The following is a 94405-nucleotide window of genomic DNA, read 5'->3' on the forward strand; positions in this document are numbered from 1 at the left end:
AGACCTTGGTCCGAGCTCAACGGCACGGGTTTCGATCGCGCGTCATGGGACACTTTCCCGTCCGTCCGGCTGGTCGGAACACCAGTATTTCCAGGCTGGCGCGACACGACCCTCATTGCCGGCTCGCGGCCCTGAGCGTACCATGCAGGGCAATAGGAGAGGAACCATGAGGCTGTCAGCTCTTGTTCGATCGGCGGCAGCCGTCGCGCTGCTATTTGCCTTCACATCCACCGACGTCACCGCTAAGGGCGGGAAGCACCACAGAAGCTGTGCAGAGCTGCAGGCGATGATGGATCATGGCCTGACCGGCGGAAAACATGCAGGGGATGGGCCCGAAAAGAGGGCCAAGGTCGAAAGGAAGATGAGGAAGAAAGGCTGTTAGAGCCTTTCCTGGTTAGATTGAAGCATGGTGCTGAGTAGCCTACGAGCCGGCGACCAATGCCGACTGCCAGCCAACCTCTATTGCCGAAGCCAAGACAATTCGACCAGGACGTGCGCGACAGGCTGTTACCTCAAGCGAGGCGGGTGCGAGATCGATGAAATCCGCGTGATCACCGGCTCGACACAGCCCCGGGACTACCTTTGGCATTCTCCTGCACTAGATGGCGCTCGGGGAAGAGGACGCCACCGCCGCTATGGGAAGAGGAGAGGCGGCATGCCAAGGAACGGACCAAGAGGAAGACTGCATGACGATCGAGGATATCATCGAAACCCTGGAAAAGACCGATATGCCCGACGGCCGGATCGACGCCTTCATCACCTGCGCCTTTTTGTTGAAGCAATTCCGGCCGGCCGAGCCGAACGATTTCGACGGTCCCTACGACTACATGCCGAGCAGCATCAGGTCGCAGCACGGCTTCCTGATGGCGCGGCCCTTCACTCACGACGTCAATCACGCCATCGATCTCTGCCGGGAAGTCCGGCCGGATGCGGTCTGGCACCTGGCCCGCGGCCGCCAGACATCTGACGATTGGCTTTACGGCGCGCAGCTGCGCGAGATCGAGGAAGGCGAAAACGTGCTGGGTGAAGCCGAAAGCAATCACGCCGCACTGGCGCTCACTCTCGCGGCGCTGCGGGCGCATGTGCGCCAGCAGGATCGGGTCCGGTGAGAGGATGTCGGGAAACATATGCTAAGCGTCCCGACCATCGACTGATGCCATATTAAGCGGTTTCGGCGAATGACTCGTCAACCTCAAACATTGGGCAAAGTGGTCGAGATTCGTCGCTGCTTATGGAATGTGGACGATAGATTTTACCGAGACTTGTCACCTGCAAGAACACCCGCATGAGCACGCAGTCTCTCTGATATGTACTCCGTGAACAAGCGGACACGCTTGGTCTTTCGCGTCTCGCCCTGTGTCAGCACCCAGAGCGTTCCATGGGGACCGAGACCTGTGCCAGGAACTCTGACGAGCAGCGGCTCAGCATCTCCAACGAAGCTGGGAAGCGCCGAAATCCCTAGGCCAAGGCGCAACGCTTCGAGATGCGCTGCATCTTCTGGAACTCGGAACGGGGCTCCGGTAATTTCGACGGCATCGCCATAGGCCCACTCGGGCACGCCCTCTACGTTTTTCGTTATCCACCTGATGTGGCCCGAATTGCCGGCCGTCCAAGCCGCGAGCAGGTCGCGAGACATATAGACACCTACGGAGAGGTCTGGGCCTTTCACGCCGTGAAGGTTCTGTGGCAGCGAATTGCGGTCAAAAACGACTCTCAAGGCCACGTCGGCTTCGCGATTTGTCAGGTTCACATTTTCTAAAGAGGACTGGATCTCCATTTCGATTTCGGGGTGCTGTCGCATAAAAGCGGCAAAGTCAGGCATTAACAAATGTGTCGCTAGCGTGGGCGCCATTGTGACTCGCAGGGGACCACGCACGCCTTGATCACGGCCGGACACGCGGCTCACCAACAGATGAGAAGAAGCCTCCATCTGTTCCGCAAACTCTTGCACCTGTTTGCCAGCTTCAGTGAGGCGATAGCCCGCCGGCAGTTTTTCGAACATCTGCGAGCGGAGCCGGGCTTCAAGCTGGGCGATGCGCCTTAGCACCGTCGTGTGATTGACTTCGAGGTGGTCGGCGGCGGCGCGGACAGAACCGTGTCGTGCCACAGCGAGAAAATATCGAATGTCGTCCCAATCGATCGTCATGGTGTTCCTGGCCAACTCGTAATGCTGATGTCGTGAGGCGGTGCAATTAGCGTCATTCATATAAAGCAGTCGGTGTAATTATGCACCACGCTTGTGCATCTTTCTACACTGACAGCGCTGCTCTCAGCATCCTACCTGCATGGCGTACAAGGCGGGTCGGTGCGCTGCCCCCTCAAGCATTTCTCCGGCTTCCGACCAGTTCCAACAAAGGATGCACAACATGACTAGACTGAATGGAAAGACCGCCGTCATCACCGGAGGCGCTACCGGCATCGGCCTCGCCGCCGCAAAGCGCTTCATCGAGGAAGGCGCGTTCGTCTTCATCTTCGGCCGCCGTCAGGAAGCGCTCGACGCCGCTGTGGCAAACCTCGGGCCTAATGCCCGCGCGGTGATGGGTTCGGTTTCCGATACGGCTGACCTCGACCGACTTTACGCAGCGGTGAAGGCTGAGCGCGGGACCCTCGACATCGTCTTCGCCAATGCCGGGGCGGGAAGCCAGCTTGCGCTTGGCAAGATCACCGCCGAGCACATTGAGGAAACCTTCGACACCAATGTGAAGGGTACGATCTTCACGGTCCAGAAGGCGCTGCCGCTGATGGGCGAGGGCGGTTCGATCATCCTGACCGGATCGAGCGCCGGCACCACGGGCGCCGCGGGGATGACAGCCTACAGCGCGAGCAAGGCGGCGGTGCGCAACCTGGCACGGACCTGGGCGGAGGACCTGAAAGGCACCGGCATCCGGGTCAACGTGCTGTCGCCCGGGGCGACGGCGACCGAACTCGCAAAGGAAGCGTTAGGCGAGGAGGGCCAGAAGGTTTTCGCCTCGATGACGCCGCTCCAGCGTATGGCCGATCCGGCGGAGATCGGAGCGGTGGCCGCCTTTCTCGCGTCATCGGACAGCAGCTTCATGACCGCCAGCGAAGTTGCCGTCGACGGCGGCCTAGCACAACTCTGACGCACTACGCCCGGCCGGGCGCTCCATTCGATCGTTCGGAGCGCCGGAGGCGCGTGATAACCCAAGGAGAATATATATGAGCTACGCAATTATCGGCTTCGGCAATGTCGGCCAGGCTCTGGCCAAGGCGTTTGCCCGTAGAGGTATCGAAGTATCCGTTGCAGCCACGCGCGACCCGGAAAGCTTTGCTTCCGCTGCGGCCGCGATCGGACCCACCATCATTCCCACAAAACTGGCGGAAGCGGTCAAGGCGGACATCATCTTTTTGGCTGTCCGTTTCGAGTCGCACCCGGATGTCGCAAAGGCACTCCCCACCTGGCAGGGGAAGACGATCGTCGATCTAACAAATGCCTACGGCGTGCCTCCTGAGGAACTGGGAGGACAGCCTTCTTCCAAGTTCGTCGCGCAGGCCTTCACTGGTGGACGACTGGTCAAGGGCTTCAACCATTTGGCCGCTGCCGTCCTTGACCAAGATCCGGCCGTACATGGTGGCAGGAGAGTTGTGTTCCTGGCGAGCGACGATGACGACGCCGCAATGGAGATTGGTGCGCTTGCGGAAAGTCTCGGTTTTGCGCCGATCAAACTTGGCGGGCTTTCGGAAGGTGGACTGCTCGTGCAGGCGCGCGGAAAGAGCTGGGGTCAACTGATCTTTAAGGACCTGGTCAAGTTCGACTGACCAATCAGGATCGCAAATTTTGATGCGATCCTGCCTCGTGGGTCACAACGTGTCCGCCTGGCTCGGACACAATTCCACGTAAGGAAAACGGAGAGATACGATGGGCATCGACGGCAGGCTAGTCCTTGCCGCCGATTGCGGGGAGTTGGCCTTCGATGCGGTCTATAGGCGGCGATTTAACAAGTCGCCTTCCTGATACCGTTGCTCGCCGGGTTTGTCAGGATGGCGCTCGCGATGATGTGAACGAGATGATCTGCCCTTGGCGCGAATGAGGGTAAGTCGACGAGCCAGCCGAGCGCCGACATCAGGCCGAACAGGTCGTCCCCATTCATATCAGCGCGCGCCGTACCTTCGGTCTGGGCACGGAGCAGCAGTCGCGCGCTCGCTGAGTGCACAGCTGCGCATGAAGCATAAAGAGCGGAGTCCGGGTTCGTGTGGGCGGCCGCCATCAGGGCGACAACGCCCTGATGGCTTTCGGCGAATGCTACCCATTCGCGGAACCAGGACAAGAGCGCTTCGTCAGCGGCGTCAGACGTTTCGAGTTCACCTGCCCTCTGTGTCAGGGCGTCCAGGTTCGTACGCAACAAGGCTTCGAACAAGGCTTCTCGCGTCGGGAAATGACGAAGCAGCGTCGCCAACCCGACGCCGGCCCGGCGGGCAATATCTCGCATCGACGCATCGACGCCATGCTCGGTGACGACGTCACGCGCGACCGAGAGGAGATGGCTGTAATTCTTTTGAGCGTCGGCTCGCATGTCTTGCCTTGATAATCGGATCGGTGATCCGTATATATGGATCACTGATCCAATTATGGCACCTGGATCAGTGATCCATCAGATAGAGTGGATCTGTGAAAATCGCAACAGAGCCGCTGCCCGACACGAAATGATGGCGAACGCCCGAGGAACACGAACATGAGCACGATCAGTATCATCGGATCAGGCAGCATGGCTGCAGCGATCGGCGGGCTTGCTGCCAAGGCCGGACACAGCGTCGAGGTGACGAGTCGCGACGCCGCGAAGGCGCGGGCGCTGGCCGCGCAGATCGGAGCCGGCGCGACGACAGGGACGTTTGGCGCTGCCCCGGCTGGAGACATCGTTATCCTTGCGGTTCCCTACGCCGCCGTACTCGACGTGGTGAAGCAGTACGGCGAAGGGCTGGCAGGCAAGCTCCTCGTCGACATCACCAACCCCGTTGCCTCCGACTACACGAGCTTCGTGACCCCTGAGGACAGTTTCGGCGCACGGGAAATCACCAAGGCCGCCCCTGCCGATGCGGTAGTCGTCAAGGCGTTCAACACCCTGTTCTCGCATGTCCTGGCTGCCGGTCCAGTCGAGGACCGCCCGTTGGACGTGCTCCTCGCCGGCGACGACGCACAGGCGAAGGCACGCGTGTCGGCGTTCATCGAGAGCCTCGGACTGCGCCCCATGGATACCGGGGAGCTGCTTATGGCGCGGACGCTGGAGCACGCCTGCCTGCTGTCGCTGGGCCTCATGACCCGCTCCTTCAAACACGGCAACTTTTCAATCGGTGTCCGCCTTCCCGCCTGAGCCCACTGGCAGCACCACTTCTCACATCACCTCACTCCACAAGGAGCATTTACATGCACGTTTTCGTCACTGGTGGGACCGGCCATTCCGGTCCGTATATCATTTCCGACCTTATCGCAGCCGGTCACGAGGTCACTGCGCTTGCCCGGTCGGACAAGTCTGCGGAAGCGGTGTCCGCGCTTGGCGCCAAGGTGCGTCGCGGCGACCTCGATGATCTCGATGGGTTAAAAGCGGCGGCCGCAGACTTCGACGGCGTCATCCACGTCGCGCACCGGCAAGACCTGCTTCCCACCGGTGGCCTCGACGCGGTGGCTGCCGCGGAGCAAAAGATCATGCTCGCATACGGTGAGGCTCTGAAGGGGACCGGAAAGCCGCTGGTCACGTCGGGGAGCATTGGCTCGCCGGGTTGGGAACATCTCGGCCGCCCAGCCACCGAGGAGGACGCCACCCTCTCTGGCGGCGAGAAGTTCAAGGGCACCTTGCGAGTTCGCAACATTGTCGAAACGACCGTGCTCGGTCTCGCCGAGCAAGGCGTGCGCTCTTCGGTCGTACGGATTCCGACGATCATGCACAGCACGAGCGACAATGCCGGTTTCCTCCCGATACTGATCGGGCTTGCGAAGGAGAAGGGCGTTGTCGGCTATCCCGGCGACGGCAAGAACAATTGGTCGGCCGTGCACGCCCGCGACCTCGCCGCCGTGTTCCGTCTGGCGCTGGAGAAGAGCCCCGCCGGGAGGAATTGGCATGCGGTTGCCGATGAGGCTATTGCGTTCCGCGAGATCGCCGAAGCCATCGGCAGCCGCTTGAACCTGCCGGCCGTGCCGATTCCCGCGGATGAGCTGATGCTGCCAGGCTTTTTCGGGTTCCTCGCGAATCTGGTGAAGCTGGACGTCGCCGCGTCCAATGCCATCACCCGCCGGGCCCTCGGCTGGGAACCCACTCAGCCCGGCCTGCTCAAGGACCTGGACAACGGCCATTATTTCCCCGCCGGCTGACCAGCTTGGACACGACGAGCATAACTCAACTCTTTAGGAGACTGCACATGAGCATTATCAGCATCATCGGCTCAGGAACCATGGCCGCAGCGATCGCTGGCCGTACAGCCAAGGTCGGACACACTGTCGAGGTTGTCAGCCGAGACCCCGCCAAGGCGCGGGCGCTCGCCGACCAACTCGCAGCCGGAGCGACCACAGGGGCGTACGGGACAGCGCCGGCGGGCGACATCGTCATCCTCGCCGTGCCATACCAGAATGCGGCTTCGGTGGTGGCCGACTTTGGGGACGCGCTCGACGGCAAGGTGATCATCGACATCGCCAACCCGGTTGCCCCTGACCTCTCGGGCCTCGTCACCCCTCACGACAGTTCTGGCGCGCAGGAGACCGCCAAGGGCCTTCCCGCCGGCGCGCACATCGTCAAGGCGTTCAACACGATCTTCGGTCACGTACTTGCCAGGGGTGGACGCCTCGACGCGTTCATCGCAGCCGACGATGCGGAGGCGAAGGCGCGCGTTTCGACCTTCCTCGAAAGTCTCGGGCTGCGTCCGTTCGACGTCGGCGGCCTGCACATGGCCCAGACGCTTGAGGCGCTCGGCCTGATGATGATCGGCCTGGCCAAAAACGGCGCCGGCACCTGGGACTTCGCCATAAACGTCGATCTTGGCTGAATCCACCGACACCACGTCCATACCGGCAGGTCCGCAACAACACTGGGAGCAAGTCGTTTCTCACGTCGTTCTCATCAACCAACCCAGTGGAGTTGTCTGGCGACGGCGGCTTTCCGGCTAGCCGGAACGGCGGTTGAAATTTTTTGCAGATCGCAGCAAACCTATGCATCGATCGGGAACAGCATCAGAAACTGCCGGTCGCCTTCCGGGGTAAAGAGGATCGAGCGGCTTTCAGCCGTGCGTCGCGCCCAGCTCTTGTCGAGGAAGTTTGACAGCAGCGCCTTGCCGAGGCTGCCGGCAAGATGGGCGCGTCTTTCGCTCCAGTCGAGGCAGGAGCGGCAGAGCGGCCGGCGCGACGATTTCAGGTCGCCGACATCGATGCCGATGCATTTGAGATCGCTTTCGCCCTTTTCGGTCAGCGCCAGGCCGTCCCCGACCGCGTCGATCGAACCTGAGGCAATCAGGCTGTCGAGCATGCGCACGCCGTAATCGCCGGCCAGATGATCGTAGCAGATGCGCGCCTTGCGCAGCGCCGGCTCCTTCGGTCCCGGCTGGTGGCGCAGATGCCCGCGCCCGGCGGCAAAGCCCATCATGCTTTCGATCAGCCGGGCGACGGCCTCGTCGGCCAGGGTGAAATAACGGTGACGCCCCTGCTTGCGCTGGGTAAGCAACCCGCCGGCTTCGAGCTTGGCCAGATGTGTGCTCGCCGTCTGCACGGTGATGCCGCCGACGCCGGCAAGCTCGGTCGCCGTCAGCGCCCGGCCGCCGGTGAGTGCGGCCAGCATGTTGGCGCGGGCGGGATCGCCGATGAGCGCGCCGATCTGCGCAATGTCAGGACCTTCCTTCATAGTTCGATCGTAACCGAAGCATCGTCGTCAGGCAATGTGCGAAAAACAGGTGGAGAGTAAAGGAGAAAACCAATGATCACCTGTTTCATTCGCTACCAGATCGACCCGTTCAAGAAGGAGGCCTTTGCCGAATATGCCCGCAACTGGGGCCAGACAATCCCCAGGAATGGCGCCGACCTGATCGGTTATTTCGCCCCGCACGAGGGATCGGCGACAACGGCCTACGGCGTCTACAACATCGAAAGCCTCGCCGCCTACGAAGCCTATCGCGCCCGGCTGGCGGCCGACCCGCTCGGCCGCGACAATTACGAATTCGCCAGACGCGAAGGTTTCATCCGCAAGGAGGATCGCATCTTTCTGAAAAACGTCTCCGCCCCTCACGCCAAGCTGGTGCTGCCATGATCGCCGTCATCTTCGAAGTCGTGCCCTATATGGGCGAACGCCACAAATATCTGGATCTCGCCGGCGAGTTGCGCGGCGAACTCGAAGCGATCGACGGCTTCATCTCGATCGAGCGTTTCGAGAGCCTGACGACCCGCGGCAAGCTGCTGTCGCTCTCCTTCTTTCGCGACGAGGCGGCGGTGAAGGAATGGCGCAACCGCGAGGCTCATCGCGCCGCCCAGCAGGCCGGCCGCGGCGGCATCTTCGCCGATTATCGCCTGCGTATCGCCAGTGTCGTGCGCGATTACGGCATGTTCGAACGCGACGAGGCCCCGGCCGATAGCCGGAGTGTGCACGATGCGGCGTGAGGTCGAGAGCGAGCGCATCCCGCGCGATCGCCAGACCGGCGCTGTGAAAACTGCAACTGGCGTAACCCGTTCGAACTATACGCGTGACAACGAATTTATTTCATCTATCGATGGCTTTTGACAGGCTGCGGGGAGCCTTTTGATAGGAGATTTGCATCGTGTTTCGGGAAAGCCAGCTAGCACGAAAAAAACGGAACTGGCCAGTTTCTTCCGTTTTTCTGTCGTACGGTGCTGTTGAACGGCATCGAAGCAAAGTTTTGATTGTGGCGCTCTGCATTTTGAGCATCTCAGCCGGTGCTGCAACTTCGAAGCAAAAAGAGTGCTCGGCATATTGGTTGAGAATGTGGGATACTCGCTCTGACCCACAAAAATGGTCATATGTAGATCTGTCTTATTATGCAGAATATGGAGCTCACCCAAATATACAAGGATATTCCTCAAGAGAGATATCGGTGTACCTTGCGGCCTTGGCAATCAAGAACAAGCAAGGGCTAGATCTTAATTTGCGGAGCATATCGTTGGAGGCCATGGATAAGTCTCACAGGGCAGGCTCCATGCGCTATGTGATAGCGCGGTTCTTTGGATTGAGCTTGCCGGATTGGGAGGGCCATAATCGTCCCGACCGATGTGTTTTTTCGCAATCCAGCGCGTGCCTTGAGCGACTAACGCGCCGCCTGTTGCCGAAAGCTGAAAAGATGCGGCAATTCCTGGAAAGCGCTGCTCGATCTGGGGAGATCGGAGACGTTCCGTGCGAAGGTGGAATCGAGTACTTCGACCGTCCGCGATTGCGCTGACTGGCTTGTAGAGTGGATGAGCTTTAGCGTTGCTCGCTCGACTCAGTGAGCGAGGAACCGGCTCAGTCGCCTAGCGGCCTACCATTCCCACTCGCTCGCTCGACCGCCTCCCGAATAAATTCCCGAAATCGCCCACGGCTTCAGGCTTTGGTAACTAAGTTGGGTAACCATAACGGACAGTTAAGCGTAGAGCGTATGAGTGAGTATCAGAATGGCATCAGTATTTCCGCTTGCCGACCTCAAGGCTTCCGTCAAGTCGGATTCCCGGCCGGGCTCTTGGGTCGACACGATCATCAAGGGCGATTGCGTCAGCGCCCTTGAAGCTTTGCCCAGCCACTCCGTCGATATCATCTTTGCCGACCCGCCGTATAATCTCCAGCTCGGCGGAACGCTGCACCGTCCCGACCAGTCGCTGGTCGATGCCGTCGACGACGAATGGGACCAGTTCGCTTCGTTCGAGGCCTATGACGCCTTCACCCGCGCCTGGCTGCTCGCCTGCCGCCGCGTGCTGAAGCCGACTGGCTCGATCTGGGTGATCGGCTCCTATCACAATATCTTCCGCGTCGGCGCCACGCTGCAGGATCTGAATTTCTGGATCCTCAACGACATCATCTGGCGCAAGACCAACCCGATGCCGAATTTCAAGGGCCGCCGCTTCCAGAACGCCCATGAGACGATGATCTGGGCAAGCCCCAGCGCCAAGGCCAAGGGTTATACCTTCAACTACGATGCGATGAAGGCCGCCAATGACGACGTGCAGATGCGCTCCGACTGGCTCTTTCCGATCTGCAACGGCGGCGAGCGGCTGAAGGGCGAGGACGGCAAGAAGGTGCATCCGACGCAGAAGCCGGAAGCGCTGCTTGCCCGTGTCATCATGGCCTCGACCAAACCAGGCGATATCGTCCTCGATCCCTTTTTCGGCTCGGGCACAACAGGCGCCGTCGCCAAGCGCCTCGGCCGCCACTTCGTCGGCATCGAGCGCGAACAGGATTATATCGATGCGGCCTCGGCCCGCATCGCCGCCGTCGAGCCGCTCGGCAAGGCGGAACTGACCGTCATGACCGGCAAGAAGGCCGAAGTCCGCGTCGCCTTCAACGTGCTGGTCGAAAGCGGCCTGATCAAGCCCGGCCAGGTGCTGACCGACGCGAAGCGCCGCTACAGCGCCATCGTCCGCGCCGACGGCACCGTGGCTTCAGGCGGCGAGGCCGGCTCCATTCATCGTCTCGGCGCCAAGGTGCAGGGTCTCGATGCATGCAACGGATGGACCTTCTGGCATTTCGAAGACGGGCAGTCCCTGCGCCCGATCGACGATCTCAGGTCCGCCATCCGCAGTGATCTGGCCAAGGTGAAGTGAGCAGCACCTTCGACGGATCGAAATACCTTCTTCCGGTTTCCTCCAGTTGCGGAAGAAGGCCAAGGCGCCCGGGGTTTGAGCCCCGGGCGTCTTCTATTTGAGCTAGGGAATGCGGCAATCAGAAATCCTGGTAATCGGTGACGTCGACCCGGGTGATGCGCCCGTCGCCATTGAAGGTGATCGTCTCCTCGCCCTCGCGGATCAGCCGCTTGCCCGTCTGGCTGTGGGTGGCGCGAAGCGACCAGACCGCCCGGCCGGACAGCGGTGTCAGTGTCTCCACCAGCGAATTTTCCGCCGTCTGATCGGGATAGTCTTCGAAATATTTCCGGAAGGCCGCCATGATCTCAGCCCGGCCGGCAAGGCTGCCGACGCCGTTTGAGACATAGGTGGCGTCCTCGGCGAAATAGGCCTCGATCGCCGGGAAATCCAGCGCGTTGATGGCGGCGTGAAAGCGGTCGATTTCCTCTGCCGGGTGGAAAGCCATGGGGTCAGACCTTCAATCCGTACGCGGCGAGATCGCTGCGCAGTTTCACGGCACCCGAAAACAGCACCGCATTCCAGCCGAAGGCCTTGGCGCCTTCGACATTGACCGGCGCGTCGTCGATGAAAATCGTTGCCTTGGGATCGAGGCCGAAGCTCTTCGTATGGCTCTCGTAGATCGCGAGATCCGGCTTGATCAGGCCGACATCGCCGGAAACGGTGACGCCGCGTGGCAGGGTGAGGAAGGGGAAACGCGCCTGCGCCTCGCGAAACGTGTCGGAGGCGAAGTTGGTCAGCATCGTCACGTCGCGCCCTTCGGCGATCAGCCCCTCCATGATCGCGACGCTGTCCTCATAGGCGTGCGGCACCATCTCGTGCCAATATTTGCGGAAGGCGCGGATATGCTCTTCGCGGGCAGGGTGCTCTTTAATCAGCAGCGCTTCGGCCTCCGCCCATGTGCGGCCGCGGTCCTGCTCGATGTTCCAGTCATGAGTGCAGATATTGGCGAAGAACCAGTTGCGCTCGGTCTCATCGGGAATGAGCCGGCTGAAGGCAAGATGCGGATCGTAATGAATAAGGACTTTGCCGATATCGAAAACAATATGCTTTATCTCGGTGGTCATGGTCATCCCTTGGATGTTTTGAACGCGAGAGGAATAGCCGCCGCGATCGCTTTTTTCATGATTGTGGGTAAGGCCTGCGCTTCAAGATTTGTAACCGGCTCCCACCATTCGTCATTCGGGCTGACATTCGTTTTTGGCTTGCCGGCGATCGCCGCCCGCCAGATCGACAGCCGGAGCTCGAAATGGGTGAAGACATGGATGACGGTGCCGCATGCCTGCCAGGCCGCCTCGAAGGGCGCGGCTGAGGCCGAGGTTTCGCCGTCGAGGCGCGCCGTCCAGGCCGTTGTCGGCACCTCGGTCATGCCGCCGAGCAGGCCGCTGTCGATGCGCCGCCGCAGCAGGATCTCGCCATCGTCAGTCACCGCGATGAAGGCCGCGCCCTGCCGCACCGGCTTTTCCTTCTTTGCCGCCTTAACCGGAAAGAGCTCGGGATCGGAAAGTTTCAGCGCCTCGCAGGCGCCGCGGAACGGACAGAGCGAACAGGCCGGCCGTTTCGGCGTGCAGATCGTCGCCCCGAGATCCATCATCGCCTGGGCAAAATCGCCTGGCCGCAGAGCCGGCGTCAGCGCCGCCACCTTCTGCTTCATCAGTGGCTTTCCCGCCGGAAGCGGCGTGTCGATCGCATAGAGCCTGGAGATCACCCGCTCGACATTGCCGTCCATCACAGCCGCCTGCCGGTTGAAGGCAATGGCCGCGACGGCCGCTGCCGTATAGTCGCCGATCCCGGGCAGGGATTTGAGCCCTTCTTCGGTATCGGGAAAGACGCCGCCATGCTCTTTCGCCACTGCTTCGGCGCATTTCTTCAGGTTGCGGGCCCGCGCGTAATAGCCAAGCCCCGCCCAGGCGGCCATCACCGCGTCGCTTTCGGCCGCGGCAAGATCGGTCACCGCAGGCCAGCGTTCGAGAAACCTGGAGAAATAGGATTTGACCGCCTGCACCGTCGTCTGTTGCAGCATCACCTCGGAAAGCCAGACGCGATAGGGATCGGGTTTGACGCCGCCGGCCGCCATGCCGGGCGAGATACGCCAGGGCAGGTCGCGGTGGTGGCGGTCGTACCAGTCGAGCAGGGGCTGTGCGGAGGGAGTGTCGGGTTTCGTGAGCGTCATGATTTGCCGGGATCGGGGGAAGTGCCTATACTTGGCGAAGCAATGCCGCGCGATCAAGCCGGTGATGCGAATTGCCTGTGCGATTGGCAGGGGCATCCAAGGGTTTCGATGAGTTATCCACGCAAAGGTGCAAAGCAGATTTCCGAGCTGGCGAACGGGCTGATCGATCCCGTCCTGGCGCGCCGCGCCGGTATCAACACGGCCCTGCTTGGCTCATGGAGCGAAATCGCCGGCGAGGATTTTGCCGATTGCACCCGCCCGGAAAAGATCGCCTGGGCCCGCGGCGGCAATGAGGTCGGCGGCTTCCGCCCCGGTGTGCTGACGATTGCCTGCGAAGGCGCGCGCGCGCTTTTTCTCACCCATGCCCAGGGCGAACTCATCCAGCGCATCAACAGCTTCTTCGGCTTTGCCGCCGTCCACCAGATCCGCATCGTCCAGAAGCCGGTCTCAAACCCCGCCCGCCGCTCCCGCACCCCGCCGCCGCTGAAGGGCGAAGCCGCCCGCAAGCTCGAAGGCATGATGGAAGGCATAGAGGGCGACAAACTGCGCCAGGCGATCCAGCGCTTAGGGACCGCGGTGATGGGCAAGCGGGGGAGTGGGCGCTAGCGCGTTTTCGTCCTCAGTGGGGCCATGGATCCCAGGCTCAAGGCCTGGGATGACGGAGATGGAGGACCGCGAGAGGCTGGACGCGCGCCAATAGCGCCTATCTCCGCACCGTCGCTGTATTCGCAGAAGCCTACCCCGCCCTCCGTCGTGCTCGGGCTTGACCCGAGCATCCATGCACAAGCACTCTGCTCCCATTACTTAGAGCCCCTCGGAAATACGCATGCGTATCCGAGGGACCACTGGCGATCGAGCGCCTCGGATGCCATACTTGCATAGCAGACAGGAGAAAGATCATGCTGGCCTTGCGGTTGCCGCCTGATATCGAAGCGCGCCTTGAGGATCTCGCCAAGCGCACGGGCCGCAGCAAAAGCTTCTATGCACGTCAAGCCATCATCGAACATCTTAACGATCTCGAGGATATCTATCTCGCCGAAAAGCGCCTCGAAGAGTTCCGTCGGGGTGACAGCGATAGCGTGCCGCTGGCCGAGCTGGTGGCGCGTCATGGCATGGAGAATTGAGTTTCACCGAGCCGCCGAGCAATAAGCTTTGAAAGCTTGGGCATGTGCGGATTGGCAACCGCCGCGATGTCTATCGATGAATCCGCATACGCATCGATCGCAATTTTGGCTCGCGGTCCCATCACGGTCACAATTCTTTGAAGGAAGTTGGTGAACCGTGGCTTGTGAGCGGCCGCTAGCCGTTATATCGCACAGTCACGCCGTCACTCTCATTGCTTATGGGGAACCCATGCAGATGTCTGAAATGCAACTGACGAAACGCCGCCTCCTGGGTGGGATCGCCATCGCCGCAGCTGCCGCAGCGCTTGTCGCCTGCAACGACAGCAAGGACGCTGCCGATGCTTCGTCCTCCGGCAAGACCCTGGCCGACGGCACCAATGTCGACACCATCCAGACGGCGGCGACATCGCCGGCCGAAACGCCGCAATCCGATGGCGATGTCGACATGGCCGCAGTGCTGAAGCCCGGCCCGCTGCCTGAGATGGCGCTCGGCAAGGCTGACGCCCCGGTCAAGATCGTCGAATATATGTCGATGACCTGCCCGCATTGCGCCCATTTCCACAACACCACCTTCGATGCGATCAAGCAGAAGTATGTCGATGCCGGCAAGGTGCAGTTCATCATCCGCGAATTCCCCTTCGACCCGCGTGCCGCCGCCGCCTTCATGCTCGCCCGCTGCAGCCCCGCCAATCCGGAGCAGCTGAGCACGCCGGAGCAATATTTCCCGATGGTTTCGATGCTGTTCAAGCAGCAGCAGGTCTGGGCCGCCGCCGATGACGGCCGCAGCGCACTGCTGCAGATGTCGAAGCTCGCCGGATTTACTGAGGATAGCTTCACGAAATGCTTGACGAACCAGAAGCTTCTGGATGAAGTGAACGCCGTGCGGGAAAGAGGTTCCAAGGATTTCGGCGTCAATGCCACGCCGACTTTCCTCATCAATGGCAAGCGCTACTCTGGAGACATGCCGGTTGAAACCTTGTCGGGGCTCATCGACAGCCTGCTCTGAACCGATCCGTTTGACGATAACGGGCGACGGTGAAAGCCGTGCGCCCGTTTTTTTGTGGCTGCGGTGCGGCTCCTTGCCCACCCCGCGCCGCGGAGCTTCTGCATGAAGTTCAACAAGCTGCGCCTGGTCGGCTTCAAATCCTTCGTCGAGCCGACGGAATTCATCATCGAGCGGGGGCTGACCGGCGTCGTCGGCCCGAACGGCTGCGGCAAATCGAACCTCGTCGAGGCGCTGCGCTGGGTGATGGGCGAGAATTCCTACAAGAACATGCGCGCCTCCGGCATGGACGACGTGATCTTTTCGGGCTCGGGAAACCGCCCGGCCCGCAACACCGCCGAAGTGGCGCTCTATCTCGACAATGCAACGCGCACCGCGCCTGCCGCCTTCAACGACAGCGACGAGATCCAGGTCACCCGCCGCATCGAGCGTGAACAGGGTTCGCTCTACCGCATCAACGGCAAGGAAAGCCGCGCCAAGGACGTGCAACTGCTGTTTGCCGACGCCTCCACCGGCGCCCGTTCGCCCTCGATGGTCGGGCAGGGGCGGATCGGCGAGCTGATCCAGGCAAAGCCGCAGGCCCGCCGCCAGCTGCTGGAAGAGGCGGCCGGCATCTCGGGCCTGCATTCCCGCCGCCACGAGGCCGAATTGCGGCTGCGGGCCGCCGAGGGCAATCTCGAGCGTCTCGACGACGTCACCTCGCAGCTCGAAAGCCAGATCGAGAGCCTGAAGCGGCAGGCCCGCCAGGCAAACCGCTTCAAGACGCTGTCTGCCGATATCCGCGCCCGCGAGGCGATGCTCTTGCATATTCGCTGGGTGCAGGCCAAGGAAGCTGAGGCCGAGGCGGACAGCGCGCTGAACCAGGCGACATCAGTCGTCGCCGAAAAGGCGCAAGCCCAGATGGAGGCGGCGAAGAACCAGGCCATCGCCAGCTTGAAGCTACCGGAACTGCGCGAGGGTGAGGCGCGCGCCGCCGCCGCTCTGCAGCGGTTGCAGATCGCCCGAAGCCAGCTGGAGGAGGATGTCGGCCGCATTCTGCGCCGCCGCGACGAGCTGACACGCCGTCTCGCCCAGCTTGGCGAGGATATCCGCCGCGAGGAGCGGCTGGTCGCCGACAATGCCGGTATCCTGGCAAGGCTCGATGCCGAAGAGGCCGAGATTTCCGAAGTGCTGGCCGATTCCGGCCGTTATGCCGAGGAAACCCGCGAGGCCTTCGAGGGAGCGGCGGCAAAACTTGCCGACAGCGAACGCATCTTCACCCAGCTGACCGCCGAGCGCGCCGAGGCCGCTGCCGGCCGCAACCAGCTGGAGCGCGCCATCCGCGATCTCGCTGACCGCAGGATGCGCCTCGAACGCCAGATGAATGAGGCCAACCACGAACTCGCAACCATCGGCGACAAGATCGCCGGCCTGCCTGACCCGGATGAAAAACGCGCCATCGTCGAGGCCGGTGAAATCGCGCTCGCCGACGCCGAAGCCGCCGTCCAGCTCGTCGAGCAGGCGCTTGCCGCCGCCCGCCAGACCGAGGCGCTGGCGCGCGCACCGGTCGAACAGGCCCGCTCGAGCCTCAATGCGCTGGAAACCGAAGCCCGCACCATTTCCCGCATGCTTGCCGCTGGTGCCGCTGCCGGCAAATTTCCGCCGGTTGCCGATGAGCTGAAGGTCGATCGCGGCTTCGAAACAGCACTGGGTGCTGCCCTCGGCGACGATCTGGAATCGCCGCTCGCTGCCGAGGCCCCGGCTCATTGGTCTGACAATGGTGATGGCGCCGGCGACCCGGCACTGCCAACCGGCGTCACGCCGCTGCTTGCCCATATCAGCGCGCCCGCCGCACTCACCCGCCGCCTGCGCCAGATCGGCCTGGTCGGGGCGGGGGATGCCGAGCGCCTGATGGCGGCGCTGCAGCCCGGCCAGCGGCTGGTGACGAAAGACGGCGCCGTCTACCGCTGGGACGGCCACGTCACCGGTGCCGACGCCCCGAGCGCTGCAGCCCTGCGGCTTGCCCAGAAGAACCGCCTGGCCGAACTCGAAGGCGAGGCGGCCCTTGCCCGCGACGTGCTTGCCGAAGCCGAGGAGCGGCAGGCCGCCGCCGCTGATGCGATCCGCGGCGAAGAACGACGGCTTGCCGAGGTCCGCGACATGAGCCGGCTGTCCTCCCGTCATCTCGCCGAGGCGCGCGATGCGCTTGGAGCCGCCGAGCGGGCCTCTGGCGATCTGATCCGCCGCCGCGATGTCGTCAGCGAGGCGGTCAGCCAGCTGGGCGCGCAGATGGAGGAGGTCGCCATCCAGGAAGAGAATGCCCGCATCGAGCTGGAGGACGCGCCCGATCTCACCGCGATCGACGAGCGGCTGCGGTTCCAGCAGGCGGAGGTGGCGACCGATCGCGGCGCGCTGGCCGAAAGCCGCGCTCGCGACGAAAGCCTTGCCCGGGAAAATGAAGCCCGCCAGCGCCGCATCCTGGCGATCGGCCAGGAGCGCGAGACCTGGCGCCAGCGGGCGGCAAGTGCTGAAGAGCACGTCGCCACGCTGCGCGAACGCGAGGAAGAGGCGCGCGAAGAGGCAGCCGAGCTCGAATTGGCGCCGGACGAATTCGACGACAAGCGCCGCGCTTTGATGAGCGAATTGCAGAAGGCCGAGGAGGCGCGCCGCAACGCCGGCGATCTTCTGGCCGAGGCCGAACGCATCCAGCGCGAGGCCGACCACAAGGCGACCACCGCACTGTCGGAACTTGCCGAATGCCGTGAACGCCGCGGCCGCGCCGAGGAGCGCCTGGTTTCCGCCCGCGAGAAGCGCCAGGAAGGCGAAAGCCGCATCCGCGAGGTCCTGAATGTCGCCCCGCACGAAGCGCTGCAGCTGACCGGGCGTCCGGCCATGCAGGCGCTTCCCGACCCGCGCGAGGTCGAGCGCGAGCTGGAGCGCCTCAGGATCGAGCGCGAGCGGCTCGGCGCCGTCAACCTGCGCGCCGACGAGGAACAGAAGGAGCTGAGTGACAAGCTCGAAGCGCTGATCAGGGAACGCGACGACGTCATCGACGCGATCCGCAAGCTGCGCGGCGCCATCCAGAGCCTCAACCGCGAGGGCCGCGAACGGCTGATCGCCGCCTTCGACATCGTCAATGCCCAGTTCAAGCGGCTGTTCACCCATCTTTTCGGCGGCGGCACCGCCGAGCTGCAGCTGATCGAATCCGACGACCCGCTGGAAGCCGGCCTCGAAATCCTGGCCCGGCCGCCGGGCAAGAAGCCGCAGACCATGACGCTGCTCTCAGGCGGCGAACAGGCGCTGACGGCGATGGCGCTGATCTTTGCCGTCTTCCTCACCAATCCGGCGCCGATCTGCGTGCTCGACGAAGTCGACGCGCCGCTCGACGACCACAATGTCGAGCGCTACTGCAACCTGATGGATGAAATGGCGGCGTCGACCGAAACCCGCTTCGTCATCATCACCCACAATCCGATCACCATGGCCCGCATGAACCGCCTCTTCGGCGTCACCATGGCCGAGCAGGGCGTCTCCACCCTCGTCTCCGTCGACCTGCAGACCGCCGAGCGCCTGCGCGAGATCGCCTGAGCAATTCCAGCCTGGATCAGCGCAATTTCAGCAAAGCCGTGACGCGGTTTTGCGCCCAGAAATTGCGTGAAATCAGAAAACTGGGAATAAACACCAAAAAAGGTCGGCTCTCTTGCCGCCTGTACCCCATTTGGGTGATGCTCTTTTCGCTGACTTGCATTAGAAGTTGTTTCGACGCAACCTAATTACCCAGCTGAAAAGCTGGCAATCAAGCGTTGCGCATTGTCGAATTTGCGTGCGGTTTTCCGGGCGAGGGCAAGAACCGGAAGCCGTTAGAGTAATTCCAGGGAAGGACAGATCTGTTTTCCCCGGAGTTGCGTAAGATGATGGTCAGAGCGGTTCCTTTTTCAAAAAGCTGAACCGTTCCTGGGTTGTGGGACCCCCCGTCCGGTTTTCCTGGCCGGACGGAAACAAGGCTTTGCGGGACATTGTTGCAGTCCCGCAAAGCTTTTTTTGTACCTTTTTCTTGTTCCCACCGGCTTTCAATCGTTTCGACCGCGGCCGTGCCGAAGATTTATTGTGCAGCGCAACATTTCGCCGCATTTGTCGATTTTCATTTCAACACCAACGGATTAAGCTAATCCCGGTTTGGTGTTGGGGGGAAGATGACCAAGTGGGTCTATACGTTCGGCGACGGGCAGGCTGAGGGCCGGGCGCGCGATCACGAGATTCTCGGCGGCAAGGGCGCCAATCTCGCGGAAATGTGCGCCCTGGGGCTTCCCGTTCCGCCGGGGCTGACGATCGTCGGCGATGCCTGCAACACCTATTACAAGAACGGCCGCCATATCGAGAACGCTGTGAAGGTCGAGGTGCGCGCCGGCATTGCTGGCATCGAGGCAATCACCGGCCGCCGCTTTGGCGCCGGCAGCCAGCCGCTGCTGCTTTCGGTGCGCTCCGGCGCCCGTGTTTCGATGCCGGGAATGATGGACACCGTGCTCAATCTCGGCCTCAACGACGAGACCGTGCAGGCGCTCGGCCATGATGCCGGCGACGCGCGGTTTGCCTGGGACAGCTACCGCCGCTTCATCCAGATGTATGCCGATGTCGTCATGGGTCTCGGCAACGACGCCTTCGAGGAAATCCTCGAAGACGAGAAGGCCAAGCTCGGTCACGAATTCGATACCGAACTCAGCGCCTCCGAGTGGCAGCATATCGTTTCTCTCTACAAGCGGCTGATCGAGGAGGAGCTGGAGCAGGAATTCCCGCAGGATCCTGAGGTGCAGCTCTGGGGCGCCGTCGGCGCGGTCTTTTCCAGCTGGATGAATGCACGCGCCGTCACCTACCGCCAGCTTCACAATATTCCGGGAGCCTGGGGCACGGCGGTCAACATCCAGGCGATGGTCTTCGGCAATCTCGGCAATGCGTCCGCCACCGGTGTTGCCTTCACCCGCAACCCGTCGACCGGCGAGAAGGCGCTGTACGGCGAATTCCTCGTCAATGCGCAAGGGGAGGATGTCGTTGCAGGCATCCGCACGCCGCAAAGCATCACCGAGGAGGGCCGGATTTCCTCCGGCTCGGAAAAACCGTCGATGGAAAAGCTGATGCCGGAGGCGTTTCGCGAGCTTTGCGGCATTTGCACCGAACTCGAGATCCATTACCGCGACATGCAGGATATCGAATTCACCATCGAGCGCGGCAAGCTGTGGATGCTGCAGACCCGCTCCGGCAAGCGCTCGACCCGGGCGGCAATGAAGATCGCCGTCGATATGGTCGACGAGAAGGTGATTACCGAGGAGCAGGCGGTGCTGCGCATCGAACCATCAAGCCTCGACCAGCTGCTGCATCCGACGATCGATCCGCGTGTCACCCGCCAGGTGATCGGCACCGGGCTTCCGGCTTCGCCGGGCGCTGCCACCGGCGCCATCGTCTTCACCGCCGAGGAGGCCGTCGAGGCCGAGGCCGAAGGCCGCAAGGTCATTCTGCTGCGGGTCGAGACCAGCCCGGAGGATATTCACGGCATGCATGCCGCCGAAGGCATCCTGACCACCCGCGGCGGCATGACCAGCCATGCGGCGGTCGTTGCCCGCGGCATGGGCATCCCCTGCGTCGTCGGCGCCGGCACCATGCGCATCGACATGCGCAACGAGCGGCTGCTCGGCATCGGCGTCACCCTGAAGAAGGGCGATATCATCACCATCGACGGCTCGGCCGGCCAGGTGCTGAAGGGCGAGGTGCCGATGATCCAGCCGGAACTGTCGGGCGATTTCGGCCGCATCATGGGCTGGGCCGACCGCGCCCGCCGCATGACGGTGCGCACCAATGCCGATACGCCGGCCGATGCGCGCGCCGCCCGTTCCTTCGGCGCCGAAGGCATCGGCCTTTGCCGCACCGAGCACATGTTCTTCGAGGGCGAGCGCATCCATGCCATGCGCGAGATGATCCTCGCCGTCGATGAGACGGGCAGGCGGCTGGCGCTCGACAAGCTGCTGCCGATGCAGCGGCTGGATTTCACCGGCCTCTTCACCGTCATGCACGGCCTGCCGGTGACGATCCGCCTGCTCGACCCGCCGCTGCACGAATTCCTGCCGAAGACCGACGACGAGGTGGCCGAAGTCGCCTTCGCCATGGGCATGGAGGCGGCAGCGCTTCGCCAGCGCGTCGATGCGCTGCACGAGTTCAATCCGATGCTCGGCCATCGCGGTTGCCGGCTGGCGATCTCCTATCCCGAAATCGTCGAGATGCAGGCCCGCGCCATCTTCGAGGCGGCGGTTGCCGCAGCGAAGGAGACCGGGGCGGCCGTCGTGCCGGAGATCATGGTGCCGCTGGTCGGCCTGCGCTCCGAGCTCGATTACGTCAAGGCGCGCATCGATGAGGTCGCCGGCAAGGTCATGAACGAGGCCGGCATGAAGATCGATTATCTCGTCGGCACGATGATCGAGCTGCCGCGGGCCGCCCTTCGCGCCCATGTGATTGCCGAAGCCGCCGAATTCTTCTCCTTCGGCACCAACGACCTGACGCAGACCACCTTCGGCATCTCGCGCGACGACGCCTCCGCCTTCATCCCCACCTATCAGCGCAAGGGCATCATCGAGCACGATCCGTTCATCTCGCTCGATTTCGACGGAGTCGGCGAATTGATCAGCATCGCCGCCGAACGCGGCCGGCGCACCCGCAACGACATGAAACTCGGCATCTGCGGCGAACATGGCGGCGACCCGGCCTCGATCCGCTTCTGCGAGACGATCGGGCTCGACTATGTCTCCTGCTCGCCGTTCCGCGTGCCGATCGCCAGACTGGCGGCGGCGCAGGCGGTCATCTCAGGAGGTCTTTCAGACCTCCGGTCGGGAGGTCTGAAAGACCTCGGGGGGAAATAGTCAGATACCGGCAAGTGCCCGCGGCAGCCCTTAGGGCGCCTGGGATCAATGATGATGGTGCCAGTGATCGTGGTAGACATAGGGACCGTTGAGATCCCAGGCCATGCTCTGCATCATCTCGGCACTTTGTGCCCGCGATTCGGCCCGCCGGTCGAGATCGATGCGCTGCAGGCAGTTGGCAAAACCATCCGTGCCGCGCCGGAAGCCATAGCTCAGGCACCGCCCTTCATCCGCCGCCCGCCGCTCCTCTGGCGTCATCGTCTGGCAGGCGGAAAGCGCGGCGGCGACGGTGGCAACGGTGATGAGGAGCGGAAGGCGCATCGGGGTATTCCTTGCTTTTCCCTGAGGAAATGCCATTCGGGTGCGGGCGTCAAGCTGCGGCGGTGAGGCGTGTAGTGGATGTGAACGGTTTCTCCAGCCTATCCCACCCTCCGTCATGCTCGGCCTTGAGCCGAGCATCCACGCCGCATCCATCAGCAGCAGCCGTATGGATCCCAGGCTCAAGGCCTGGGATGACGGAGAGTGTGGTTGGCGTTTCCGTCAAACTCGTCGCCAGAGAACAGGGACACCCTACACCGGGTGCTCAATTGGCCCAGCGTTTACTAGGTTCCAGTGCCTGTCACAGTGCGCCCAAATCCTTCGGTAGGGGACACTCCGCACAGGAGCGAGCGGGCGTGAAGATGACGCTCACGCCGCCCCAGCCGGATCCCCGATCGGCAGCAGCGCCGGATCGAGCGGGTCCTGTGGGTTCTTCGTGTCCGACGGGTCCTGCACCGGCGTCAGCGGCGGTTTTTGCTGGGTGGGGTCGGGAATGCCCGGCGTCGGCGTCGGGCCGCGTGGGGTGTCGGGACTGGGGATCGGCATCGGGTCTCTATTGGGCATGATCGCCTCCTTTTCAAAAAAAGGAACGGCATCCCCCGCATATGGTTCCACTTTCGCCATCGGAGATTCCTCTGTATGAGGGGCTTGCAAACACTGGAACGAGCATGGCCATCCGCGATCGATTTTCGAAAAAACTGAACTGCCCGCAATGCGGCAATGAGGGCTTTGCCGAAGCCTCGGAAGTTGACGATCCGAAGCGCAAACACCCGGATTTCAAGGTCGATCGGCTGCCGCGCGGCTTTGGCGTGCAGCGTCCATCCAACCACCAGGAAAATTTCGTCATCAAATGCGAATGCGGCCGCAAGTTTCCCTTCCGCAGCGTTGCGGAAGCGGCGGCCGAGCGGCGCTAGCCCATCTCTCGGCATCACGCTCCGAAGCTCTAAATCCGCTCCAGCACTTCGATAAAGGCTTCGGCGAAACGCACCAGATGCGCAGTTTGCTCATCGGGCGCCTGCATGCGGATTTCGGTGCCGGCATAATCGAGCAGCGCCAGCACGACGCGCATCTCACTGCCGTCATCGGGAATGCGCAGCACCGCGATGCGGCGGCAATCCTCGATAAGACCCCCGGCCGGCAGGTCGAACAGCAGCTCGCCACCCGACCGTTGCGCTGCCTGGCGCACCGCCTCGCAGAAGCCGGCATCGCCGCCGGCATACCCTTCGAGCGAAAGTTCGAGCTCGACGAGCTCCATCGGCAGCATCGGCTCGCTGTGGTCGATCCCGCCAAGCGCAGACGCCTGCGGCCTTGCGGCTATCTCGGTTGAAATCATCCCGTCGCTCCTTGCCTTTAAAATCGGAGATGAAACCGCGGCAGAATGGCTCTTTTTTACCATATCAGCAAGAGCTTATGGAATCGCCCCGTCTTCGCCCCGGTCTTCATCATGGTCTCGTCATGGTCTTCGCTCGCGAATTCCATCTGATATTCCGAGACAACAGTTTCAATTCAGCCGAATCTTGCCCAGATCCGGATGATTTTAGGCCGGGCTGGCCTAAAATCTGAATCCGGATCTAAATCAAAGAAATAGAGCATGATGTCGTCCGAAAACCGCTTCACACTTTTCGGCATCATGCTCTAAACAGGGATATGGCGATTTGCGTGGTTGAAGGCGCGGCGCTGACGAGCAACCGGTAAGTTTGATGGCCATCCGTTTCGACCGTCCCGTTTCCAACGCCGCCCGCTTTTCGCGGCTGCTCGGGGCGTTTTCCCTGGTGCTGGCGCTGGCGGTGCTGGTCGCCCATCGTTTCGGCGGCCTCGCCACCCCCTATCTGGTGCTGCTGTTGATCGCCGCCGCCGGCGGCGCGCTGCTGGCCGCCCTTCTGGCCGTCGTCGGGCTGCGCAGCCTCTGGATGACGGGCGCCGAAGGCGGGCTGGCCGCACTCGCCGCGCTGATCTACGCCGCCTTTCCCTTAGCGCTCGGCGCCTTTGCCACCGAGCATTATCTGACCTTGCCGGATATCTACGACGTCTCCACCGATCCGGTCTCGGTGCCGGATTGGCTGTCGCCGCCGAAAGCCGACCAGATCTGGCTGAAGCGCAATCCGGTGATGCCGGAGGATCGTGAAAAGCAGATGACCGCCTATCCCGAGCTGACCGGCCGGCGTTATGAGGGCGCACTCGACCGCGTGCTGGAGGCGGTGCGCAAGGTCGCCAAGCTGCGCGGCTTCACCATCATCCGGACCACCGGCGATACCGAGCCCGACCGCGACCCCGAGGACCGGCCGGCCAAGCCTGAGCCGAGCGATGATGCTGCCATCGCCGATGCGCCCGATATCGTGCCCGTGCCGACGCCGCGCCCCTATGACGACGATGTCGCCAAGCTGATCCGCGGCGCCAACGGCGTGACGCTGCAGGCAACCAATCGCACACTGATCCTCGGCCTGCGCTTCGATATCCTCATTCGCCTGCGCGAAGAGGCCGAAACAACCTTCGTCGACATCCGCGTCGCCTCCCGCTACGGCCAACACGACCTCGGCTTCAGCGCCGACATCGCCGGCGATTATCTGAAGGCGCTGGATTCCGAATTGCTGGGGATTGCGGGTGGGTGAGCCGCGGTGCCGCCAGAGGCGGCAGCAATCGATCCAGCGAATCGATTGCAGCGGCGAACGCCCTGAGCCCAAAGCGAAGGGCCGGGATAGGGTGCGGCAGGCTCGACAACCTTATGCCGCACCAAAGGAGGAGAGCTGTGATGGGAAGCAAGGCCGATTTTCTGAGTGTGCCTGACCAGGACACTCTTGATACTTCAGGTTTTGTGAAAACGCTCTCAGGCGAGATTTATCTCAAATTTGTCAGCGGCTGCCGCTTTATGGAGTTTCCCATAGGGAAGCTCTTCTCTCTTCATGTTCCGGATGACTTTCTTGAGTTTGATCGGGTTGTGAAATGTGCACTGCAGATTCAGCCCGATGTTAAAAATTCAGTCATCCATACATTTGCCGTTCGAAAGCGGGGAGGGGTGAGTGTAGCTGCAGAGAAAAGGCCGGATGATCTTTACATATATGTTCCTGAGAAATGTGAGGTCGATGTTCAGTTATTGAGCAGTTTGACAATCTCAATTCTCTCGATGGAATACACGACCGAGCCCCATCCATTGAACAAGCTCTATGTTAGTTGACCGGTGGATGGGGCCTCTTACGTCTCCAGACGCAGCCACCCTCTATTACGCCACCACCCGTCAGCCCCCCTCTGCCCTGCCGGGCATCTCCCCCACAGGTGGGGAGATTGGCAAGTGGCGAAAACTTCCCGTCCCTCCGCCGTTTCGCCGGGCTGTGACACCGGTTGTTTGGGGAAGCCAGCGAGCCCAGCCAATCTCCCCACCTGTGGGGGAGATGCCCGGCAGGGCAGAGGGGGCTCACACGGCAGGCCGGCTCAGGTGAGGAAAAACGACCTCACGCCACCACCAACCACCCCGTATACCGCACCACCAGCCCGGTCAGCCGCCCGCCGATCTCCACATGAAAGTGGAATCGCCCCTCACGCTCCTCCTCATAGGTCTCGCCACCCGGCGCCAGGAACAGCGGCAGCGGAACCCCAAAAAACCGCCAACCCCTCACCACCAGCCGTAACCTGTTCCCCTCCTGCACCAGCGCCACCAGCACCCGGAACGGCCCGAAGACTTCGGTAAGCAGATGCCGGTCGCGGCCTTTTCCTTCGAGCTGCAGGCTGTGGAAACTCTTGCCGCCGAAATCCCGTGTCCAGATCTCCTTGTCGCCATCGGCCACGAAGCGCACCGTCACCGGCACATCCTCACCCGCCGGAGGGAAGCCGATCAGCCGCGCGACGATCCCCGCAAGCCATCCGCCGCCGCGTTCGATCCGCGCCCGGCCGGAGGCGACGCGCGTCCCGCCGGCATGCCCGACCGAATGCATGGCGGCAATCGCCGGCGGCAGCCGTTCGAAGGCGCTGCCGAGAACCCTGTGGTAGAGCGGCAGGCAGGCGCCCTCGCTTTCCACCCGGATCCCCGTCGTGATCGAAAACCGCCGAAACTCCGCTTCGAATCCGGCAAGCTGCAATTCGCCCGTCGCCGGCCGCGCGCCGTTTTCCGGCCGGATGCCCTGGAGCAGCCGGCGGACCAGCGCCGCGACGCCGGCGATGGGAATGAACGGCCCGTCATCACCCTCGGCAATCAGATGCCAGCCGCATGTGAGGCTCTTGCCCGCGGCATCGATGCCACTGACCCGCATGAACATGCCGCCGCGATGTTCGCCGATCGCGAAACCATGGCTGGCGCGCTGCAGCAGCGGCGAAAACGGTAGCAGCGATGGAAGCAGCTTCAGGTGCACCAGCCGGGCGGCGAGGCTGAGCAGGCGCTGCAGCGGCTGCGGCTCCGTTCCGACCCCGGTGAAGCTGGATTGCAGAGTGGGAAGGCGCGCCGGCAGCAGCGCCAGATCCGGCGCATCGACCAGCAGGAATGTCCGGCTGCGCAGCGGCACCGCGCCCGGCGGCGCCACCGTCACCCGCATCGCCTCGATCAGTCCAAGCCCGGTCGAAGGCTGCCCATCGCGCAGCAGCGACACCGGCCTGCCGGCATAACTGGCGATCGCCCTCACAACATTGAGCCCGATCTTCACATGCGCCGACGGGGCAATGCCCGCAGCCACCCGATCGATCCGCGCAAACGGAGGCGCCATGACATCGAGCGCCGCAAAGGAAAGCGCCGGCAGGCTGCTCAGCCCCGACAGCGCGAAGATGCCCTTCGCCCTGGCCGCGGCATCGAGCCCGCCAAAACCGGCGACGAAGCCGGTGCTGTCGGCGATATCGGCATAATCGATGCCGAGGCCAATGCAGGCGCGCACCACCTTATAGGGGTCGTCCCCGAAGCTCTGAAACGGCCCCGAGGCATCGATGACGAGATCCGGCCTCAGCCGCATCAGCTGTTCCGCCAGATCGCCATCGCGATCGAAGCGTACGGCCTGCAGCGTCGCCCCCAGATTGCTGCTTCCCAAGCCCTCGGATCCATCTTTCGGGGCTCTGAGATCCGCAACGAAATCGTCTGCCTTTTCAAGCGACCGCCCGGCGATCAGCAGTCTGAGCCGCGGTTCATCGCCAAGCAGCCGCGCCAGCCGGCCGCCAAACGTGCCGTAGCCGCCGATGATCAGCAGCGAAAGCCTGTCGCCGCTCATGCGATGAAGCGGCTGCGCTGCTCCGGCGTCGGCACCATGCAGCTCTGCCGGCCGGCAATCTTCAACCGGTTGCGGGCGATGAATTCATAAAGCGTGTCGGCCAGCCGCCGCGGCAGCAGCCGGAAAAGCCTGATCAGCGAATAGGGAAAACCGAGGCCGGCGACCATGCGGATCGAGCCGTCGGATTTGAAGAAGGCGCGGCCCTCTTCGATCAGGATATTGGTCTTGTAGTCGCGCCCATCCAGCCCATAATGCCGGTAGAGCGCGGCGCCGAGCGGCGTCTGCGCAGCGAGGAAGCGGTATCGCCGCTGCTTGTCGTGTTTCAGTGCGAACTTCACCCAGCCGGAGCAGAACACGCATTCGCCATCAAAGACGATCAGCGGCCGGTCATCGGCAAAATCGGGCACATCGGCATCGTCGCGATAGCTGTAAGCGGCGCCCATCTGCTGGCTCATCTCCCTGGTGCCGGCCGGTAGAGGGCGGAAAGCGAAGGCGGCCCATCCGCGGCAATCTCGCCGCGCTCGAAGAGATCCTCGATATGGGCGAGCACGGAAAGCGCGGCCGCCCCATGCAGCTTCGGATCGGTATCGCTGTAGATCGCCTTGACCATCTCGGTGATCCCCTGGTCGCCCGCCCGGATGCGCGTCAGGATCGCCTGCTCGCGCCCGAGGCGATGCGCCTTCAACGCCCGGAGGAATGTGGCCGGCTCCGTCACCGGCCCGCCATGGCCGGGCAGCAGCAGCCCATCCTCGCGCGCGATCAGCCTGTCGAGTGAGGCCATGTAATCGGCCATTGAGCCATCCGGTGGCGCGACGATCGAGGTCGACCAGGCCATGACATGATCGCCTGTGAACAGCAGATCGCCGCCGTCCAGCGCGAAGGCGGCATGATTGGCCGTGTGCCCCGGCGTCGGCACGCCTGAAAGCACCCAGCCATCGCCCTTGATGGTCTTGCCGTTGCCGATCGAAATATCGGGCACGAAGGCCATGTCGGAGCTTTCGGAAAACGGATTGATCTCGCCGGCGCGCAACGGCCTTGCCGGCCGGTGCGGCCCCTGGCCCACCGTCACCGCCCCGGTTGCCGCGCGCAGCCGGCGGGCGAGCGGCGAGTGGTCGCGATGGGTGTGGCTGACGAAGATATGCGTCACCTCACGGCCGGCCAGCGCCGCCATCAGCGCCTGGAAATGCGCCTCGTCCTCCGGCCCGGGATCGATGACCGCGACCGAGGAACCGCCGACGATATAGCTGTTGGTGCCGAAAAAGGTGAAAGGCCCGGGATTGTTCGCCGTGATCCGCTCGACCCCTGGCGCCACCGGCACGGCCCGCCCATAGGCCGGCTCGAAGACGAGGTCGAATGCGGGACTGTCCATGAAGGCAATGATTTCCGGCCGATGAAGTCGCCAAATCCTAGCACGGCATGTAGCGCTGCGCAGCGCATAAATCTGCCTGCGGATAAACTTAGTCATTGTGACAGACGGAGAGCTTTGCTAATCAGGCGTCGATTTCAGCAGCGGTTTGCCGCTGAAAGCTCTGGTGGGGCGTCGCCAAGCGGTAAGGCAACGGTTTTTGGTACCGTCATCCCTGGTTCGAATCCAGGCGCCCCAGCCACATCTGTTTTTCGGCGCATAATTCTGTATCGCTTCGTTTACATCGAGAGCCGCGACAGTAGATGGTGATTCTTTATTCGCTGAAAGCGCAAATGTGAAAGAACGTCGGCGCACTTTTGAGACAGGCTTTGATTCAAAGGGATGATGAATGCTGCAACCGGATGGCTTGCGGCCATCACCACTTTGCCCTTGAGCGAAGCGTCGAAGTGGCTCCCATAAACTCTTAGTTGGCCGCAATACTCATCCAAAACGGTGTAGAGTTCACTAACGGCTCTAATCGTCTCTTCGTCAAATAATTCGATCCTATCGATAAATTTCTGAAAAATGCCGATGCCGGGGTAAGGGTCCGGGATCGGGAAATAACCTTCGTTCGGGTTCATCCGCAGAAGGCCGACCGCAGCCTTATCTAACGTCGCTTTCACGGAGGCGATTTCGGCTAGCAATGCTTCAACAATTCCGAATTTATCGTTCCGCTCACGCTCGCGGTCCGCATTCCGATTGAGTCGGGCATTGTAGAGTGCGCCAAGCATCAGCGAGACAAGGCCAATTGCGGAACCCGCCAAAGATCCAAGAAGTTCGGGCCATCCGCCCTCGAGCTCCTGAATCAATTTAAAGATATCGTGGATCATGCTCGTCTCAAATCACGCTATCGTGGTCGATCTGGCGTTTGATCGCCGCCTTCTCCCGCCCCACACCAACGCGGTTGCCGACAAGTCCGAAGAACACCGTCATCACCAGAACTGCGAACCACCATCCCGCGAACGCTGTCCCGAAGACAACGATACCGAAGGGGGGCATAAGTATCGCTGCCAGCGTCATTCCGGCAAGGAGGAATGAGGTCGTCCATTTCTGTTGCGAGGTCGTCCATACTAGCCTGATTACCTGCCGGCACATGAAGCGTGCGGTCGCACGATAGTTGAATTCCATTGATCATTTCTCCTGCCTAAGATTGTGCCAATATCGGAAGCGCCGTGCAAGAAGCCCGCCGATCGTCCACCGGCGGGCACATGTCACTTCGTTATTCCTCTACAGGTATTGCTATAGGTTGTCCTTCAGGGGTTGCCTCGCCAGCAAGATATCGCACATCTTGCAGATAAGACGTAGCAGTCGTTCCGTTGCCTTCACCCCAAATGAAAATCCAATTATCCCCCTCTAATCCACCGACCAAAAGCTTCTGCCGATCGGGCTCATCAACGATATCTGCCCAGTAGGCTGAAACCTCCCGCCAAACTCGCCGAGCAATCCGTTCTTGACCGAACCAAAGCCTCATTTCCGCCTTGTGGACTTCCGTTACGCCGTGGGTGAAGACCCGTTCCAATCGCTTCAGAAATGTAGTCTCGTGCCGCTTGTTCACGTGCAGTCCCTTTCCGTTAATTCACGCTATAAAAATAACTAGAATTATTTACTTAGCAACATTTATTTTTATTGCTGGAATTATTTTCGTGGTTGCTGCCCGAAAAGTTGTCGTTCCGTCCGCGCGGCAATCAGACGTCTCGCTTCCTGGCGCTCCACACCTGCCAAGCGCATCGCGTCTTATTCGATCACCGCATGTCGAGATCGTCTGCATTGTGATGCCCACGGCCGTACCGAACACTCCCTTCTGCCAGTCCTTCATTGCGGTCTCGGCGCCCAAATTTCTCCTACCTTCGGCTCACTGGCGATAAAGTTGCAGGCCGTCCAGCCTCACGAGGAGCTAATTAACGTCGTGGAAACTCTGCTGTGATCTCTTTTTGTTCTCAAGCGAGTCTTTTCCCGGCCACCAAAATCTGGCACACACTTCAAAGCGAAGTTACTGCTTCGAAAGGACCCAATATGGCATATCGAATCGCCGATCTCTTTGCAGGGGCAGGGGGAATGACGCTCGGCTTTACTGACGAGAGGTTTGGAGGCGGCTTCGTTCCCGTTTTCGGTGTCGACAACGACGCTGCTGCCGTTCGTACACATCATGCGAATTTTCAAGGCCAATCTGTACATGCGAATATTGAAGATTGGGTCGCGAAGGGCGATGCACCAGTTGTTGATGTAATTGTAGGTGGGCCACCGTGCCAAGGCTTTAGCTTGCTGAACAAAAGCAGAAGCGGGGATCAACGGCGCGCACTATGGGAACCCTATCTGGAAACGGTGAAGGCAACCGGCGCGAGAGTTTTCGTTATGGAGAACGTGGCCGAATTATTTCGCTCACCTGAGCTTTCCGATATTCGCGCCCGGGCCGACCAACTTGGTTTCACAACGGTCGCAGCTGTATTGAATACCGCGAACTTTGGCGCTCCTCAGACCCGAAAGCGTACCATAGTGATCGGCTGGGATCGTGTCACGATTCCCTTTGGTGTGGAGTTGCCCGAACCAACTCACGTCGACCCGGCACTACGCGGCTCTAGTAATCTGCCAGTCTGGAAGACTGTCCACGATGCCATAGGCGATCTGCCACCCGTGCCAATCGGGACGGACTTTGGAGCTGAAGGCCCATTGGACCTACACTTCGGAAGAACCCCCACAGAAAAAAGCCAAAAACGATATCGAGCTGTCCCAGAAGGTGGAAACCGCTTCGATCTCTTCCGAAATGCTCCTGAACTTACCCCGGACTGCTGGATCAGAAAAACAAGCGGCGGAACGGACTTGTTCGGCCGTCTTTGGTGGAATCGGCCGTCCGTCACAATCCGGACGGAGTTCTTTAAGCCTGAAAAGGGGCGCTACCTGCATCCGGTCGAGCATCGACCCATAACGCACCGCGAAGCAGCACGACTTATGGGTTTCCCCGATAACTTTGTGTTCATAGGTAGTAAAGTAGAGATTGCTCGACAAATTGGAAACGCAGTGCCCCCGCCCTTTGCAGGTGCAATTAGCAAGGTGGTCCGGCAGGCCTTGGATCGAGCAGGTTTAAGTTTGGATGCCACGAAAATCAAAGCAGCCTAAGGATTCTCAAGAATATCTGTCAGAGCTTCAGCAGCTTCTGGCGGACTTTGCCAAGGAGCTTTCCAGACCCGATCTACGCGAGCGCGTTCGTGCTCTCATCCCGTCTTTTGACAAGATTCGCGCTCTTGGCGTGTCTTTGATGCCAGGTCACGTCGACGCAGGTGCTAGGGATCGAATTCTTGCATATTTTCTGAAATATCCGAGAACGGTCATCGACGGCGATGAGTTGATGGTCGTTTCAGGCATTGGGGAGTGGGCTCGGCGAGTTCGAGAACTCCGCGTCGAATTCGGCTGGCCGATAAACAGCGGCGCGACCTACAAAGAAATGGCGGCTGATCTGCGAAGCGATGGTGAAAACGATGCCCTCGCTGAATTAGAGCGCGACCTGGGTGTAAATCCTCTTTTGCTCAAGCCCGAACAGTACGTTCTCACCTCTGCGACACAAGACCGGGACGCGGCCTACAGGTGGAACGTCCTGAACGCCATAAGAAAATCTGACGACTCGGTGCGTGACAAAATCCTCACCTACCTAAAGCAGAACGTCGGCAAACCCGTACTAGGGGAGGAACTGCGCTATCTCTCTCCGTCAAAAACGGAGTGGGCACGGCGTGTACGAGAGCTAAGGACAGAGTATGGGTGGTCTGTAGCTTCGCGAATGAGCGGACGCCCTGACTTGGATGTAGGCGTATACATCCTGGAACATGAGCACCAGGCACGCGAAAATGATAGGAAAATAAAAGACCCTGTCCGAGTGAACGTTCTCCAGCGAGACGGGCACAAGTGCCGCGTTTGCCAATGGAGTTACAAGGATCGCCAGTATGGCGACCCGAGGCAATTCCTTGAGTTGCATCACATCGAGCATCACGCGAGGGGTGGGGCCAACGAAATGGATAACCTGATAACTCTTTGCAATGTCCACCACGACGAGGTTCACGCCGATCCTGAGGCCGAGAAACGTGTGGAAGGATTGTTGGGTCTGCGCTGACGTAGCCTTTCGATGAGCGCATCGACCTCATCGAGGCTGCATTCCCATATTACCTCAACAAACCACCCTGAGCGCTCCAGCGCCTCCATCGCTTTCACGTCCCTCTCGACATTTTTCCTGATCTTCGCTTCCCACATCTCCACATTTGATCGGGGGAGCTTTCCCCTGCGGCAATCATGCCCATGCCATAAACAGCCGTGGACAAAAACGATTGTCCGATATCTTGGAAGCACAATATCGGGCTTGCCCGGAAGCGATTTAATATGGAGTCGAAACCGGAAGCCTGATCGAAAAAGAGCCTTGCGTACGATGATCTCTGGAGCCGTATGTGCTTGTCGGACGCGGCTCATTAAAGCCGATCTTGCGTTGCGTGTTAATGTGTCTGCCACGTCCTAATCCCTGTAGGGCGAAACACCTGCCAGTATAGTCGCCCGATCATCAAAGCCATGCCTCGCAGCTAGTCACGTTTCCGGTACGAAATAGCCTTCGCTCGTCGTCTTCACGGAGATCGAAGATCGCTATTGCAACCGACCTGCTCTGTTGCACGTCAGAACGGAAATTGTAAGGCAGGTCAGAAGACGTAAGGTCTAAGAGTGGTTCTCGTTCACAGGCGCGCGCGAATAGCTGGGTTGCCGCGGCATATCGGGCTGCAGTTCGGCCGGAGTTAGCCGAAATCTCATAGGCGATCATCCTAAAGCTGATGTTCGGAATAGTGGCTTGTTTATAACACATACTACTTGCATAAAGTAATCAATAGGCATAATGATAGCACTCACAGCGTTGCACGTCGCCTTGCTCAGCAAATCTCCGGTGTTCTCAATGAAGCTAACTGACCAGCAAATCGACCAGATCAGCGTCCTGTTGGGCGCAGCTCAACGCAATTTGGATCGCATTCGGGAAATCCTCGCCGCCAGGGAAGAATATGCCGAGCTAGCCCCGCTTAGCGCTAACAATAAAAACGGAAAGTTCCTTTCAGAGCGCGGCATAGAAGTCTGCTACCGACTTTTCGATAATGATGAGAATCCCTACGCGGTAGCGCGGCTGATGAACATCTCATACACGGCCGCGGCAAACAGGCACGCGACTTGGGAAAAAGCAGGCGGCAAAAATCGGCGGCCTAGTCCGCTAACCTAACTACTACCGAAGCACGAGGATCGATACTTTCCTCACCGGGATGGATGGCAAATGGAAATTTCAGAGCAAGACAATGAAGGTTTGCACAACATTATCGATAATCATCGTCGCCTCGGGCAGACACAACGGCCAGCATATCTTGCCGCAATGGAGGAGCTATCTCGTCGCGGCGGAAACGGTTTGTCGTTTCGCAAAACGCTCATGGCCATTCTCGCCGCAGCGCGCGAACAGCGGTTTATCAGTTACAAGGGAATAGCGGATCAGAGCGGCGCTGAGTGGAGCCGTGTTCACTGGGCTATGGGCAAGCATCTTGGCGAGCTTTTGGAATATGCACACCGGAGGGGCTGGCCACTTGTGACGTCAATAGTTGTAAACGAGCTGCATGTGAAAACAGGTCAGATGAAACCAGAAAGTCTTGAAGGTTTCCTGTCGATGGCTCGCAGCCTTGGCTTCGAGGTGACGGACGAACTCACATTCCTTATTGACCAGCAGCAAAACGTTTTCAAATGGGCCAAAGACTTCACCCTCGAAGGAGAGCCGTTATTGCTGTAGAGGCGATTCCCAAGGCGGTGTCTTCACGTTGTTCAAGTTGTACGCGAAGCGCAAATAACCCTGCTCCAGGCTGCGTGGCCATCGCTCGATATCCGATCGGTTTCCGGCAGCATGTGCTTTGCCGCCAGGGCCTTAAACGTCGCGGAGTGATGTAGATCACGAGCTCAGTGATATCAGCAGGCGAAGACCAAGGCAGCAAGGGCGCCTGCTCTAAGTGCCGCGATAAGAACAGCTCACGCGTGTGCTCTGCTCGTTCGGCGAGACCGTAGATAACGAGACCTTGGCGCCGCCAGCGCTCGACGGAGGTCGGTCTCCCATCAATCGCACCAATCGTTCCGCTGCTTCGGGCTCCAGGCCCTTGCAAAGCCTTCCTTGAACAGCTTCTTGCCGATCTCTTCACCGTTCGTTCGGTAGATGTTGACAAGGGGCCGGTGCGTTCGTGTCTTGTCGACCGCGCCGCTGAGCACGACACGCAGTCCCTTTTCAGCCAGCAGTTCTTTCAGCCTCCCTTTGGCGATCAGTGCCAGCTTCCGTTCCTTGATGCACTTCGCGTGCGATCCGATCTCCGGCGTATCGATGCCTGAGACGAACGGAACGCCTTCCCCCAGCAGTCGCATGTTCTGCCCATTGCATTTCACCGTGTCGCCGTCGACGACGGTCAGCGATGCGCAGATGATCAGTCCAGCAATCATCAGTAGCAGGAAGTCCGAACTTGGCGAACTGGACCGCCCACCCAGGTGCTTGACGGCGTCGAAGTGCAGTTCACCGGTTGATATGAGGGCTGTTGCTGCATCCCTCGATTATATCCCTGTCCGCCAGCGATAAGCGCATCCCCAATCGCTTGTCGTGTCTGGTAATTGCTGTTCCTCATAGACGACTCACGCGTGAACTCTTGTTGCAGACAGGCTTTCATTTCGGGCGTATCGCTCTTAACACCCTGAGCCCAGCAACGTTTGTGCAAATCGAGCGAGAGAGACTTCATCTCAGAGTAAGATAGCTGGTCGACCGGCTTGCTCTGGCAAGAGGTCAGGATGACTGAAATGGCAAGAGCAGCGAAGAGCTTGGAACGCATCAATTTATCCCCGAATTTCGCAACCATTACTACAGCAAATAACGCCCCGCAATCGGGCAACCTTATCCATTCGAAGCAAGGTTAAAGCACAGAAATCCCGGCCGCCGTCTATTCGAATCTGGCCGGTGCAACCGCGCTGTCGGTCAGCTCATCTACTCAAATCAACGTGGGTTGCGGATCAACTGATATCAGAGGCTCCGCGGGCGGCAGTAAGACGATCCCGTCGTTAATTCGTCGATCACGACGTCAATCTTCGCGTTTTCGATCTGCATCAGCACATGGTTGTTAGCGAGTTCAAGGAGCGCGGCCGTGACATCCTGCGCACCTCATCCACCCGCAGCCGCTCTGAACCGGGCGATACTGGATTGGTCGAACCAGTCTTCTGCTTAAGTCTTTTCGATTAATGAAGTGGGATCGCGTTCAGAGAATCTTTTGCGGTTCACGCATTGCGATGCCGCTTCTAGTAAGCTCGGCATTTGATGCGTGCTGCGCGAGGAGCGTTTCGATGCGCGCGAATTCGTCGACTGTAACTAGAGGTCCCGCTGTAACCTTCAGTTCGTCGAGGCTCGACGGGTCAAGGGGAACGAACAGTTGGTTTGTTTCGACGGGATAGGTGTCGAGATCCAAAGTAACCTCGTTAAAGTACTCGTCGTCGGGATACTCACTGGCAAACGACAGCGCAGCGATTTTAAACCGCCACTCCTCCTCATAGGCCCACGCCGTGCTCTTCGCCATGCCCAGATCATAGGGGGTATAGCGCGCTTTTCCCCCCTCTCGCATAATAAGGGGACGAACTCTAAACGCCATATCGTCGGTATAATAGACCTTATTCGGTCCAATTGCTGCGCTCATCGTAGTGCTCATTGCCGGCGATTTTCGCATTATGAGCATCTCTGCATCGACAAGGGTCAATGCACCGCCAAATTCAAAGATGGTCGGTTTGTGACGTCCGGCGAACATATTTACTGGCATCGAGAGCCGGACGCCATGACGACCGCCGCCATACAACGACCACAGGGGAATGGACTCTACCGAGTTGCTCGACCAGCATGAAACGAAAATCGATGTCGCCGCTAAGGGAACATCATCCGATTGCGCTTCTTCGGGATCGTTCACTTGGTCAAGGCGGCCAAATCTCAAAGTGTGGTTGATGAGAATCTTCTCCAGGGTGTCGATGGAGGTATAGTGAAAAAGTCTTTCTGGAAGCGTTTCGACTCCCATGACCTCTGCCATAAAGTCGTCTGTGTAAAAAGGTGAAGAGCCGACCATCATGCCTCGCAAGAAGACCATTCAAAATATCTAGGCGAACCTTAGTTTACTGCCGGGGGTATTTAAAGTACCGACTTGTCGTTTGGCGATGTAAGAGTTTGATCGATCTCGCTGGCAGCTGGCAAACTAGCAATGTCACCTGTTGGCTGGGAATCCAGCCACCCCACCCACGTTCACCGCCTTCTTCCGCCCCCGCCGCAATCGTCATCACCAGCTCGTCCACCTCCCATGCCAGCCGCTCCGGCGGCCATCCGACGAAGCGCCGCTCCAAGCTGATGTTGACGACACTATGCACCGCGCCGAATGGGGCGGGCGCGGATGGCGCGGTCTTGTGGGGCATACCGGCCTGTTGGCGATCCGCTGGCGGGCAACGCCCGCTAAACAGCTTTCCGGCGCTCTGCGAACAAACGAACACCTGTGAGTGCGGCAAGCTTCTCCACCAGCCCATCCTGAAACGCAGGATCGCCAACATCCCCCGCCGCCTCCCGCCGCTGCCGATGATACCAATACCCACCGCTGACCTTCGCAGCTTCCGCATCGCTTGCCGCAAGCCATGTCTGGGTGAGGTGCCCCATTTCGAGGTCGTCGGGCGCGCCGGCGCCGCCCATCTTGGTCGGCACCCAGCCGGGATCCACCGCGTTGCTGAGAACATCCGGCCAATGGCGGGCGACGGCGGCGGCGAGGGTGGCGATGTAGAGCTTGCTTTCCGAGTAGGCCTGGCTTGCGTTCCACGGCCGTCTCTTCCAGTCGATATCGTCAAGGGCGCTGCCGCCGCTGCGGTGCATGCCGCTGGTGAGATAGATCAGGCGCTCGGGGCGGGTGATCCAGGCGGTGAGCAGATAGGGGGCAAGGGTGTTGACCGCCAGCGTCTTGGCGTGGCCTTCCGGGGTGTCGCCGCGGCTGCGCTCGAGGTAGATGCCGGCATTGTGGATGACGGCGTCCATGCGGCCGATGGTGTTGAGCTGTTCGGCGATCGAGCGCGTCTCGGTGGCGCTGGCGAGATCGCCGATGATGATGCCGAGGGCGGCAGCGGCAATGTCTGCGATGGCGGCGGCGCGCTCGCGGGAGCGGGCGTGCAGCACGACGTCATGGCCCTCTTTCATCAGGGTGCGGGCGGCGGCGAGGCCGAGGCCATCGGTGGAACCGGTGATGAAGATGCGGCTCATGGGGGTTCCTTTCGCGTCCGGCGTGGGTGGGCCCAGAGTGCTTGGCCATGGGTCCTCGGGTCAAGCCCGAGGGCGACGGAGATTGAGGTCAGCGATCGGCAAGAGGCGCGACGTTGGGAGCAATTCCTCGTTTTCCTCAATCTTTCGAGGTCAGCCTGGCTGCCTCGGCCCGGCTCTTTATCAAGCCGGCGATTTCATCGATTGGGTCTCGATCAGGCGATATGTCTGCGAGCTCGTCAGCGACCTTATCGGCCGCTGCTATCACCTTGTCGCAGAGCTCGTTTACCCGGCGGCGCAGCAGCGGAGTGCCAACGCCGGCTTCTCGCGCAAAGACCTGCCAGCCCTCCGCATCCATCTCGGCGAGCGTGGCACGTTTGCCGATTCTCATTGCCAGCTTTGGCGACAGCTCCGGATAAATCACGGTGGAGAGGAGGTCGTAGAGTTTTGCCAGCCGCGGGCCTTGGCTATCGTAAAGGATGGAGAAGTTCTTGCCGTGGGCATCGGCATTTCCGGCGATCAGGTTGAAGATGGCAGCGTCCAGCAGCTTCAGAACATCGATGGCCGGTCTTGCCGAAATCCGTCTCAGCAATTCGAAACAATCCTTGAAGGTCGGCCCGCCTTCGCTCGCATATTTCGTTTCCGGCGGTACGCCGAGCGCCTGGCAGAAATCCTCCTGATGGATGCGGCGAACCAGGCCGCCGGCGTCGCGGACGCGGTCATATCGTTCGACCAGAAGAAACGGGCGTTCCCGCACATGTCGCGGTTCGACCGCTGCGACATCCAGCTCGATGGCGGCTGCGAGCCTCATCACGAAAGCTTCGTTTTCGGTCGTCGCCTTGAAGCGCGCTATTGGTGGCTTCAGAATATGAGTGGTCGCCTGGCCAGGCAGGGGAAGGCCGATCCGGCCGTCGATCAGAACAACCGGCACCTTGGATTGCGCGCCGGCGAGCGACAGTCTCAAGCCTTCCTCGCCGGCCAGCAAAGGGCGCACGGGAAGCGCCTCCAGCACCCGAACGATGCCGGCTTCGTCCAAAGGCGCGGATTGGCGATCTGCAGTCGTCGCGGTTTCCGCGGGCTCCTGGCCCTCGGCAAGCAGTTGCAATGCACCGGCGACATCGCCGCCAAGGTGATCGAGAAGCGCAAAGTCATTGGCGGGAGAAACGCCCAGGGCTTGCGCGGCGGCTATCCGCTGGCTTTCCTCGGGCAACAGGCCGCCGAAAAACGGCCGGCATTCCCGGCGGGAAAATCGCTCCGGTCGTTTCGGGAGAGAGGCCGAGAGCGGCAGCGCATCATCATCGCCGAGCCAGCCTTCGGCATAGGCAAAGCCGATATCGCCGTGTCGGTCCTGCGTGAATTGACCGACAATGCGGCCGCCCCACCAGACGTTGAGGATCCTGTCCGTCATCGTCTGCGCTCGCCGGGCGCCAGAATGTCGATGGAGCAGCCGAGCGTTTGCAGAACCTGCAGGACTTTGCCGATCTGCGCCGTGGGTTTGCCGGCTTCGAGATCGACGATAAACCGAAGCCCGACGCCGGCGACGCCGGCAAGCTCGTCCTGCCGCAGGTTTTGCTCCTTGCGCGTGCTTCGAACCAGGGCGCCAATATCGGCTGGAGTTTTAATCTGTTTCGACATGTGATTTTCCCGATCGGGAAAATATAGTGAAATTTCGGCGGGCGTCTAGGGGAATTTACCGATCGGGATATTTTGACGATATGGAATGGGTTGAGGCCGCGAAATTCCCCGCTCGGTAAGATGGGTAGTGGTTTTGGCAGGCGCGACATCCGGCGCGGAAGATTGGCGAGGCCCAGCCCCTCATCCGGCTGCCGCCACCTTCTCCCCGCTCGCGGGGCGAAGGGGATATGCCGCGGCCTTTCCGTTTCTCTCCAACGTCTCGCGTAACACGTCCCCTCGCCCCGTTTACGGGGAGAGGGTTAGGGTGAGGGGCATTTTTTGGGAGGAGTTTCCGCTCCGGGCATGGGTCCTCGGGTCAAGCCCGAGGACGACGGAGGGGAGGAGGGCTCTTGCCAAACCCACCCCGGCCGCACTCACCCGCCATCACCGCCGCCGCTCCGCCCCCGCCGCAATCGTCTGCACCAGCTCATCCACCTCCCGCGCTAGCCGCTCCAGCGGCAGGCCGACGAAGCGGCCTTCGAGGCTGATGCTGACCACCCCATGCACCGCCCCGAACAATGTGCGGGCGCGGATGGCGCGGTCTTCGGGGGGCATATCCGGTTGCAGTTCGGCCAGCGGTTCGGCGATCACGTCCATCAGGAACAGGTGTTCGTCGAGGTGCCATTGCGGCGTCGGGCTGGTGTCGGGGGGGAAGTGGTCGAACAGCGCCTTCCAGAGGTTGCGGTGCTCGACGGCGAAGGCGAGGTAGCCCTGGGCGAGGTTGCGCAGCCGGTCGGTCGGGCTTTTGTCCTTGGTCTCGGGCAGAGTCAGCCTGGCCTCCAAGGCCTTCAGCGTTGCGGAGTTGACGTGGATGACCAGCTCGCCGAGGTCTGCAAACACCGTGTAGAGGCCGCCGAGCGCGCAGCCGGCGTCCTGGGTGATGTCGCGGGCGCGCAGATTACCAAGCCCGTCGCGGGCGATGCGGTCGCGCGCCGCCTCGATCAGCCGCGCCTTCAGGTCCTCGCGTTTTTCTTCTCGTCTGCCGGCCATTCACCATTCCACTTCGATTTTTGAACGTCGTTCAAAATTTATCTTGAACGACGTTCACGATTCTGCCATAACACCACTCGTGAACAACGTTCATAAACCGGAGGAAGCAAATGTTCAAACTGATTTCGATTCTGTTGCGGGGCAGGGCGCATGATGCCGAACAGGCGTTTGCCGATCGCCACGCCGTGCCGCTGCTGTCCCAGCAGATCCGTGATGCCGCCCAACAGATCCAGTCGGCGCGCCGCAGCGTTGCCGTCGCCATCGCCCAGAACGAGCAGGAGAAGGCACAGCACGCAACGATCGTCGCCCGCATCGCCGACCTCGAGATCCGTGCCTGTGCGGCGCTCACCAAGGGCAATGACGGGCTGGCCCGCGAAGCGGCCGAGGCGATCGCTTTTCTCGAAGCCGAGCGTGATGCCTCGGAACAGGCGCAGGCCCAGTTCACCACATCAATCGACAAATTGAAGGCGATCGTCCGGGCCTCCGAGGCGCGGCTGCAGGCGCTGCAGCGCGGCGAGCGGCTGGCCCGGGCGACGCAGGAGGCGCAGAAGCTCGATGTCGTCGTCGCCGGTCCGGGCCTTGCGACGCTCGACGACGCCGAGGAGACGCTGGCCCGCCTGCGCATCCGCCAGAGCCAGAACGAGCTGACGGCGGCCGCGCTGAAGGAGATGGAAGGCTCGATCCGCCCGGCCGGTATCATCGAAAAGCTTGCCAATGCCGGCTGCGGCGCCGCCCTCCACTCATCCGCCGATGACGTGCTGGCCCGGCTGAAGAGCCGCATCACCCCGGCCGCTTGAAACCGCATCCATCCAACCATCCAATCCATCGAACATAGGGATTACGATCATGAACGACAGTTTCCAGAAACACTCCTCCAGCTGGGTCAGCTTCTCCTACATCTCCTTCGGCTCGGCCGCCTTCATGCTGGCGCTCGGCCTGTACATGATGCCGCTCGATCTCTGGGGCAAAGGCTATCTCGCCATGGGCATATTGATGCTGGTGCAGACCACGGTGAACATCACCAAGACGCTGCGCGACAATGCCGAATCCGAAAAGTTGATCCGCAAGGTCGAGGATGCCCGCACCGAAAAACTGCTCGTCAAATTCAATCGTAGCGACGAAGATTGACCTTCGTTAACCACAGCGCAGAGTTGTTTTCGCACTCAACCATTGCGTAACAACTCTGTGGCCTTCTCTGCCAGCCGATAGAGGAAAGCGCCCGTGCAAAACAAGCTGATGACATCCAGGAAATTCGCGCCGCTGTTCTGGACCCAGTTCCTGACCGCGTTCAACGACAATTTTCTGAAGAACACTTTGGTGTTCCTCATTCTCTTCAAGATGTCGGCCAGCGAGGGCGCCGCCCTGGTGACGCTTGCCGGCGTCATCCTCATCGTGCCCTTCCTGCTGTTGTCGGCGCTCGGCGGCGAGCTGGCCGACAAACACGACAAGGCGAAGATCGCCGAACTGCTGAAACGCTGCGAGATCGGCATTGCCGCGCTTGCCGTGGTCGGCCTCGGCTTTTCCTCGATCTTTGTGCTGATGGCGGCCCTCTTCGGCTTCGGCGTCATCTCGGCGCTGTTCGGTCCGATCAAATACGGCATCCTGCCCGATCACCTCGAACGCCGCGACCTGCCGAAGGCCAATGCCTGGATCGAGGGCGGCACCTTCATCGCCATCCTCGCCGGCACCATCATCGCCGCGCTCGCCTTCTCGAGCGGCGACAATGTGCTGCTGTTCGGCTCGATGATGATGGGGCTGTCGGTGCTCTGCTGGCTGGCCAGCCGGATGATCCCTCCCACCGGCTCGAAGGCGCCGGATCTGCAGATCGACCGCAATGTCATCCGCTCCAGCTACACGCTGGTGATGGAAATCCGTAGGGATAAGCGGCTGTGGCGTTCGGCGCTGATGAACTGCTGGTTCTGGCTGGTCGGCGCTTTCGTGCTGTCGATCCTGCCGACCATGGTGACCGAGCTGCTCGGCGGCTCCGAACTGGTCGTTCCCGCCTATCTCACCGTTTTTGCCATCGCCGTCGCCGTCGGCTCGGGCATTGCCGCCTGGATGTCGTCAGGCCGCATCGTGCTGCTGCCGGCCCCGGTGGGAACGGCGCTGCTCGGCCTCTTCAGCCTCGACCTCGCCTGGAACCTCTGGGGCCTGGCATCGGCTGTCCACGCAACGACGATTGCCGATTTCTTTGCCGGTCAAAATACCATCCGCGTCGCCATCGATCTCGCCGGCATGGCGATTTCGGGCGCCTTCATCGCCGTTCCCACCTTCGCCGCGCTGCAGACCTGGGCGCATGAGGACCGCCGCGCCCGCGTCATCGGCGCCGCCAATGTGCTGTCGGCGCTGTTCATCACCGTCGGCCTCGGCCTGGTCGCCGCCATCCAGGCGCTCGGCGCTTCTATTCCGCAGATCCTGATCGGCCTCGGCATCATCAATTTCGCCGTCGCCTGGCTGATGCTGAAAACGCTGCCGACCAATCCCTTCCGCGATTTCATCTCGATCCTGTTCCGCGCCTTCATGCGCCTCGAGGTCGAGGGGTTGGAGAATATCAAGAAGGCCGGCCGGGCGCCGATCATCGCCCTCAATCACGTCAGCCTGCTCGATGGCGCCTTGGCGCTCGCCATCACCGAGGAAGAGCCGACCTTTGCCGTCGATTACAAGATCGCCCAGGCCTGGTGGGTGCGGCCCTTCCTGAAAATGTGCAAATTCCTGCCGCTCGACCCGACCAAGCCGATGGCGACGCGCTCGCTGATCAAGGTGGTGCAGGACGGCAACCCGATCGGCATCTTCCCCGAGGGACGGCTGACGGTGACCGGAACGCTGATGAAGGTCTATGACGGCGCCGCCATGGTTGCCGACAAAACAGGCTCGATGGTGGTGCCGGTGCGGATCGACGGGCTGGAGAAGAGCTATCTCTCTTACCTTGACAACGGCAAGATCCGCCGCCGGCTGTTCCCCAAGGTCAAGGTCACCATTCTCGAGCCGGTGAAGCTCGACGTTCCCCCGGAGCTGAAAGGCCGCAAGCGCCGCACCGCGGCGGGTGCAGCACTTTATCAGGTGATGTCGAACCTGATGTTCCAGACTGCCGACACCTCATCGACCGTTCTTGGCCGCGTCATCGAGGCCGGCCACGAATTCGGCATGAAAAAGCCAGCCGTCGAGGATCCGGTCACCGGCAGGCTGACCTATGGCAAGCTCCTGACCGGCGCTGCCGTGCTCGGCGCCAAATTCCGCGCCAAATTCCCGGAGACGAACCTCGGCGTCATGCTGCCGAATGCCAATGGCGCCGCCGCCACGCTGCTCGGCGTGATGAGCGCGGGCAAGGTGCCGGCGATGCTGAATTTTACTGCCGGTGCGGCCAATATTCTCTCCGCCTGCAAGGCCGCCGAGATCAAGCACGTGCTGACCTCGCGCGCCTTCGTCACCCAGGCCAAGCTCGGCGCGGTGATCGAAGAGATGGAAAAGCAGGTGACGATCGTCTGGCTCGATGATCTCAGGGCCGAGATCGGCCTGATGGACAAGATCCGTGGGCTTCTGCGCAAGGGGCGGCCGCTGGTGAAACGCCAGCCGGACGATCCGGCGGTGATCCTCTTCACCTCGGGCTCCGAGGGCACGCCGAAGGGCGTGGTGCTGACCCACCGCAACATCCTGTCGAACGCCGCCCAGGCCGCCGCCCGCATCGATTTCCACAGCGGCGACAAGGTGTTCAACATCTTACCCGTTTTCCATTCCTTCGGGCTGACGGCCGGCACGGTGCTGCCGCTGATCTCAGGCGTGCCGGTCTATTTCTATCCGTCGCCGCTGCATTACCGCATCGTGCCGGAACTGATCTATGTCTCCAACGCCACGATCATCTTCGGCACCGACACCTTTCTCAACGGTTATGCCAGGACGGCGCATCCTTACGATTTCCGCTCGATCCGCTATATCTTCTCCGGCGCCGAGCCGGTGAAGGCCGCAACCCGCCAGACCTATATGGAAAAATTCGGCCTGCGCATTCTCGAAGGTTACGGCGTCACCGAGACCGCGCCGGTGATTTCGATCAACACGCCGATGTACAACAAATCGGGCACCGTCGGCAAAATCCTGCCGGGCATGGATTGGAAGCTCGAACCGGTGCCCGGCATCGACGAGGGCGGCAGGCTGCATGTGCGCGGCGCCAATGTCATGGCCGGTTATCTCCGCGCCGAAAAGCCCGGCGTGCTCGAGCCGCTCGCCGATGGCTGGCACGATACCGGCGACATCGTCACCATCGACGAGGACGGCTTCGTCAAGATCCGCGGCCGCGCCAAACGCTTCGCCAAGATCGCCGGCGAAATGATCTCGCTCGCCGCCGTCGAAACGCTCGCCGCCGAACTCTGGCCCGGCGCCCTCTCGGTCGTCTCCTCGCTGCCGGACGCCAAGAAGGGCGAGCGCCTGGTGCTGCTGACCGACGCCCCCAATGCCACCCGCACAGAATTCCTCGCCTTCGCCAAGTCGAAGGGCGCCATGGACATGATGGTGCCGGCCGAGGTCACCATCGGCAAGGTCCCGGTGCTGGGCTCCGGCAAGGTCGATTTCGTCGCGGCGCGCAAGCTGGCGGAGGGTGCGGTGCAGGCGGGCGAGGCGGCGTAGGCGGGGCTTGGCCGGCGTCAGGCGCCGAACAAATTCAAGCGAAATGCTTGCGGCATCGATACTCGGGTCAAGCCCGATACTCGGGTCAAGCCCGAGTATGACGGAGGGTGGGGCACGCGGGGCAAGAGGCGAGACGTCTGGAGGGAATTCCAGCAAAATGGGAATTGCGTAAACAACGACGGCACGACGGCAATTCTAACAAAACATCACGCGTTTGCGGCCCTTGCCCCATAGGCTCCACCACCCTCCGTCATACTCGGGCTTGACCCGAGTATCGGGCTTGACCCGAGGACCCATGCTGCAAGCGCTGCGTTGCGCTCACACTGACAATAGCGATCGCCGAACAATTCAAGCGGAGTGCTTGCGGCGTGGATACTCGGGTCAAGCCCGAGTATGACGGAGAGCGGGGACAACGAGCGGCAAGAGGGGATACGTCCGGAGGAATTCTAGTAAAATGCGCGAGCGGTCTTGCGCGGTAATCGCGTAAAATTAATAGGCGGCAATTCCAATAGACCGCGGCATACTTCGCTATTTGTCGCGCTCGCTCCCCCACCCTCCGTCGTCCTCGGGCTTGACCCGAGGACCCATGGCCGCAAGCACTGCGTTCGCGTCACCACAGCGTAAGATAGAGATCATCCCACCCGGGATTCATCGCCTCGACCAGATCGATCTTCCATTGCCGGTACCAGCGTTTCAACGACTTCTCACGCTGGATCGCGCTGCCGATATCCCAATGTTCCTCGTACCAGACGAGGCGTGTGCACCCATATTTCCAGGCAAAGCCCTTCGTCAGCCCTTCGCGATGTTCATAGATGCGGCGCTCCAGATCGGATGTCACGCCGATATAGAGCGTGCCGTTTTTCTGGTTGGTGATGATGTAGACATATCCCGCCATGCCCGCAGAGTGCTTGGTTGTGGATACTGGGGTCAAGCCGGATCCTCGGGTCAGGCCCGATACTCGGGTCAAGCCCGAGTATGACGGAGAGCGGGGACAACGAGCGGCAAGAGGGGAGACGTCCGGAGGAATTCCAGTAAAATGCGCGAGCGGTTTTGCGCGGCAATCGCGTAAATGATAGGCGGCAATTCCAATAGACCGCCGCACACGTTGATATTTCTCGCATGCGTTCCCCCACCCTCCGTCATACTCGGGCTTGACCCGAGTATCGGGCTTGACCCGAGGACCCATGGCCGCAAGCACCGCGTTCATGTCACCAAACCGCCGCCCGCTCCGCCGTCTTCAGCCGCAAGCCGAGAACCAGCGGCACGGTGAGCGCGTAGACGATGACGACCGATAGCCAGATGGCGCCTGGCCATTCCTCCCGGGTGAGGAAATAGAGGCTGGAGAAGGCGAGCGGCGCGACGATCGAGGCGAGGCTGACGGCCGAGGCGAGCACGCCCTGGAACTGGCCCTGGCTGTTCTCGTCGACCTGCCGGGTGGCCAGCGACTGCAGCGCCGGCACGCCGATGCCGCCGAGCGCGAAGATCGGCATGATCGCGAAGATCATCCAGCCGCTTCCGGCAAAGGCCATGACGGTGAGCGCGATTGAGACGCCGGCGACACCCGTCAGGATCGCCGCGCGTTCGCCGAAAAGCTTGACGGCCGGTCCGGGCAGAAAGGCCTGGGCAAGGGTCTGGCAGATGCCGAAGGCGCCGAGGGAAAGGCCGATCGAAAGCCCGTTCCACTGGAAGGCATCCTGTCCCCACAGCGCCCAGCAGGTGCCGTAGGCCTCGCCGGTGGCGCTGAAGATGAAGAACAGGATGACGAGCGGCAGCAGGCTTTTGACCTCCAGCACCGCGCGCAGCGGTTTCAGCGGATTGAGCGAGGAAAGGTCGATTGTCTCGCGGCTGCCCGGGCGCGATTCCGGCAGGATGCAGAAGGCGAGCAGCAGATTGGCGCCATTGAGCGCGGCCGCAGCGATGAAGGGCAGCCGCAGCCAATGGTCGCCGAGCACGCCGCCGGCGACCGGGCCGATGATGAAGCCGAGGCCGAACATCGCATTGAAAAGCCCGAAGCGGCGGGCGCGCTTCTCCTCCGGCGAAATGTCGGTGATATAGGCTGAGGCCACCGAAATGTTGGCGCTGGTCAGCCCGGCGATCGCCCGGCCGAGGAACAGCATCCAAAGATTGGGCGCAAACGCCAGGAACAGGTAGTTGACGGCGGCGCCCGCCAGCGAAATCAACAGCACCGGCCGGCGGCCCAGCCGGTCGCTGAGGGCGCCGAGCACCGGCGCGAAGATGAACTGCATCACCGCATAGAGCGCGGTCATCGTGCCGATCATGGGCGCGACGTTTTCGGCATGGGTGATATCGCGCAGCAGCGACGGCAGGATCGGGAAAATCAGCCCGATGCCGACGGCATCGAGGACAATGGCGGTGAAGATGACGATAAGGGATCTGGTCATGGTGCGTTCCGGGTCGACGCGAGCCTGCAGCACCGCCGGAGCGGTTCCCGCCTTCATCAAGGCGAAAAACGGCTCCAGCCTTGGTCGCCGGGCAATACCTGGACAAACCAGTGGAATTGCTCGGGGACGCCGATGGCTCACGATGAAGTCTGACGCTGTGTCAGGCGTTTGGTTTCTGGGAAATGCTGGCCGAACCATGCGCTGGCGCATGGATGGCGTGTGCTCGACCGCCTGGACGACAATTCGTCCACCTGTTTACTCCGCCACTGAGCGGATCAAGGGAAGCAGCCGCTTTTCGCGACGGCCAATAGATACGCCGGACGGTTGAGTGCGGCAAGCCCCTTTTTGAGACGGGGTTTGGTCGCAGGTGTGCCGTTGGATCAACAAATCTGTCGACCTGCCCGCGCGCTGCTTGGCGGGCGCACCGATTTGAGGCGCACTTCTCTTTAGCCGTGATGTCGCAGAACGTGCTGTTCATTGAGCTCGGCAAGCGAGGTAATGCCGAGCAGCGCCATGTTCTGCTGAATTTCCGTCTGAAGGATCTCGATTGCGCGCTCGGCGCCCGCCTGTCCGGCAACTGCGGCCGCGTAAAGAAACGGTCTTCCAACGAATGTGAACTTCGCGCCCAACGCCAGCGCCTTGAGAATATCGGTTCCCCGCCTTATGCCGCCATCGATCATGATGGTCGCGGACTGTCCGGTCTTTTCGACGATTCCCGGCAGCGCTTGCAATGGCGACATTGCGCCATCCAGTTGCCGGCCGCCATGGTTCGAGACGATGATGCCGTTGGCGCCGGCCTCCACCGCCTTGACGGCATCGTCTTCGTGCAGAATGCCCTTGACCACCAGGTTCCCGCTCCATCTGCTGCGGATGCGCTGCAAGTGCGACCAGTTCAGATGATCCCGCTTGGCGAAGTCACGCATCACCTTGGAGGAGATGATCGGCGCACCCCGCTCGGCGTAGGAATTCTCGAAATGCGGCATGCCGTGGTTTGCGAGTGTGGGAAGAAATGTTCCGAGGCTCCAGCGCGGGTGTGACAGGCCTTCCCAGAGCAGCCGAAGACTGGGACGCAGCGGCGTCGAAAACCCCGCCCTGATGTTGTTCTCACGGTTTGCCAGCGTTGCGGTATCGACCGTCAGCAGGATGGTTTTAAAACCGGCAGCCGCAACACGGTCTACCAGGGCGTCAATTCGATCCGGCGCGCCAGGCAGATAGGCCTGGAACCAGGCATCGGGATTGACTTCTGCCACCTCCTCCATCCGGATCAGCGACGAGCCGCTCATGATCATCGGAATGCCTGCCTGCGCCGCTGCCGATGCCAGAACCAGGTCGCCGCGATAGGCCATCAAGGCGCTGATCCCCATCGGCGCGATGCCGAAAGGCCCCGCATATCTGGTTCCGAAGATCGATGTTTCGCTACTGCGCGCCGAAACGTCGATGAGCACTCTCGGCTTGAAAGCGTATGTCTGAAACGCATCCCTGTTCATCCGCAGGGATGCGTTGGTCTCACTCGCGCCGGCAATGTAGCCGAACAGCGGGCGCGGCAGATGGCGCCGCGCTTTGGCCTCGAAATCGTCCAGCGCCAGGACGCCTCGCAACGGATGGCTCGCCGGCTTCGTTCGAGCGACTGTCATCACTTAGTCCAGTCCTCGCTCGCATCGAATGCCGCTTTGCGGCCCTTGCGGATCGCCGGCAGAATGAGTGTCAGCAACATCAAGGCGGAGCCTTGCGCAAAATGTAGCCGAGAGCACCGAAGAGCACAACCAGGGCCACATCCTTCGACGCCCACAGTGAACCGACGATCACCCGCAGGTCTTCGTTTTTTCAGCCAATACAAAACAGGCGGCACATCGGCCGCCTGTTTGCTCGTCTCTTAAGGTCGACCGTTACTTCTGTTCGGGCGCCAGGAACTCGGCGCAATAGGACGGGCCGTTGACGCCGGGAATGTCGGCGACGGTGCGGACGTCGCGGATCGTGTAGTCCGAGCTGGTGGTGATTTCGGTCTGGCAGCGCAGATAGGAGGTGCGGGCCGACGCGATCTGCTTGCCGCGCTTGCCGTCGGCGCCTTCGGCATATTTAGCCGGAATGCGCACGGTCTTGTAGCCGCCGCGCCAGGTATAGACGGTGGTCGACCCTTCCTCGCGGTCGCTGAGCGGCGGCCCGTAGGCGGCAAAGAAGATGCCGGCCGATTTGCCGACCCAGCGGGCCTCGATCGGATTGCCGGCGGAAGGTATGGTGGTGCATCCGGCAAGCCCAATTGCAAGCCCGGCCGCGGTGATGGTGCGGAGTTTCATCGTGTCGTCCCTGATCTCTAGCGCAGTGGCTGCGAATCCGCTCTTTACGCGCGCTTTCGCCTGTCCCGTCGAGCCCTTTAGCGCGGAACCCGGCAAAAGAAAATTGCCCCTGTGGCACTTCCCGACGATTTGCTCCGAGTGTGTCTTTTTGCAGCAGCGGCGCACCGCCCGCCCTGTCATCAACCCGTCAAAAATTCCACCGGCTTTTTGGGATTTGGTGCTTGTGCAACCAGATAGGCTGTTCTATAGAAGCGCCGCTGGTCACGGAGTGTAGCGCAGTCTGGTAGCGCACCACGTTCGGGACGTGGGGGTCGGAGGTTCGAATCCTCTCACTCCGACCAGATAGAACCCCCGCTCCGGCGGGGTTTTTCGTTTCTCGCTGATGTCTGCAAAAATCCCCAGCATGTTTGCTGCGATCTCAGCCGCCGACTGTGATCTCACCATCGGCAACACGTTTCACAAATATCTTCAAACCTTCATGCCTGAGTTTCTTCCAACTGCCGTCGGAAACCATTGATTTAGCCAGATCGGCAAACCCCGTGGTGAGGTAGGGAACCTGCGATGCCGGTCGTTTGCCGAGCGCTTGAATCAAGCAGTCAGTTCTTGGCGGGGACGAGAACGTGTTTCCGGAACGTTGCATGCCGATCTCCACATGATCTGAGCCGTCCGGAAATTTGATCGTCCCATAGCCGCACTTGGCCGCCGCATTCACTTCGGCCTTGGAGAGCTTGTCTTGCAGAAGAAATGACAGCTGGCTGAACGTGTTGTCAGCGTAGTCGAACTGACCCAGTATAATGAAGTCCAGCTCGTTCTGCCCCTTCTTGGCGCCTTTGATCTTGCCAAAGAAGTCGGAATTCACCTTGGTGTCTTTGCCGGTCGTCATGGCAAGCATTTCGCCCAGCTTGATATAGATCCTCGGCTTTGACGAAACGTTTTCGGAAGCCGCCGCGGCGTTGCCTGAAGGCAGACTTGCGGTCTCCGGCCTGGCATAGGCGTCAGCGAAGGCCTGCAGCGTCGTGAGGTTGAGCGCTTGGGGAAGCGAACCGCTCTTGAACTTGCGGCAAGAGAGCGCGGCTTGCCGTGTTGCCTTGTCAGGCTTGCCCTCAACATTCCCTGGCTTGCAGCCCAACTGAGCCAGTTGCTGCTGCAACCTCTTGAGCAAGCCTGCTTGTTCGGCGGAATAGTCGCTGACACCGCGGGTCACACTGATATTGCGGACATCGATGCCGATACCATCGCGCTGCACCACGTCAAACTGGGACGTATGATTGTCATAGGTCTTCCAGTCATGACCCCAACCCATCATCACCGGGCCGAGAATGAAGTTGAATGATTTCGGGTCGCGGTGTGATTGCGGCTCGCACTCGTTCGATTCCCAGCAATTCGGAGCCTGGTTGGTTGCTTCGCCTTCGGCGGCGTAGATCACCTTGTTGTCGCAGCTTGCCGTAACCCATCCGCTCTCATCGCTTGCCCATCGGATTTTCAGCGAGAATGTCGCCCATTTGCCGAAATCTCCCGGTTTTTGGCACTGGTGGGCGAGAAAGTTCACGCCGTTGCGCGTGTCGGCTTTCAGCATGTAGATGAAATTGTGGACTGCCGGCCCTTCCCAGGAGGCGAAACGCAAATGGCTGTCCCGGCCATCGGGATAAAAGCCATTTGCGGAGTTGTTGTGCCAGCCTTCGTAGGCAAAAGTCGGATCGAGCCGGAAATCAAACGTGTATTCGACGCTTTCGCCAGCCTTCATGTCTCGCGTATAGCGAATCGTCGAGCGGACGTTGCCATTGCGACAATCATTTTCGCCGCGTCCATCTCCATAGTCGACATTGGAACACTGACGGTCGAATATCTGAAACCGGGTCACGCCGTCCTTGACTTCTGGTCTGACCGATCCGTTGAACTTGTGGCGTTCAAAACCTTTGGGGAGCGGGTCGGCGGTCGCGACTGCGTCGGTCAAAAAAACCGCAAGCGCGCCAACCGCCAGTCCAACTATATGATTTTTCAACATAGTTGTTTCTCCAAATTGGACTCCGAGCATATCACGATCTCGTTTGGAAGGTAGGGTTTAGATCGGTCCCTTGCCGCAGAAGGCCTTCACCAGCTCGCTCTTCTCTCCAGTTATAATTTTTCTGCAGGAAAATTATAACGACGCGATTGAACAGCAGCGCGCGGCATCGGCATTGCCCGAATCAGCTTTGATGCGCCGGTTTTCGAATCAACCGGAACGAGTCCCAAAGTGATTCGTTGAGTCGAGTTCCGTGTGAGATACTGCGCCATGAGCAAGCGACGAAGCTTCAAACCGGTGAAGATCACCATCAATGGCAAGGTGAGGACGGTCTATAATGTCGTCCAGGCCGGCAACACTTTGCTGAATGACTGGCCCGACCAGACGGCGGCGGCCAAGGTTGCTGAGCGGCTTGTGCTTGACGTCTTCAACGATGCCGCCGAGCCCGAGCAGGTGCGGCGGGCCTTCATCACTGCGGCCAAGGCGAGCGACATCAAGTACAGCTCGTGATCGGTGATATCGGGCAAAGTCCTGGCTCACTTCCATGAGACCTGTTCCTGATCGGTGCGATCCTGGTGCTTGAACTGCGTCTCCATCCAGGCGGCCGTGATGATCGCGGCGAGGAAGCCGAAGGTAAGGCAGGCGATGGCCTGCTTGCGCCGGGAGATGAAGGTGACCGGCGCCGGGGTGAGGGGCTTTTCCACGCATTCACGGCTCAAGCAGGCGCAGCCGGAAAACGCCTTGATGATGCAATCGGCAGGCATCTCCGTTCTCCTCAGGCGTAAAGCTGATCGTGATCGGTCATGCCCATGATCTCGCGGGCATAGCGGTAATGCTCCGCGACCGAGGCCGCAGCGCCGCGCAGCCAGGACGGGCCGCGGATCGAATGTTCGGGACGGCGCAGGAAGGCAAAGCCGAGGGCGCCCATGCGCTGCGCCTCGATCGCCATATAGGCGCTGCAGTCGTTCATCCCCCACGCGCCATTCCAGCGGGCGTCACGTTTGCTCTCCTCGGTCTCGATATTGCGGATGTGCTGCATCGCCTGTCCCCTCACGCGCCTCTGATCGGTTTGTGAGAAGAAGGTATATATCATACCCGATTGCGTCAATGGTATCAGGTATAAAAAATACCCTACAGATTGACGAGGTACGAATCATAGGCGTATGTCTGTCGCCAGTGATTGGGCGACCGGGTGCAACTCCCGAGCTGACGAAGCCCAGCGGCGCGGGAAGCGAAAGTCCTTAAGTGCGCTGTCAGAAAATCAGGACGAGGGCGAAGCGAATGGCCCCTCTGGCACGTGTCCCATCCCGGCTCCGGCCTTCAGGACCTGGCCAATGCTCTCCCGGCTTCATGGGCTTTGCTCATGGGGTAGGGGGAAGCTTTGGCCGGAACCCTCCCTCACCAGCCTTCAGGAGCTAAGACAGAGAGATAGAAATCAAAGCCTATCTTGGAGTCTGATGCAGCGAGAAAAACGGACGCCGGCCATGCGCAACGAGATCGAAATCACCGACGAGATGATCGGAGTTTACGATCGGTGGAGGAGGGAGTGCCGAAGGACAGGTTCCCCGCAGCCATGCGATCGATCCTGCTGGCGGTGACAAGAGATGCAAGCGCGGCATTCGGAGCTTCCACAATTTTTGGTTTCAGGAGGAATGCCCGAGACCCTGATAGATCCTGGTCGCCGGATCGGGGAGATCGGAGCGAAATCCTACAGGCCGTACATCTCGCGGGCGGCGCTGAAGGTCAGCAGAAACACCGCGAGGGTGACGATATAGAACCAGATTCGGCCGGCGCGCGAGGAAGGGCGGATCATCTTGGTTTCCTTGATGAATAGGGCTGATTTGCAGTATTGCTGCCGAGCATCGGTCCCTACATCTCGATGATCGACCGGCGGACGCGGCCGACGATGGTGACGGCGCCCTGGAATTCCGGCGGCGACACATCCTCGTAGGAAGCGGGCTGGAAGGGCGGGTCGTCGTTCGGGCGATAACGCTTGTAGGTAGCAGCACCGGTTTCGTCGGCGACGACATAGAGCGCGTTCGGCGCCAGGCGCTTGTCGCGAAGATTGACGAAGATGATCGAGCCCGGCGGCGAGATCTTGTTCATCGAATTGCCTTCGACCTCGAGCGCGATCCATTCGCCATCGGGCAGATCGAGGGCGGCCACCGTCGGGAATTCCGAAAAGTCGGTGATCGGCGCCTGCTCGCTCAGCTGGCCGGCGCTGACCCAGGAGATCTTCGGCACGTCGGCGACGGAGACCGGCAGCTCATCCGGATCGAGCGCATTGCCGGTTCCGAACTGCAGCCAGTTGAGATTGACCTTGAAGGCGCGGGCATATTTCTTCGCATCGGCAATGCCGAAGCCGTTGCGGCCGGACTCATGCGCCTTGTAGACATTCGCATTCCAGCCGAACCGATCGACGATCGCTTTCGGCCCGGCAAAGCCGGCGTTTTTCCTGGCCATGACCAGCCGCTTTGCGCGTTCTTCGCGTTCAAATTGTTCCTGATCTTTCAACATGATATAAAAAATACCCCAATTTAGGGTATATGTCATGCCCTATTGTGCTTGACATATAGGGTATTAAATATACCCTAGTGCACATGACAAACAGCGAGACCATCAGCCCCTCCACCCTGGCGGCAATCGGCCTGATCCAGCGCGGAAGCCGCCGTTACACCGGCTGCCCGATGTGCGGCAAGGCGCTGTCGATTGCCGAGGTGATCGAGCGCCACTGCGAAAATTGCGACCGGCAGACCAGCCCGAAAGACATGCGGGAGATCACCGATCCCGATAGCCTCACCCCTCCCTGACGGCTGTCGGTGGCTGGCGTCGTCGCCTCCCTCGGCGACGCCGGCATCAATTCCCCGGGTAGTAGCCCGGCAGACGACCGGAGCCTTTGCTCCCGCAACAGAATTCGAAATCAAGCACCGGGGCAGCCCCCGCTTCGGCGGCAACGGTGCGCTGCGCTCGAAATGGACAACAAGGATCACTGGCATGAACGCGCTCGAGCTCTTCCGCACCGGCCGGGACTATATCGAAATCGCAGCCATCCTCGGCGTGTCGGTGCCTTCGGTCGAGACCGAGATCCACCGGCTTCGAAGCGCCGCGAAGGGCGACACCGCGGGGCTGGATCATGCCGGCGCTGAGATCCGCCGGTTTTCCCCGCGCCTCAAGCCGGGCAGTTCAGTCAATTTTTTCGGCGGGCAACGGCGGATTTGAGGTCACGGCGGGGCCGTGGCTCGATCGGCGACAGAAAGGAAACGGTATGGCGAAGGACGCAATGAGCAAGGACATCATGGACATCCTCAGCCCGGTGCTGGGGGAGGAGCTGGCGGCAGCCGTCATCGAGCATCGCAAGCGCACGCTGAGGAAGCCGCTGACGGCCTATGCCGCCCGGATGCAGGCCAGGGAATATCTGCTGACCGGCGATCCGGCCGGCGCCGCCGAGATGCAGATCTTCCGCGGCTGGCAGGCGATCAAATGCGACTGGTACCTCAAGGAGAAGGCGAGGGAAGCCGGGTCGATCAACAGCAGCACGAGAAGGACGACAGTCGATGCCGCAAGAGATTTCCTCTCCGGTGAAGATCATAGCGGGGATGCTTTCGGGCTTCCCGGCATCCGCCGGCACTGATCCCGATATGCAGATCCGCGCCTATCTCGTCGCCATCGACGGCATTTCGGCCGAGGCGGTCTGGCGCGCCGCCAGAGGCTTCATCTCCGGGAAGGTGAGGGATCATAACCGCGCCTTTGCCCCGAGCAGCGCCAGTTTTGCCGAGGAGTGCCGAAATCAGCAGGCGGCGATGGCAGCCCAAAGCCGCCCGCGCATCGAACGGGAAGCCGAGGCACCGAAGCCGAAGGTCGCCGCCTACAAGATGCAGCTGCTGCGCGATGCCGCCAATGGCAGCTGCAGCGCCAAGCGCGAGCTGGCGAAAATGTTTCCCGACAACCCGATCATCGCAAGAGCCGCGCGCGACGCGCAGGAGGCAGCAGGGTGAGAGACCTATTCTGGACGGAAGACAGGATCGTCAAGGCCGCGCAGCTTTGGCAGGAAGGGCGCTCGGCAAGAGCGATCGCCGAGCTGTTCGGCTCGAAGAAGAACACCGTCATCAACATGGCGCACCGCAACCGCGACAGGTTCCCCGCCAGGCAGGATGCCAGGCAGGACACAAGGCAGAAGCCGCCGGAGGCCGATGCCGCGCCGATCCGCCATCCCGACCGCGTCCGGCGGGTGACGTTTTCCGGCGCCGAAGTGACGATGCCGCGCGTGCCGTTCATCGATGGGCCGGCGCCATGAGCAAGATCACCCCACGCGAGACCGAAATCATCGGCTGGATGGCGGCCGGAAAGACCGCCGCCGAGATCGGCACCATTCTCGGCATCTCCCACATCACGGTGAATACCCACATCGCCAACGCCAAGGCGAGACTCGGCATCTTCAAGGATACCGCCCTGGTCGCCGCCGCACTGCGCAACGGCATCATTCGATAGGAAGGACAATCAGCATGGGTGGCAAAGCAGCCAAGGCTAGGACACAACGGGCAAACAAGGGCGCCGGCCGGCCGCGCAAGGAGAATGTCGAGCGTTTTCCCTGCGGCAAGATCAAGCCTTTCGAGACCGAGAAGGACAATATCAGCGTCGCCATATCAGCCCGCCGCCGCATCCACGGCTTCGGCCGGACGGTCGATGACGAGACGGTCAAGAGCCCGTTTGCCGGTTATACCCTCGGCCGCATGTTCCTCGACGGCTTGATCAGCGCCGAGCAGCGCCAGGCCGGCGACGACTATGCCGAGGCCATGGCCCGCTACCACAAGACCACCGGCATCCCGGCCCCGAGCCCGCGCGCCCAATCGCTCTTCACTGTCAAAGGCCACGAAGGCGAAGTGACCGAAAGCCTCGCCGACCGCGCCCGCAAAGCCAGCAACCGCATGATGGCCCTGCAGGGCATCCTGCTGCGCTGCCAGGACGGCCCGCAGGTGAGGAGCACGGTCTATAACGTCACGGTGATGGACTACGAACACCTGCGCCAGATGCCGCCGCAGCAGCTGCTGTGGCTGCGGCGAGGGTTGATCGCGTTGCGCGGGGCGAGGGGTGGGTGATGGAGGGGGTGAGGCTTGTGGTTGAGCGTCGGATTGGCGGCATGACGATGATTGCGGACCGAAGCAAAATTGGCCCCTTCCTCCGTCCGCCGTCGCTGAGTTTGCCAGAGAGTTTACCCCACCTCCGTCCTCCTCGGGCTTGACCCGAGGATCCACGCCGGCCTCCATCAGCTGGGGCATGGATCCCAGGCTCAAGGCCTGGGATGACGGAGGTTGGGGGCGCGTTTTCGACAAACGCCTCGCCGATCGAGCGCAACATTTGCGAGCGGGCGACGCTTGCTATGAGAACCCGTGCCATTTGCCTATAGCGCGCCTCCTCTGGACGAACTTGCGGTATTTCTCGGGTGCTAGCACCTGCCTCTGCCTGTGGCGGATTTGGTTGCAAAACCAGCAGGCAGCCACCACGTTCCCAACGTTATCTTTGCCGCCGCATGATTGCGGCACCAAGTGCTCAGCTGTGCACCGGCGGATTGAAGCTGCAGTGCTATTGATCATCTTGCAATCACAATACCAGCAGCAACCGGCCTGACGGACGGACGCTTCGTTTCTCAATTTCTGTAACTGTTTTGACACGTAAACTCCTGAGATCTTTTCGTTGATCCAGAAGTTGCTTAGCTCGAAGAGCCCACCCGCACTCGGCCGCTGATAGCGTGCAACGGACTGAGTTATACCCTCAACCCTGATGTGTGCGCTCTTAATTTAGTTGAAGCCGAGGAACTTGGCAATATCGTTGCTGACCAGGCCGAGAACCTCTTTCAGAACAGACGATCGACAAATTGCTCTGTCTCCCAGGTCTTCAGAAAATCCGCTTCCCGCGCGATCCAGCCGACGGTCTCGCTTCCCCATTCTTGTGCCCGGCTTGCATATTCGCCCATCAGCCAGAAGTGGCGGACGATCACGAAGCGAAGGGCTGCCTCAAAATCGTCCGGCGTGATCGGCCGGACGGCGCGATAGCCGTCGATGAAGGCGTTCCACATGGCGGTCGAGCTCCGGCCGAAGGAGACTTGCGCCCACAAAAAGACTGAGAGGTCGTAGGCGAGGTACCCCGGGCCGCCGTCGTCGAAGTCGAAAAATACCGCTTCGCCAGCGTCGTTGATCCGCGAGTTGAAGCCGTGACAATCGCCATGACAATAGGTCCAGGTCAGATCTCCGAAGGCTTCGATCGCCTTTGCGGTCCGCGCCGCGATCTGTTCGAGATCGCTACGGACGTCGGCGTCTTCGACAATGCCGCTGTCGCGTATTCGCGCGAGCGGCCGAAACAGCAGGTGTTCGAGGTCAAGCCGATAGAGTGCTCCGTCCGGCGAAAATGTCTCGGCTGCATTGTGCATCAGAGCAAGGGTTTTGCCGTTGGCGGCGGCATCGCCGGCATCCGCCGCCTGCGGTTTGCGGCCATCGATCGCCCGGAAGAGCACCCCCTCGCGCGCACCCTCCGGCGCATATCCCTGCAGGGACAGGGCCCCATCGCGTGTCGGGATCGGTGCTGCGACCGGAACGGCCGATTGCGTGAGATGTGTGAGGAAAGCCGTTTCGGTTCTGACGTCGGCCGGACCCCGCGCCCGCTGATGGGAAAGTCGGAAGACATAACGCTCGCCGTTGCTCCCAACGACAAGATAAACATCGTTCAGGCCGCGTTGCAGCATTCGGCAAGAGACCGGCCCGGCAAGCGAATAGTGCTGATCGATGAACTGTTTGACAGCCTCAACCCGCGGGGTCGAATATAGCGGATCAAAGTCGAGCATCGGCGCTGCTCCCGCGTTTTGCAGACAACTGAGAGGGGATGCTCGGGTGCGTGAGGTCGCGTGAGGGCTGCGGGATCTCGCTGCGTTTTGACGCTTCTGTCGCCGGTTTGCCCATTCCGTTCCACTTTCGAATCGAACTTTTCCGCTGATCGCTCTGGAACAACCAGATAGCATAAGACGCGAAAGCCTGTCGCTGACCGCGAGCTTGGCAAGGCAACTGGCAATTGTGGCTGCTGCCGGCCCAAGGCGGTCCGGTTGGCGCGGCGTGGCTCGACCCGTCCTTCGAACTCCCGAAAAATGGGGAGAGGGGACGTGCATGGTAGAGCGGGCGGGGAACGGAGAGAGGCAAGGCTTATGATTACGGACTGGCGGCGTAAGCGCGGACGCCCTTTGTATGACCCAAGTGCATGACCCAAGCAAAATCCGCCGCTTCCTCTGTCCGCCATCCTGTGTTTACCGGAGAGCTTACCCCACCCTCCGTCCTCCTCGGGCTTGACCCGAGGATCCAGTTTGGCCTCCACGAGCTGCGGCATGGATCCCAGGCTCAAGGCCTGGGATGACGGAGGTTGAGGGCCCGTTTTCGACAAACGCGTTGCCGATCTGGCCGAACAACTGCGCTGAATTCTGCCGCAGCGATTGTTGTGGCGGGGGAGGTGATTGATGGCGTTGGGTCCACGTCCTGTTGACGCCGTGGCTCCGCGCCTGGTCTTTGTTTTAACCGCCGGCGCGAACCGGACAGCCGAGGCGTCCTGCTACCTCCGCCGCATCTGCGTCACAGCCAGCCATACCGCCGAGACCAGGAAATAGAAGGCGCCGAGGGCGGCGTAGCCGGCGATGTTGGCGATCGATGGGGGTTCCGGCATTTGCGCCTGGGCGATGAAGAAGGCGCCGGCGACCGCCGATTGGCCGCCGCTGAGGATCATCGACCATTGGCCACCATTGGTTCTCCAGCGCCGGACAGCTGTTCCGAGCTGCAGCAGACCGGAAAAGATCGCCCACAGGCCGAAGACGGCGAGGACTGAGTTCATGCTCATGGTCAGGGCGACGATCACGGCGGCGGTTGTCACCGCGCTGACGGCGACGTTGATCGCCTGGCTGCGGTTGCCTGCCAGGCCGCCATGTCGCGCCGCATCGACAAAATTGGCGGCGGCATCCCAGGCCGGGTAGAGGATCAGCAGGGCCGCCGCCACCGAGAAGGACTGGCGGCCGGCAGTCAGGGCGGCTGCGACCCAGAGGAGAGAAAACGCTGCGCGGGTGAAATAATAGCGCGTCAGCCATTGTTCCCTGTCGCCAGCGGCGACGGTGGTTTGATCGTAGGTCATCATGAGTTTTTTCCTGAGTTTGGGATTGTTGGTTCGCCGGTCGACCCGGGGCGGCCGGGCCGACCGGCGACGGCGTGGCTCACATCGGCGGAACCACGCCATTCCTGCCGACAAGCACCTGATGGGCGATGGTGCCGGCGGCGGCCTTTTCGGCGGGCACGAAGACGACGGCGCCGACAACGAGATCATCCTTGGTTGCCGGAGCGATGGTGACGACCGGCGTGCCGTCCGGAATGGAAATCTTCTTTTCCTTGCCGTGATAAGAGACGGTGACCGTCCGGCCGTCGACGCCCTTGACGGCGTCGGCGACGGTGGCATTGGTCATGCTGCTCTCCGGCTTGAGATCCCAGCCGTAGCTGCCTTCACCGGCGCCTTTCATGGCCGGCGGGAAGATCAGCACCTCAAGCGCGCCGTCACCGCCGCCCTCTTTCGGCAGCGAGGCGATGCCGACGAAATCACCAGGCTTGATGTCGGTGACCTCCGCCTTGGCGACGCCCGCAAGTTTCCAGCCGTCGGCGAGGGTGACATCGACGCTCGCCCCTTCGCGCGTCTTCACCGTGAGGGTCGAGCCGCTGTAATTGACGATGCTGCCTCTGACGTGAATCTGCTCGGCCTTCTGGTCCTCAGCGAAGACAGGCATGGCCGATAGAGCCACCGACGAGATCGCCGAGAGGCTGAGCATAAGGGCGGGGAGAAAGTTCGTTTTCATCTCGTTCTTCCTACTAGTTGGTAGTTTTGTAGGCCGGAATTGTCACTCCGGGCGGCCATTCCGCCCGGAACCTTATCGAGCGACGGTCGGAGACAGCCGCTGCAGGGTCGGGGCCAGAATGGTGGGAAACACCTCCGGCGTCCCGTAAGCCCGTGCGGAAAGCATGGCGCCATGGACGGATGCCATGAACACTTCGGCCTCGACGCGGGGTTCGCTGGACAGGCTCAAAGCCCCGGTCTTGGCGCCGCGTTCCATGACCGAAGTCAGCCAGGCCGAGAGAAAGCGGAAAAACCCCTTGACCTCCTCGGCGACCTCGGGCGGCAACGCCGGCAGTTCGCTCGCCAGCAGCGCGCAGACGCAAAACGGCCGGCTGGCATCGTCGATGCACTTGGCCCAATGGCCCGCATAGGTTTTGAGGAGCTCGAGCGGGTCCTGCACGTTCCGCTCCAGAGCCGCTACGCCCATCTCGGCATCGTCCCGATATCGCCGGATAAGCGTGCGGACCAGATCGGTCTTGCTGGGAAAATGGTGATGGATGCTGGCCTTGCGGATGCCGACGACCGTGGCAATATCGGCATAGCTGAAGCCGTTATAGCCGCCGGTGGTAATCAGCGCCCGCGCCGAGGCGAGGATCTCATCGGATGTCGTGAGAAGATTGATCATGGGTTGCTTCTACCTTCCAGTAGGTAGGCAGTCAAGCGGAAAACGACAGTTGTGGTTCCCTCCGGTTCGCGATGCCGGAGATCTCGCCGCCCTATGTCCGGACCGAGTTGACCGGCGCTGCCCAGGCGGCCGACCCGCGCGCCATGCCGCTGAGCGCTTATATCGCGGAAGTCATGGCGATGCTCGAGCATGGCAATCACCCGCGCGGCGGGTGCGCTCAGAGTGCGCTTGCCGCGTTCCTTCCTGTCACCCATCGGTCGAGAGGGTGACAGGCATCCACGCTTCGATCTCTTGGCTAAGGCGGGCGATCCTGCCCGTCACATGCTTCAGCGCATCGCTGCCGAGCAGAAGCTGCGGCGGTGGCGTGTCGGATTCCACCAGCGCCAGGACGGCGGCGGCCAGCCGGGCGGGATCGCCGAGCTGCTTGCCGCTGACTGCCTGCCGCGCCTGACGGATCGGATCGAACAGCGCGTCGTAATCGGCGATCGACCGCTCCGTGCGCACCATCGATCGCCCGGCCCAGTCGGTTCGGAACGAGCCGGGGCAGAGCGTCGTCACATGCACGTTGAACGGCGCCATTTCCGCGCGCATCACTTCCGATATGCCTTGAAGCGCAAATTTGCTGCCGCAATAATAGCCGATGCCGGGCATGGTGATCATCCCGCCCATCGAGGTGACGTTGACGATGAACCCCTTGCGTCGCGCGCGAAACCTCGGAAGAAACGCCTTGGCCACCGCGACGGCGCCGAAGACATTCACCTCGAACTGACGCCGCATCTCTTCGATCGGCGACTCCTCGAGCACGCCCTCATGGCCGTAGCCGGCATTGTTGATCAGCACGTCCACCGGGCCATGCTCGTCCTCCGCCTGGCCGACCACGTCAGCGACACGGTCGAACTCGGTGACATCGCAGAGGACCGGCCGTAGGGCAGGCAGTGCCTTGGCGAGCGCTGCGCGTGAGGCGTCCGAGCGAACGGTGCCAATCACCGTATGGCCGGCCTCGACCGCCGCCGTCGCAATGGCCAGCCCGAAGCCGGAATTGGCGCCGGTGATGAAGAAGGTCTTTTTCGACATGATCTGCAAACACTCCTTGATTGGGGGTGTTTGACAAATAATATGAGGCGATCAGTGCATCGATGGCGGATTGTCTGAATATGTTGCCAAATCCTATCAACGATCGAAACCCATCCAGGCGGCTGGAGATGGTCGAGCTGGCCGCAACGCTCGCGCCCCGCCACGGCTACAATCCGACGGCGCTTGGCTCCGTGCGCATATTGCGGACAGAAGCGGTGCTCGACGACGTGCCCGTGCTCTATAAGCCAGGCGCGGTGTTCGTCCTGCAGGGCAGCAAGCAGGGCATCCTCGAAGGGGAAGTCTTCACTTACGATGAGGAACATTATCTGGCGGTTTCGTTGCCCGTTCCCTTCCGGATGAAGTCGACCGCCAGTGCCGAGCGGCCATTGCTGGCCGTCTATGTCGAGTTCGATATGCAGATGGCGGCCGAGATCGCCCTGCAGATGGAAAAACACGCCGAACTTAGAAGCGACGCGCCGAGAAGCCTGGTGTCGAGCCGGATGGCCGGCGATATCGAGGATGTCCTGCTGCGCCTCTTAGTGGCGCTTCGCAGCACCGCCGACATTGCCGTGCTCGGCGCCGGCCTGCTGCGTGAACTGCACTACCGGGTGCTGGTCGGGCCGCAAGGCGGCGCGATGATCGCGGCGCTGCAGCAGAAAGGCAGATCCGGAAAAATCATCCGGAGCCTGGCCTGGTTGCGGGAAAACTTTGGCCGCGAGATTGCGGTTTCCGATCTGGCCAGGGAGGTGGGCATGAGCATTCCCTCCTACCATGTCCACTTCAAGGATCTGACCGGCAGCAGCCCGATGCAATATGTGAAAGCGATCCGGCTGCACGAAGCACGGTTGATGATCGCCCGCCAGACGAGCACGATCGCCGAGGTCGCAGCCTCGGTCGGCTACGCCAGCCCGGCGCAATTCAGCCGCGACTTCAAACGCCATTTCGGCCGCACCGCATCGGAAGAGACAAAGTGGGTCCAACGCCACCTGGGCGAGGTGGGGTGAGGATCTCCGGGATGGGGCAGGAGTGGGCCGCACAGAGTATCGAAGTGCATGGCTGTGTTATGACGCACCTCCGCACGGCCCATCATACTTACGATCGGCGGAGCCTGTTGTTCCCGAGGTGAGGGAAAATTTTGTTGCGCCGACTATCCCGCTGCGTCGGGCTTCGGGTTTGGCTGCTCAGCTCCAGCGTTCAAAGAACTTCGTCCTGATGCCGAGGTAAAGCGGTGCGGGCAATAGGCCAATCCCGACATAACGGTGGATGTAGACTGCTGCGATAAGGACGAGGGCGATGCCGCTGCCGCAAATGACGCCGATAGCGGACATCGAGAAAGCGCGTCTTAATCAAGGTCGGTCACCGCGATGCCGCCAACATTACGTCCGCCGCATCATCAATGACATAGGTCGCATAGCGATGGTCGCGGATCAGGCTTATCTTTTGCTCCCGCCATTCGAGCAGCATGAAATAGCGAGGACCATCAGACGGTTCGGCTGATACCAGCAATATTTCCCGGCCTTCCAGCCAGGCCGGTTCGAGCCTGACCGGCGGATATTCGGCATAATAGGTGAAAAATCGACCGACGTCGGCGGCACCCGAGATTTCCGGCCGTCGCGCCTGACGAAGCCGAACATCCTCGGCCAGCAGGCTGCGCAAAGCGTCCCAGTCCCGGGCGTTGAAGAGCGCTGCAAAGTTCAGGACCTCGGGACTAGGCGATGGCGCAACCTCGGACCGCACGTCGGAAATGGCTCGCAATCTCGCCCGACCGCGCGACAGATGGGCCTTGACTGCATCGACGCTCAGGTCCAGCAGCGCTGCGATGTCCGCGAGCGACTCTCCCAACACATCCTTGAGGATCACCGCGCTGCGTTGCGGCACCGGCAAGTCTGCAAAATGGCCCAGGGCGACCCGCACCGTGTCCTGCCGGATCAGCGCGTCCTCCGGGCCGACGGCGCTGATATCGGCCAGATCAAAGGCCATCTCAAGGGGCTCGGATCGGCGCGTACTGCGCTGGCGCAGGGCATCTATGGCTCCGTTGTGGACAATGCGAAAGAGCCAGGGTCGCAGCGGGGCGCCCGGCGGGATCGAGCCAGCCGTCGCAAATACCCTGGCAAACGCGTCCTGAATCACATCCTCGCCGTCGATCACCGACCCTACCAGACGAGCAGCATAGCGATGCAGCTCGGGGCGAAGCGCGTCCGCTTCGCTGGCAAGCGCCGCGAGCAGAATTTTCCTCGCTTCGGCTTCGAGAGCAGCGTTTTCCGTCATTCGATGACCGTCACACCCGTATCGCCGCGCACGGCATAGACCATAGCCTCGGCGAGAGCCGTCTTGCCGATCAGGTCGGCAACCGTATCACCGAAAGCCCGCGGCGTCATGTCCGGCCAGGTGGCGGCCTGTTCGGCAAATGTCCGACCCGCCGCCGCGGCGTAAGCCCCGATGCCGGTATCACCCACGCCGGTTCCGGCGAACATCTGCCGGGGAACGATGACCCGGAAGCGCAGACCCAGGCCGAGTTGCGCCGACAGGCCCTCGGCATATTTTGCAATGAACCACTGCGCGCGCTTGGCTCCCGCATAACCGCCCGATAGCGGCGACCCCTGCACGGCCGCTCCGCTGGAGACCAGGACGACAAGCCCGCCCGGCGTCATCGGCAGGGTCAGGGCAGCCTGTACCCAGTGGAGCGCGGCCTTAACGTCCACATTCCAGTTGGTCGTGAATGCCTCCCAGCCAATCCGGTCGATCCGTTCCATGAGCGGTTCCGCACCGGCATTCATGATGACGAGATCAGGTCGCGTCTGCTCCATGATCCGCCATGCGGCATCGACATCGGTTGCATCAGCCGATATTGCGGTGACGGTCGGTTGCTCGGCTGGCCCCTGCGCGGCCGCGGCGTTGCGGGCGACCACGGTGACTTCGGCCGCGCGAGCCACGAATGCCTCGGCTAGCCCCCTCCCCAAGCCGCGGCTCCCGCCGACGACCACAATTCGCTTTCCTTCCAGATCCATGTCTCAGTCCTCATTCGGGTCGGATTCGACCGCTCGACGACGGTCGCTACAACGACGTTCCAACGAGGTGAAAAGAGTCATGGTCATCTGCGATTTTCGCAGGCCAGTGTCTAAAAGTCTGACTCGACCGAAATTCGACGGTGGTGGCAACTGCTACCGTATAGCGAAAAATTCTCGTCATCCACATCGTCATGTTTTCACCACCGAGAAGAAGAGGAACCGCGGCGTGGTCGTCAGGTTTTGATAGGCCCGCGGAAACAGCGTGCGGGCGCGAGGATCGGGCTGCGGCTCGCTGACGATGTCGATCTGAAATCCAGCCGTTTTGAGTGCGTCGAACATGGCGTGCAGCGGCCGATGCCAGAAGCGCATGGCGATCTGCTTTTCGCCGCGCTGCCAGGTCTCGTCAAAACTGTAGGTCTCGAAATAATTGTCGCGGCCGCTCGACGGGTGATCCATGAAGGGATGGTGTGTCGAGAAAACCAGGCGGCCGCCTTGCGGCAGCAGCCGGTTGAATTCCATGAGCGGCCCCGACCAGTCCGGCAGATAATGCAGCACCAGCGAGGCGAGGATCAGCTCGAACGCCTGATCCTCGAACGGCAATGCAACGCTCAGATCCGCCTGTAGCAGGCGCGCCCGCCCATCGAGGCGACGTTGCGCGATCTGCAGCATGCCGGCGCTGCAATCGATCCCGGTGACATCTGCCCCGCGCGCAATCAGCTCTGCCGCATGCGCCCCGCCGCCGCATCCCGCATCGAGCACCGAAAGCCCGGCGACCGCGCCGACCAGGGCAAGAATGGCCGGCCGCTCGTAATAGGCATTCCAGGCGTTGGCCTCATTATCCGCGTCGTATGCCGCCGCGAAGGCATCATAATCATTCTCGGCCAAGATTTTCCCCTTCTTCACTGACCGCTTCGGCTCATTGCCGCCCATGTCCTGACACAACAGTGTATTTATCCCAAAGCTCACCCCACGCTCCGTCCTCCTCGGGCTTGACCCGAGGATCCACGGCGGGCTCCGTCGGCGGCGGGCATGGATCCCAGGCTCAAGGCCTGGGATGACGGAGATTGGGGATGTGTTTTCGCCAAACTCCCGGCCTGCGCAACGGATGGCGCGTCGGCGTTGGATGTGAACCGCAGTCTTTACGTTGCCTCTCCCGCCATTCCCGATGCTATTTGCCCCAAAGCTCACCCCACACTCCGTCCTCCTCGGGCTTGACCCGAGGATCCACGGCGGCATCCGTCAGCGGCGGACATGGATCCCAGGCGGAGGTTGGGGGCGCGGTTTCGCCAAACTTCCAGCTGAGGCTAAACCTTGCCCAGATGCTTCGGCCAGAATTCCTGATGCACTTCGGCGGCTTCGTCTTCGAGGTTCGTCGGGCCAACCACAGTGACGATGCGTGCGCCGGTTTGCAGGATCGTCCGGCTCGGCACGTTCAACCCGATGCCGGCGATCTCGCCAAGCCGCGTTTCGGAGCACGCAAACACCATACGCCCGATGCCCGACCAGTAAATCGCCCCGGAGCACATCGCGCACGGCTCCGTGCTGGTGTAGAGTGTGCAGTCGGCGAGAAAAGCAGTGTCGTAGTGCTGCGCCGCCAGTTTCACCAGGTTCATCTCGGCGTGGTTCGTCATGTCGTGGCCGGTGAAGACGCTGTTTTCGGCGCGCAGGATGACCTCGCCGTCCTTCACCAGCACCGAGCCGAATGGTTCGTCGCCTCGGTCCATCGCGGATTTCGAGAGCGCAATCGCCTCGCGTAAAAACGGCTCGTGGTTTTCCATCAGATTGTCCCCAAGAGTTAGAGCGGGACGAGTCTGTCTTGAATCGGCGGGATTTCCAAGGGCTGCAAATCCGATTGAGGATCGGCGATCCAGATCGCGGCAACCGTCTTCTTGTCGCTTAGCAAAGTCTGCCGTCTGGGGACCGCCGCCGGATGTCTCGTCCGGGTGCAGGCGCCCGCACGTCAGCCGCCCCACACTCGAACCCTTGCCACCTTACGAAAATGTATAGCCCCGGCGAGGTGCCGGTGAGATTTCGAGCGCAAGTTTGGCGCAGTCATTGCCAAGTCGAAGGCCAGATTTCTCATGAACATGCACGCTACACCTGCCGCCCTGATGCCGGCGATCCATCCGGTCAGCCTGCGGGTCAACACCTATCTGATCAATCTCGACCGGGCGCCATTGCGGCGGTTTCGCATGGAGCGCCTGCTTTCCGGCATCGGCCTTGCCTTCGAGCGGGTGGCGGCGGTGGATGGCGCAACGCTCAGCCTGCCGCATCCGGATTTCGACGAAGCCTCCTATCTGAGCCGGCATGGCCGCCGGCCGAACCTTTTCGAGATCGGCTGCTATCTCAGCCACGTCGAATGCGCCTGGCGCTTCCTCTCCGGCGATGCCGAATTCGCCCTCATTCTGGAAGACGACCTCGATTTCGACGATGACCTCGCCGATGTGGTGGAGGCTGCCCTTCAGCATAAGGAGCGCTGGGACATCCTGCGTCTCTCCACCGTCAACACCGGGCGCAAGCACCAAGTGGCGCCGCTGACGGCATCGCGCTCGCTCGCCATCGCGCTGACCCGCGAGAAGGGCTCCGGCGCCTATCTGATCAACCGCAAGGCGGCCGGCTGGATGGTCGGCGCGCTGCTGCCGATGCGGCTGCCCTATGATCTCGCCTTCGACCTGGAATTCGACGAGGGCTTAAGCGCCTGCTTCGTCGATCCGCTGCCGGTCAGCCAGAGGGCGGATGCCAGCTCGCAGATCCAGTCAGGGCTTTCGGCCTACCGGCTTGGCCGCCGCCGGCCGTGGAGCGTTCTGCCCTATCGCACTGCTGCCGAAATACGCCGCTTTGCAGCCCGCTTCAGCCGCCTCGCGGTGTCGAGGGTGAGCGGTCGGGACCGCTCACCCGGGATGAAAGGTCAGGATCGCTCGCCGGGATGAGCGGTCAGGATCGTTCTCCCGAGAGTAGGGGGAAGGCGATCGAGACGATGAGGCCGGGTTGACTGTCTCCCGTGGTGATCTCGGCCGCATGCAGCTCGGCGATCGCCTTGACGAGGCTGAGCCCGAGCCCGCTTCCGGGCGTCGTCCGGCTCTTGTCCAGCCGATAGAGCCGTCGGAAGACCTTGTCCCTTTCGCCGGCGGGAATGCCGGGGCCGGTATCGGCGACCGAGAGGATGGCGCGATCGTGCTCACGGCGCATCGAAACCGTGATCACCGTTCCAGCCGGGCAGTGGTTGATCGCATTCTCCACCAGGTTGGCGATCATCTGGGTCAGCAGATCGCGGTCGCCGCGGATGATGGCGGGAGCGCGCGCCGTTATCCGCAGCGACTTCTGCGCATCTTCGGCGACATCGACATAGACCTCGGAAATCACCGCAAGCACGGCATCGAGATCGGTCGGCTGGAAACGCTCCTTGCGGTCGCCGGCCTCGATCTGGGAAATGCGCAGCAGCGCCTCGAAGGTGGCGTTGATCCGGTCGCTCTCGTTTCTCGCTTCGTCGAGAAGGGCCGACACATCCGCCTGCCGGTCATTGCCCGCCACCGCGGCATCGAGCGTCAGCCGCAGCCGGTTGAGCGGTGTTTTCAGATCATGGGCGATATCGCTGCTCACCTGCCGCATGCTTTCGACCAGTGTCTGCAGCCGCACCAGCGCCGCGTTGATCTGGGTCGCCACCGTATCGAGATCGTCGCCATTGCCGCTGATCGGAATGCGGGCGTCGAGCGCGCCGTGGGAGACGTCGTTCATGGTGTTGGCCACCCTGTCCAGCCGCGCCTGGGCGCGAACGGCGAGAAAGGCGCCGCCGCCGATCGCCGTCGCCACGACGATCGCCGCGGCCCATTCGAAACTTTCAAGCACGATCCTCAGCATCTCGTCGACATCGTTGAAGTTGTCGCCGACCACCAGGCTGTAGGGGCCGATCGTCGACACCTGCATCCGGTAGCGTTCATGCCCCTTCAGCCCGACATCGCCCGAGCTGACGGTATAGACGCCGTTCGGGATGGGCGGTGCGGCGAAATTGCCGGCGAGCTTCTTGCCGGCATGGTCGGTCAGCGAATAAAGCCCGTCGGAGGTCGACTGGAAGCTCGCATAATTGTTCAGCGTGTTGACGAGATCCCCGGTGTCACCGGGCTCGTAGGTCGAAACGATCAGCGAATTCATCTCGGTGAGCGACTGTTCGAGATCGCGGGAGAGGCCAAGGTCCAGCATGTGATAGATGATCGCGCCGCTCAAGAAGAAGGTGACGACGAAGAGCAAGCCGAAGGTGACGGCAAGCCGGAACGGCGTGCTCCGGCGCAGGCTGGAGAACGATGCCAAAAAGCCTGTGGGGTTGGGAGCCATCATGTTCTAACGCGGCGCATGCAGGCTGTATCCGGTGTTGCGGACCGTGTGCAGAAGCTGGGCCTGGAACGGTCTGTCGACCTTGGCCCTCAAGCGGCTGATATGGGTCTCGACGACGCTGGTCTTCGGATCGAAGTGGAAATCCCAGACCCGCTCCAAAAGCATCGTCTTGGTGATGACCCGACCTTCGCCGCGCATCAGCACTTCGAGCAGGACGAACTCACGCGGCTGCAGCTCGATCACCTGGCCGGCGCGGCGGGCTTCGCGGCGGATCAGATCGAGCTCGAGATCGGCAACCTTCAGCACCGTCTTCTGCTCTTGCACCGGCGGCCGGCGGCCAAGCGCATTGACGCGCGCCATCAGCTCGGAGAAGGCGAAAGGCTTGGTGAGATAATCGTCGCCGCCTGCCTCCAGCCCCTCGACCCGGTCGTCGACGCCGCCGATCGAGGTCAGGAACAGCGCCGATGTGCCGATCTTGGCAGCCCGGAGCGAGCGAACGATCGCCAGCCCATCGAGCCCCGGCAGCATGCGATCGACGACGATGACGTCATAGGCCTCGCGCTGCGCCTGAAACAGCCCATCGCGGCCGTCGCCGACCACGTCACAGACATGGCCTGCCTCGGAAAGGCCCTTGGCGATATAGTCGGACGTCTTGGTATCGTCCTCGATAAGCAGGATTCGCATCGGCCCGATCGTTCCCGGCATGCCTGGAGCGGGCAATTTAGCCGAGGCGGCGGCTTGGCCACAACTTACGGATTGGTAAGGTGCGGGGGCCCTGCTCAGTCTGGGCCTTCTGCCGTGGAATTATCCCGCAGGGTATATGTTTCCAAAGGCTCTATAGGTTCAATTGCGGCCATGAAGTTCTCGACCTCAGGCCCCCGATTAGTAAGATGCCTTCGCGACGACAGACGGAAACGGGATGCCATGACCATTAAACCCACACTGCAAACCGGTTCTCAGGACGAGTTCATTGGCAGGGAGAAGCTGATTGCCCATTCGGAGGAATTTCGGCCACGCGTCGTCCACGTCACCGACGGGGTATATGCCGCCATCGGCTACTCGGCCAGCAACGTCACCTTGATTGCCGGCCGGGGAGGTTCGATTATCGTTGATACCGCCGCCAATCCTGTTGATGCGACGGCCATCGTAGAGGCGTTTGGTTCTCACCTCGTTCGTCCCGTTCAGGCGATCATCTATACCCATAATCACCCCGACCATACGGGCGGTGCGACTGTGTTCGCGGGCAATGAGAGCCCAGGAATTTATAGCCACGAGCTTTTGCGTTCTGCGACACCCAGCATGGGTCGCGGTCAGCGCGATGGAGGCGATGCCTTCGGCATGCATCTTCCGGCCGAGGACTTCATCAACGCGGGCACGCAGTTGGAATACGGCAGGACGATGCCTCATACCCGCCAAGGCTTTTTGCCGCCGACCAATACGTTCGATGGTGATGAGAAACCCATCACTATCGCAGGTATCGCACTTCAACCGATTTTGACCCCCGGGGAAGCGGACGACAACATTTCGGTATGGCTCCCGGAGCAAAAGGTACTCATCGCCGGCGATGTCTTGCTGAAGACTTTTCCGAATATCGCTCCGTTGCGCGGCCTGCCGACGCGCCCGGTAGACAAGTGGATCGAGAGCTTGGACAAGCTGCTCTCGCTCGAACCGGATTTTATTGTACCCGGCCACATGGGTGTGATCGAGAATGCGGCCGATGCTCGCAACGCACTGACGGCTTATCGGGATGCCATCAAGTTCGTGTACGAAAAGACGATTGAAGGCATTGCCAAGGGTATGACCCCTGACGAGCTGGTGCAGCAAATCAAGTTGCCTGAAGAACTAGCGCAGCATCCCTACCTGCAGGAATTTTATGGGACCGTGCCGTGGTCGATCCGTGGCATTTATTGCCAGAATGCAGGCTGGTTCGATGGTAACCCAACCAATATTTGGCCCCTTGCTGCGAAAGAGCGAGCGGGAAAACTCGTAGCGATGTCGGGCGGCTCCGCCAAAATGCTGGAAAGTGCTGAAGCGGCGCTCGCAGCCGGTGAATTTCAGTGGGCTGCAGAACAAGCGGACTATCTGCTCGACCTCGAGCCCGGCAACCGCGCGGCGATGACAGTCAAGATGAAAGCGCTGCGCGAGCTAGGGGAGCGCCAAATGAACGCCACTGCTCGAAACTATTATCTATCGGTCGCCAATGATTTGAAGGCTCGCTATCTGGACGACGGTGATGGTCTCCGTAGTCCAGCCTGAAGAAACGGATGCATAATCGTGTAGATATAACGCGCTGCTGCGCGAAGTTGCCGTCCGTCATGGTGGCAGCCTTGGGGCGGCTTGCTCAATGAGCGAGAGAGATGGCGCTTAAACCCAAGCTCGTAAAATCCGCGCAACTACGCGCCATTCAACGTCGGTTAGATCATAGCGGCTCATCCTGGAATCTGAATCAGGTTCCGCTACTACAGGAAAGTCTCAGCTCCAAACGAACGCAAAATTAGACCGTCAGGCTAGGGATGAAAGACCACTCCTCGGCCATGAACTCAAGCGTTTCGTCGCGAAAATAATAGAGGAAATGTCGGGAGTTAGCGGTGTCTGCCCGGATTGTCTCCCAAGGCACGGCATCGCGGATCGTGTCGTGGCCAACTAACTCATAGAACTCGCCCCAACGCGGGGCTATGCCACTGTAGCGACCATGGCCATCTACCTTATACCATTCATGATCGTTGGTGTCGTCCCAGCGCCACCGGCTGCAACCAATGAAGCTTAGAGTGCCCCATGTCTCATCAAACTTCGGACCGGCCTTCGAAAATAGGTTCAAAGCCCTGAGAATACCCGACGGTTTTCTGTCTTGCACGGGCCTATACGAGCGGAAACAGACGTTGACCGAGGGGCCTGCAACTGAAACCTGAGGCTCTGGCGCATTTGGCTCGGCGACCCAACCTTGGCCGAGCTGTTGTTCTACAAACTTAAGCATGGACTACGACTAGTCGATTTGCATGACGGGTTCCACCCAGGGCGGTCATCAAGACTTATGGGTTCACGGCCTAGTCCTGTTGTGGGTCGTCCGCGATCGCCCGGATGTATCTCGCGATTGATCTCTCCACGACATGCGATCCTTCTCGTTTGATCGTCCTGCCTGAAAATCCCCCGTAGATCGCCTCGAACCGAAAGGGACGCACCGCTTCTCCTATGCTTTTCACCGCGCGCGCATTTAACGGTATGAGGTTCGGATAACTGCGCATGAAGCTGACATATCTGCGATCGAGGGTTACCTGCATTGTGTCACCACCAAACAGCGCGCCCCGTCCGTCTTCCAGCCAAGGGCAATAGAGCACCGAACTGCCGGCGAAATGGCCGCCGCAGCGGATCAGGGTCGCCTGGTTCAATTCGAAGATTTCGCCCGTCCATGGGCTGAGTGCCGGCCCTGATCGCCGCACCCATTGGCGATCATCGGCGTGAACATGGACAGGCACGTCGCCAAGGGCTTCACTCCACGCCATCATCGACGAATAGAAATGCGGGTGCGAAATCGCGATGGCCGCAAGGCCACCCATGGCAGCAATTTTCGTGATGCTGGCCTCGTCCAGCAGGCTGAGGCAGTCCCACAGAATATTGCCGTCGGGGCCTTCGATGAGGAAGGCTCGCTGGCCGATCCCGAACTCCGGCAATATCCGAAGAGAGTGAACGCCCTTGGCTTCCTCGGTCCAGAGTATTTTATGGGTCGAGGCGATGACCGCCATGTTCGTCCATGCCTGACCTGATGCCAGCACGAACTGTCGTTCATCTTCGCAAACGGGACAGGCAGAGGGTGGCTCCGTGCTTTCGCCGAACTGAGTGCCGCAGGTGGTGCAGATATGACATGTCATGGTCAGGTTCCTCACAGGCTTGGTACGTGGGGCCAGCATCCCGGTCGTATTCCACTGTTTGGCCGGGATCGCTTCACGTCGGTCGAACCACAGCTCACCCGCGTCCCGGAAGAGCTTTGACAGGACATGCAATCCGATCATCCCGCGCGAGCGCCCAGGCCTGAATATCGGCATCGTTGTCGATTTCGCCTTGCCGACGCCCGCCGGCATCCGGGTCTGTCAGCGTTCGTAGCGGATGAAAGAGGTGCGTCGCGCCAGCGTATCGTAGAGCGCACGACCATCGGCGTTGAACTCCTGCGTCATCCAATAGACGGTGGCGGCGCCGGACGCATCGGCGCAGTCGTAGACCGCCTTGATCAGGGCCCGCCCGGCGCCACTGCCGCGCGCCTCAGGCGAAACGAACAAATCCTCGAGATAGCAGACGTCGTTGGCTGCCCAGGTCGACGGGTGGAACAGATAATGGGCAAACCCGATCAGAGCGCCGCCGCGCTCGGCCACCAGCCCATGCGGCTGGCATCCGGGATCGACCAGGCGCGAAAAGGCGAGCGACGTGAGTTCCTCCGGCAGGCGGTGGCGGTAGAAGCGCAGATAGCCTTGCCACAGCGGCAGCCATTGTGCCTCGTCCGGCGAAGCGATGGGGCGGATCACGGTCGTCATGGGGTGTGGCTTTCAAGGTTATCTGGCACTGAATTTATCATCGCGCGGTTGAACCTATCAACCATGTCGCGTGAATCAATCCAGTGCCATTTCTGCGATGAAAATCACAACGATTTTCGCTGCAAAAGTCAGGATACTTACATATGTACAGAGACGGATGACGTGAAGAGCGCACTCGGCGACATAGGCAGGTTGACCGAGAAACTCATGTTCTGGGCGCCGCATGGTTCGCAGGTTTGCCATGCGCCACTCGCGGTGACACACGCCATGCTACCCTTGTCGATGCGCGGCTTCCGGGTCATAGGTCGTGGCCCGTGATTTCCTTGAGAACATAACGCCATGGCCGATCCCGCCTTGAAGGACCTTTCCAGCAATCGGCCAGCGGCGTTTATCTGCGGAGCGGCTATCGGCACCCTTGGTGGCCTGATCGGACTTGGAGGAGCAGAATTCCGTCTGCCCCTTCTGATCGCTCCGTTCGGCTTTGCAGCGTTGGAGGCGGTGATCCTCAACAAGGCCATGAGCCTGGTCGTCGTAGCATTCGCTCTGCCATTTCGGGCGGCGACGGTTCCTTTCGACCAGATTGCGGCGCATTGGCCAATCATCGTCAACCTCCTGGCCGGAAGTCTCGCGGGTGCCTGGCTCGGCGCGGGCTGGGCGACGCGACTGAAGTCCGAGACGCTCTACAAGGTGATCGCCATCTTGCTGCTCATCATCGCGGGCGTGCTGGTGTTAGGTCACGAAATCTCAGCCGGGTCGGCCCTTGTGACGGGGACTGCGCAGATCATAGCAGGCGTGGTCGCGGGGCTCGTGATTGGTATCGTGGCATCCCTGCTCGGGGTCGCGGGCGGCGAGCTTCTGATTCCAACCCTCATTCTTCTCTTCGGCGCAGACATCAAGCTCGCAGGTAGCCTTTCCCTGGCTGTCAGCCTGCCGACGATGGTCGTCGGCTTTACCCGCTACAGCCGTGACCAAAGCTTTGCCGTCATCAGAAGCAACCGTATGTTCCTGCTCGTCATGGCCCTTGGATCGATCCTTGGCGCGTTTATCGGCGGACAGCTCCTCGGCATCGTCCCGAGTGTCGTGCTGCTGCCTGCCCTTGCTGTGATCCTGGTGATTTCCGCAATCAAGGTATGGCGGCACGCATGACCGCGGGCGTCCTGCCGCAACCTCATGACCTTCAGCGGTCCTGCGACAGGAATCTGGCAGCAGTTGATCGATCCGGCTCTGTCTGTGGCCGTTGACGATGGCGGTGAGCGTGGCGGTCCGATAGGCCAGCGGATCAACGCCGTTGAGTTTGCAGGTTTCGACGAGCGAGGCGATGGTCGTTCAGTTCTCTCTCAACCGTCGCCAAACTGATAAGGGGGGTTGACGGTATCGTGCAAAAATCAAGAATTCTGCCCCATGCGGTTGGCCTGGAATGGCAGGGCTTTTCAGAGTGGACCGTGTGAGACGAAGCACGGGGCGCGTTCGCCCCGCCGTGTTTTATCGTTCGAAATTCGAGGTTTCTGCAGCGCTACTGCAGTTGTGTTTGTGCACAGCGTGCCAGGTTGGCCCTGACCACGAGGTGATGAAAAGGCCTGATCGCGTTGAGATAGGTGAAGCCCAAGGCATTGTGGGTATGCACAACGGTTGTTGCGATCAGCAACGTGCCTATTGGAGAATGGCGTCGGAGCAGAGATAGCCGGAAGTCCAGGTGTCGGTCATCCGTACCGAGCACAATTTCGTCCTTGCCCTCCCAGTGCACCGGGAAGAAGTCCACCCGTTCATGGCTGTCTCGGGACGTCTTGACCGTATCGGAGGTTTTGATGCCAAAGGGCGTAACCATGGCGTCGCGCAGCGCGATCAACGCCTTTTGCCACGCGGGTGGATTGACGAGTGTCCGCGTCGCCAGCTCGCGCATGCTCGACTGTTCCGATGCACCCAAGTCAATGCTGTAGCTGTCGAGTAAACTGGCGTTCTCGTACCAGCTCGCAATGACACTTTCCAACGGCGGCGTCGTCCCGCGTACCTGCTGTTTGCGGTCTAAACCCATGCTCATGATGATGCCACCTATTCAAGGGGCCATCAACTACGGGCGTGAAGACAAGTAAAGGGTCAATGTTCGAGGCCTATTCACACTCAAACCACGAGGGACTGATTGCGGCTAGCTGCATTGAGAAGGAAGCCCGGTTTGGGCCAATGTCGGACATGGCGAGAGGCTCGACTACAGATGCTTGATCACTCGGGCTGGCACCCCGGCTACCATAGAGTTCGCCGGGACGCTTCGACTAACCACTGCTCCGGCTGCAATTACGGCATTCTCACCAATGGTGACGCCTTGGAGGATGGTAGCCGCAGCGCCGATCCAGACATTCTTGCCAATGATGACAGGTGCCGCAGTGATACCGTTTCGACGCTTCGAAGGAGACACAGGGTGTCCCGCGGAAACAATGGTTACCTTCGGCCCTATCATTACGTCATCACCGATAGCGATGCCGCCCATATCCATGAAGTGGCAACCCTGGTTGATGAAGACGTTGGCTCCCACGCTTATGTTCAAGCCGCAGTCGGTCGAGAAAGGAGGGATCACCATGAACCGATCGCCCACTGGCTTTCCTACTAGCTCTTCAAAGGCGGAGCGCAGGCCGGGAAGATCGTCGAAGCCGATCGCGCTAAGTCTTGCCGATAGGCGGACCGCCCGTTGCACATTTTCAAAGCGGGCGCGACCTTCGGCGGAGCGGGCTGAACTTGTCATATTGTATCCCGGCGATTCGGCGCAATTATAGATGATGTCATTGGAAAATGAGAGAAAAGTGCTTTAGCCCATGTCCGCTATGGGCTAAAGCAGGCAAGCACCCTTGGCCGCTTCACGCAACTCCTAGATTCGCGTTTTAGGCAATTCCTAGCGCTACCGCGCAGCCTTAAGCTGGAGACGGGAGACGCCTGCAGCCACATTCAGGCCGGTTCCGGCTTCACCGCTGAGTGGTTGCAATGCGTAGTTCTTCGCATTTCCTCCCACCAGCGCGTTGGCACCGAGGCCGACGCCGACGGACGCACTGGCTGACGCGCCGACATAGGTACCCGCAAGGGCGCCGTCGCCTACGCGCGTAGGGGCAGTATTGACGACGACCCAGCTAAGGTACGATTTGCCGGTTACGCCGATATCAAGGCCGAGCTTTCCGATCGTACCGGTGTAGTGCTCAACCTTGCCGGTCTTCTGCTTGAAGCTGCAGTCGATCGCCTTGCTCGAACCGAGGACCATGCCGACGCCACCTGCGACTTCGCAAGATAGGGTTCCAAGACGGGTCTTCGGTGTATTTACGACCTGCTGAGCGGCATGCTTCGGTTGCTTGGGCTGGCTGGCAGCCTCTGCTGCCGGGACGAACGAGGGAACGACGCCGAGGGTAGCTGCGGCTGCGGTCATCATGAGCTTGTTCATGGGATTTTCCTTTCATGAATACCGCGGTAAACGCATTCCAACAAACTTCGTTCAAGCGCCGACTGGGGCTTTTCCTTCGAGAAGTCGACAACCCTGCCGGATTCGAAGCGGCGGCCGCCGACGTAGATCCGGGCGGCGGACTGGTATGCGGCGGCTTCGCTGCCCGGCGGACGGACGACGGCGATCGATAGCTGTAACCGCTCCGCCCGGTACGGAACCGTCGTCAGCAAGCTCATCGAGGAGGCGGCACAGACCGCGGTTTCGAACAGCGGCGACTGGGAGAGCACCGGGAGCATCATGACGAGGCTCGTGAAGCCCGGAGGCGATTATCATCATCTCCGCGTCCTCGTCGTCGACGAGGACGGCGTCTGCAAGATTTCGGGCCGCACGATCCAGCGTGTGCTCGGTAAGATGAATGCGTTCGTCCGTGACTTCTTGCTGTTCGGGGCGGACTACGCCGAACGAAGGCACATGCGCGCTCTGCGTCAGGTCGCCGCACGACCGAGCGTCTCGAAGCTCTGCGCGCCGACCCGTTTCCCACGCTCTCGCTGGAATTCGATGATGGAGAACTTTGTCAACAGGACCTAGTCCGGCATAACTTGACGCTGTGGACTTGAATTGAACACAATCAGCGGCTACATACTGCCCATCGGCATCGCTGGTGAGTGCTCCACAGGAGCGTTCGCGACGCCGAAGTCGTTAATCTGCCCTTGACCACGGATGTACTGGCACTGGTGTGAAGAGCGATGTTGAGAAGGTCGGTGCGTTTCGCCCGGCCTTTTTTATTGTTCGGAATTGCAGAGTGCGCGCCCGATCGATCCTTCCAGACATTTTCCCTAAAGATTCTGATAGCGATGTCGGGAGCGATGGCCCATGCACGTCCTGGAAGGAAATCGAACGACAAGTGGGAGAGTACAAGCATGGCGCTCAAGCGGATGGACAACGTAGGGATCGTCGTCGAAGACCTCGACGTGGCGATTGATTTCTTTCGCGAACTGGGCCTCGAACTCGAAGGGCGGGCCACGATTGAGGGAGAGTGGGCCGGGCGCGTCACCGGACTGGGAGATCAGCATGTCGAGATCGCAATGATGCGCACGCCGGACGGACACAGCCGGCTAGAACTCTCCCGCTTCCTGCGGCCGACTGTCGTCGCCGATCACCGCGATGCCCCGGTTAACGCGCTTGGCTACCTCCGTGCCATGTTCACCGTCGACGACGTCGACGAGACGCTTGGACGACTGCGTGCGCGGGGCGCGGAGCTAGTGGGCGAAGTCGTTCAGTATCAGGAGTCCTATCGGCTTTGCTACATCCGCGGGCCTGAGGGGCTTCTTGTCGGACTCGCGCAGGAGCTCAACTGAGCAGCAAGAGCGGTTCAGCTTTTCACGGAAGCGCAGAACCGCTCTAAATTTTTGTTTTTACGCAATTCCGGACGGAAAACCGCTTCGCACTTTTTCTGGAATTGCTCTAGCCATCCTTCGCCCGTCTCCACTTCACGAGATATCCAAACCCCGGCACGATCAGGATGCCACCGATCACCCATTCGATCAGGGTCAATGGACGCTCGTCCGGATCGTGTCCTGTGAGATAGAGAAAAAGAAAAAAGGCAACGAAGCCCGCAGCTATCAGAGCCAGTGCGATCAGCAGGTCCTTGCGCGAACTTTGCATGGAAATCCTCTTCGAGAGTTTAGATTTTCGGGGGAGCAAGCTAGTGGACTTAACCGGCCGTGGCGGTTCTTCGAGAAGCTGGAATGATGGGCACCTTTCCGTTGCTACACAATTCCGCATATTTCAACACTCGCAATCGAAGATCATCGCTTAAGACTCGTGCCATCATCTACCTCTCCAAAGTGAATCTTGAATCGGCTTCGACCTGCGCCGTCATTCATCGATCGCAGGATCTGCTCTCGTCGCTGATTTCCCCGACAAGCTCCCATATGTCGACCTTCTCGGCGCGTCCCTTGACCGGGGCCAGGCCGAAGGGGCGAAAGTCGAAGCGGTCGGCGACGGCGGCGCGGGTGGCGGCGCTTGTCAGGATCGATGTGTTCAGATCCTTGTTCATGCCTTCCAGCCGTGATGCCACATTGATCGTATCGCCCATCGCCGTGTACTGCTGACGCGAAATCGCCCCGAAGCTGCCGACGACGGCCGGGCCGGTGTGCAATCCGAATCGCGTCAGGAGCTCGGGGCGGCCATTGCTGAGATTGGCTTCGTTCAAGCCGTCGACCGCCGCTTTCATCGCCAGTGCGCATCGCCAACCATGTTCGGCATGGCTGATATCGTCGACCGGGGCATTCCACATGACGAAAATGGAATCGCCGAGATATTGCACGACGGCCCCGCCATTGCGCTCGGCAATGCTTGATAACTCATGCATGGCGGAACGAATGGCGATGTCGGATGCTAAGATAGCGGCTGGTCTGCCGGTGGATTATTTCGATTACGGAAAAGGGCGACACGAAGTCTCATTATGGTGGGTGCGCTATTCACAGTAGACTCAGAATAAGCGGTCAACAGCCATCAACCTCTGCATAGATGTCAACACCTGAAACTCATGGCAGCGCTGGCCGAAGTGGGCCGTGTCGCGCTCGTTGCAGTCAGTCAGCCACACTTCTCGCGGATGACGCCGCGCGGTGATCCGCGCGGGCTGAAGACTTTATCGATGAGTGTTATCTCTTAAATCCCCGACCCATCGAGCTGCTGGGCGTCGTCGCCTTCCCAGGGGGAGGGCATCGAGATGCGAGCGAGATTGGCCGAGGGCATCGGCATCCAACACTTCAATTCCGGCTCGGCATATTCGATGATCTGCCCCGGCGAGGAATCAGAGGCGCGCCAGCCTTCTGCGCCTCGAGCAGGGTGAACTCGCGCGGCTGCAGCTCGATCACTTGGCCGGCGCGGCGGGCTTCGCGGCGGATCAGATCGAGCTCGAGATCGGCAACCTTCAGCACCGTCTTCTGCTCCTGCACCGGCGGCCGGCGGCCAAGCGCATTGACGCGCGCCATCAGCTCGGAGAAGGCGAAAGGCTTGGTGAGATAATCGTCGCCGCCCGCCTCCAGCCCTTCGACCCGGTCGTCGACGCCGCCGATCGACGTCAGGAACAGCGCCGATGTGCCGATCTTGGCAGCCCGGAGCGAGCGAACGATCGCCAGCCCATCGAGCCCCGGCAGCATGCGATCGACGACGATGACGTCATAGGCCTCGCGCTGCGCCTGAAACAGCCCATCGCGGCCGTCGCCGACCACGTCACAGACATGGCCTGCCTCGGAAAGGCCCTTGGCGATATAATCGGACGTCTTCCGATCGTCCTCGATAAGCAGGATCCGCATCAGCCCCGATCATTCCCGGCATGCCCTAAAGCACTCTAGCTGAGGAGGCGCTTTGGCGACAACTTACGGATTTGTAAGGTGGGGGCGGGGACGTCCTCGGCAGACGGCGCTGCTGGAAAAATCGATCCGTATGGTTTTATGCCTGTCGTCTGCCCCAGTCAGCAGAAGACAAGTTTCACCAGACCGCTTACGTTTGATATATGAGATTGTTGCTTGTCGAAGATGACCGGATGATTGCCGAAGCCCTGCTGAAAGGGTTGGGGCGGCATGCCATATCCGTGGATTGGGTGACGGACGGAAAGGCTGCGCTGGAAGCCGTCGGCCTTGTGGAATACGGCGTTGTCCTGCTGGATCTCGGGCTGCCCCGGATCGATGGCATGCAGGTGCTGGAATCGATCCGCAAGGCAGGCAAAGGCGTTCCCATCCTCATCCTCACCGCACGCGACGATCTGCCAAGCCGTGTGAAGGGCCTTGACCTCGGCGCCGACGACTATGTGCTGAAACCTTTCGAGCTCGATGAGCTGCTGGCCCGTATCCGGGCGGTGATGCGCCGCAAGGCCGGGCATGCCCAGTCGCTGATTCAGGCGGGAGAGGTGACGCTGGATCTCGCAACGCATGCTGTAACGTTCAGGGAGGCAACGGAAACCCTGTCTGCGCGGGAATTCGCACTTCTGCGGACACTGGCAGAGCGACCGGGTTTGATCCTCTCGCGCGGTCAGCTTGAAGAGCGTATCTACGGCTGGGGCGAGGAAATCGAAAGCAATGCGATAGACGTTCTGATCCATTATATCCGCAAGCGCTTCCATAAGGATGTTATCCGCAATGTGCGCGGCGCCGGCTGGATGATCCCGAAGGCCTGACATGTCGCTCCGCCGCTCGTTCATTCTCGTCTTTTCCGCGCTTTTAACGGCTCTTGCGGCCTTTGCCGCAGCCTTTTCCTATTACAGCGCACGTCTTGAGGCGTGGAGCATCCTGGACTTCCAGCTCCAGCAGATCGCTCATGTGGTCGGCGATGGCAGCGGTCTTGAACCTCTGGCGAGCGCGGGAGCCTCCAGCGATGAGATTGTGGCTGTCAGGATCACTTTCGCGGATGCGCGAGCGACCCGAACGAACGATCCGCGTGTGGTTTTCCCACCACCCGCCTCTGGCGGATTCTCCACCTTTCTGGCGAATGGGGAGGAGTGGCGGCTTTTTACCGATAAGGGCGATCCAGCCCGTACCGTCATGGTCGCCCAGCGCACGGCCGAGCGCGATGAGCTTGCGGCGGACGCCGCCTGGAACACCGCATGGCCGTTCCTGCTGGCCATACCCCTGTCATGGCTTGCCGCCTATTGGCTGGTGGGTGCGATCATGGAGCGTCTCCATATCCTGGCCGGCCGGGTGGAAAGCCGCGTCGTGGAGGACATTGACCCTCTTTCGGTCAAGGACGCCCCTGTGGAGGTGCGTCCGCTGGTGCTGGCGATCAACCGCGCGTTTGACCGCGTCCGCGCCACGCTGGAGCAACAGCGTGCCTTTCTTGCAGATGCGGCCCATGAGCTCAGGACACCGATCACGGCACTTTCCCTCCAGATCGATAATCTCAGGCAGGCAGGGCAGCCGGAGGAGCGCGACGCGGCCGTCGCCGACCTGGAGGCCGGCGTGCGCAGGGCGACACAGGTGTCTACCCAGCTTCTCAGGTTGGCTCGCAGCGAGAGCGGCGAGGGGGCCGGCCGCGAGGCGGCCCCAGTCCATCTTGGCGAAGCGCTTCAAGAGTGCCTGAGCCGGTTCCTGGCAGCGGCCGACGCAAAAGCGATCGATCTCGGCATGGTGCAATCGGTTCCCTGCGTGGTCAGGAGCGACCCCGTGGAACTGGCCGCCATCCTCGATATCGTCGTTGACAATGCGCTGCGATACACGCCGGACCACGGGCAAGTGGATCTTGCCGTGCTGACACGCAACGATCACGCGGTTCTCTCCGTGACCGACAACGGGCCGGGGATTGCAGCCGAACTGCGCGAGCGCGTGTTCGACCGCTTCTACCGTATCGATCCGTCTAAAACAGATGGAAGCGGCCTCGGCCTTGCGATCGCCCGCAATCTGGCCGGCCGCAACGGTGGCACCATCCGGCTGATGGACAATCCTGCAGGACGCGGCCTGCGGGTCGTTCTCGAATGGCCTCTCGCCTGATCCGGCGGCTCTAAGTTTCTCCTAAGCCTTGCGCCAAACACCATGAACCGTTCCGCCAAACTGATCTTCACCGCCCTCACGCTCGGCTCCGCAGCCTTCGTCGCGCAGGCCAATGCAGCCTCGCGCCCGTGCGAGGACGTATTGAAGGAATACCGCGCGGCCAAGGGGACCGCCAAGGTGTCGGCCGAGGTGATGAAGAAGGCCGACGAGCTGGAAACCAAGGCGGTCGAGCGCTGCAATGCCGATGACGACAAGCGTGCCGACCAGTTCCTGACGGACGCCATGAAGCTTCTTGGCAAGTAAGCCGCGCCCGTGACCTCAGGAGATACCAAGATGAGCACATCATTCGCACACGGCTTCAGTCAATCTGCCAGCCGCGTCCCCGAGGTCACGGTCGACTTCTGGCTGATCAAGCTGCTGGCGGTCACCATGGGGGAGACCGCAGCAGACTTTCTCAACGTCAACCTCGGCTATGGCCTTACCGCCACGTCGATTTTCATGGCCTGCGTGTTTCTCTGCGCGCTCGCCATCCAGTTCTACCAGGGCAAGTATGTTCCGTGGTCGTATTGGCTGACGGTCGTCCTGATCAGCGTCGTGGGCACCCTTGTCACCGATAACCTCGTTGATAATTTCGGGGTCTCGCTGATGACCACCACGGTGGGCTTCAGCATTGCGCTCGCCGTCACCTTTGCCATTTGGTAGGGAGTGGACCGCACGCTCTCCATCCACTCGATCCTGACGCCACGGCGCGAGAGCTTCTATTGGCTCGCCATCCTGTTCACCTTTGCCCTCGGCACCTCGGTCGGCGACCAGGTCGCGGAACACTTCGAACTGGGCTACCTGAACACGGGCCTTCTGTTTGGCGGCATCATCGCGGTGATCGCCGTGGCCTATTACAAGTTCAGGCTGGATGCCACCACCGCCTTCTGGCTGGCCTACATCCTGACCCGCCCGCTCGGCGCATCCTTCGGCGACCTCCTGTCCCAGCCGATGGAATATGGCGGCCTCGGCCCCGGTACCGTCACCACCAGTCTTGGTTTCCTCCTTGCCATCATAGCGACGGTCGTCTACGCGACAGCCCGCTACATGCGCGCGCCGACCCTTCCTTGAGATCACTGACCAACGGCATAGCGCCGGCCGCAGTGAAGATGACGATGGTTCGGGGCGGGGTGGGCAGCTTCCGGCGCAACCGGACGCCAAGAGTTCCCACCGTTCCTTGAAAGAAGCGACGAGTTAGGCTCTTCTGGTCTCGGCACGTTTACATGACCGGGAGGGCACGATTGGCGAACATTCCAGATAGTATGAAATCAGAACTCGCAGCCTGGAATGATGGTCGAGGGATCAGCCTCCGGGACTGGACCGCCAACAGCGGAAATTTCTCGCTCGCAGTAGGCTATTCAGAGATATTCTGGCCCCGCTTCGTCGCGTTTGAAAAATACGTTCTCGTTGACGGTTTCAATTTGGAGGGCTTGCGATCCTTTGAACGAAATCCTGAGGCAACGCGCCAGTCTATCGAATGGGTGATGAATCATTTTCACATCGCTGACATTCAGCACTCGGCATGCACGGATGTAGCCGGCGACAAGCTGGCGATCCTGGGCGAACGCCTGCGCGAAATCTACATCGCAAAGCTTGGGTGGCAATTTCCTGATCGTACATTCGTCGTAGAGCTTGTTCAGCCGGAGAGATCAGGTGAATTCGAAGATTATCAGATAAGCTTTTTCCAAGCATGATTTCCGTTATTGAAGTTCGCTTGACCGAGGATCCAACCACAAGCAGCGGGAATGAATCCCACTAAACCGCGCGAAAAGACTTTAAGCCTAGCCGGCTTCAGGCATCTCATGACAGCCAGTCCGGCAAGACCTCGATCAAATCCTGCGCGGGATCATGGGCGAGTTTGTCCAGCAGCGGCAGGTCTTGCGGACGTATCAGCCTTTGAGAAGAATCTGCTTCGCGCCACCGATCCCAATCGGAGGTTTCTCGGCCATTCAGCACGTAATGATCTCTGATGACATTGATCTTCACAAACCACAGGCCATTCACCTCACCGTGGCCAAATGCCTGAGGATCGACCGTCTCTCGACGGCATTTCAGCCAGGCCTCTCCTGCGGGCATGAAAAAGTCACGCGGTACGTCGGCTGGGTCGAACTTGATCTGTTTTTTCTCTTTCAGCATCCGGTCGATTTGCGCGTCGCTCAAATGCCAGCGTCTGGTTGCCGCGCTCCAATATTCACAAACCCAATGATCCTCCCATCCTGCCGAGAAGTAGGAGGCGAAGCCACAGCGCACGCGTGCGGGAACACTTTTGCTGCGAAGGATCGAAGACAATGCGAGTGCAAAATCGCGACACGTGCCGGTGGATCGTCTCTCTGCGGGACGCCGGCAGTGGAGCGGCTGAGGATCTCTGGCGAACACATCGTCGAAGCGTTGCGCGATCGGCAATGTTTTTCTCGCCGATGCGTCCAACCTTGTTTGGTCGAGACCGTATTCTGCTGCCCAATCGGCGTGAACGAGCACGCCTTGAATAATTTCATTCAATCGCCCGACCCCGTTCGGCAAATCCGCCATCAAAGGCCTGTGATGGATTGGATCGGACATCTGACTATGGTTGGTCCAGCGTTTCTTTTCCTCCATGTCGCTATGGTTGCCTTTCCCGTTGCGAGATCAAACCGGCAATGATTTTACCGCCGTCTGCAACATCGCAGGATAGGGAGTTTTGCGACAGCCACAATGACAGGTTTAGGCGATTCTGGATCTGGGCGAAAAGAGCGAGCGGGAACAATTTCAGCCGCGGCCGGGTTACTGTTCGGTGAGCCGTGCAGAGATGCTGAAGTAGCTTGGGAGGCAGCACTTCAATGCTTTGCCTCTGCACGGCTCAGCACCCTTACTTTCGCCAGATAACTTTGTTCCCTGGTCCGCGACGCGTTGCCCGATCGGCTGGCGGGGCAATCCCGGTCTCACGTCTATTGCTGGCTTACGCCTTCTTAAGGCGAACTAGGATTGTTTTCGGGTTATTCGGTGCGTGCTCTACATCGACGATACCTGACGACCTCACGAGATCCTTCAACTTGGGGAAGCCGTACTTGCGTGGTTTGAAGTCAGGCGCTTGCTTCACCAGATGCCCTCCCACTTCAGCTAGATTTGCTCGACCGTCTTGATCAGAAGTTGCGGTGATCGCTTTGGTCAACATGTCTCGTGTCGCTTTATCCAATCCAGCCTTTTTAGACGGCGCCTTCGTAGCCGTAGGTTTGGCCTGGACTGTGGTTTTTTGGGCGGGGGCCGCTGCTTCGTCGACTTCTGCAGCCTGAGCATTGAGGACGTCGAAATAGACGAATTTATTACAGGCCGTGATGAAGGAACGAGGCGTCTTCCTCCCACCGAACCCATAGACAGTGACGCATTGTTCCCGGATTCTCGCCGCCAGTCGCGCAAAATCGCTGTCACTGGAGATGATACAGAAGCCCGAGAAACGACCAGTATACAACAAGTCCATGGCGTCGATGATCATTGCGCCGTCGGTCGCGTTTTTTCCGGTCGTATAGGCGAATTGCTGAATAGGCTGGATTGAATATTCGAGCAGGCATTCCTTCCAGCCCTTTAGGTTCGGACCCGTCCAGTCGCCGTAGATGCGTTTGACGCTGGCCGTTCCGCAGTTGGCGATCTCCGCCATGAGACCGACGACGATCTTCGGCGAAGCGTTGTCGCCATCAATCAGCACCGCTAAGGTTCCGGAATTTTTTGCTGCCATTTACCTCTCCCCGCGTTGCTCGCAAAGTATACATTGTCCTGATTATTGCAACTACGATCCTGGATGACAGTACATCTATAGATCGCTAGAATGAAAAGTTCGCAGAAGCAGTCAACGCGAAGAATGTCAATCCTGATTGGTAAGATAAAGTGGGGCGCCAGCACTACGATGATCATCGGCCTTCGTCGCGCCGCGCATCAACGTGGCGTGCGGACGTTAGTGCTCGTCAGGTTCTTGCGGCGCTTGCTCCACAATACCGGTAAATCGTGCAATTTATGCCTAGCTCACTTACCCCTATCAGTGGCGTAAGCTATCCTGAAGAACCCGGGATGGAGAATATGACATGGCGAAGCTCGTCTTCGGAATGAACCTGTCGCTGGATGGCTACGTCGACCACCAGGAATTTGCGCCCGACGCCACCCTCTTTCGCCATTGGATCGAGCAGGTGCGCGGCCTGAGCGGTAGCCTCTACGGACGCCGCATGTACGAGGTCATGCGCTACTGGGACGATGACGATCCTGAATGGACCCCGGATTTACGCGACTTCGCGATGGCGTGGCGGAGCCAGCCGAAATGGGTGGTGTCGCGCTCGTTGCAGTCGGTCGGCCCCAATGCCACCCTTGTCGCGGAGGATGTCGAGGCGGCGATCCGCGGGCTGAAGGCCGGGCTTGCCGGGGAGATCCAAGTCGCCGGGCCGGACCTTGCGGGAAGCCTGACCGACCTCGGCCTTATCGATGAATATCGGCTCTACTTCCACCCCGTCGTGCTCGGCCGCGGCAAGCCGTTCTTCACCGGCCCCCGGCCGCCGCTCCGCCTTGTCGCCAGCGATCGGATCGGCGAGGAGGCGATCAGATTGACCTATGTTCCTGCCTGATCGGGCAATTTGCCGGATCGATCGCGTCGACGCGGCAGCCACGATGACTGATCCTCGTGCTTCTGCGCCGTGACTGCAGTCGGCGCGACGCGGTCATTTGGCTACCAGATGGGAAATGGCTGAGGTCTGCGATGCCATGCGTGGCATCAGCACGAGGCACGGCCGGGGCCAGTCGGACGGAGATCGGCGACGCTGGACTCATTGTCGTGAACAAGGCTTAATGCCGCGCGGGGATGGCTGGGGGATGCCGCTCGTGAGATCATCGTGGCAGAAGAATGGGAGTGCCGATGTTCTTGATGTCGTCGTCATCGGCGCCGGCTGGGCGGGCCTCGGTGTCAGCTATTGGCTGGCACGGCGGGGCCTGCGTCATAGCGTCCTGGAGCGGGGTCGCATAGGCGAGACCTGGCGCACGCAGCGCTGGGAGTCCTTTCGGATGAATACGCCCAACGTGCAGACCGTCATGCCTGGCGACCGCTATGAGGGTCCGGATCCCTATGGTGTTTTCACGCGCGATCAGTTCGTCGCTCTCCTTGAAGACTTCGCCGGCCGCAACGGGCTGCCGATCGAAGCGGATACCGCGGTGAGCGAACTCGCGCGGGAGGATGGCGTCTATCGGCTGACCACCTCGCAGGGCACGCTTCGGGCGCGGAAGGTGATCGTCGCAAGCGGCAACCTGAATTGTCCCGTGCGCCCGATCCCGCCAGATGCATTGCCGCCTGACCTTTGCCAGATCGACGCTTCCGGCTATCGCAGCGCTGCCGATCTGCCCGGCGGAGCAGTGCTGGTGGTCGGAAGCGGCCAATCGGGCGCCCAGATCGTGGAGGAGCTGGCGGAAGCGGGCCGGACGGTCTTCCTTGCGACCAGTCGCGTCGGGCGGCTTCCACGCCGCTATCGGGGTCGCGACATCATGATCTGGCTCCTCGAAAGCGGGCTTCTCGACGTGCGGCGAGAGGAGGTCATTCGGCTTGCGGGACGCATCCCGCCGCGTGGTGTGCTCGGATCGGAACACACGATCAGCCTTCAAGGGCTTGGCGCACAGGGTATCGTGCTTCTCGGGCGATTGACCGGGGTTGCGGGTGGCGGCCGCCTCTCTTTCGCCGACGATCTCGAAACGAATGTTCGTTTTGCGGATGAAGCCTCTGACAATGCCAAACGCCATATTGACGACTATGTCGGCCGCACCGGGATCGACGCACCGGTTTCGCAGCCCGACCCGGCGGAGACGGTCGCGTGGCGTCGGCCGGACCCGGCTATCAATTCGCTCGATCTCTCCCTATCCGGCATCACCAGCCTGGTGTGGTGCACGGGCTTCAAGGGCGATTTCAGCTTTATGAGACTTCCCGGTGCGCTGGATGCTGCCGGGCAGCCCGTTCACGCCGATGGGGTGGGCGTCTTGCCGGGCCTCTACTTTGCCGGACTGGATTTCGCCTCCACACGCAAGTCAGGCATCATATTGGCAATCACCGAAGAAGCGCCCCGCCTCGTCGAACACCTCATAGGGCATTCGTGACCGGCGCGGTGCCAACGATGATCAATTTATTCTGAGCCGCATCGCTGCAAATGCCTGATGGCACTTTTGGTTTTCCATGGATGTCCGCTCTCGGCCCATTGCTGACTTAATGTCCGATGTGATCAAATCGGCATCCAACCAATAACGCCGATGACCGTTTGGAGATAAACTTAATGACGGGCAGACCATCGACTTCGAAGATCGTCCTGGCCACAGCCTTCCTTATCGCTCTGTTCTTGTCCAGCGGAGCAATCATAGACTTGGGCTATGGGTGGTTGACAGCACCTTTTGATAATGCAGCCAGCTTCTCTGCCAAGGCTCTTTCGGCCGAAGAAGAGATACGCTGCAAAAGTGTAACACATGAGGCCCTCATCGCCGGTGCCGCAGACCGTTATGTCCAAGCCGGAATCGCTCATGAAATCGGTCATCAGCGGACGGCGAGCAATCCGTGGCGCTATACGTCCGTGTCCAATTTCCTGGCGATCAATCCCGACTGTTGCGAAGTCTTGGTGACCGTTCCCGGCGATTATTCGCCTGAGACGCAGAGCCTCGGAGCCCCGCATTCCGATCCCCCTCGACTGTATGCAGTGAGGATCGCTTTCAAGGAATGGAGGAGCGATGAGGACACTTTCACGAGGCGTGAAGTCGTTCTCGTGAATTGCTTCGGAAAGGCCGGCGGGGGCGTAAGCTTCGATTTGAGACGAGGTGTCCTTTGACCGCTTTTGGCGGCCGAAGGCTATTGTCGGCCCTGAGCGGACGTCACGCCAGTGTCATGCATCTTTCATAGACGTAAAAATGATCCCCGCGCGAAAGACCTACCGCGATGGCCGAAGCCCGTGATGTATTCAAGGAAATTTCCGGTACATTCTACCGCTCTGTTGTGACGGATAGAGTTCACCAAGTGTTGGACCCGCCGGGACCGAACAGTGCAGGGCGCTATCATCGTCCTGGCGAGCGGACCCTTTACACGAGCGCCGCATTGGAGTGGTCCATACGCGCTATAGCTGGCTACATGCGCGAGGACGGATATCCGCGCGTTGTCGTTCCGCTGAGGGTCGTCGACGCGATGGTACTCGACCAGCATGATGAAGAGGCTTGTAAACGCCTCGGGATAGATCGCGAGTAATCTAACGAATCTTGGCGAACAGCATTGTCGGAAGGACGCGAACCGGCGTCGTGGCGGGCTGTCAATATTGCGCGAGCAGCAGGCGCAGACGGCATCATCGACAGGTCTCGCATGATACCCGGTGGGTGGCATCTCAACCTATTCCGCTGGAATGAGACCGATGGGCCGCTTGTTGAAGTGTGTGGTGATCCGGTGGAAATCGTCCTGTCAACAGACGGACCGAAGTGGGACCTATAGACAGCCACATCGGTGATTACAGTGTATCATCCAGATGTCGCCTACTGGCGCGATACCGACAAACCTATAGCATCGCGGCTATAGCTCGCCATGCCTTCTGCCCAAGCCTTGCATCGGCTTCGTCAGTTCCGCCGTATGCGTGGAGGGTTGATCGTGGCGTCGTCTCGCCGGGAAATAGAATGCGATGCCCAGCATCTTGATCAAAGATCAGCGTTGCCGATCTGCCATGCGCATGCCTGGACTGAACTATCTCCCGAGCAAAATCGTCCGATGGCCAGAGCGCATCGCTACCGCCAGCGACAAGGATCAAATCAGCGGCTGAATTTTCGACTGGAATTCGTGCTCGTCTATTCGCTTGAAGATCGTTTGTGAGGCATCTTTCAAAAAATGACCGATAGGAAACGAGTCCATCCCGGTATTCCTTCTGCCAGTTGATATCGGCGGGAACGAAGTCTAGTGGGGCTCTACCAAACGACCAAGATGAACGCTCAGGCCAAGCTATTCTGTCAACGCCCGCGCCAATGTTGCCCCAAACCACAGAACTAGGACTAATTGCTATGACTGCGTTGATACGCTGATCAATGGTCGAAGCAAGCAGGGCTGCTTCAGCGCCCTTCGAGGTTCCAACCATAACTATTCGTTCACATCCTCTGGACACCAGAAGGTCCGTTCCGTCGATGAAAGTCTCAAGGGGTATTTCGCAGATTCCTGGCGATTGATTAGCTCCTCCAAACCATTGCAACGCCAGTGTGCGAGCCCCGACTTCTGCCAACAATCCCGCCCTTGCCGTATCGACTCTGCCGCTGGAGCCGCCGAGAACGATCACTCCAGTTTTTCCGGAATTAACGCCTTGAAGGAAAGCGCCTCTAACCTTGCCGTCCAGTTGCTCGATGTCGTAGGCGATCACTTTCAGCCCCAGTTTAATAATCGATCTGGCGGATCACGATCCTGGATGGATCACACGTCAACTTCCGCTTGTGGCCTTGCCAACGCCTTTGGTCTGCTGTCGGCCCGAAGCGGTCATGGCACGTGCCGCAAAGGCCGGCCAGCGTTGCCGAAATTGGCCATTCGGCAAATCAGCTCGCGAAGTAGCGCGTTGGCGTTGTGCCCAATGCCTTCTTGAACATGACGATAAAGGCGGTAGCAGATTCGTATCCCAAGTCGCTCGACACCCTCTGGACCGTCGCGCCGCTGGCCAGTTCGCGCAATGCGATGACCAGGTGCAGTTGCCGCCGCCATCGGCCGAAGGTCAGCCCCGTTTCCTGGACCATCAGCCGCTTCAGGGATCGCTCACTCATGGCAACGTGTGCCGCCCAATCGACCAGGGTGCGACGGTCGCTCGGCTCCGCCATCAGGGCAGCGGTGATCGCGTTGATTTTGGGATGGCTGGAAGCGGGCAACTCCAGGCCCTGTATCGGCATCTGCGTGAGTTCGTCCAACAAGACCCGCACCAGACGGCCAACATGATCGTCCGGAGCAGAGTTGACCGATACATCCGCCAGTCGGAGGATCATCTCGCGGAGCATCGGCGACACAGACAAAGTGCAGCACTCCTGCGGCAGCGTCGCCGCGTCGGGTTGAACGAACAGATAGGACAGGCGTGCGTTGGACGTGACCAGGTTGCTATGCGGTATGCCGCCGGGTATCCAGACTCCGCAGTCCGGTGGGACAATCCAGAGGCCATTCTCCGTCCTGCATGTGACTGCCCCGTGCAAGGCCAAAATGAGCTGCCCTTGCTTGTGCTGGTGCTGGGGCACCTCAGCTTCATAGTCACTGAAGTCGAGGCGGACAGCGACAGCCAGGCGATCCGACCAGTCTGGATCGAAGTCGTCGTAGCAGGAACGCAGCAGTTTTGCGGATTGGCCCAATTTGGAGATCATTTGGCATTATCTCCAAATTCTTGCGGACTGCCATAGTCTATTATCGGGCGGTCAACAATCGAATGGAGACTGTCATGCGAATTTCTGTCGTCGGCGCAACGGGACGAATTGGCGCTAAGCTGACCCGGACCCTGCTGAGCGCCGGGCATCAGGTCAGAGCGTTGTCGAGAGGTGGCCCAGGGTTGGACGGGTTGGTCGCGCTTGGAGCAGAGCCATTCCTGGGAAGCTTTGACACAGGAGAGGGAGACCTTGACCAATTTTTCCACGATGCAGATGCTGCGTTCCTGATGGTGAAGACCGATTGGAACAACATCGAGGGACACTACCCCGCTGTTGCCCAGCGCTTTGTCGATGCGCTTGAAAAATCCTCCGTCAAACTGGCCGTAAGCCTGACGGCCATGGGTTCGGACGTGAAGGGGAAGACGGGTCATTTCGAGTGCTTCCACGATCTGGACGAAAAGCTCAACGAACTCGGCAATATCAATTTGGTCCACCTGCGCGCCGCCTGGTTCATGGACGACGTGGCAATGTGGACGAGGCCGGTTGCCAAATACGGTCGAATTGCCTGGTTCTGTAAACCTGATTTGAAGATGCCCTGGGTGGCCACCGATGACATTGCATGGCTGGCAGCGAAGGAACTGACCAATCCGACGGGCAGACACCGCGTCTATCTCGAAGTTGGCTCGGAAGATGTCTCGATGAACGAACTGGCCGTGCTCATTGGCAAGAAGATCGGCAGTCCGGTGGAGTATCGATACATCGAGACGACCCGCAAAGACGTGGAAGCTGAATTTCTGGCGCGGTTCGGGACGCCGGAGAAATGGCAGGACGACACCCTGACTGCTAACGCTTTGAACAATGGCATCGTAAAGTTCCATGGGGAGCACGAGGATCGCCCAAAATTGCCCACAACGATGGAGGTGTTCATTGGCGAGGTTTGGAAGCCGCGTTACCTGGAGGCAGTCAAAGCGGGAGACGAACGAGAGACGTTTCCCATGTGGACTGCCAGGGACTAGCTGGATGTCACGCTTGTTTTTTGCCCCCCAGCAATCTCCAGTCTTTGTTGGACGCTGCCGCAAATTATTAAGTTGCGGCAGCTATATGACCGCAATTGGCGCGTTCCTGCCAAAACCGGAGGCCGGCTATCGGCCCCGTGCGGTCATACCTTCCTCAGCAAGTCTGTGAGGCAGTCAGGGGATACGGTGTCGCTGGTTTCTCCAAGCTCTTGCTCAGACCACCAGCGATGATCGGCCATCACGTCTCGCTCATTCTCGGTCCAACCGGCGTCGGAGACGGAAGGCCGGAATGCTGCATATGTCAGGATTTCTGCGACATGCCGCCCATGTACTGATCAAGATGGCTCTTCCACAGCGCTGGTTTGAACATCAAAGCGTGGCCCATGGGCGCAGCGTAACCATCCGAGCAGCCCCGCGGCATTAGCACGCGTGAGGTACGTCAAATCGCCTACACTGATGAGGTTGGTTCAAAGTGGAATGCTTGGCGTAGCGGGGGTCAGTTTTTCCGGCGTGATCTACGC

104 protein-coding genes, 2 tRNA genes and 5 pseudogenes are annotated in these 94405 nt (G+C 60.7%); 52 read left to right on the top strand and 59 right to left on the bottom strand.

The window, feature by feature from the left end; all coding sequences use genetic code 11:
- Positions 1 to 166 precede the first annotated feature (166 nt).
- Together HJB84_RS33655 and HJB84_RS22235 are read left to right on the top strand one after the other, a co-directional pair.
- Complete coding sequence (locus tag HJB84_RS33655) at positions 167 to 382, top strand: hypothetical protein (protein ID WP_246762721.1); 216 nt, start codon at positions 167 to 169, stop codon at positions 380 to 382.
- 304 nt (positions 383 to 686) lie between these two features.
- Positions 687 to 1109, top strand: coding sequence for a hypothetical protein (locus HJB84_RS22235; RefSeq protein WP_221116910.1), 423 nt, complete (start codon positions 687 to 689; stop codon positions 1107 to 1109).
- A 143-nt stretch (positions 1110 to 1252) separates the two neighbouring features.
- On the opposite strand, the gene HJB84_RS22240 is transcribed toward HJB84_RS22235, so the two are convergent.
- Complete coding sequence (locus HJB84_RS22240; RefSeq protein ID WP_221116911.1) at positions 1253 to 2146, bottom strand: LysR family transcriptional regulator; 894 nt, start codon at positions 2144 to 2146, stop codon at positions 1253 to 1255.
- A 220-nt stretch (positions 2147 to 2366) separates the two neighbouring features.
- Between HJB84_RS22240 and HJB84_RS22245 the strand changes: the two genes are divergently transcribed.
- Both HJB84_RS22245 and HJB84_RS22250 read left to right on the top strand, forming a co-directional pair.
- The gene (locus HJB84_RS22245) at positions 2367 to 3101 is read left to right on the top strand and encodes an SDR family NAD(P)-dependent oxidoreductase (protein WP_221116912.1); all 735 of its coding nucleotides are present in this window, start codon (positions 2367 to 2369) and stop codon (positions 3099 to 3101) included.
- A gap of 76 nt (positions 3102 to 3177) precedes the next feature.
- Positions 3178 to 3777 (top strand): NADPH-dependent F420 reductase, encoded by a 600-nt coding sequence (locus HJB84_RS22250; protein ID WP_221116913.1) that lies wholly within the window; start codon positions 3178 to 3180, stop codon positions 3775 to 3777.
- Between the two features lie 176 nt (positions 3778 to 3953).
- Here HJB84_RS22250 and HJB84_RS22255 read toward each other — a convergent pair whose 3' ends face one another.
- A complete protein-coding gene (locus HJB84_RS22255; RefSeq protein WP_221116914.1) occupies positions 3954 to 4532 on the bottom strand; it encodes a TetR/AcrR family transcriptional regulator in 579 nt (192 codons plus the stop codon).
- Positions 4533 to 4691: 159 nt separating this feature from the next.
- Between HJB84_RS22255 and HJB84_RS22260 the strand changes: the two genes are divergently transcribed.
- From HJB84_RS22260 to HJB84_RS22270, 3 genes are read left to right on the top strand one after another with little or no spacing between them, the layout of a single operon-like run.
- Positions 4692 to 5327: an NADPH-dependent F420 reductase gene (locus HJB84_RS22260; protein WP_221116915.1), complete on the top strand. Its 636-nt coding sequence runs from the start codon at positions 4692 to 4694 to the stop codon at positions 5325 to 5327.
- Positions 5328 to 5380: 53 nt separating this feature from the next.
- Positions 5381 to 6322 (top strand): SDR family oxidoreductase, encoded by a 942-nt coding sequence (locus HJB84_RS22265; RefSeq protein ID WP_221116916.1) that lies wholly within the window; start codon positions 5381 to 5383, stop codon positions 6320 to 6322.
- Between the two features lie 5 nt (positions 6323 to 6327).
- A complete protein-coding gene (locus HJB84_RS22270; RefSeq protein WP_259671148.1) occupies positions 6328 to 6990 on the top strand; it encodes an NADPH-dependent F420 reductase in 663 nt (220 codons plus the stop codon).
- Between the two features lie 161 nt (positions 6991 to 7151).
- Here HJB84_RS22270 and HJB84_RS22275 read toward each other — a convergent pair whose 3' ends face one another.
- Positions 7152 to 7838, bottom strand: a complete 687-nt coding sequence (locus HJB84_RS22275) for a helix-turn-helix transcriptional regulator (protein WP_221116918.1) — start codon at positions 7836 to 7838, stop codon at positions 7152 to 7154.
- Between the two features lie 72 nt (positions 7839 to 7910).
- Between HJB84_RS22275 and HJB84_RS22280 the strand changes: the two genes are divergently transcribed.
- The 4 genes from HJB84_RS22280 to HJB84_RS22290 all read left to right on the top strand — a co-directional run bounded on the left by HJB84_RS22280 (position 7911) and on the right by HJB84_RS22290 (position 10735).
- A complete protein-coding gene (locus HJB84_RS22280; protein WP_221116919.1) occupies positions 7911 to 8240 on the top strand; it encodes an NIPSNAP family protein in 330 nt (109 codons plus the stop codon).
- Entirely contained in the window at positions 8237 to 8587 is a 351-nt protein-coding gene (locus HJB84_RS22285) for an antibiotic biosynthesis monooxygenase (protein ID WP_221116920.1), read from the top strand. The genes HJB84_RS22280 and HJB84_RS22285 overlap by 4 nt, the downstream gene beginning before the upstream one ends.
- Positions 8577 to 8708, top strand: a complete 132-nt coding sequence (locus HJB84_RS33660; RefSeq protein ID WP_259671149.1) for a hypothetical protein — start codon at positions 8577 to 8579, stop codon at positions 8706 to 8708. Before HJB84_RS22285 ends, HJB84_RS33660 begins: the two co-directional genes overlap by 11 nt.
- Before the next feature lie 884 nt (positions 8709 to 9592).
- Entirely contained in the window at positions 9593 to 10735 is a 1143-nt protein-coding gene (locus tag HJB84_RS22290) for a site-specific DNA-methyltransferase (protein WP_221116921.1), read from the top strand.
- 118 nt (positions 10736 to 10853) lie between these two features.
- Here HJB84_RS22290 and HJB84_RS22295 read toward each other — a convergent pair whose 3' ends face one another.
- Genes HJB84_RS22295 through mutY form a run of 3 tightly spaced genes read right to left on the bottom strand, consistent with a single transcriptional unit; the run spans position 10854 to position 12944 of the window.
- A complete protein-coding gene (locus HJB84_RS22295) occupies positions 10854 to 11219 on the bottom strand; it encodes a nuclear transport factor 2 family protein (protein WP_221116922.1) in 366 nt (121 codons plus the stop codon).
- Between the two features lie 4 nt (positions 11220 to 11223).
- On the bottom strand, positions 11224 to 11838 hold the full coding sequence (locus HJB84_RS22300; RefSeq protein WP_221116923.1) for an HAD family phosphatase: 615 nt from the start codon (positions 11836 to 11838) through the stop codon (positions 11224 to 11226).
- Between the two features lie 2 nt (positions 11839 to 11840).
- Positions 11841 to 12944 (bottom strand): A/G-specific adenine glycosylase, encoded by a 1104-nt coding sequence (gene mutY, locus HJB84_RS22305; protein ID WP_221116924.1) that lies wholly within the window; start codon positions 12942 to 12944, stop codon positions 11841 to 11843.
- A gap of 108 nt (positions 12945 to 13052) precedes the next feature.
- On the opposite strand from mutY, the gene HJB84_RS22310 reads away from it, so the two are divergent.
- From HJB84_RS22310 to ppdK, 5 genes are all read left to right on the top strand, one after another.
- A complete protein-coding gene (locus HJB84_RS22310) occupies positions 13053 to 13550 on the top strand; it encodes a DUF721 domain-containing protein (RefSeq protein WP_221116925.1) in 498 nt (165 codons plus the stop codon).
- 293 nt (positions 13551 to 13843) lie between these two features.
- The gene (locus HJB84_RS22315; protein WP_221116926.1) at positions 13844 to 14068 is read left to right on the top strand and encodes a TraY domain-containing protein; all 225 of its coding nucleotides are present in this window, start codon (positions 13844 to 13846) and stop codon (positions 14066 to 14068) included.
- A 235-nt stretch (positions 14069 to 14303) separates the two neighbouring features.
- The gene (locus tag HJB84_RS22320) at positions 14304 to 15074 is read left to right on the top strand and encodes a DsbA family protein (protein WP_405049050.1); all 771 of its coding nucleotides are present in this window, start codon (positions 14304 to 14306) and stop codon (positions 15072 to 15074) included.
- 102 nt (positions 15075 to 15176) lie between these two features.
- Positions 15177 to 18638: a chromosome segregation SMC family protein gene (locus HJB84_RS22325; protein WP_221116927.1), complete on the top strand. Its 3462-nt coding sequence runs from the start codon at positions 15177 to 15179 to the stop codon at positions 18636 to 18638.
- A gap of 605 nt (positions 18639 to 19243) precedes the next feature.
- On the top strand, positions 19244 to 21952 hold the full coding sequence (gene ppdK, locus HJB84_RS22330; RefSeq protein ID WP_221116928.1) for a pyruvate, phosphate dikinase: 2709 nt from the start codon (positions 19244 to 19246) through the stop codon (positions 21950 to 21952).
- 45 nt (positions 21953 to 21997) lie between these two features.
- On the opposite strand, the gene HJB84_RS22335 is transcribed toward ppdK, so the two are convergent.
- Positions 21998 to 22273: a hypothetical protein gene (locus HJB84_RS22335; protein WP_221116929.1), complete on the bottom strand. Its 276-nt coding sequence runs from the start codon at positions 22271 to 22273 to the stop codon at positions 21998 to 22000.
- A 366-nt stretch (positions 22274 to 22639) separates the two neighbouring features.
- Complete coding sequence (locus HJB84_RS22340) at positions 22640 to 22834, bottom strand: hypothetical protein (RefSeq protein ID WP_221116930.1); 195 nt, start codon at positions 22832 to 22834, stop codon at positions 22640 to 22642.
- Between the two features lie 104 nt (positions 22835 to 22938).
- Here HJB84_RS22340 and HJB84_RS22345 point away from each other — a divergent pair, with 104 nt between their 5' ends.
- Positions 22939 to 23184: a hypothetical protein gene (locus HJB84_RS22345; RefSeq protein ID WP_207583269.1), complete on the top strand. Its 246-nt coding sequence runs from the start codon at positions 22939 to 22941 to the stop codon at positions 23182 to 23184.
- 29 nt (positions 23185 to 23213) lie between these two features.
- Here HJB84_RS22345 and HJB84_RS22350 read toward each other — a convergent pair whose 3' ends face one another.
- The gene (locus HJB84_RS22350) at positions 23214 to 23603 is read right to left on the bottom strand and encodes a hypothetical protein (RefSeq protein WP_207583270.1); all 390 of its coding nucleotides are present in this window, start codon (positions 23601 to 23603) and stop codon (positions 23214 to 23216) included.
- A gap of 367 nt (positions 23604 to 23970) precedes the next feature.
- Between HJB84_RS22350 and HJB84_RS22355 the strand changes: the two genes are divergently transcribed.
- Together HJB84_RS22355 and HJB84_RS22360 are read left to right on the top strand one after the other, a co-directional pair.
- Positions 23971 to 24879 carry a DUF1499 domain-containing protein gene (locus tag HJB84_RS22355; protein ID WP_221116931.1) on the top strand — a complete coding sequence of 303 codons (909 nt, stop codon included), beginning with the start codon at positions 23971 to 23973 and terminating at the stop codon, positions 24877 to 24879.
- A gap of 140 nt (positions 24880 to 25019) precedes the next feature.
- On the top strand, positions 25020 to 25442 hold the full coding sequence (locus tag HJB84_RS22360) for a hypothetical protein (protein WP_207583272.1): 423 nt from the start codon (positions 25020 to 25022) through the stop codon (positions 25440 to 25442).
- A 274-nt stretch (positions 25443 to 25716) separates the two neighbouring features.
- On the opposite strand, the gene HJB84_RS22365 is transcribed toward HJB84_RS22360, so the two are convergent.
- Genes HJB84_RS22365 through HJB84_RS22375 form a run of 3 tightly spaced genes read right to left on the bottom strand, consistent with a single transcriptional unit; the run spans position 25717 to position 28819 of the window.
- Complete coding sequence (locus HJB84_RS22365) at positions 25717 to 27450, bottom strand: SDR family oxidoreductase (RefSeq protein ID WP_221116932.1); 1734 nt, start codon at positions 27448 to 27450, stop codon at positions 25717 to 25719.
- Positions 27447 to 27905: a thiol-disulfide oxidoreductase DCC family protein gene (locus HJB84_RS22370; protein ID WP_221116933.1), complete on the bottom strand. Its 459-nt coding sequence runs from the start codon at positions 27903 to 27905 to the stop codon at positions 27447 to 27449. The genes HJB84_RS22365 and HJB84_RS22370 overlap by 4 nt, the downstream gene beginning before the upstream one ends.
- Positions 27902 to 28819 (bottom strand): MBL fold metallo-hydrolase, encoded by a 918-nt coding sequence (locus HJB84_RS22375; RefSeq protein WP_221116934.1) that lies wholly within the window; start codon positions 28817 to 28819, stop codon positions 27902 to 27904. The genes HJB84_RS22370 and HJB84_RS22375 overlap by 4 nt, the downstream gene beginning before the upstream one ends.
- A 164-nt stretch (positions 28820 to 28983) precedes the next feature.
- On the opposite strand from HJB84_RS22375, the gene HJB84_RS22380 reads away from it, so the two are divergent.
- Positions 28984 to 29057 (top strand) — tRNA-Gln (locus tag HJB84_RS22380).
- Positions 29058 to 29094: 37 nt separating this feature from the next.
- Here HJB84_RS22380 and HJB84_RS22385 read toward each other — a convergent pair.
- The 3 genes from HJB84_RS22385 to HJB84_RS22395 form a co-directional block, all read right to left on the bottom strand.
- Entirely contained in the window at positions 29095 to 29685 is a 591-nt protein-coding gene (locus HJB84_RS22385; protein WP_221116935.1) for a hypothetical protein, read from the bottom strand.
- A gap of 7 nt (positions 29686 to 29692) precedes the next feature.
- On the bottom strand, positions 29693 to 29983 hold the full coding sequence (locus tag HJB84_RS22390; protein WP_221116936.1) for a hypothetical protein: 291 nt from the start codon (positions 29981 to 29983) through the stop codon (positions 29693 to 29695).
- A gap of 91 nt (positions 29984 to 30074) precedes the next feature.
- On the bottom strand, positions 30075 to 30410 hold the full coding sequence (locus HJB84_RS22395; protein ID WP_221116937.1) for a hypothetical protein: 336 nt from the start codon (positions 30408 to 30410) through the stop codon (positions 30075 to 30077).
- Between the two features lie 458 nt (positions 30411 to 30868).
- Between HJB84_RS22395 and HJB84_RS22400 the strand changes: the two genes are divergently transcribed.
- Together HJB84_RS22400 and HJB84_RS22405 are read left to right on the top strand one after the other, a co-directional pair.
- Positions 30869 to 31969, top strand: coding sequence for a DNA cytosine methyltransferase (locus HJB84_RS22400; RefSeq protein ID WP_221116938.1), 1101 nt, complete (start codon positions 30869 to 30871; stop codon positions 31967 to 31969).
- Positions 31944 to 32954 carry an HNH endonuclease gene (locus HJB84_RS22405; protein WP_221116939.1) on the top strand — a complete coding sequence of 337 codons (1011 nt, stop codon included), beginning with the start codon at positions 31944 to 31946 and terminating at the stop codon, positions 32952 to 32954. Before HJB84_RS22400 ends, HJB84_RS22405 begins: the two co-directional genes overlap by 26 nt.
- On the opposite strand, the gene HJB84_RS22410 is transcribed toward HJB84_RS22405, so the two are convergent.
- On the bottom strand, positions 32900 to 33343 hold the full coding sequence (locus tag HJB84_RS22410; protein WP_311045000.1) for a DNA mismatch endonuclease Vsr: 444 nt from the start codon (positions 33341 to 33343) through the stop codon (positions 32900 to 32902). The genes HJB84_RS22405 and HJB84_RS22410 overlap by 55 nt on opposite strands.
- Before the next feature lie 430 nt (positions 33344 to 33773).
- Here HJB84_RS22410 and HJB84_RS22415 point away from each other — a divergent pair, with 430 nt between their 5' ends.
- Both HJB84_RS22415 and HJB84_RS22420 read left to right on the top strand, forming a co-directional pair.
- On the top strand, positions 33774 to 34088 hold the full coding sequence (locus HJB84_RS22415) for a hypothetical protein (protein WP_221116940.1): 315 nt from the start codon (positions 33774 to 33776) through the stop codon (positions 34086 to 34088).
- 51 nt (positions 34089 to 34139) lie between these two features.
- Positions 34140 to 34640, top strand: a complete 501-nt coding sequence (locus HJB84_RS22420; protein WP_221116941.1) for a hypothetical protein — start codon at positions 34140 to 34142, stop codon at positions 34638 to 34640.
- 317 nt (positions 34641 to 34957) lie between these two features.
- Here HJB84_RS22420 and HJB84_RS22425 read toward each other — a convergent pair whose 3' ends face one another.
- The 7 genes and pseudogenes from HJB84_RS22425 to HJB84_RS22455 all read right to left on the bottom strand — a co-directional run bounded on the left by HJB84_RS22425 (position 34958) and on the right by HJB84_RS22455 (position 40808).
- Complete coding sequence (locus HJB84_RS22425; protein WP_221116942.1) at positions 34958 to 35332, bottom strand: thermonuclease family protein; 375 nt, start codon at positions 35330 to 35332, stop codon at positions 34958 to 34960.
- Positions 35333 to 36132: 800 nt separating this feature from the next.
- Positions 36133 to 37002: a DUF2971 domain-containing protein gene (locus HJB84_RS22430; protein WP_221116943.1), complete on the bottom strand. Its 870-nt coding sequence runs from the start codon at positions 37000 to 37002 to the stop codon at positions 36133 to 36135.
- Between the two features lie 163 nt (positions 37003 to 37165).
- Positions 37166 to 37316, bottom strand: a pseudogene (locus HJB84_RS22435) (TetR/AcrR family transcriptional regulator); the annotation flags it as partial.
- Positions 37317 to 37358: 42 nt separating this feature from the next.
- Complete coding sequence (locus tag HJB84_RS22440; RefSeq protein ID WP_221116944.1) at positions 37359 to 38147, bottom strand: SDR family NAD(P)-dependent oxidoreductase; 789 nt, start codon at positions 38145 to 38147, stop codon at positions 37359 to 37361.
- A 136-nt stretch (positions 38148 to 38283) separates the two neighbouring features.
- Complete coding sequence (locus tag HJB84_RS22445) at positions 38284 to 39552, bottom strand: type II toxin-antitoxin system HipA family toxin (protein ID WP_221116945.1); 1269 nt, start codon at positions 39550 to 39552, stop codon at positions 38284 to 38286.
- Positions 39549 to 39779, bottom strand: coding sequence for a helix-turn-helix transcriptional regulator (locus HJB84_RS22450; RefSeq protein WP_207583279.1), 231 nt, complete (start codon positions 39777 to 39779; stop codon positions 39549 to 39551). The genes HJB84_RS22445 and HJB84_RS22450 overlap by 4 nt, the downstream gene beginning before the upstream one ends.
- 423 nt (positions 39780 to 40202) lie before the next feature.
- Positions 40203 to 40808 carry a TetR/AcrR family transcriptional regulator gene (locus tag HJB84_RS22455; protein ID WP_221116946.1) on the bottom strand — a complete coding sequence of 202 codons (606 nt, stop codon included), beginning with the start codon at positions 40806 to 40808 and terminating at the stop codon, positions 40203 to 40205.
- Positions 40809 to 40918: 110 nt separating this feature from the next.
- On the opposite strand from HJB84_RS22455, the gene HJB84_RS22460 reads away from it, so the two are divergent.
- The 3 genes from HJB84_RS22460 to HJB84_RS22470 all read left to right on the top strand — a co-directional run bounded on the left by HJB84_RS22460 (position 40919) and on the right by HJB84_RS22470 (position 45425).
- Entirely contained in the window at positions 40919 to 41605 is a 687-nt protein-coding gene (locus HJB84_RS22460) for a PspA/IM30 family protein (RefSeq protein ID WP_221116947.1), read from the top strand.
- A 49-nt stretch (positions 41606 to 41654) separates the two neighbouring features.
- Positions 41655 to 41936, top strand: a complete 282-nt coding sequence (locus HJB84_RS22465; protein ID WP_003588051.1) for a YiaA/YiaB family inner membrane protein — start codon at positions 41655 to 41657, stop codon at positions 41934 to 41936.
- Positions 41937 to 42029: 93 nt separating this feature from the next.
- Positions 42030 to 45425, top strand: a complete 3396-nt coding sequence (locus HJB84_RS22470; RefSeq protein WP_221116948.1) for an acyl-[ACP]--phospholipid O-acyltransferase — start codon at positions 42030 to 42032, stop codon at positions 45423 to 45425.
- Between the two features lie 610 nt (positions 45426 to 46035).
- On the opposite strand, the gene HJB84_RS22475 is transcribed toward HJB84_RS22470, so the two are convergent.
- The 4 genes from HJB84_RS22475 to HJB84_RS22490 form a co-directional block, all read right to left on the bottom strand.
- Entirely contained in the window at positions 46036 to 46320 is a 285-nt protein-coding gene (locus HJB84_RS22475) for a GIY-YIG nuclease family protein (protein ID WP_221116990.1), read from the bottom strand.
- A 313-nt stretch (positions 46321 to 46633) separates the two neighbouring features.
- Positions 46634 to 47827: a TCR/Tet family MFS transporter gene (locus HJB84_RS22480; protein WP_221116949.1), complete on the bottom strand. Its 1194-nt coding sequence runs from the start codon at positions 47825 to 47827 to the stop codon at positions 46634 to 46636.
- A 446-nt stretch (positions 47828 to 48273) separates the two neighbouring features.
- On the bottom strand, positions 48274 to 49461 hold the full coding sequence (locus tag HJB84_RS22485; protein ID WP_207583284.1) for an alpha-hydroxy acid oxidase: 1188 nt from the start codon (positions 49459 to 49461) through the stop codon (positions 48274 to 48276).
- A 252-nt stretch (positions 49462 to 49713) separates the two neighbouring features.
- On the bottom strand, positions 49714 to 50121 hold the full coding sequence (locus HJB84_RS22490) for a hypothetical protein (protein WP_221116950.1): 408 nt from the start codon (positions 50119 to 50121) through the stop codon (positions 49714 to 49716).
- Positions 50122 to 50385: 264 nt separating this feature from the next.
- Between HJB84_RS22490 and HJB84_RS22495 the strand changes: the two genes are divergently transcribed.
- Positions 50386 to 50462 (top strand) — tRNA-Pro (locus tag HJB84_RS22495).
- A 77-nt stretch (positions 50463 to 50539) separates the two neighbouring features.
- Here HJB84_RS22495 and HJB84_RS22500 read toward each other — a convergent pair.
- Positions 50540 to 52126, bottom strand: coding sequence for a hypothetical protein (locus HJB84_RS22500; RefSeq protein WP_221116951.1), 1587 nt, complete (start codon positions 52124 to 52126; stop codon positions 50540 to 50542).
- A gap of 267 nt (positions 52127 to 52393) precedes the next feature.
- Between HJB84_RS22500 and HJB84_RS22505 the strand changes: the two genes are divergently transcribed.
- Positions 52394 to 52633 carry a DUF982 domain-containing protein gene (locus HJB84_RS22505; protein ID WP_207583287.1) on the top strand — a complete coding sequence of 80 codons (240 nt, stop codon included), beginning with the start codon at positions 52394 to 52396 and terminating at the stop codon, positions 52631 to 52633.
- A gap of 26 nt (positions 52634 to 52659) precedes the next feature.
- Here HJB84_RS22505 and HJB84_RS22510 read toward each other — a convergent pair whose 3' ends face one another.
- From HJB84_RS22510 to HJB84_RS22520, 3 genes are all read right to left on the bottom strand, one after another.
- Complete coding sequence (locus HJB84_RS22510; RefSeq protein WP_221116952.1) at positions 52660 to 52887, bottom strand: hypothetical protein; 228 nt, start codon at positions 52885 to 52887, stop codon at positions 52660 to 52662.
- Between the two features lie 11 nt (positions 52888 to 52898).
- Positions 52899 to 53162 (bottom strand): hypothetical protein, encoded by a 264-nt coding sequence (locus HJB84_RS22515; protein WP_207583289.1) that lies wholly within the window; start codon positions 53160 to 53162, stop codon positions 52899 to 52901.
- An 830-nt stretch (positions 53163 to 53992) separates the two neighbouring features.
- A complete protein-coding gene (locus HJB84_RS22520) occupies positions 53993 to 54640 on the bottom strand; it encodes a S24 family peptidase (RefSeq protein ID WP_221116953.1) in 648 nt (215 codons plus the stop codon).
- An 83-nt stretch (positions 54641 to 54723) separates the two neighbouring features.
- Here HJB84_RS22520 and HJB84_RS22525 point away from each other — a divergent pair, with 83 nt between their 5' ends.
- From HJB84_RS22525 to HJB84_RS22555, 7 genes are all read left to right on the top strand, one after another.
- Positions 54724 to 54933, top strand: coding sequence for a hypothetical protein (locus HJB84_RS22525; RefSeq protein ID WP_246762724.1), 210 nt, complete (start codon positions 54724 to 54726; stop codon positions 54931 to 54933).
- Between the two features lie 184 nt (positions 54934 to 55117).
- Complete coding sequence (locus HJB84_RS22530) at positions 55118 to 55342, top strand: sigma-70 family RNA polymerase sigma factor (protein WP_221116954.1); 225 nt, start codon at positions 55118 to 55120, stop codon at positions 55340 to 55342.
- Positions 55343 to 55388: 46 nt separating this feature from the next.
- Positions 55389 to 55754 (top strand): hypothetical protein, encoded by a 366-nt coding sequence (locus tag HJB84_RS22535; RefSeq protein ID WP_207583291.1) that lies wholly within the window; start codon positions 55389 to 55391, stop codon positions 55752 to 55754.
- Positions 55720 to 56118, top strand: coding sequence for a hypothetical protein (locus HJB84_RS22540; protein WP_207584270.1), 399 nt, complete (start codon positions 55720 to 55722; stop codon positions 56116 to 56118). Before HJB84_RS22535 ends, HJB84_RS22540 begins: the two co-directional genes overlap by 35 nt.
- A complete protein-coding gene (locus tag HJB84_RS22545; protein ID WP_221116955.1) occupies positions 56115 to 56417 on the top strand; it encodes a GcrA cell cycle regulator in 303 nt (100 codons plus the stop codon). The genes HJB84_RS22540 and HJB84_RS22545 overlap by 4 nt, the downstream gene beginning before the upstream one ends.
- On the top strand, positions 56414 to 56611 hold the full coding sequence (locus HJB84_RS22550; protein WP_207583293.1) for a response regulator transcription factor: 198 nt from the start codon (positions 56414 to 56416) through the stop codon (positions 56609 to 56611). Before HJB84_RS22545 ends, HJB84_RS22550 begins: the two co-directional genes overlap by 4 nt.
- Positions 56612 to 56625: 14 nt before the next feature.
- The gene (locus HJB84_RS22555) at positions 56626 to 57219 is read left to right on the top strand and encodes a hypothetical protein (RefSeq protein WP_207583294.1); all 594 of its coding nucleotides are present in this window, start codon (positions 56626 to 56628) and stop codon (positions 57217 to 57219) included.
- A gap of 279 nt (positions 57220 to 57498) precedes the next feature.
- Here HJB84_RS22555 and HJB84_RS34145 read toward each other — a convergent pair whose 3' ends face one another.
- From HJB84_RS34145 to HJB84_RS22580, 5 genes are all read right to left on the bottom strand, one after another.
- Positions 57499 to 57792 carry an HNH endonuclease signature motif containing protein gene (locus tag HJB84_RS34145; protein WP_221116956.1) on the bottom strand — a complete coding sequence of 98 codons (294 nt, stop codon included), beginning with the start codon at positions 57790 to 57792 and terminating at the stop codon, positions 57499 to 57501.
- Positions 57793 to 57974: 182 nt separating this feature from the next.
- A complete protein-coding gene (locus HJB84_RS22565; RefSeq protein WP_221116957.1) occupies positions 57975 to 58958 on the bottom strand; it encodes a phosphotransferase enzyme family protein in 984 nt (327 codons plus the stop codon).
- A 752-nt stretch (positions 58959 to 59710) separates the two neighbouring features.
- Entirely contained in the window at positions 59711 to 60283 is a 573-nt protein-coding gene (locus HJB84_RS22570) for a DUF308 domain-containing protein (protein ID WP_221116958.1), read from the bottom strand.
- Positions 60284 to 60359: 76 nt separating this feature from the next.
- Complete coding sequence (locus HJB84_RS22575; RefSeq protein WP_221116959.1) at positions 60360 to 60989, bottom strand: hypothetical protein; 630 nt, start codon at positions 60987 to 60989, stop codon at positions 60360 to 60362.
- Positions 60990 to 61061: 72 nt separating this feature from the next.
- Complete coding sequence (locus tag HJB84_RS22580; protein WP_221116960.1) at positions 61062 to 61652, bottom strand: TetR/AcrR family transcriptional regulator; 591 nt, start codon at positions 61650 to 61652, stop codon at positions 61062 to 61064.
- A 71-nt stretch (positions 61653 to 61723) separates the two neighbouring features.
- On the opposite strand from HJB84_RS22580, the gene HJB84_RS22585 reads away from it, so the two are divergent.
- The gene (locus tag HJB84_RS22585; protein WP_221116961.1) at positions 61724 to 61921 is read left to right on the top strand and encodes a hypothetical protein; all 198 of its coding nucleotides are present in this window, start codon (positions 61724 to 61726) and stop codon (positions 61919 to 61921) included.
- Here the strand turns inward: HJB84_RS22585 and HJB84_RS22590 are convergent.
- Positions 61899 to 62726, bottom strand: coding sequence for an oxidoreductase (locus tag HJB84_RS22590; protein WP_221116962.1), 828 nt, complete (start codon positions 62724 to 62726; stop codon positions 61899 to 61901). The genes HJB84_RS22585 and HJB84_RS22590 overlap by 23 nt on opposite strands.
- A gap of 80 nt (positions 62727 to 62806) precedes the next feature.
- On the opposite strand from HJB84_RS22590, the gene HJB84_RS22595 reads away from it, so the two are divergent.
- Positions 62807 to 63730, top strand: a complete 924-nt coding sequence (locus HJB84_RS22595) for an AraC family transcriptional regulator (RefSeq protein ID WP_221116963.1) — start codon at positions 62807 to 62809, stop codon at positions 63728 to 63730.
- A 177-nt stretch (positions 63731 to 63907) separates the two neighbouring features.
- Here HJB84_RS22595 and HJB84_RS22600 read toward each other — a convergent pair whose 3' ends face one another.
- The 5 genes from HJB84_RS22600 to HJB84_RS22620 form a co-directional block, all read right to left on the bottom strand.
- Positions 63908 to 64054, bottom strand: a complete 147-nt coding sequence (locus tag HJB84_RS22600; RefSeq protein WP_221116964.1) for a hypothetical protein — start codon at positions 64052 to 64054, stop codon at positions 63908 to 63910.
- Positions 64055 to 64082: 28 nt separating this feature from the next.
- On the bottom strand, positions 64083 to 64994 hold the full coding sequence (locus tag HJB84_RS22605) for a sigma-70 family RNA polymerase sigma factor (protein WP_221116965.1): 912 nt from the start codon (positions 64992 to 64994) through the stop codon (positions 64083 to 64085).
- Positions 64991 to 65734, bottom strand: coding sequence for an SDR family NAD(P)-dependent oxidoreductase (locus HJB84_RS22610; protein WP_221116966.1), 744 nt, complete (start codon positions 65732 to 65734; stop codon positions 64991 to 64993). The genes HJB84_RS22605 and HJB84_RS22610 overlap by 4 nt, the downstream gene beginning before the upstream one ends.
- A gap of 189 nt (positions 65735 to 65923) precedes the next feature.
- The gene (locus tag HJB84_RS22615; RefSeq protein ID WP_221116967.1) at positions 65924 to 66619 is read right to left on the bottom strand and encodes a class I SAM-dependent methyltransferase; all 696 of its coding nucleotides are present in this window, start codon (positions 66617 to 66619) and stop codon (positions 65924 to 65926) included.
- 419 nt (positions 66620 to 67038) lie between these two features.
- Positions 67039 to 67512, bottom strand: a complete 474-nt coding sequence (locus HJB84_RS22620; protein ID WP_221116968.1) for a nucleoside deaminase — start codon at positions 67510 to 67512, stop codon at positions 67039 to 67041.
- 303 nt (positions 67513 to 67815) lie between these two features.
- On the opposite strand from HJB84_RS22620, the gene HJB84_RS22625 reads away from it, so the two are divergent.
- Entirely contained in the window at positions 67816 to 68664 is an 849-nt protein-coding gene (locus tag HJB84_RS22625) for a glycosyltransferase family 25 protein (protein ID WP_221116969.1), read from the top strand.
- 4 nt (positions 68665 to 68668) lie between these two features.
- On the opposite strand, the gene HJB84_RS22630 is transcribed toward HJB84_RS22625, so the two are convergent.
- Positions 68669 to 70066, bottom strand: coding sequence for a HAMP domain-containing sensor histidine kinase (locus tag HJB84_RS22630; RefSeq protein WP_221116970.1), 1398 nt, complete (start codon positions 70064 to 70066; stop codon positions 68669 to 68671).
- Positions 70067 to 70069: 3 nt separating this feature from the next.
- Entirely contained in the window at positions 70070 to 70747 is a 678-nt protein-coding gene (locus tag HJB84_RS22635; RefSeq protein ID WP_207583313.1) for a winged helix-turn-helix domain-containing protein, read from the bottom strand.
- Positions 70748 to 70987: 240 nt separating this feature from the next.
- On the opposite strand from HJB84_RS22635, the gene HJB84_RS22640 reads away from it, so the two are divergent.
- Positions 70988 to 72319 carry an alkyl/aryl-sulfatase gene (locus tag HJB84_RS22640; RefSeq protein WP_221116971.1) on the top strand — a complete coding sequence of 444 codons (1332 nt, stop codon included), beginning with the start codon at positions 70988 to 70990 and terminating at the stop codon, positions 72317 to 72319.
- A 238-nt stretch (positions 72320 to 72557) separates the two neighbouring features.
- Here the strand turns inward: HJB84_RS22640 and HJB84_RS22645 are convergent, their stop codons facing one another.
- From HJB84_RS22645 to HJB84_RS22655, 3 genes are all read right to left on the bottom strand, one after another.
- Positions 72558 to 73037: a hypothetical protein gene (locus HJB84_RS22645; RefSeq protein WP_207583315.1), complete on the bottom strand. Its 480-nt coding sequence runs from the start codon at positions 73035 to 73037 to the stop codon at positions 72558 to 72560.
- Positions 73038 to 73107: 70 nt separating this feature from the next.
- Entirely contained in the window at positions 73108 to 73929 is an 822-nt protein-coding gene (locus HJB84_RS22650; RefSeq protein WP_221116991.1) for an MBL fold metallo-hydrolase, read from the bottom strand.
- Positions 73930 to 74148: 219 nt separating this feature from the next.
- A complete protein-coding gene (locus tag HJB84_RS22655) occupies positions 74149 to 74586 on the bottom strand; it encodes a GNAT family N-acetyltransferase (RefSeq protein ID WP_221116972.1) in 438 nt (145 codons plus the stop codon).
- Positions 74587 to 74925: 339 nt separating this feature from the next.
- Between HJB84_RS22655 and HJB84_RS22660 the strand changes: the two genes are divergently transcribed.
- Positions 74926 to 75732 carry a sulfite exporter TauE/SafE family protein gene (locus tag HJB84_RS22660; RefSeq protein WP_221116973.1) on the top strand — a complete coding sequence of 269 codons (807 nt, stop codon included), beginning with the start codon at positions 74926 to 74928 and terminating at the stop codon, positions 75730 to 75732.
- A 54-nt stretch (positions 75733 to 75786) separates the two neighbouring features.
- Here HJB84_RS22660 and HJB84_RS22665 read toward each other — a convergent pair.
- From HJB84_RS22665 to HJB84_RS22685, 5 genes and pseudogenes are all read right to left on the bottom strand, one after another.
- Positions 75787 to 75906, bottom strand: a pseudogene (locus HJB84_RS22665) (transposase domain-containing protein); the annotation flags it as partial.
- Positions 75907 to 76099: 193 nt separating this feature from the next.
- Positions 76100 to 76624 carry a DUF2867 domain-containing protein gene (locus tag HJB84_RS22670; RefSeq protein WP_221116974.1) on the bottom strand — a complete coding sequence of 175 codons (525 nt, stop codon included), beginning with the start codon at positions 76622 to 76624 and terminating at the stop codon, positions 76100 to 76102.
- A 165-nt stretch (positions 76625 to 76789) separates the two neighbouring features.
- A complete protein-coding gene (locus HJB84_RS22675) occupies positions 76790 to 77320 on the bottom strand; it encodes a sugar O-acetyltransferase (protein WP_207583319.1) in 531 nt (176 codons plus the stop codon).
- 153 nt (positions 77321 to 77473) lie between these two features.
- Positions 77474 to 78004, bottom strand: a complete 531-nt coding sequence (locus HJB84_RS22680; protein ID WP_221116975.1) for a DUF992 domain-containing protein — start codon at positions 78002 to 78004, stop codon at positions 77474 to 77476.
- The gene (locus HJB84_RS22685; RefSeq protein WP_221116976.1) at positions 78001 to 78303 is read right to left on the bottom strand and encodes a hypothetical protein; all 303 of its coding nucleotides are present in this window, start codon (positions 78301 to 78303) and stop codon (positions 78001 to 78003) included. Before HJB84_RS22685 ends, HJB84_RS22680 begins: the two co-directional genes overlap by 4 nt.
- Here HJB84_RS22685 and HJB84_RS22690 point away from each other — a divergent pair.
- Together HJB84_RS22690 and HJB84_RS22695 are read left to right on the top strand one after the other, a co-directional pair.
- Positions 78302 to 78592, top strand: coding sequence for a hypothetical protein (locus tag HJB84_RS22690; RefSeq protein ID WP_221116977.1), 291 nt, complete (start codon positions 78302 to 78304; stop codon positions 78590 to 78592). The genes HJB84_RS22685 and HJB84_RS22690 overlap by 2 nt on opposite strands.
- 332 nt (positions 78593 to 78924) lie before the next feature.
- Positions 78925 to 79362 carry a VOC family protein gene (locus HJB84_RS22695; RefSeq protein ID WP_207583322.1) on the top strand — a complete coding sequence of 146 codons (438 nt, stop codon included), beginning with the start codon at positions 78925 to 78927 and terminating at the stop codon, positions 79360 to 79362.
- 106 nt (positions 79363 to 79468) lie between these two features.
- Here HJB84_RS22695 and HJB84_RS22700 read toward each other — a convergent pair whose 3' ends face one another.
- The 3 genes and pseudogenes from HJB84_RS22700 to HJB84_RS22710 form a co-directional block, all read right to left on the bottom strand.
- Positions 79469 to 79669, bottom strand: a complete 201-nt coding sequence (locus tag HJB84_RS22700) for a hypothetical protein (RefSeq protein WP_221116978.1) — start codon at positions 79667 to 79669, stop codon at positions 79469 to 79471.
- Positions 79670 to 79886: 217 nt separating this feature from the next.
- Positions 79887 to 80369 (bottom strand): annotated as a pseudogene (locus HJB84_RS22705) (adenylate/guanylate cyclase domain-containing protein); the annotation flags it as partial.
- A gap of 463 nt (positions 80370 to 80832) precedes the next feature.
- Positions 80833 to 81327, bottom strand: a pseudogene (locus tag HJB84_RS22710) (response regulator); the annotation flags it as partial.
- 200 nt (positions 81328 to 81527) lie between these two features.
- Here HJB84_RS22710 and HJB84_RS22715 point away from each other — a divergent pair.
- The 5 genes and pseudogenes from HJB84_RS22715 (at position 81528) to HJB84_RS22735 (ending at position 85226) form a co-directional block, all read left to right on the top strand.
- Positions 81528 to 82187: a response regulator transcription factor gene (locus HJB84_RS22715; RefSeq protein ID WP_221116979.1), complete on the top strand. Its 660-nt coding sequence runs from the start codon at positions 81528 to 81530 to the stop codon at positions 82185 to 82187.
- Between the two features lies 1 nt (position 82188).
- Positions 82189 to 83493, top strand: coding sequence for a HAMP domain-containing sensor histidine kinase (locus tag HJB84_RS22720; RefSeq protein ID WP_221116980.1), 1305 nt, complete (start codon positions 82189 to 82191; stop codon positions 83491 to 83493).
- A gap of 42 nt (positions 83494 to 83535) precedes the next feature.
- Positions 83536 to 83796 carry a hypothetical protein gene (locus HJB84_RS22725; RefSeq protein WP_221116981.1) on the top strand — a complete coding sequence of 87 codons (261 nt, stop codon included), beginning with the start codon at positions 83536 to 83538 and terminating at the stop codon, positions 83794 to 83796.
- A gap of 30 nt (positions 83797 to 83826) precedes the next feature.
- Positions 83827 to 84603, top strand: a pseudogene (locus tag HJB84_RS22730) (hypothetical protein).
- Positions 84604 to 84773: 170 nt separating this feature from the next.
- Positions 84774 to 85226, top strand: a complete 453-nt coding sequence (locus HJB84_RS22735; RefSeq protein WP_221116982.1) for a hypothetical protein — start codon at positions 84774 to 84776, stop codon at positions 85224 to 85226.
- A gap of 106 nt (positions 85227 to 85332) precedes the next feature.
- Here the strand turns inward: HJB84_RS22735 and HJB84_RS22740 are convergent, their stop codons facing one another.
- Positions 85333 to 86127, bottom strand: coding sequence for a transglutaminase domain-containing protein (locus tag HJB84_RS22740; RefSeq protein WP_221116983.1), 795 nt, complete (start codon positions 86125 to 86127; stop codon positions 85333 to 85335).
- A gap of 340 nt (positions 86128 to 86467) precedes the next feature.
- Positions 86468 to 87241: an NYN domain-containing protein gene (locus HJB84_RS22745; RefSeq protein ID WP_207583330.1), complete on the bottom strand. Its 774-nt coding sequence runs from the start codon at positions 87239 to 87241 to the stop codon at positions 86468 to 86470.
- 343 nt (positions 87242 to 87584) lie between these two features.
- Between HJB84_RS22745 and HJB84_RS22750 the strand changes: the two genes are divergently transcribed.
- From HJB84_RS22750 to HJB84_RS22760, 3 genes are all read left to right on the top strand, one after another.
- Positions 87585 to 88115 (top strand): dihydrofolate reductase family protein, encoded by a 531-nt coding sequence (locus tag HJB84_RS22750; RefSeq protein WP_207583331.1) that lies wholly within the window; start codon positions 87585 to 87587, stop codon positions 88113 to 88115.
- A 244-nt stretch (positions 88116 to 88359) separates the two neighbouring features.
- Positions 88360 to 89625, top strand: coding sequence for an NAD(P)/FAD-dependent oxidoreductase (locus tag HJB84_RS22755; RefSeq protein WP_221116984.1), 1266 nt, complete (start codon positions 88360 to 88362; stop codon positions 89623 to 89625).
- Positions 89626 to 89798: 173 nt separating this feature from the next.
- On the top strand, positions 89799 to 90341 hold the full coding sequence (locus HJB84_RS22760; protein WP_207583333.1) for a hypothetical protein: 543 nt from the start codon (positions 89799 to 89801) through the stop codon (positions 90339 to 90341).
- 711 nt (positions 90342 to 91052) lie between these two features.
- Here the strand turns inward: HJB84_RS22760 and HJB84_RS22765 are convergent.
- Complete coding sequence (locus tag HJB84_RS22765) at positions 91053 to 91895, bottom strand: acyl-CoA thioester hydrolase/BAAT C-terminal domain-containing protein (RefSeq protein ID WP_221116985.1); 843 nt, start codon at positions 91893 to 91895, stop codon at positions 91053 to 91055.
- 169 nt (positions 91896 to 92064) lie between these two features.
- Positions 92065 to 92868: a helix-turn-helix domain-containing protein gene (locus HJB84_RS22770; RefSeq protein WP_221116986.1), complete on the bottom strand. Its 804-nt coding sequence runs from the start codon at positions 92866 to 92868 to the stop codon at positions 92065 to 92067.
- Between the two features lie 74 nt (positions 92869 to 92942).
- On the opposite strand from HJB84_RS22770, the gene HJB84_RS22775 reads away from it, so the two are divergent.
- Positions 92943 to 93884 (top strand): NmrA family NAD(P)-binding protein, encoded by a 942-nt coding sequence (locus HJB84_RS22775; RefSeq protein WP_221116987.1) that lies wholly within the window; start codon positions 92943 to 92945, stop codon positions 93882 to 93884.
- Positions 93885 to 94405: the final 521 nt, after the last annotated feature.

Origin of the sequence: Rhizobium sp. NZLR1b (genome assembly GCF_019685155.1) — a bacterium.
GTDB lineage: Bacteria > Pseudomonadota > Alphaproteobacteria > Rhizobiales > Rhizobiaceae > Rhizobium.

What these genes read in the sequence shown, in the direction of transcription:
- HJB84_RS33655 (WP_246762721.1), top strand. Translation starts at nt 167, where the DNA reads ATGAGGCTGTCAGCTCTTGTTCGATCGGCGGCAGCCGTCGCGCTGCTA.
- HJB84_RS22235 (WP_221116910.1), top strand. Translation starts at nt 687, where the DNA reads ATGACGATCGAGGATATCATCGAAACCCTGGAAAAGACCGATATGCCC.
- HJB84_RS22240 (WP_221116911.1), bottom strand. Translation starts at nt 2,146, where the DNA reads ATGACGATCGATTGGGACGACATTCGATATTTTCTCGCTGTGGCACGA.
- HJB84_RS22245 (WP_221116912.1), top strand. Translation starts at nt 2,367, where the DNA reads ATGACTAGACTGAATGGAAAGACCGCCGTCATCACCGGAGGCGCTACC.
- HJB84_RS22250 (WP_221116913.1), top strand. Translation starts at nt 3,178, where the DNA reads ATGAGCTACGCAATTATCGGCTTCGGCAATGTCGGCCAGGCTCTGGCC.
- HJB84_RS22255 (WP_221116914.1), bottom strand. Translation starts at nt 4,532, where the DNA reads ATGCGAGCCGACGCTCAAAAGAATTACAGCCATCTCCTCTCGGTCGCG.
- HJB84_RS22260 (WP_221116915.1), top strand. Translation starts at nt 4,692, where the DNA reads ATGAGCACGATCAGTATCATCGGATCAGGCAGCATGGCTGCAGCGATC.
- HJB84_RS22265 (WP_221116916.1), top strand. Translation starts at nt 5,381, where the DNA reads ATGCACGTTTTCGTCACTGGTGGGACCGGCCATTCCGGTCCGTATATC.
- HJB84_RS22275 (WP_221116918.1), bottom strand. Translation starts at nt 7,838, where the DNA reads ATGAAGGAAGGTCCTGACATTGCGCAGATCGGCGCGCTCATCGGCGAT.
- HJB84_RS22280 (WP_221116919.1), top strand. Translation starts at nt 7,911, where the DNA reads ATGATCACCTGTTTCATTCGCTACCAGATCGACCCGTTCAAGAAGGAG.
- HJB84_RS22285 (WP_221116920.1), top strand. Translation starts at nt 8,237, where the DNA reads ATGATCGCCGTCATCTTCGAAGTCGTGCCCTATATGGGCGAACGCCAC.
- HJB84_RS33660 (WP_259671149.1), top strand. Translation starts at nt 8,577, where the DNA reads ATGCGGCGTGAGGTCGAGAGCGAGCGCATCCCGCGCGATCGCCAGACC.
- HJB84_RS22290 (WP_221116921.1), top strand. Translation starts at nt 9,593, where the DNA reads ATGGCATCAGTATTTCCGCTTGCCGACCTCAAGGCTTCCGTCAAGTCG.
- HJB84_RS22295 (WP_221116922.1), bottom strand. Translation starts at nt 11,219, where the DNA reads ATGGCTTTCCACCCGGCAGAGGAAATCGACCGCTTTCACGCCGCCATC.
- HJB84_RS22300 (WP_221116923.1), bottom strand. Translation starts at nt 11,838, where the DNA reads ATGACCACCGAGATAAAGCATATTGTTTTCGATATCGGCAAAGTCCTT.
- mutY (WP_221116924.1), bottom strand. Translation starts at nt 12,944, where the DNA reads ATGACGCTCACGAAACCCGACACTCCCTCCGCACAGCCCCTGCTCGAC.
- HJB84_RS22310 (WP_221116925.1), top strand. Translation starts at nt 13,053, where the DNA reads ATGAGTTATCCACGCAAAGGTGCAAAGCAGATTTCCGAGCTGGCGAAC.
- HJB84_RS22315 (WP_221116926.1), top strand. Translation starts at nt 13,844, where the DNA reads ATGCTGGCCTTGCGGTTGCCGCCTGATATCGAAGCGCGCCTTGAGGAT.
- HJB84_RS22320 (WP_405049050.1), top strand. Translation starts at nt 14,304, where the DNA reads ATGTCTGAAATGCAACTGACGAAACGCCGCCTCCTGGGTGGGATCGCC.
- HJB84_RS22325 (WP_221116927.1), top strand. Translation starts at nt 15,177, where the DNA reads ATGAAGTTCAACAAGCTGCGCCTGGTCGGCTTCAAATCCTTCGTCGAG.
- ppdK (WP_221116928.1), top strand. Translation starts at nt 19,244, where the DNA reads ATGACCAAGTGGGTCTATACGTTCGGCGACGGGCAGGCTGAGGGCCGG.
- HJB84_RS22335 (WP_221116929.1), bottom strand. Translation starts at nt 22,273, where the DNA reads ATGCGCCTTCCGCTCCTCATCACCGTTGCCACCGTCGCCGCCGCGCTT.
- HJB84_RS22340 (WP_221116930.1), bottom strand. Translation starts at nt 22,834, where the DNA reads ATGCCCAATAGAGACCCGATGCCGATCCCCAGTCCCGACACCCCACGC.
- HJB84_RS22345 (WP_207583269.1), top strand. Translation starts at nt 22,939, where the DNA reads ATGGCCATCCGCGATCGATTTTCGAAAAAACTGAACTGCCCGCAATGC.
- HJB84_RS22350 (WP_207583270.1), bottom strand. Translation starts at nt 23,603, where the DNA reads ATGATTTCAACCGAGATAGCCGCAAGGCCGCAGGCGTCTGCGCTTGGC.
- HJB84_RS22355 (WP_221116931.1), top strand. Translation starts at nt 23,971, where the DNA reads ATGGCCATCCGTTTCGACCGTCCCGTTTCCAACGCCGCCCGCTTTTCG.
- HJB84_RS22360 (WP_207583272.1), top strand. Translation starts at nt 25,020, where the DNA reads ATGGGAAGCAAGGCCGATTTTCTGAGTGTGCCTGACCAGGACACTCTT.
- HJB84_RS22365 (WP_221116932.1), bottom strand. Translation starts at nt 27,450, where the DNA reads ATGAGCGGCGACAGGCTTTCGCTGCTGATCATCGGCGGCTACGGCACG.
- HJB84_RS22370 (WP_221116933.1), bottom strand. Translation starts at nt 27,905, where the DNA reads ATGAGCCAGCAGATGGGCGCCGCTTACAGCTATCGCGACGATGCCGAT.
- HJB84_RS22375 (WP_221116934.1), bottom strand. Translation starts at nt 28,819, where the DNA reads ATGGACAGTCCCGCATTCGACCTCGTCTTCGAGCCGGCCTATGGGCGG.
- HJB84_RS22385 (WP_221116935.1), bottom strand. Translation starts at nt 29,685, where the DNA reads ATGATCCACGATATCTTTAAATTGATTCAGGAGCTCGAGGGCGGATGG.
- HJB84_RS22390 (WP_221116936.1), bottom strand. Translation starts at nt 29,983, where the DNA reads ATGGAATTCAACTATCGTGCGACCGCACGCTTCATGTGCCGGCAGGTA.
- HJB84_RS22400 (WP_221116938.1), top strand. Translation starts at nt 30,869, where the DNA reads ATGGCATATCGAATCGCCGATCTCTTTGCAGGGGCAGGGGGAATGACG.
- HJB84_RS22405 (WP_221116939.1), top strand. Translation starts at nt 31,944, where the DNA reads ATGCCACGAAAATCAAAGCAGCCTAAGGATTCTCAAGAATATCTGTCA.
- HJB84_RS22415 (WP_221116940.1), top strand. Translation starts at nt 33,774, where the DNA reads ATGAAGCTAACTGACCAGCAAATCGACCAGATCAGCGTCCTGTTGGGC.
- HJB84_RS22420 (WP_221116941.1), top strand. Translation starts at nt 34,140, where the DNA reads ATGGAAATTTCAGAGCAAGACAATGAAGGTTTGCACAACATTATCGAT.
- HJB84_RS22425 (WP_221116942.1), bottom strand. Translation starts at nt 35,332, where the DNA reads ATGATTGCTGGACTGATCATCTGCGCATCGCTGACCGTCGTCGACGGC.
- HJB84_RS22430 (WP_221116943.1), bottom strand. Translation starts at nt 37,002, where the DNA reads ATGGTCTTCTTGCGAGGCATGATGGTCGGCTCTTCACCTTTTTACACA.
- HJB84_RS22440 (WP_221116944.1), bottom strand. Translation starts at nt 38,147, where the DNA reads ATGAGCCGCATCTTCATCACCGGTTCCACCGATGGCCTCGGCCTCGCC.
- HJB84_RS22445 (WP_221116945.1), bottom strand. Translation starts at nt 39,552, where the DNA reads ATGACGGACAGGATCCTCAACGTCTGGTGGGGCGGCCGCATTGTCGGT.
- HJB84_RS22450 (WP_207583279.1), bottom strand. Translation starts at nt 39,779, where the DNA reads ATGTCGAAACAGATTAAAACTCCAGCCGATATTGGCGCCCTGGTTCGA.
- HJB84_RS22455 (WP_221116946.1), bottom strand. Translation starts at nt 40,808, where the DNA reads ATGGCCGGCAGACGAGAAGAAAAACGCGAGGACCTGAAGGCGCGGCTG.
- HJB84_RS22460 (WP_221116947.1), top strand. Translation starts at nt 40,919, where the DNA reads ATGTTCAAACTGATTTCGATTCTGTTGCGGGGCAGGGCGCATGATGCC.
- HJB84_RS22465 (WP_003588051.1), top strand. Translation starts at nt 41,655, where the DNA reads ATGAACGACAGTTTCCAGAAACACTCCTCCAGCTGGGTCAGCTTCTCC.
- HJB84_RS22475 (WP_221116990.1), bottom strand. Translation starts at nt 46,320, where the DNA reads ATGGCGGGATATGTCTACATCATCACCAACCAGAAAAACGGCACGCTC.
- HJB84_RS22480 (WP_221116949.1), bottom strand. Translation starts at nt 47,827, where the DNA reads ATGACCAGATCCCTTATCGTCATCTTCACCGCCATTGTCCTCGATGCC.
- HJB84_RS22485 (WP_207583284.1), bottom strand. Translation starts at nt 49,461, where the DNA reads ATGACAGTCGCTCGAACGAAGCCGGCGAGCCATCCGTTGCGAGGCGTC.
- HJB84_RS22490 (WP_221116950.1), bottom strand. Translation starts at nt 50,121, where the DNA reads ATGAAACTCCGCACCATCACCGCGGCCGGGCTTGCAATTGGGCTTGCC.
- HJB84_RS22500 (WP_221116951.1), bottom strand. Translation starts at nt 52,126, where the DNA reads ATGTTGAAAAATCATATAGTTGGACTGGCGGTTGGCGCGCTTGCGGTT.
- HJB84_RS22505 (WP_207583287.1), top strand. Translation starts at nt 52,394, where the DNA reads ATGAGCAAGCGACGAAGCTTCAAACCGGTGAAGATCACCATCAATGGC.
- HJB84_RS22510 (WP_221116952.1), bottom strand. Translation starts at nt 52,887, where the DNA reads ATGCCTGCCGATTGCATCATCAAGGCGTTTTCCGGCTGCGCCTGCTTG.
- HJB84_RS22515 (WP_207583289.1), bottom strand. Translation starts at nt 53,162, where the DNA reads ATGCAGCACATCCGCAATATCGAGACCGAGGAGAGCAAACGTGACGCC.
- HJB84_RS22520 (WP_221116953.1), bottom strand. Translation starts at nt 54,640, where the DNA reads ATGTTGAAAGATCAGGAACAATTTGAACGCGAAGAACGCGCAAAGCGG.
- HJB84_RS22525 (WP_246762724.1), top strand. Translation starts at nt 54,724, where the DNA reads ATGACAAACAGCGAGACCATCAGCCCCTCCACCCTGGCGGCAATCGGC.
- HJB84_RS22530 (WP_221116954.1), top strand. Translation starts at nt 55,118, where the DNA reads ATGAACGCGCTCGAGCTCTTCCGCACCGGCCGGGACTATATCGAAATC.
- HJB84_RS22535 (WP_207583291.1), top strand. Translation starts at nt 55,389, where the DNA reads ATGGCGAAGGACGCAATGAGCAAGGACATCATGGACATCCTCAGCCCG.
- HJB84_RS22540 (WP_207584270.1), top strand. Translation starts at nt 55,720, where the DNA reads ATGCTTTCGGGCTTCCCGGCATCCGCCGGCACTGATCCCGATATGCAG.
- HJB84_RS22550 (WP_207583293.1), top strand. Translation starts at nt 56,414, where the DNA reads ATGAGCAAGATCACCCCACGCGAGACCGAAATCATCGGCTGGATGGCG.
- HJB84_RS22555 (WP_207583294.1), top strand. Translation starts at nt 56,626, where the DNA reads ATGGGTGGCAAAGCAGCCAAGGCTAGGACACAACGGGCAAACAAGGGC.
- HJB84_RS22565 (WP_221116957.1), bottom strand. Translation starts at nt 58,958, where the DNA reads ATGCTCGACTTTGATCCGCTATATTCGACCCCGCGGGTTGAGGCTGTC.
- HJB84_RS22570 (WP_221116958.1), bottom strand. Translation starts at nt 60,283, where the DNA reads ATGATGACCTACGATCAAACCACCGTCGCCGCTGGCGACAGGGAACAA.
- HJB84_RS22575 (WP_221116959.1), bottom strand. Translation starts at nt 60,989, where the DNA reads ATGAAAACGAACTTTCTCCCCGCCCTTATGCTCAGCCTCTCGGCGATC.
- HJB84_RS22580 (WP_221116960.1), bottom strand. Translation starts at nt 61,652, where the DNA reads ATGATCAATCTTCTCACGACATCCGATGAGATCCTCGCCTCGGCGCGG.
- HJB84_RS22585 (WP_221116961.1), top strand. Translation starts at nt 61,724, where the DNA reads ATGCCGGAGATCTCGCCGCCCTATGTCCGGACCGAGTTGACCGGCGCT.
- HJB84_RS22590 (WP_221116962.1), bottom strand. Translation starts at nt 62,726, where the DNA reads ATGTCGAAAAAGACCTTCTTCATCACCGGCGCCAATTCCGGCTTCGGG.
- HJB84_RS22595 (WP_221116963.1), top strand. Translation starts at nt 62,807, where the DNA reads ATGTTGCCAAATCCTATCAACGATCGAAACCCATCCAGGCGGCTGGAG.
- HJB84_RS22600 (WP_221116964.1), bottom strand. Translation starts at nt 64,054, where the DNA reads ATGTCCGCTATCGGCGTCATTTGCGGCAGCGGCATCGCCCTCGTCCTT.
- HJB84_RS22605 (WP_221116965.1), bottom strand. Translation starts at nt 64,994, where the DNA reads ATGACGGAAAACGCTGCTCTCGAAGCCGAAGCGAGGAAAATTCTGCTC.
- HJB84_RS22610 (WP_221116966.1), bottom strand. Translation starts at nt 65,734, where the DNA reads ATGGATCTGGAAGGAAAGCGAATTGTGGTCGTCGGCGGGAGCCGCGGC.
- HJB84_RS22620 (WP_221116968.1), bottom strand. Translation starts at nt 67,512, where the DNA reads ATGGAAAACCACGAGCCGTTTTTACGCGAGGCGATTGCGCTCTCGAAA.
- HJB84_RS22625 (WP_221116969.1), top strand. Translation starts at nt 67,816, where the DNA reads ATGAACATGCACGCTACACCTGCCGCCCTGATGCCGGCGATCCATCCG.
- HJB84_RS22630 (WP_221116970.1), bottom strand. Translation starts at nt 70,066, where the DNA reads ATGATGGCTCCCAACCCCACAGGCTTTTTGGCATCGTTCTCCAGCCTG.
- HJB84_RS22635 (WP_207583313.1), bottom strand. Translation starts at nt 70,747, where the DNA reads ATGCGAATCCTGCTTATCGAGGACGATACCAAGACGTCCGACTATATC.
- HJB84_RS22640 (WP_221116971.1), top strand. Translation starts at nt 70,988, where the DNA reads ATGACCATTAAACCCACACTGCAAACCGGTTCTCAGGACGAGTTCATT.
- HJB84_RS22645 (WP_207583315.1), bottom strand. Translation starts at nt 73,037, where the DNA reads ATGCTTAAGTTTGTAGAACAACAGCTCGGCCAAGGTTGGGTCGCCGAG.
- HJB84_RS22650 (WP_221116991.1), bottom strand. Translation starts at nt 73,929, where the DNA reads ATGACATGTCATATCTGCACCACCTGCGGCACTCAGTTCGGCGAAAGC.
- HJB84_RS22655 (WP_221116972.1), bottom strand. Translation starts at nt 74,586, where the DNA reads ATGACGACCGTGATCCGCCCCATCGCTTCGCCGGACGAGGCACAATGG.
- HJB84_RS22660 (WP_221116973.1), top strand. Translation starts at nt 74,926, where the DNA reads ATGGCCGATCCCGCCTTGAAGGACCTTTCCAGCAATCGGCCAGCGGCG.
- HJB84_RS22670 (WP_221116974.1), bottom strand. Translation starts at nt 76,624, where the DNA reads ATGAGCATGGGTTTAGACCGCAAACAGCAGGTACGCGGGACGACGCCG.
- HJB84_RS22675 (WP_207583319.1), bottom strand. Translation starts at nt 77,320, where the DNA reads ATGACAAGTTCAGCCCGCTCCGCCGAAGGTCGCGCCCGCTTTGAAAAT.
- HJB84_RS22680 (WP_221116975.1), bottom strand. Translation starts at nt 78,004, where the DNA reads ATGAACAAGCTCATGATGACCGCAGCCGCAGCTACCCTCGGCGTCGTT.
- HJB84_RS22690 (WP_221116977.1), top strand. Translation starts at nt 78,302, where the DNA reads ATGACGAGGCTCGTGAAGCCCGGAGGCGATTATCATCATCTCCGCGTC.
- HJB84_RS22685 (WP_221116976.1), bottom strand. Translation starts at nt 78,303, where the DNA reads ATGATGCTCCCGGTGCTCTCCCAGTCGCCGCTGTTCGAAACCGCGGTC.
- HJB84_RS22695 (WP_207583322.1), top strand. Translation starts at nt 78,925, where the DNA reads ATGGCGCTCAAGCGGATGGACAACGTAGGGATCGTCGTCGAAGACCTC.
- HJB84_RS22700 (WP_221116978.1), bottom strand. Translation starts at nt 79,669, where the DNA reads ATGCAAAGTTCGCGCAAGGACCTGCTGATCGCACTGGCTCTGATAGCT.
- HJB84_RS22715 (WP_221116979.1), top strand. Translation starts at nt 81,528, where the DNA reads ATGAGATTGTTGCTTGTCGAAGATGACCGGATGATTGCCGAAGCCCTG.
- HJB84_RS22720 (WP_221116980.1), top strand. Translation starts at nt 82,189, where the DNA reads ATGTCGCTCCGCCGCTCGTTCATTCTCGTCTTTTCCGCGCTTTTAACG.
- HJB84_RS22725 (WP_221116981.1), top strand. Translation starts at nt 83,536, where the DNA reads ATGAACCGTTCCGCCAAACTGATCTTCACCGCCCTCACGCTCGGCTCC.
- HJB84_RS22740 (WP_221116983.1), bottom strand. Translation starts at nt 86,127, where the DNA reads ATGGAGGAAAAGAAACGCTGGACCAACCATAGTCAGATGTCCGATCCA.
- HJB84_RS22745 (WP_207583330.1), bottom strand. Translation starts at nt 87,241, where the DNA reads ATGGCAGCAAAAAATTCCGGAACCTTAGCGGTGCTGATTGATGGCGAC.
- HJB84_RS22750 (WP_207583331.1), top strand. Translation starts at nt 87,585, where the DNA reads ATGGCGAAGCTCGTCTTCGGAATGAACCTGTCGCTGGATGGCTACGTC.
- HJB84_RS22755 (WP_221116984.1), top strand. Translation starts at nt 88,360, where the DNA reads ATGCCGCTCGTGAGATCATCGTGGCAGAAGAATGGGAGTGCCGATGTT.
- HJB84_RS22760 (WP_207583333.1), top strand. Translation starts at nt 89,799, where the DNA reads ATGACGGGCAGACCATCGACTTCGAAGATCGTCCTGGCCACAGCCTTC.
- HJB84_RS22770 (WP_221116986.1), bottom strand. Translation starts at nt 92,868, where the DNA reads ATGATCTCCAAATTGGGCCAATCCGCAAAACTGCTGCGTTCCTGCTAC.
- HJB84_RS22775 (WP_221116987.1), top strand. Translation starts at nt 92,943, where the DNA reads ATGCGAATTTCTGTCGTCGGCGCAACGGGACGAATTGGCGCTAAGCTG.